The sequence below is a fragment of the Rhizobium sp. 10N427 genome, assembly GCF_056394605.1.
The window spans coordinates 168,170-278,080 of sequence record NZ_JBFTID010000004.1; the positions used below are offsets into that span (position 1 = coordinate 168,170).

Below are 109,911 nucleotides of genomic sequence, written 5' to 3' on the forward strand. Positions count from 1 at the left end.
CGCTATCGAGATCGATGAGCAGATATTTGGCGCGGCGCCCGAGACCGATGATCGTGCGGCCGGTGACATCGGCCTCGAATTTCTCCGGAAAGGGGAAGCGCAAATTGCCGCGGCGAAGCTCCAGCCGCTCGATGCGCGTGCCCTCCATCGCGGGGGTCAGGCCGCGCCTGACGGTTTCGACTTCTGGCAATTCCGGCATCGTTACCCATCTGTAGCTAAACGTATTTCAACCGCTGGCGATGTGCGCTATAGCGCCAGAAGGCCGCGGCTTGCGATCCGCGCCTACAGATAGCGTCCAAAGCATCGTTTCGCTATGGTCGCCGCACCGATTTCGAGTAACGGAGTTTTCCGATGTCAGACAGCCGCACCTCCGCCGATGGCGGCATGGAAACGTCCTACGGTTTCCGCGAAGTGTCGAACGGCGAGAAGCAGGGCCTCGTCAACGAGGTCTTCCGCAAGGTCGCCAAGCGCTACGACATCATGAACGACGTCATGTCTGCCGGCATGCACCGCGTCTGGAAGGACGCGATGATCGCATCGCTGAACCCGCGCAAGGAACCGGGCTACAAGGTGCTCGACGTTGCCGGCGGCACCGGCGACATCGCCTTCCGGATCATCGAGGCTTCCAACCGGCTGGCGCATGCGACCGTGCTCGACATCAACGGCTCGATGCTCGGCGTCGGCGCCGAGCGGGCCGAGAAGAAGAAGCTCTCCGACAATCTCACCTTCGTCGAGGCCAATGCCGAAGACCTGCCCTTCGAGGCCAACAGCTTCGATGCCTATACGATCGCCTTCGGCATCCGCAACGTGCCGCGCATCGACGTGGCGCTGTCGGAAGCCTATCGCGTGCTGAAACGCGGCGGGCGTCTGCTCGTTCTCGAATTCTCGGAAGTCGATCTGCCGCTGCTGGACAAGGTCTATGACGCCTGGTCGTTTAACGCGATCCCGAAGTTCGGCAAGGCGATCACCGGCGATGCCGAGCCCTACCAGTATCTGGTGGAATCGATCCGCAAGTTCCCCAACCAGGAGAATTTTGCCGCGATGATCCGGGGCGCGGGCTTTTCGCGCGTCAGCTACACCAACTATACGGGCGGTATCGCAGCCCTGCACTCGGGCTGGAAATTATAGAATAGATGAGTGCTTTCGGCGCATATTTCCGGCTTTGGCGCGTCGGCTGGGTGCTGGTGCGCGAGGGTGTCGTATCGGCCCTGCCGTCCGAAGGGCTTCCGCCCGTGGTGGCGCTCGCCAAATCCTCGGTAACGATCTTCGAACGCAGCAAGGCCAAGCGGCAGAAGCGCAGCGACCGCCTGGCGCAGGCCGTCGAGCGGCTCGGCCCTTCCTATGTGAAGATCGGACAGTTCCTGGCAACGCGGCCCGATGTCGTCGGCGTCGATTTCGCCAATGATCTGTCGCAGCTGCAGGACCGGATGACCTTCTTCCCGATTGCGGCGGCCAAGGCCAATATCGAAGGCTCGCTCGGGCGTCCGATCGAAGAGCTCTATGCAAGCTTCGGCGATCCGATCGCCGCAGCGTCGATCGCCCAGGTTCATCCGGCAGAAGTCGATGGCACCGATGGCCGCAAGAAGGTGGCCGTCAAGGTCGTCCGGCCCGGCGTGCGCCAGCGTTTCGGCCACGACATCGAGGCGATGTATCTCGTCGCCCGCCTGCAGGAGCGCTTCATGCCCTCCAGCCGGCGTCTGCAGCCGGTGGAGGTCACCAAGACGCTGGAGCAGACCACCAAGGTGGAGATGGATCTGCGCCTCGAGGCGGCAGCGCTTTCCGAGATTGCAGAAAACACCGAGAAGGATCCGGGCTTCCGCGTTCCCAAGGTCGATTGGGAGCGCACCGGCCGCGACGTCATCACAATGGAGTGGATCGACGGCGTGAAGATGTCCGATGTCGAGGGGCTGCTGGCCGCCGGACACGATCTGAACGCGCTTGCCGATACGCTGATCCAGTCCTTCCTGCGCCATACGCTGCGCGACGGCTTTTTCCATGCCGACATGCATCCGGGCAATCTCTTCGTCGATGCCCAGGGCATGATCGTCGCCGTCGACATGGGCATCGTCGGACGGCTCGGAAAGAAGGAACGGCGCTTCCTGGCCGAGATCCTCTACGGCTTTATCACCCGCGACTATATCCGTGTCGCCGAAGTGCATTTCGAGGCCGGTTACGTTCCCGGCCACCACAATGTCGAGAGCTTTGCGCAGGCGATCCGCGCGATCGGCGAACCGATCCACGGCCAGCCGGCCGAGACGATCTCGATGGGCAAGCTTCTGACGCTGCTCTTCGAAGTGACCGAGCTCTTCGACATGCAGACGCGGCCCGAACTCGTCATGCTGCAGAAGACCATGGTCGTGGTCGAAGGCGTGTCGCGCATGCTCAATCCGCGCTTCAACATGTGGAAGGCGTCCGAGCCTGTCGTCGGCGAATGGATCCGCAACAACCTCGGCCCGAAGCGCATCGTTACCGATCTGAAGGACGGGTTGAAAGCGGCCGTGAAGCTTGCCGAAGCCGTGCCCGAGATCGCTGCGCAGACGGAGAAATTCCATCACCAGCTGCTGCATATGAGCGAACATGGATTGCGCTTCGACGAGCAGACCACCGAGGCGATCGGCAAGTCCGAGGCACGGCACAATCGCTCGGCCCGGATTGCTCTCTGGATAATTGCCTTGACGCTTCTCTATATTGCCTGGACGTTGAACTGACTTCAGGCAAAGCAAATGCATGCTGTGTTCGGCATTTGGGATATCCCATGGTGTGACGCACTCGCTTAGTCTCGCCCTTAAGGAGACCAGCAGATGAAGCATGAACGCCCCGGCATAGAATTGTCCGGCCAACCTCTCGGCTTTGCGGAGATGGTGAGGATCGGATCGGGCAAAGTGGCGCTTTCTGCTTCGGCAGCAGGCATGGCACGAATCCAGCACGCCCGCTTGATCGTCGAAGAGGCCATCAATTCCGGCGTGCCGGTCTATGGTTCTACGACGGGCGTCGGCGCCATGAAGGATGTCGAGTGGTCGAATGACGAGCTCGAAGCCTTCAATCTCGGCTTGGTGCGCGCTCACCATTTCGGCACCGGCACTCCCTTTTCCTGCGCCGTCGTGCGCAATGCGATGGCGATCCGCATCAATACGGCGCTGACGGGCCAGGTCGGCTGCACGGCGGAGCTAATCGAAGCCTATATGCGGCTTCTCGACGCCGATCTTATTCCGCTGGTGCGCCGAACAGGCTCGATCGGCTGCGCCGATATCGGCCTGATGGGCCAGATCGGCGCGGTGCTCACGGGCGTCGGCGAGGCCGTCTATCGCGGCAAGCGCATGCAGGCGGCAGAAGCCTTCCAGGCGGCAGGGCTGGAGCCGGTAAAGATGGCGCCGCGCGACAGCCTGGCCTCGCTCAGCGTCAATGCCGTGAGCTTTGCCGCTGCCGGCGAAGCGACCCGGAACGCTGCCGCTTCGATCCGTGTCCTGCTGGCAACGGGCATGATGGCCGCCGGCGCGCTTGGCGCCTCACGCGACCCCTGGAAGGCCGTCCGCCATGTCGGCACGGCCCGCGAGGCGCTGATCGGATCATGGCTTTGCAACGCATCGGACCCCTGGGACTGGCCGGTTGCAACGCATGTTCAGGACCCGCTCAGCCTGCGCATGATCGCCCAGGTCTTCGGCGCGGTGATCGAGAACCTTCTGTCGACAGGTCATAAAATTCTGGCTGCAACCGGCCGCTCCGACGACAACCCTGTCGTCGTCGAGGGACGCGTGATGACATCGGGCGGCTCACTGCCGCTCGACGTGACGATCCTGCTCGAATCCGCCGCTCTCTGCATGGCGCATGCGGCGCGCAATGCCTTCAACCGTTGCGTCATCCTCGGCAATGGCCAGCGCCGCGATCTGCCTGTCAATCTCGTTCCTCCGGGCAAGATCGCCACAGGCTTCGGCCCGATCATCAAGCTCGCCGGTGAAATCTTCTCCCGCGTGCTGTCGATGTCCAATCCTGTCTCGGCGCAGTCTCTCGTGGTCGCCGCCGGTCTGGAAGACGAAGCCGCTTTCCTGCCGCTCGTGATCGAGCGTTTCGAACGCCAGACACGCGCGCTCCGGCGCCTGGCGGCATTGGAGGCCCTGTTGTCTGCGCAGGCAGCCGATATCCTCGGCGACAAGCCGAAGGGTGTGGCGGGGATGATCTATGACGTCGTTCGCAGCCATGCCGAATTCTATACGGTGGACCGGCCGCTTTCGGCCGAGGTCGAAGCGATCGAAGAGGATCTTGGCTCCGACGCCTTCGTTTCGAAACTGATCGCCGAGATGCCGATCGCCTCCTTCGACGATTTCTTCGCGCTCGGTTCGCTGGAGCGCATCGAAGAACGGCTCGCAAGCGAGCCCATGGTTCTCTGAAATTCAAGCATAGAGGAAAGCGGCATGGCTGATTTCGATCTCGTTCTACAGGGTACGGTCGTTCTGCCGGAACGCATTCTGGAGCAGGGCTATGTCGCCGTCCGCGACGGCAAGATAGCCGAAGTCGGCCAAGGCATCCCGCCTGCCGCCCGGGAAAGACATCTGCTCGGCAAGGCTCTGATCCTGCCCGGCGCGATCGACGCGCAGACGCATTCGCTGTCGCAGAAGGATCAGGAAGACTTCATCTGGTCGACCCGCTCGGCTGCCGCTGGCGGCGTCACGACGATCGTCGATATGCCCTATGACGAGGGCAACCTGGTCTGCTCAGCCGAAGCGGTAAAGAAGAAGGTGGACCATGCCGGCCCGCAGGCACGCGTGGATTTCGCGCTCTATGGTACCGTCGATCCCGAAGAAGGCGCGAAGCGCATCCGCGAGATGGTGGATGCCGGTGTTGCGGCCTTCAAGTTCTCCACCTTCGGCACGGATGCCAAGCGCTTCCCGCGCATTCCCCCTGCCCTGCTCGACGAATGCTTCGCGGCCATCGCGCCGACCGGCCTGACGGCCGGCGTCCATAACGAGGATGACGAGGCCGTCCGCACCTATATGGAAAAGGTCAAGGCGAGCGGCATCACCGACTGGCGTGCCCATGGCCTCTCCCGTCCGCCGATCACCGAGTTGCTGGCGATGCACACGATCTTCGAGACCGGCGCCAATACCGGCTGCCCGTCGCATGTCGTGCATTGCTCGCTCGGCCGGGGCTACGACATTGCCCGCGCCTACCGCCGCGACGGCTTCGAGGCGACGGTCGAATGCTGCATCCACTACCTGACGCTGGACGAGGAAAGCGACGTGAAGCGGCTCGGCGGCAAGGCGAAGATCAATCCGCCGATCCGCACGCGCGCCGAAGTCGAGACGCTGTGGCGCAAGGTCGCCGAGGGCAATGTCTGGCTTGTCTCGACCGATCACGTCAGCTGGTCGGAAAACAGGAAGACCAATCCGGATATGCTGGCGAACTCTTCCGGCGTGCCGGGCCTGGAAGTCATGGTGCCGTTGTTCGTGAAGGGCGCGCTCGAGCGCGGCATATCGCTCACCTGGGCGGCCAAGCTGATGGCCGAGAACCCTGCGAAGCATTTCCGCCTCGACCATATCAAGGGTGCTCTGACGCCGGGCAAGGACGCCGATATCGTCGTGCTCGAACCACGCGAGACCGTTTACGACGCAGCCGCGAGCGGCAACAATATCGTCGGCTGGAGCCCTTACCACGGCATCCGCCTGCCCTGGACCGTTTCGGCCGCCTATCTGCGCGGCGACAAGATAACCGATGGCGCCAAGGTGCTTTCCCAGCCGGGCAACGGCAAGTTCGTGCGCCCGCTGCCCCGCCACGTCCTTTCTGGAGAATCCGCATGAGCCGCAACCTGCCCGTCAACGCCGGACGCATCGCCGAAGACATCGATGCGCTGGCAAAGATCACTGAACCGGATCACCCCTGGACGCGCCGCGCCTTCTCGCCGCTTTTCCTTGAGGGCCGTGCCTATATCGAGGCGCGGATGAAGGCCGCCGGGCTTGAGACGCGGATGGACGCCGCCGGCAACCTGATCGGCCGCCGCGCGGGAACGAAGCCGGGCCTCGGGACGATCATGGTCGGCTCGCATTCCGATACCGTGCCTGACGGCGGGCGGTTCGACGGCATTGCCGGGACGATCACCGCACTGGAAGTGGCGCGATCGCTGGCGGATCAGAACATCCAGCTGGATCACGACCTGGAGATCATCGATTTTCTAGCCGAAGAAGTCAGCATCTTCGGCGTCTCCTGCATCGGCAGCCGCGGCATGACCGGGCAGATCCCGGAAGCATGGCTGTCGCGCACCAATGGCGACCGCACGCTCGCCGACGGCATAGCCGAAGTCGGCGGTGACCCTGCGACGCTGCTCTCGCAGAGCAGGCCCGACCTGAAGGGCTTCCTCGAGCTACATATCGAGCAGGGGCCGATCCTCGAAAACGAGAGGAAGGATGTCGGCATCGTCACGGCGATCGCCGGGATCACCCGGATAGAAATCACCGTCGAGGGCCGCGCCGATCATGCCGGAACGACGCCGATGGATGGCCGTGCCGATGCGCTGGTCGCCGCCTCGCAGCTGGTCCTCGACATTCGCGAAGCCGCGGCCCAGCGGGCAAAGACGCCGGGGCATTTCGCGGCAACGGTCGGCGAATTCCGGATCGAGCCGAATGCCGCCAATGTGGTGCCGTCGAAAGTCGTGCTACTGATTGACGGGCGCGCTGAAATTCGCGGCGACATGGAAGCCTTCTGCGAGTGGCTGGATGCCCATGTGATCAAGCTGGCGATCGCGCAGGGCGTGACCATCAAATCGCCGAACCGCGTTTCCGATAATTATCCGACGCCCGGCGATCCGCGCCTGCTGAAAATTCTGGAGCAGGCCTGCGACACCGTCGGCGCCAGGCACCGGCGGATGGCATCGGGTGCCGGTCACGATACGGCCTGGGTTGCCAAGGTCGCACCCGCCGCGATGATCTTCGTGCCCTGCAAGGAAGGCCGCAGCCATTGCGCCGACGAGTGGGCGGAAAATGACGACATCGCGCTCGGCGCTGCCGTGCTGTTTGAGGCGGTCCGCGACATGGACAAGAGCTTGAATGAGGAGAAGGCCTGATGGGACGCATACTCGTTGAGAAGGACGTCGAGGCTGCGGTCAAGGGTGGCTCCGTCTATGCGGCAGGCGGCGGCGGCTGGGCCGACCATGGCCGGATGCTCGGCTATGCCGCGGTCAATGTCGGCAAGCCGGAGCTGGTTTCCATCGACGAACTCAAAGATGACGACTGGATCGCGACGGCTGCGGCCATCGGCGCGCCCGCCTCGACCACGCCTTGGGAAATGCAAGGCATCGACTACGTCAAGGCCGTGCAACTGCTGCAGGAAGAGCTTGGCGAGAAGCTGTCGGGCCTGATAATCGGCCAGAACGGCAAGTCTTCGACGCTGAACGGCTGGCTGCCCTCAGCCATTCTCGGCACCAAGGTTGTCGACGCCGTCGGCGATATCCGCGCACATCCGACGGGCGACATGGGCGCGATCGGCATGGCCGGTTCGCCGGAGCAGATGATCCAGACGGCGGTCGGCGGCAATCGCGCCGAGAATCGCTATATCGAGCTCGTCGTAAAGGGCGCGACGGCGAAGATCTCGCCGATCCTGCGCGCCGCATCCGACCAGTCGGGCGGCTTCATCGCCTCGTGCCGCAACCCGCTGCGTGCCTCCTATGTGCGCAAGAATGCCGCACTCGGCGGCATCTCGATGGCGCTGGCGCTCGGCGAGGCGATCATCGCCGCCGAGAAGAAGGGCGGATCGGCGGTGATCGACGCGATCTGCAAGACAACAGGCGGCACCATTCTCACCGAAGGCATCATCACCAAGAAGGACGTGGTCTATACCAAGGAAGCCTTCGATATCGGCACGATCGTCGTCGGCTCCGGCGACAACGCGGTGACGATGCATGTGATGAACGAATATATGGCGGTCGACGATGCAGGCGGTACGCGCGTCGCGACCTTCCCGTCCGTCATCACCACGCTCTCCCCTGACGGCGAACCGCTGTCTGTCGGCCAGCTGCAGGCAGGCATGCATATCTTCATCCTGCATGTGCCGATGGAGATCATTCCGCTTTCGGCCAGCGTTCTCGACCCGACGGTCTATCCCTCTGTCGAAAAGGCAATGGGCATCGAGATCGCACGCTACGCGCTGGCATCGAAGGCCTGAGCATTCCCTTCTCCCCAGCGGGGAGAAGGTGGCCCGGAGGGTCGGATGAGGGGGGGTATCTGCGGCAGGCTCGTCCGTCGCTTACCGCTCCGGCCGTTCGCTTCTATCGTCGCTCACCCCCTCATCTGCCCTGACGGGCATCTTCTCCCCGCTGGGGAGAAGCGGGAACCATATTACGAGGAACAACACGATGCCGAAGCAGAATCCACGCCACCCGAACTTTCCGATCCCAGGCGGGCCGGAGCTGCGCGCCAAGGGCTGGCGGCAGGAGGCATTGCTGCGGCTTCTCGAAAACGTGCTCTCGGTCGGCGAAGACCCGGAAAATCTGATCGTCTACGCGGCTCTCGGCAAGGCGGCGCGCAACTGGGCGGCCCACAAGGGTATCGTCAAGGCGCTGACCGAGATGGACGAGGACCAGACGCTGCTAATCCAATCCGGCAAGCCGATCGGCCTGGTAAAGACCCACGCCAAGGCGCCGCTGGTGATCATGGCGAACTGCAACATCGTCGGGCAATGGGCGAAGGCCGAGGTATTCTATGAACTGCAGCGCAAGGGGCTGATCTGCTGGGGCGGGCTGACGGCCGGCGCCTGGCAATATATCGGCAGCCAGGGCGTTATCCAGGGCACCTACGAGATCTTCATGCGCATCGCCGAGCGCCGTTTCGGCGGCGATCTCTCGGGCCGCTTCGTGCTGACGGCGGGCCTCGGCGGGATGGGTGGCGCGCAGCCGCTCGCCGGGCGCATGGCGGGTGCGGCGATCCTCTGCGTCGATATCGATGCCGACAGGGCGAAGAAACGCCAGGAGATCGGCTATCTGCAGGAAATCGCGCCTGACCTCGATACGGCTCTCCAGATGATCGATGACGCCGTGAAGGAAAAGCGCGCGCTTTCTGTCGGCCTCGTCGGCAACGCGGCCGAAGTCTACCCGGAGATTGCCCGGCGCGGCATCGTGCCCGACGTCGTCACCGACCAGACCTCGGCGCACGACCTCGTCTACGGCTACGTGCCGAAGGGCATGAGCATCGCGCAGGTGAAGGAGCTGCGCGACGATGGCCAGGGGCAACTGATGGCGGCCAGCCGCGCCTCGATCGTTCAGCACGTCACGGCTATGCTGGAATTCCAGAAGAAGGGCTCCGAAGTCTTCGACAACGGCAACCTGATCCGCACCCAGGCCAAGGAAGGCGGCGTTCAGAACGCCTTTGACATTCCGATCTTCACCGAGGCCTATCTGCGCCCGCTGTTTGCCCGCGCCATCGGTCCCTTCCGCTGGATGGCGCTGTCGGGTGAGGAGAGCGATATCGCCCGCATCGACGATCTGCTGCTCGAGATGTTTCCTGACAACAAGATCATCACCAACTGGATCCGGCTGGCGCGCGAACATGTGCCCTTCGAAGGCCTTCCCGCCCGCATCGCCTGGCTCGGCCATGGCGAGCGCACGGCGCTGGCGCGGCGCGTCAACCAGCTGGTCGCCAGTGGCGAATTGAAGGGGCCTGTCGCCTTCTCCCGCGATCACCTGGATGCAGGCGCCATGGCACATCCGAACATCATGACCGAGCGGATGAGGGACGGCTCCGACGCCATTGCCGACTGGCCGCTGATCGACGCCATGATGCTTTGCTCCTCGATGGCCGACCTCGTCGTCGTCCATTCCGGCGGTGGCGGCTATGCCGGCTACATGACGAGCTGTGGCGTCACCGTCGTTGCCGACGGCACCGATGACGCCGACGAGCGCCTCGACCACGCGCTGACCAACGACACGGCGCTCGGCGTCATGCGCTACGCGGACGCCGGATACGAGGATGCGCTTGACGAGGTTGCCAAGAAGGACGTGCCATATATCCGGCTTGGTTGAGATTTCGCCTAACTCTGAACGCTCGAAAGCCGCCTTGCCGCATAGGCAGCGGCAAAAGCGCAGGCGAGCATGGCGAGCGTGAAGAAGACGACCGCGAACCATCCTTCGGCCGAGAAGAACCAGCCTCCGGCCGAGCCCATGACGCTGGAGCCGACGTAGTAGGCGAGCATGTAGAGCGACGACGCGTGACCCTTGGTGCCCTTTGCCAGCTTGCCGACGAGGCCGCTGGCGATCGAGTGGCTCATGAAGAAGCCGCTGGTCAGTACGATGATACCGAGGATGATGACCGGCAGGGAAGCCGACAGTGTGAGAGCGCTGCCGAGAGCCGTCACAGCAAGGCCGGTGAGCAGCACGGCGAAATGGCCGAAACGATCGCCGAGGATGCCGCCGATCGATGAGGCACCGATGCCGAACATGTAGACGGTGAAGATCAGGCCGAGTTCGGTTTGTGTCAGCTGGTAAGGCGCCGCTACGAGCCGGAAGCCGGCATAATTGTAGATCGTTACGAAGGAGCCCATCGCCAGGAAGGCGATGGCGAAGACGAAGGGAAGTGCCGGATTGCGGAGGTGGCCGATCCACGCCCGCAGATGAAAACGCGGATCGAAACCCGGGCGGCGGATGAAATTGCGCGACGCAGGGAGCAGCAGGATAAAACCGATCGCTGCGGCCAGCCCGATCGCACCCATCAGCGCCATCGCCGGGCGCCAACTTAGATATTCGGCAAAAATTCCCGTCAGCACCCGGCCGCACATGCCGCCGAAGGCGGTTCCTCCGACATAGAGGCCCATTGTGGCGCCGAGCCCCTTCGGATCGATCTCTTCGGCGAGATAGGCCATTGCCACAGCGGGCACGCCGCCGAGAACGAAGCCCTGCATGGCCCGCAGCACCAGCAGCAAGTGCCAATCCGGAGAGAAAGCGGCGGCGATCGTCAGGAACGCGGCACCAACGAGCGAAATCGACATCAGGCTGCGGCGGCCGAGACCTTCGGAAACGGCGGCGGCGCAGATGATGGCGATTGCCAGAAATCCCGTTGAGAGCGACAGCGCCAGAGAGCTCTCAGCCGGGCTGACGGCGAACTCGGAGGCGAAGACCGGAAGCAGCGGCTGGACGCAATAAAGCAGCGAGAAGGTCGAGAAGCCCGACAGAAACAAGGCAAGGCTCGCCCGCCGGTAGGGCGCAGTGCCGCGAGTCAGATATTGCCTTGCGGGCGCCGCCGCCTGCATCTCGACCGGAGAAATGTCGCTCATTCTTGCTGCTGTCTTTGGCATGTCAGGCGCCTTTCACCTTTGATCTAGCCAGCAGGATGCAATTTGTCCAATATATGGAACAGTCACTCTCGATAGTTTTTGGAGATAGCGCAGATGGAGCTCCGGCATATCCGTTATTTCCTGGCCGTTGCCGAGGAGCGCAATTTCACCCGCGCCGCAGCCAAGCTCGGCATCGGCCAGCCTCCGCTCAGCCAGCAGATCCGCGATCTGGAGGCGGAAGTGGGTGCTGCGCTGTTCCATCGGGTTCCGCACGGCGCGGAACTGACGGCGGCTGGTGAAGCCTTTCTCGGCGAGGCGAAGGCATCGCTCGCCGCCGCCGAGAAAGCCAAGCTTGCAGCACAGCGGGCCAACCGCGGCGAGACTGGGCGGCTGGCGCTCGGCTTCACCGCGTCCTCGGCATTCAACACCGTGGTCAGCGCGACGATCCGGCGCTTCCGGGCACAATGGCCGGAGGTACGGCTATCATTGACCGAGATGAACACGCTGGCGCTGATGGAGAAACTGCACCGCGGCGAACTCGACGCGACTTTCATGCGCCCGAGCCTGGATGACCCGCCCGGTGTCCGGCTGAAGCGGCTTGCCGACGAACCGATGGTCATCGCACTGCCGGCACGCCATCCGCTGGCAAAGCGCGCCGCACTGCCGCTCTCGCTGCTCGCCAACGAGCCATTCATCCTCTTCCCGCGGCTTGTAGGGCTCAGCCTGTTCGATGACGTTGTGCTCGCCTGCCGGAAGGCCGGATTCGAACTCGAAGTGGCACAGGAAGCGCCGCAGATCTCCTCGGTCGTCAATCTGGTCGCCGCAGAACTCGGCGTGTCCATTGTTCCGGAATCGATAGCGCAGATCAGGCTCGACGGCGTCGCCTACCGGCCGATCGAGGGACCGCCCGCCGTTGCCCGGCTGGCGCTCGCGGTTCTCAAGACCCAGCGCTCGCCGGTCACGGAAAACCTGATGAGCCTGCTCTAGATCTCCAGCTTCAGGATGCAGGCCGATCCCAATAGGGCGGATCGCCGAAGACCTTCTTCAGATGATCGGCAATGGCGCGCAGCTTGGCCGAGGGATTGCGGCCTTCGGGATGGGCCATGTAGATGAATTCCGGTTCCGGCTTGCTGCCGACGTCGATCTCCGCAAGCGCGCCTTCGCGAATGGCAGGTCCGGCAATGAAGGCCGGCAGAAGCGCAATCCCGAGACCCGCGATCGCTGCATCGCGCAGCATGTCGCCATTGTTCATCCCCATCGCCAGTTGGGCGCGCACCACAGCGACGCCCTCTGCGGTCTGGAAGCGCCAGTCGGCGACACCGCGATTGGTGTAGAAAAGTCCTCGATGCTCCTGAAGACTGGCCAGAGTGCGCGGGATGCCCGCCTTGGCAAGATAGTCCGGCGAGGCGACCAGCATGCGGCGGCTCGGAGCGAGCTTCCAGGCGACAAGACGCGAGTCTGCAATCGGGCCGTTGCGGATGATGGCGTCGTAGCCTTCCGACGCCGCATCGACGCGGCGATCGTCGATATCGAGCGTCAGGGCGATTTCCGGGTGTTCGGCGAGAAACGGATATAGGGCAGGCCCAAGATGCATGCGCCCGAACGTGACGGGGGCGGCAATGCGCAGCGGACCGGCGAGCGTGCCGCGGCGCTCCGCCATGCTTGCCGACGCCTCCTCGACCTCGTGGACGATGCGCAGCGCGCGCTCCAGAAAAGCTGTCCCATCCTCCGTCAGCGTCAGCTTGCGGGTGGTGCGATGGAGAAGCAGGCCGCCCAGCGTTTTCTCAAGTTCCGCAAGGCGTTCGCTGACGACGGATTTCGACAGGCGGAGCCTACGTGCCGCTTCGCTCACCGAACCTGCCTCGACCACGGCGACGAAAGCCGCAATTCCCTCAATCTTGATCATTGTTCGGTATTTCCGAAATCGAGTTCCACCATTTGCAGACTAATCCGAACAAATAGAAAATGCCATCTTCCACTCATCGAAGGGGCACAACGCCCCGCACATAGGAGATGGAATTATGAACCGCCTGAACAACAAAGTTGCAATCGTAACCGGCGCAAGCTCCGGTATCGGCCGTTCGACGGCCAAGCTGTTTGCCGCCGAAGGCGCCAAGGTCGTGGTCGGCGCCCGCCGTCAAGCGGAGCTCGATAGCCTCGTTGCCGAAATCAAGGAAGCCGGTGGCACGGCCATCGCGGTTGCGGGCGACGTACGCTCGGAGGATTATCACAAGGCACTTGTCGCCGCTGCTGTCGGCAATTACGGCAAGCTCGACATCGCCTTCAACAATGCCGGTATCCTCGGCGAAGCGGGCCCGAGCACCGAGGTTTCCGAAGCAGGCTTTACCGAAGCGCTGACGATCAACCTCGTCGCCTCGTTCCTTGCCGCCAAGCACCAGATCGGCGCCATGGTCAAGACTGGCGGCGGCTCGGTGATCTTCACCTCGACATTCGTCGGCTACAGCTTCTCCTTCCCCGGCGTTGCCGGCTATGCAGCCAGCAAATCCGGCCTGATCGGTCTGACGCAGACGCTCGCCGCCGAATTCGGTGCGCAGAATGTGCGCGTCAATGCCGTACTTCCCGGCGGCGTAGACACTGACATGTATCGCGAGATGAACGACACCGAAGACAAGCAGGGCTTCATCACCAACCTGCATGCGCTGAAGCGCGTCGCCAAGCCGGAAGAGATTGCCCAATCGGTGCTCTACCTCGCCTCCGACGCCTCGAGCTTCGTCAGCGGCACGGCATCGCTGGTCGATGGCGGCGCATCGATCACCCGCACGTAAGCCTTTCAACATCGAAGCAAGGCCGCGGCACGAGAGCGCCGCGGCCTTTCGCGTCAGCGGGTTTCGATGAGCGTGCGGATCGCCGTTTCGAAATCCGTCTTTGCCTTTCGCGAACCGCTCGCGCCGGCTTCGAACTCGATCCAGCCTTTGTTGAAACCATCGAGCATGCGCATACGCGGGCCGGGGTTCTGCATGCCCTGCGAAAGGAACAGTTCATTCCAGCTTTCCCTTGCAACCGCCTCAGCATGGACCTGCCGGCCGAGTACTAGCGAAAGAGCTTCGGCCATCTGTAACGGCGTGATGCGGCAGGGACCTTCCAGCTCGACGACGCGGCTCCCCGTCCAGATTTCCTGCAGCAATCCGGCGGCGGCCGCGCCGACATCGCGAACCGCGACCATCGGCACCGGCTTGTCGAGCGGCTGAAGGAAGCTCGGCAAGACGCCGCTTTCCCGCGCTGAAGCGATATCCCAGGCGGAATTCTCCATGAACCAGGCGGCCCGCAGGAACGCGACCGGCACCGGCAGCGCGGAAAAGACCTGTTCAGCAATACCGAGCTGGGTCAGAAGGTTCTCCTGCTGCGCCTGAGCACCGATGGTGGAGAGGCAAACGACCTTCTTCGGGCTTGCCACAATCACCGCCGCCTTCACCGCCTCGATAATGGCGCGCGCCTGCGGAAAGCCCGGCGCCGGATCGAAGGCTGGCGGCAACAGCACGAAGACGCCTTCGGCGCCCTCGAAAGCCTTGGCGAGCGCGTCCGCATCCGTCATCTCGGCGATCGCGATTTCAGCACCGCGATCCCGCCACGCCTTTCCCTTTTCCGCATTGCGCATCACGGCGCGCACGGCATGGCGTCCAGCCAGCAATCGCTCGGCCACCACCGCGCCGACCTGACCCGTCACTCCAGTTACTGCAAACATCGTCACGCTCCTTTTCCGGCAGCAACAGGCCGCCGCGATGCGCGGAAGATGCACGCAATTCATTTTTGACTGAATTGCGCTTTTGTCATATTATTCATGACAGAAAATCACGGATCAGATGATGTTGGACGGACGACTGCTGAATGGTGTCAGCGTGCTGGCGGCGGTGGTCGAAAGCGGCAGTTTTGCGCGCGCCGCCGAGGCACTTGGTTTAACCGCATCGGGCGTTAGCCGTGCCATATCGCGGCTGGAGGGGCGGATCGGCGTCCGGCTCCTCGACAGGACGACGCGGTCGCTCAGATTGACCGATGACGGTGCGCGCTTCTACGAACAGGTCGTGCCCCTGCTCGGCGGCATCGAAGAAGCGGCCAGTTATGCCGCTGGCACCGCACAGGCGGTGCGCGGGCGCCTTCGCGTCAACGCCGATCCCTATTTCTCCAGGCTGATCCTGGCGCCGGAGCTTGGCACCTTTCTTGATCGCTATCCTGATCTCCAGCTCGAAATCATCACCCGCAACGAGATCGGCGACCTGGTGGCCGATGGCATGGATGTGGCGGTGCGCTTCGGAGAGATCCCGGCCAGAAGCGCGCTGATTTCCCGGCAGCTATTTCGCACACGGGTCATCACGGTCGCGGCCCCCGCCTATCTCGAACGCTATGGACGCCCCCGGCTTCCTGAGGATCTCGGCGATCACACCTGCATCCAGTATCAGGACCCGCTGACCGGAAAGCCCTTCGAATGGGAATTGCGGCGCGGCGAGGAAGTGGTGCCGATCGCCACGCGCGGACGGATTCTCGTCAACGATGCCGGGACGACGCTTGCCACATGTCTCGCCGGCATCGGCATTGCCCAGGTGTTTTCGCTCGGCATGAAGCCCTATCTCGACAGCGGGCAACTGGTCGATCTCTACCCGGATTGGCCGGGCGAAACCTTTCCGCTGCACTGCTTCTACCCCTCGCGGCATCACGTGCCGGCCAAGGTCCGGGCGTTCATCGACTTCTGCGCCGAAATCGCCCGCTAGATGTCGCTGGTGAGACTTGTTTCCGGGTGCGGCCAGGCCTATCAAAGATGCTGAAATCCACTTCATCTTCCGGCCTTCGCGCCTCCGGTGCCCCATGCTTCTCGGTATTCTTTGCGGCCTCGCCACCTGTGCGTTGTGGGGACTGACCTTCGTCGTGCCGCGCGCCATCGCGCCGTTCACGACCATGGATTTGACGGTCACGCGCTACGGACTATTTGCGCTGGCCAGCATCGTGCTGATGGTCAGCCCGCGGTTCCGGCCGAAGAATATCAGGCCGCGCATGGCGATCACCGCCCTATTGCTCGGCGGCATCGGCTATGTCGGCTATTTCGTCAGCGTCGCCTATGCGGTGCGGCTTGCGGGGGCAGCCATTCCGCCGCTCGTTATCGGCACCATGCCGGTACTGCTCGCCATCATCGCCAACCTGCGCGACCGCTCGGTCGCCTGGAAGCTGCTTGCGCTGCCGCTGATCCTGATCGCGGCCGGCATCGGCTGGGTCAATGTCTCGATCTTCGCGGCAACGCCTTCGGGCGACCAGAGCGCGATCTGGCTCGGCATCGGATCGGCGCTGATTGGCCTGACGCTCTGGGTGATCTACGGGCTGGCGAGCACGGCGGCGATGCAATCGCCCGATGCGCCGGATATCCTGCAATGGACGGGCTTGCAGGGTATCGGCGCCGGGATCGGCTGCCTCGTGCTCATTCCCTTTACCTCCATCGGGACCGATATCGTCTTCACCGGAGCAGAACTTCTGCGCTTCATCCTCTGGTCGCTGATCATGGGGCTGGCCGGCGCCTGGCTTGCGACCCTGCTATGGATGATCGCCTCCAAGCGGCTGCCGCTGGCGCTTGCCGCGCAGCTGATCGTGGCGGAAACCGTATTCGGCCTGCTCTTCGGCTTCCTGTTCGAGCAGCGGCTGCCGACGATTGCCGAAGCGGGCGGCTCGATCCTGCAGCTTGCCGGCGTCGGCTTGGCAATCGCCATCTTCACGCCTTCCCGCAAGCCGCAGGCCCACTGACCAGCCGCGCATTGCATGTTATTCGCCAAAGGCTTAGGGTCGTTCGACCAATAGGACGACGGGTAAAAGGCCATGGCTCTCAGCGGCAAACGCATCCTGCTTATCATCTCGGGTGGCATCGCGGCCTATAAGAGCCTCGACCTGATCCGCAGGCTGCGTGAACGCGGCGCATCGGTGCGCCCGGTCATGACATCAGGCGCGCAGGAATTCGTGACGCCGCTTGCCGTCGGCGCGCTTGCTGCCGATCATGTCTTCACCGATCTCTTTTCACGGCAGGACGAACAGGACGTCGGACATATCCGCCTGGCGCGCGATTGCGATCTGGTGCTGATCGCGCCGGCGACCGCCGATCTGCTGGCGAAGATGGCGAACGGGCTGGCCGACGATCTTGCCTCGACCGTGTTGCTTGCGACCGACAGGCCGGTGCTTGCCGCGCCTGCGATGAACCCGAGGATGTGGGCGCATCCGGCCACCCGGCGCAACGTTGCGACCCTTGCTGCCGACGGCATCCGCATGATCGGGCCGATGGCCGGCGAGATGGCCGAGAGCCGCGAGGCCGGTGTCGGCCGGATGGCGGAGCCGCTGGAAATCGTCGCCGCAGCCGAGGCGCTTCTGGACGACGGACCGAAGCCGCTTGCCGGACGCAAGGCTGTGGTCACGTCAGGCCCGACCCACGAGCCGATCGACCCGGTCCGTTACATCGCCAACCGCTCATCCGGGCGCCAGGGGCATGCAATCGCGGCAGCACTTGCCAAGCTCGGCGCCGATGTGACGCTGGTTTCGGGACCGGTGACCATCCCAGATCCTGCCGGCGTGAAAACCATCCATGTCGAGCGGGCCGAAGAAATGCGCGACGCCGTCTTGGCAGCGCTGCCTGCCGATATCGCCGTGATGGTGGCTGCCGTTGCCGACTGGCGGGTGGCCTCGGCCGCCGACCAGAAGATCAAGAAGCATCCCGGCGAATCCATCCCGACACTGGCGCTAACCGAGAATCCGGACATCCTCAAAACCGTCGGCCATCATACGATGCGGCCGAAGATCGTCGTCGGTTTTGCAGCCGAAACGCAGGATGTCGAGAGCAATGCCAAGACCAAACTGGAGCGCAAGGGTGCCGACATGATCGTCGCCAACGACGTGTCTCCGGCGACCGGCATCATGGGCGGGACGCGTAACAGTGTGAAGCTCATCAGCCGCGCAGGCATCGACCAATGGCCCGATATGGCGAAAGAAGATGTGGCGGAAAAGCTTGCTGCCCTGATCGCCGAACGGCTCAGGCAGGGATAGCCAGGCTTGCTGCTATTTCCACCCGCCGTTCGGGCTGGAATGGTGTAATCGTGATTCCCGCCTCGTTGACGGTGACGGCGCTGCCATCCGGTATTTCCATCCAGGCATCGACGTCATCATTCAACGGCTCTGATACCAGGCAATGACCCATGCGCATCGGCGATGCGTAAAGGGTCGGCGCCTTGCGGTCCGTCGCATAGCGGATACCGTAGAGCGATCGGCCATCGGAAAAGGCGGCGGTGAAGCGGAGATGGGCATCACCGAGAATGTTTTCGGCCAGTCCTTCGACGAAGCTCACCATCTCCGACATGGCGGCGACCGGCGCCTGGCGCAGGCCGAACTGCATGGCGAGCAGAAACATCAGCTCCGAATCCGTCGTGCCGCTTCTGGCGTGGAAGAGTTCGTCATCGAGCATCGCTTCCATCGGCCGGCGCAACCGCTCGAAGCCGCCAATCTGGCCATTGTGCATGAACGACCAGTTTTCGTGGGTGAAAGGGTGGCAATTGTCGCGGCGCGTACCGCCGCCGGTCGCGGCGCGCACATGGGCGAGGAACAGCGGCGAACGGATCTGCCGCGCCAGGCTCTTCAGATTGCAATCCGCCCAGGCCGGAAGAATATCGCGGTAGCGCCCAGGCTCCGGGCGGTCGCCATACCAGGCGATGCCGAAACCATCGCCGTTGGTGGCGGTCTTGGCGCGGGTGGCGCAATGCGACTGTTCGATCAGCGAATGGGCGGGCGACGACACCAGCTCCTCCAGATAGAGGGGGTCTCCGCGATAGGCTGCCCAACGACACATGCTCTTTGCTCCAGCCCGCCGTCTCTGCAGCAGGAATGCCCGAAAACACGAGGCCCGATTGTCGGGCGACGTGGTGAATAAAAACTTAAGGGTTGTAGAGCTGGCAAGGGTTTGTGACGGATTGTTGGCAAGGCCGGCGATCACATTGCGTAGCCGCCAGCATTTCAGCGTGAACGGTGAGACCAATAAGCGTGCTGGCATCACGCTGATTATTCTTGGAAAACACCTTGGAGACGTAGCGGGGAAAAACCCGCGCCATCTCGCCACTTCGGCCGGACTGCCGATTTTTTCTTGCATCGACGGCGAATCGGCCTACCTTCAAGGTGTGTTCAACGAAATGAAAGGAAGGTGATCCAATGTCTAATGAGATTTCGGTCTTTGTAGCAGGCATGGAAGTGGTGACGAAAGCGGGGCAGCCCTCGCTCTAAAGCCTGCCTTCCTAGGATCGCTTTGACGGTCCGGCCAGTTCAAGGCCAAACTCATGGAAAGGGTCGCGAAAGCGGCCCTTTTTCACGTCCGGCAGAATCCATTTGACCTCATCAGCCACCAGGCATATTCATAAAGTCATCTGATGACTTTATGAATATGCCGATGCAGCCTCTGAGCAAGACCAATCTCGCCGATACAGCAATCGAAGCGATCCGCAGCGAAATCATCGCCAAGCGCTGGGCCGTGGGCGAAAAGCTGCCGAACGAGGCTGCCCTCTGCAGCATGCTGTCTGTCAGCCGCGGGACCGTGCGCGAGGCGGTCCGCGTCCTGGCGTCACAGGGATATCTTGAGACGAGACAGGGGTCCGGCACCTACGTGCTGTCGACAGCCGACGCCAGCCGGCCGCTCACCATGGCGAGACGCTCAAGCCTGCGCGACCAGTTCGAGGCGCGTTGCGCGCTGGATGTCGAGGCTGCGCGTCTGGCGAGCCTCAGGCAGACGCCAGAGATTATCGCCGGATTGCGGGCGCTGCTCGAAAAGCGCGGCAACTACGATGGCGGCGACAAGGCCGCCTTCATCAGGCGCGATCTGGCCTTTCATCAGGCGGTTATCGCCGCATCGCAAAACCGCGCGATGATCGAAATATACGATTTCTTCTCCGCATCGATCGCCGAGACCATCGAGGCGACGCTCGGCCAGGACGTGCCGGAGCCGGATATGCAGGCGCATGCCCATATCGTCGATGCCATCGAAACAGGCGATCCCGAACGGGCGGATGCGGCGGTTCGCCGCTTTATGGCCCCCGTCATCGCCGCACTGGACCGGATGCTGCTTTCATGAATACCCCTTACGCCGATGCCGCGCATGCTTTCGATGCGTCAGGCGAGCAACTGATCGATGCCGAGGCAGACAGCGTGCCGCCGGTTCAACCACCTGCGAAACTTTCCGCAACCGCCCGCATATTGCTTGGCGTCAGTCTGGTGCTGATTGCCTTCAATCTCCGGCCGGTCTTTTCCAGCGCTTCGGCGCTGCTTCCCGAGATTCGCTCCGGCCTCGGTCTTTCGGCGCTCGGCGCCAGCCTGCTCACCACGCTGCCGGTCGTCTGCCTCGGCGCCTTTTCGCCGCTCGCACCACGGCTTGCCCAGCGGATCGGCTCGGAGCGGACGCTTCTCGGCGTCATCTTCCTGCTCGCGCTTGGAACGGCGATGCGCGGGCTTAACTCGATACCGCTGCTGTTTCTGGGAACTGCTCTTGCCGGCGCCTGCATCGCCGTCGGCAACGTGCTGCTGCCGGGTCTGGTGAAGCGCGACTTTGCGGACCGGGCCGCGCTGATGACAGGTTGCTACACCATGGCGCTCTGCGCCGGTGCTGCCAGCGCCGCCGGGCTGACGCTGCCGGCCGAGCATATGCTGGGCGGCTCTCTTTCCGGTGCGCTTGCCATCTGGGCCCTACCCGCCCTTGCCGTCGGACTGATCTGGCTTCCACAGGTGCTGCGCACCAAGAACACCGCCAAGCGTAGTGGCTTCCGTGTCGAAGGTCTCTGGCGCGACAGGCTCGCCTGGCAGGTGACGCTTTTCATGGGGCTGCAATCGGCTCTTGCCTACTGCGTCTTCGGCTGGCTGGTGCCGATTCTCCGCGAACGCGGCCTCGACGGCGTGACCGCCGGAGCGATCGTTTCCATGTCGGTCATGGTTCAGGCCGCGGCATGTCTGGTTGCGCCGCAGATCGCCGTGCGTGGCAAGGATCAGCGCATCATCAACGCTTCGCTCTGCATCATCGCCGTCGTTGCGCTGCTCGGCCTGCTGTTTGCGCCTCTCTGGACCGTCTGGTTCTGGGCGGCGCTGCAGGGCATCGGCCAGGGCGGGCTGATTGCCGTGGCGATGACCGCTATCGTGCTTCGCTCGCGCGATTCCCATGTCGCGGCCCATCTTTCCGGCATGGCGCAATGCGTCGGCTACCTGCTTGCCGCCATCGGCCCGCTTGTCGTCGGCATGATCCGCAGCTGGACGGGCAGTTTCGCCTGGTGCGCGGTGCTGTTTGTCATCCTTGGCCTTGGTGCTGCGATCAACGGCTGGAACGCCGGGCGGGCGCTGCATGTCAACGCAAGGACGATCGAGACGCCTTAGGCAGACCTTTGCTACTTGGCGGATCAGCTGCGCTCACCTGAGGGATGAGCTGCGCTCACCCTGGGATCACCATGTCTTGATGAGCCTTCGCGGCAGGCGATGGTAGGTTAGCTCCGGGCTGGACCAATCCGCCGGAGGAGATCATTTGCCGCTTCGCTCTCTCATGCTGACGATCGCGCTCGTCGCATCCCTTGCCGCCGCACCGGCATTGTCCCAGGAACGCCCGGGCGTGCTGAAGCTGCTGCCCGGCGATGCCGTGACCGAGCACCAAGCGACGATCGGCGGCCGCAAGCTGGACTATACGGCAACCGCGGGAACAATCGATCTCTTCGGCCAGGACGGCAACCAGACGGGGGCGATCTTCTACACCGCCTATATCGCCAAGAATGCGGGTACAAATCGTCCAATCACCTTTGCGTTCAACGGTGGACCCGGGGCAGCGTCCGCCTTTCTCCATCTCGGCCTCGTTGGCCCGCGCATCCTCGATTTCGGGCCTCAGGCGCGCGACGGCGCCAATGCCAAGCTTGCCGACAATCCGCAGAGCTGGCTCGACTTTACCGATCTTGTGCTGATCGATCCGATCGGCACCGGGTGGAGCCGGACGGCGAAGGCCGACGATGCCAAGGATTATTACAACGTAGGCTCGGACGCGCAGAGCATCGCCAAGGCGATCGCGCTTTACGTTGCCCATAACAACCGCTCTAATTCGCCGAAATACCTGCTCGGCGAAAGTTATGGCGGCTTCCGCGCGGCGCGGGTCGCGGGTGCTTTGCAGCAGAACCAGGGAATCATCGTTTCGGGCGCCGTCATGCTCTCGCCGCTCATCGAGGCGCAGCTGATGTTCAATGCCGACGAGTTCGCTTTGGGTGCCGCTCTGGAGCTTCCCTCGCTCGCAGCCGCCGACATGGACCGCCGCGGCGCCTTTTCGGAGGATGCGCAGCGTGAGGCGGAAAAATTCGCGCTCGGCGACTATCTGACGACGCTTGCCGGTCCGGAGCCAACCGGCGACACGGCAAAGGCGTTTTACGGCAAGATATCGGCGATAACCGGCATCCCGGAGGATGTCGTCACCCGCAACCGCGGCTTTCTGGGTGACGCCTATGCCAAGCATTCCGGCAAACCCGCCGGTGAGGTGATGAGCCCCTATGATGCGGCTTTCGCATCTCCCGATCCCTATCCCGAATCCGACTATGATCGCGGTGACGACGCCATCCTCGACGGGTTCACCCGCGCCTATGGCGGCGCGTTTTCCGGCTATGCCCGCAACGAGCTCGGCTTCAAGACGGAGATGACCTATTCGCTGCTCGACAGCGATATCAGCCGTCAATGGGAATGGGGCGGACGCGGTGGCGGATCGCGGCTGCAGGCCAGTATAACCGGCGATATCCGCCAGCTGCTGGCGTCAAACCCGTCCTTCCATCTGCTGATCGCGCATGGCTATAGCGATCTCGTCACGCCCTATGGCGTCAGCCGCTATGTCGTCGATCACCTGCCGCAAAGTCTCGCGAAAGACCGCGTCAAGCTGGATGTCTATCGCGGCGGCCACATGTTCTACACGAATGCCGAACAGCGGGCTGCCTTTACGGCCGATGCGAAGGCATTCTACGCGCTGAGCGGCACAGCGCAGCCCGCGGACTAGGCTCTGGTTGGCGCATGAGGGTTGCCGCAGTGCAGCACTGACCTAGATAGACCCCATGTCCTACCAAAAGCAGCCGCTTGTTATCGCGGAGCCGGATGCGGCTTCAGGCGCGGAGTCCATGCTTGCCGCACTTGCCGGAGCGCCGCACGAATGGGCGCTCTTTCTCGATATCGACGGCACCTTGCTCGATCTCGCAGATACGCCTGACGGCATCGAAGTCCCCACCGGTCTCCCGGGCCATCTCGATACTCTCTCGCAAAAACTTGGCGGCGCGCTGGCGCTGGTCACGGGCCGCGGCCTTGCCTACGCGGACAGCCTATTTGCACCGCTCCGCTTTCCGATCGCCGGGTTGCACGGCGCCGAACGTCGCGATGCCGATGGAACGCTCACGACCGCCGCGGCAACCGCGGCCTTTGGCGCCGTGAAGGCTGATCTCGCCGCCCAGACGGCCGGCTGGCCGGGCATCCTCATCGAGGACAAAGGTGCGGCGGTCGCCGCGCATTACCGTCAGGCGCCGGAGCGGGAAATCGATCTGGAGCCGCTGATGCAGCAGGCGCTCGACCGTGCCGGGCCCGGCTGGCACATCCAGCATGGCAAGATGGTGATCGAAATCCGTCCCTCTAGCGCCGACAAGGGACATGCCGTCGAAGCCTTCCTCGCACAGCTGCCCTTCAAAGGGCGGCGCGCCATCGCTATCGGCGACGACGTGACCGACGAGGCGATGTTCCGTGCCGTCAACCGGCTTGGCGGCTTGTCGATCCGCGTCGGCCCGCTTTCGCCTGCCAGCGAGGCGACAGCCTCGTTCCCGTCCGCTGCTGCCGTACGCGATGTGATCGCCCGGCTGGCGGCGTGAACCATTTCAGCATCTAAGACATTTCCTGAGAAAAGGACCCCTTCATGAGCCGTCTCGTCGTCGTATCCAATCGCGTCCCCGTTCCCGAGAAGGGCGGCATTGCGCCCGCCGGTGGGCTGGCGGTTGCGCTCAAGGCAGCGCTCGAAGAGCGCGGCGGCATCTGGATGGGCTGGTCGGGAAATTCCAGCGGCGCGCAGGAGCCGGAAAAGCTGAAGGAAATCCAGCAGGGTAATATCACCTACGCGCTGACCGATCTCACCGATACCGATGTCGAGGAGTATTACCACGGCTTCGCCAACCGCGTGCTCTGGCCGATCTGTCACTACCGGCTGGACCTCGCGGAGTACGGCCGCAAGGAGATGGCGGGCTATTTTCGCGTCAACCGCTTCTTCGCCCACCGGCTTGCGCCGCTGATCAAGCCCGATGACGTCATCTGGGTGCATGACTATCACCTGATTCCGCTGGCAGCCGAGCTGCGGCAGATGGGGTTGAAAAACAAGATCGGCTTCTTCCTGCACATCCCCTGGCCGCCGGCGGATGTGCTGTTCACCATGCCGGTCCACGAAGAGATCATGCGCGGGCTATCGCATTACGATCTCGTCGGCTTCCAGACCGACCATGACCTCGAGAATTTTGCGGGCTGCCTGCGCCGCGAGGGCATTGGCGACGAGCTGGGCGACGGCCGCTTCAGTTCGCATGGCCGGACCTTCAAGGGAGGCGCCTATTCGATCGGCATCGAGACGGCTGCCTTTGCCGAATTCGCCCGCAAATCGGCAACCCACAGCATGGTCAGGAAAGCACGCGAGAGCATCGAGGGCCGCAGCCTGATTATCGGCGTCGATCGCCTCGACTATTCCAAGGGACTGACGCAGCGCATCGACGCTTTCGAGCATTTCATCCTGACAAACCCGGCCCAGCAGGGCCGGGTGACCTATCTTCAGATCACGCCGAAATCGCGCTCCGAGGTGCCCGAATACGAGGCGATGCAGCGGACGGTTGCCGAGCAGGCCGGGCGGGTGAACGGCGCTCTCGGCTCCGTCGACTGGGTGCCGATCCGCTATATCAACCGTTCGGTCGGACGCCCCATTCTCGCTGGCCTGTACCGGCTCGGCAAAGCCGGTCTGGTGACGCCGCTACGCGACGGCATGAATCTCGTCGCCAAGGAATATGTGGCGGCGCAGGATCCGGAGGATCCGGGTGTTCTGGTGCTTTCCCGCTTTGCCGGCGCTGCTCGCCAGCTGAAAGGCGCCCTGCTGGTCAATCCCTATGACATCGAGGGCACAGCCAACGCGCTGGCGCGCGCGCTCAGCATGCCGCTGGAGGAGCGGCAGGAACGCTGGAAAGTGATGATGGATCAGCTCCTCGAATTCGACGTGTCGCGATGGTGCAGGGATTTCCTGACGGATCTGGCGCCTTAGGCTTCACGCGGTCGCGACTTCGGATTGCAGCCACGCAATAAGCCTTCCGGTCTCCTCCGTCATCTCTTTCGGCGGCACCAGCCAGTAGCCGCGGTCCGCGGCCTCGACCATCGGGCCGGCCGCGACCAGCATGCCCGATGCCAGCAGTGAATCGACCAGCCCCATCCAGCCGATCGCAACACCCTGTTCGCCGACAGCGGCCTGCACCACCAGCGAATAGGTGTTGAAGCTGATCTCGCCGGGCGCGGCAGCGGCATTGCGGCTGAAGGCGAACTCGTCAAGATAACTCGTCCAGTCGAACCAGGGCGGCGTCCCGCGGGCATCCAGATGCAAAAGGCGCGCAGCAGAGAGGCGCTCCGGCGTCCCGAGCGGACCGTGCCGCTCGGCAAAACCCGGCGAGCAGACCGGCACGACTTTTTCCGGCAGCAGCAAGATGCCATGTCCGCCAAGTTCGCGCCGGCTTCCGAAGACGATCGCAGCGTCGCTGGCGTCCGGCACGCCCTGTTCGACGAATTGGGTAGCGACGATCTGGATATCCATGCCGGGGTAGAGCTGGCGGAACCCATGCATGCGCGGGATCAGCCAGAGCGACGAGAAGGCATAGTCGGTGCGCAGCCGCACCGTCGATCGCTCCGCCTCGCTGCGAAAGCTGCGCGCAAGGACGTCCACGTCTCCGACGGTGCGGGCGGCGACATCGAAGAGCCTGCGGCCCTCAGCCGTCAATTCGACGCCACGATGACGCCGCTGCAGCAGGCTGACGTTCATCTGCTCTTCGAGGCGGCGGATCTGGTAGCTGACGGCCGGTTGCGTCAGGCCGAGAGCGCGAGCCGCCGCCGAAAGATTGCCGAGCCTGCCGATCTCAGCGAGAATGCGAAGCCATCCGAGATCCACCGGCCGCTCAGCCATAAAAAATCCTTTTGGCAAGCATCGAAAAATTTCAGCTTCACAAGGGTCGTGAGCCGTTGTTGAATAAAATGCTCGAATAGCAGGCGGAGCGCAACGGCCTTCGAAGACCGCGCTTGACCCTGCTCCACATCATCAGGACATGACAGCATGGCGCGCCCGAATATTCTCATCCTCATGGTCGACCAGTTCAACGGCACGCTGTTTCCGGATGGCCCCGCCGATTTCCTGCATGCGCCGCATCTGAAGGCGCTGGCCGAGCGCTCGGTACGCTTCGCCAATACTTATACGGCGAGCCCGCTCTGCGCTCCGGCGCGCGCCTCCTTCATGTCCGGCCAGCTGCCGAGCCGGACGCGCGTCTATGACAACGCCGCCGAATTCGCCTCCGATATTCCGACCTATGCCCATCACCTGCGGGCCGCCGGTTACCAGACTGCGCTGTCCGGCAAGATGCATTTCGTCGGCCCCGACCAGCTTCACGGTTTCGAGGAACGGCTGACGACCGATATCTATCCGGCGGATTTCGGCTGGACGCCTGACTATACCAAGCCCGGCGAGCGCATCGACTGGTGGTACCACAATCTCGGCTCGGTCACCGGCGCGGGCGTCGCCGAGATCACCAACCAGATGGAGTATGATGACGAGGTTGCCTACAACGCGACCCGCAAGCTTTACGACCTGTCACGCCGCCAGGACGACCGGCCCTGGTGCTTGACCGTCAGCTTCACGCATCCGCACGATCCCTATGTCGCCCGGCGCAAATTCTGGGATCTTTACGAGGATTGCCCGGCGCTCGACCCGGCCGTTGCGCCTTTGCCGTTCGAAGAGCTAGATCCGCATTCGCAGCGCCTGCTCGAAGCCTGCGACTACAAGGCGTTCGATATCACGCCCGAGCAGATCCGCCGCGCACGGCAGGGCTACTTCGCCAATATCTCCTATGTCGATGAGAAGATCGGCGAAATTCTCGACGTGCTTGATCGCAGCCGGATGGCAGACAACACCATCATCCTCTTCGTATCAGACCATGGCGACATGCTGGGTGACCGCGGCCTGTGGTTCAAGATGTGCTTCTTCGACGGCTCCGCCCGCGTGCCGCTGATGATCGCGGCGCCCGGCTGGAACCCGGCCAAGATCGACCGCCCGGTTTCGACGCTCGACGTGACGCCGACGCTCGCCGGTCTCGCCGGACTCGATATCTCGTCGCTGAAGAAATGGACTGACGGCGAGGACCTAGCGCCCCTGGCAACGGGAACCGGCAGCCGCAGCCCGGTGCCGATGGAATATGCCGCGGAAGGGTCGATCGCGCCGCTCGTCGGCATCCGCGACGGCCGTTTCAAGCTTTCGCTTTGCGTCAAGGATCCGGCGATGCTGTACGATCTTGACGCCGATCCACACGAGCTGAACAATCTCGCTGAGAACCCTGACTATGCTGAAGTCCTGGCGTCTCTGAAGGCGCAAGCCGATGCCCGCTGGAATCTTGAAACCTTCGACGCAGCCGTGCGTGAAAGCCAGGCCCGCCGCTGGGTGGTCTATGAAGCGCTGCGCAACGGCGCCTATTACCCTTGGGACTATCAGCCGCTGCAGAAGGCATCGGAACGCTACATGCGCAACCACATGGACCTCAACATTCTTGAAGAGAGCCAGAGGTATCCGCGCGGAGAGTGACCCTTCCGGCCTATTGCAGTGCCTTCGGCAGGGCCGCGGCCACCCGGCGTTCAGCCGGCCAAAGCAATGCGGCCATGAACAGACTGTAGAGCGTTGCGAGAATGATATAGCCGATGCGCGTGGCGAATGTTTCCGCCGCCGTACCGGGCAGCGGCGATATTCCCGATCCCAGCACCACGAGGAATATCGTCAATGCACCTGCAAACACCTTGGCGGAAGGCCGCGGCAACACCGCACGGCCAGCGAGTATCAGACTTACCGCGAGAATGCTGAGGAACATAAAAAACAGCGAGTGCCGCAGTGTGACGAAACCAAAGACCACACTCGCCGCAGCGCCACCGAATATGTTGACAAGGATGAGGCCGAAGGCCGCTCTTGCGCCCGCAAGGACATCCAGCTGCATCAGCATCGACGCTACGGTAATCGGTATGACCAGCGCTGTGGCGAAGCGATCATTTGTCAGGCAGATGGCGACAGCGCCCAGCAATATCGCTCCGCTTGCCAGCGCCCGGGGTATCGGTCTCTGGTGATGAATAGCGGGCGGCTGACCGCTGCCAGTAAGTCCGCGGTGGGGAAAGGCGGCGTGCGCTGCCCAGCCCCAGACGATACCCTCGACGATGCCCCCCACCAGCAGCGCGAGGATCGAACTGCCGAGGTCGTAGTGCAGCAATGTCAGAAGCGGCAGCATGACGGCCACGACGAGGATCATGAATGGCAGAGCGCCCGCCCTTCCCGTTGCCTGCGCGAGAAAGCAAAGGAAATAGATCGCGCCAAGGAAGGTGAGGATCACCGGTGGATGATCGGAGGTGACCGCCAGGAACATCTGCAGGCAGAGCCCTGTAAGCGTCACAATCAGCGCCATGCCGAGTGCCTTGCCGAATGGCATCGGCGTGCGATCCGTCAGCAGAAACTGGACGGCGAAGAGCGCGCCGAGAAACGGGATAGCGTCTCCAACGGCAACGGACCAAGTAAACGAGAGCGTGGCGGCGAATGCCACGCGAAGACCTTGCGAAGCCTCAGGCGAATGCCACCAGCGATGACCCGATACGGCGTCAGCTAACATAGGTCAGAACCGAGATGATGCGCATCCACAATGCGCCCAGCGCGTTGGTCACCGGATTGTCGCCGGTATAAATCACCACATTCGCCTGAGCGCCGTAGCGGATGCCCTTCGGCCGCTCGCCGTCGAGAATGAGCCGCACGGGGAAGCTCTGTGGCGTGCGGATCCAGCCGCTCTGATCCGATACTTTCGGCAGGCCCGTATTCGGATCGACATTGCCCTGAGCGACACCGAAACCGACGCTTTCGACATGAGCAGGAAACAGCTTTCCGGGCAGCGCATCGAACAGGATTTCCGCCTTGTTGCCGCTTGCGACATTCTCGAGGCTGTTCTCCTTGAAGTTGGCCGCTATCCAGATCGTGCCGGCGTCGATGAAGGTGATGGCGCTCTGTCCGGTGTTGACAAAGCCACCGACGGACAGCTGAAGATTGGTGACGACGCCATCGGCGGGCGCCAGGACGGTGGTGCGGAGCAGATCGAGTCTGGCCCGCTCCAGCGAAGCCAGAGCGTCCTGCAGCTGCGGGTTATCCTGGCCGGCCGGTCCGAGCTCTTTCTCGGCACTCGCAAGTTCTGCATCGGCCGCAGCTGCTCCAGCCTCCGCCTGCTGGAGCGTGGTCCGCGCCTGGTCCGCCCGTGTCTGCGCGATCACCCCGCGTTTCAGCAAGGCCTCCGAACGGTTGGCCTGTTCCAGCGCGTTGTCGCGTACGGCGCGCGCTTCGACGACTTTCGCCTGGGCGCCATCGAGCGCGGCGATGGAGGCGCCGATCGACTGGCCGACCTTGGCGAGCTGCGCCTCTGCTTGCGCCAGCGCCAGTTCGTACTGTTGCGGATCGATGCGAAACAGCATCTGACCCTTGGTGACCGGGCTGTTGTCGGAAACCGCGACATCCACCACCCGGCCGGAAACTTCAGGCGCGATGCCGACCACATAGGCGTTGACCGTCGCCTGCGACGTTATCGGCGTCCGGCGTTCCATGAAAACGGAAACCGCAAAGGCGAAGACAAGAAACACGAGGACGCAGACCGCGACCCGGCGCAACGGGTTTCGCGCACTCACCGGCGCGGCAACGTCCTGCACAGCTCTGTTGTCCTGCTGATCCATTCGCCCCTCCCGAAATCTCTGCGAGAATGATCAGCTGGTTTGGACGCCCTCAGCGGTGTTTACCGCGCGCGCGGTCCGGACAAACAGGGCGCGGATCTTGCCCCAGAAATTGCCGCCAAGAACGAAGATGCTGGCAATCAGCATGAGATCGCCGAGCAGCTGAAACTCCCAGCGGTTCGGGCGAAAATCCGGCCAGATGTTATCGACATAGGGTTCGAACAGCGCGGAAACGAGCGGCAAGCAGAACATCACGAGGCCAATGACATGGCGCAGCGGACTGACGATCTCGTCTTTCAGCGATGGCAGATAGCCGCCGAGGGTGCGCTTCAATTCCTGGAAGCCGGCTTTGCCCATCACCGCGATCATCACGACAAGGATGATCTTGTTGCCGACGAAGATGGCGCCCGTCAGCGCCGCGACGCGCGCCGGCGGCATTCCGGACATCGCCAGAACCGGGATTGCAATGACCAGCAGCAACATCAGCGCAAAGAGCGCAATGCCACATTTGAAACGCCAGCCGCCACTAGCAGGCAGATTCTCCAGCTCGATATTCGTGCTCACGTTCGCCAGCCCCCCATGGATGAACGATTTACGAATATCTAATGTACATTAGTATGATTGCGCAGTCATCCCAGCATTTCGGCGAGATCACGCTGCCTTGGCGACGTGATATTCCTTGATGGCATCCATCTTGATTGCCGGGAAACGCTCGGCTTCGTAACGAAGCGAGAAGCTGTCCTGCGCCAGGAAAACCGGATCGCCGTCGAGATCGCGGGCGATATCGCCGCGCTTGACGGTCAGGAACTTGTCGAGATCAGCGGCATTCTCCGACGAAACCCAACGGCACACCGAGAAGCGCGACATTTCGAAGGAAACAGGCAGGCCATATTCCTGCTGCAGGCGCTCCTTTAACACGTCGAGCTGCAGGGCGCCGACGACGCCGACGATCGCCGGTGAGCCATCCTCGGGCGAGAACAGCTGGACGACGCCTTCTTCGGCCATCTGCTGTAGCGCCTCCTTCAGCTTCTTCGCCTTCATCGCGTCCTCAAGACGCACGCGGCGGAGGATTTCCGGCGAGAAGTTCGGTACGCCCTGAAAGACCAGCGGCTCGCCTTCGGTCAGCGTATCGCCGATGCGCAGCGTGCCGTGGTTCGGGATACCGACGACATCGCCGGCATAGGCGGTATCGGCCAGCTGGCGCTGCGAGGCGAAGAAGAACTGCGGCGCGGTGAGGCCGAGCTGTTTGCCGGTGCGGGCGAGACGCGCCTTCATGCCGCGTTCCAGCTTGCCGGAGCAGATGCGGGCGAAGGCGATGCGGTCGCGGTGGTTCGGGTCCATGTTCGCCTGGATCTTGAAGACGAAGGCGGTCATCTTGTCTTCGTTGGCATGAACGGTACGGATATCGGCCACCTGGTCACGCGGCGGCGGCGCAAAATCGGCAAGCGCGTTGATCAGATCGCGCACACCCAGATTGCGCAGCGCCGAACCGAAAAAGACCGGCGTCATATGGCCTTCCAGAAATGCCTGGCGATCAAAGGGGCGGCACGCCTCCTTGGCGAGGTCGACCTCGTCGATGAAAGCCGCGCGTTCGTTTTCCGGAAGGCGATCGGCCACGGCCTGCGGGCCATTGACCACGATCGCATCTTCCTTGTCCGATCCGCGCGCCCGGTTTGCGGCGAGGTGGTAAGTGCCGCAGAAGCTCTTCGAGCGGCCGATCGGCCAAGTGACCGGGGCGGTATCCAGTGCCAGCTTTTCCTCGACCTCATCGAGAATTTCGAAGACATCGCGGCTTTCACGGTCCATCTTGTTGATGAAGGTGATGATCGGGATGTCGCGCATGCGGCAAACTTCGAAGAGCTTCAGCGTCCGTGGCTCAATGCCCTTGGCGGCATCGATGACCATGATGGCGGCATCCACCGCCGTAAGGGTGCGGTAGGTATCGTCGGCGAAGTCTTCGTGACCGGGCGTATCGAGAATGTTGAAGACCTTGTCGGCATACTCGAAGGTCATCACCGAAGTGACGACCGAAATGCCGCGCTCGCGCTCGATCTTCATCCAGTCGGAACGCGTCTGGATGCGGTCCTTCTTCGCCTTGACTTCACCGGCGAGCTGAATGGCGCCGCCGAACAGCAGCAGTTTTTCGGTCAGCGTCGTCTTGCCCGCGTCCGGGTGCGCGATAATAGCGAATGTGCGGCGGCGGGAGACCGCCTCGGCGAGTGTTTCGGCCATCGTGTGAATCCTGTGGAATTGCGGGCTATCTAGCGATTTAGGCCGGGCTTTGCAATTGACCTTCGGCGGCCGGACGCAAACTAATGCCCGCATGAACATTCAAAACGACCTCCGCCCGAAGCTCAATCTCGTCCGCCTCGCCAATGGCGAAGGGCTGGACCTGCCCTCCTACGAAACGTCAGGGGCTGCCGGGATGGACCTGCGCGCCGCTGTCGATGACGGCGCACCACTGGTGCTCGCCCCGGGCAAGCGTGCCCTGGTTCCGACGGGTTTCATCTTCGAGATACCTGAAGGTTTCGAGGCGCAGATCCGCCCGCGCTCCGGCCTCGCCTTCAAGAACGGCATCACCTGCCTCAACACACCCGGCACCATCGACAGCGATTACCGCGGCGAGGTGAAGGTGCTTTTGATCAATCTCGGCGAGGAGCCTTTCGAGATCAGCCGCGGCATGCGGATCGCCCAGATGATCATTGCGCCGATGACCCAGGTACGCGTTGCCGAGATCACCGAGACGAGCACAACCGCACGCGGCGCCGGTGGTTTCGGCTCCACCGGCGTATGAGCGCAGCGCCTGACACGACAGGTCTGACCTTCCGGCAGGACTATTTTGCCGACCACGCCGCCTGGCGGGCGCTGGTTTCGCTTCTCCAAGACACATTCGGCATCGATATCGGCCCATTGATGGAGCTCGGCGGGCCTGATCCATCCAGCATGCCCTTCGGCTGGTTTGCCGAAGACGGGACGCTGGCCGCCAATCTTTCGGCCTTCGCCATGCCTATCGTCGTCAATGACCGCCGGATCAATGCAGCCGGCCTGCAATCCGGTGCAGTGCGGCCGCCCTGGCGCGGTCGCGGGCTGTATCGCGATGTGACGAAGAAGGCACTCGATTGGTGCTCGGTTCAGGGCTTCGAGGCCATCGTGCTCTATACGGACAAGCCTGCGCTCTATGAGCCCTACGGCTTCCGGACATTGCCGATGCACAGCTTCGAGAGTGATGCGCCGAAACCGGATGGCGCCGCTGACGCAAGGACGCTCGATCCCAGGCTCGCCGCTGATCTCGCCCTGCTCCAGGATCTGCTGGCGCGGCGGGAGCCGGTGTCCGACACATTGGCCGTCGCCGGCAGCCCGGCGATGTTTCTGATCAATACGCAGCTCGATCCCGATGTGCGGCTGACATTCATCGAGAAGCTCAATGTGGTCATTGCCTGGAAGCTCGATGGCGAGCGCTTTATTTTGCTCGATGTGCTCGCGTCCTCGATCCCTTCCCTCGCTGCCATTCTCGGCGGGCTCGGCATCAAGCCTTCACGCGCCGAAATCCTGTTCAGGCCCGATAAGCTTGGCTGGAACGGCGCGCCGCTGCCGTCTTCTTCATACGGGACGCATTTCATGATCCGCGGACTGGACGGCCTCGATCTGCAGGGCCCCGCCATGCTCTCGCCGATGGCGGATTTCTGATTAAACCGGCGGCAGGCGGCGCTTGACCGGCGACGACTTGATCATCGACGTGTTGGTTTCGGCGCGCTCCGCAATCTTGTCGAGGATGCCATCCAGCTCTCCCATTGAGCGCACGACGAGGCGGGCGATGAAGCAGTCGTCGCCCGTCACCTTGTCGCATTCGATGAATTCAGGGGTTTCCTGGATCAGCTTCTCGACGATATGCAGCTGCCCCGGCAACGGGCGGACGCGGACGATCGCCTGCAGCGGATAGCCGAGTGCCGCCGGATCGATATCGATGGTGAAAGCCCTGACGATGCCGCGTTCCTCCAGCCGGCGCAGCCGCTCGGCGGCACTCGGCGAAGACATACCGGCGGCCTGCGCGAGCTCCTTCAGCGAGAGGCGTGCATTGACGGCGAGCGCATCCAGCAGCTTCTGGTCCGGTTCGTCGATTCTGTCGGAATTAGCCACAAAGCTCCTTTCACCTAAAATTATTAGGCAAGACGCTTCCATTCTGTTTTACACGATATAGAGACGGCAGCGTTTGCGCAATAATCTGCGCCTTGATCAAGGGAGAATTGCGATGCAGAGCGAGATCAGGCGGGGAAGCGCGGAAATGACGGCGGCAATGCTGATTTCGGGCAGCATCGGCTGGTTCGTTATCATGTCAGGGCAGCCGGTTGGCAATGTCGTATTCTGGCGCTGCCTGTTCGGGGCCATTAGCCTGCTTGTCATCTGCGCGGTGCTCGGGCTTCTCAATCCTCGCCTGCTGTCGCTGAAGAGTTTTGGCATCGCCGTTTTCGGCGGCGTCGCCATCGTGCTGAACTGGCTGATGCTTTTTGCTTCCTATTCGCATGCGTCGATTTCGATCGCCACCACTGTTTACAATACCCAGCCGTTCATGCTGCTGGCGCTGGGAGCGGCCTTTCTCGGCGAGAAGATCACCGGCACGAAGCTGTTCTGGCTCGGGCTCGCCTTCGCGGGCATGGAGACGATCGTCGAGGCCAAGCCGGATAGCGGCGCGATCAGCGGCAGCTACGGCATGGGGATCGCGCTGGCGCTCGGCGCCGCCTTCTTCTACGCGCTGGCGGCACTGGCTGCCAAATGGCTGAAAGGCACGCCGCCGCATCTGATCGCCCTCATCCAGGTTTCGACCGGCATTATTATGCTGGCGCCCTTCGCCGATTTTTCCGCCATGCCTACGGCGGCGGGGACTTGGTCGCTGCTGGTGACCATCGGTGTCGTCCACACCGGGTTGATGTATGTGCTGCTCTATGGCGCGATCCAGAAGCTGCCGACGCATCTCACCGGTGCGCTGTCCTTCATCTATCCGATTGCCGCAATCGCGGTTGATCGCATCGCCTTCGGCCACGCGCTGCAGCCCCTGCAGGTGGTAGGAGCGGCGATCATACTGCTTGCCGCTGCGGGCATGAATCTCGGCTGGACGCCGGGGCGCTTTCTGCGCGTGGTCAGAAGCTGACCTCGGCGGCCTTTGACAATCCGACGCCGTGAGAGCCGGCACCGAATCCCCAGAGAACCATGTTGTGATGCGCGATGATCTGCTCGAAGCCAAGTGCTCCGATATCGCCGCTCATGTGACCGTCCGTGATTAACGTCACATCGAAGCCGAGGGAGACGGCGCGGCGAACCGATGTGTCGATGCAAAAGGGCGTGACGCAGCCGCCGATGACGAGATGGGTAATACCGCGCTTGCGCAGCTCAGCTTCCAGTGGCGTCTCGAAGAAGGCATCGCAAGCCTGCTTGTTGATCAGCAGCTCGCCAGGCGCAGGCACCACTTCCGCCCTGATTTCCCAACCCTTGCTGCCCTTGGCGATCGGATCGCCTTCGGCTTCGTCATGCTGGACGATGATAACAGGGACAGCTTCCGATCGCGCTTTTGCGAGCACGGCTGCGAGCCGCCTGGTCACCGCATCGTAGGCTTCCTGGATCGCCGGTGCACGCTCTTTCGCACCCATGCCTTCCAGCACGGCATTCTGCACGTCGATCAGCAGCAAGGCCTTGGACATTTCATCCCCCATGACGTCATTTTCGAAGTCGCTTGAAAGCCATTTCGCACAGACGTAAATAGGCGGCAATCAGGGAGAGACAAATGACGATTGCAGCGCTCATTGCCTATAGCGGCGCACTGTTCATTGCAGCAGCCATTCCGGGACCGGGTATCACGGCGATCGTGGCGCGGGCGCTTGGCTCGAACTTCCGCGAGACCTTCTTCATGGGTCTCGGCCTGGTGCTGGGTGACATGACATATCTGACGGCGGTCATCCTCGGCCTCGCCTTCGTGGCGCAGGCCTTCACCGAGATCTTCCTGGTCATCAAGTTCGCAGGCGTGATCTATCTCTGCTACATCGCCTACAAGCTCTGGACATCGGGGCTTCTGCCGCAGGATATCGCCGCGCGCAAATCGAGCAGCATGGGCATGTCTTTTCTTTCGGGCCTGCTCGTAACCCTCGGCAATCCGAAAACGATGCTCTTCTATGTGGCATTGGTGCCGACGCTGATCGATATCCACACCATCGGCCTGCGCGAGTATGGCCTGCTGCTGGCCGCGACCTTTATCGTTCTGCTGACGGTGCTGATCCCCTATATGCTGCTGGCAACCCGTGCCCGCAGCATGCTGAAGCAGCCGCGCGCATTGCAGGCCTTGAACCGGACGGCGGCCGGCATTCTGGCGGGCACCGCAGCCTTTATCGCCACCCGCGCGGCCTGAAAAATTCATCCGTCAAACGGCGGTTTTCAAAGGATTTTTTCTCTGGCTTGCCACTCCCGCGCGTGAGGGCGGTCTGGTCTGGCGCCCGCTTTGACCCTATTCTCTGAGCAACACATTTCAAGGGAGAGCACTCATGTCGAAAAAACCGGGCCGCGGCCGCATCTACTCGTCGATCACCGAAACCATCGGCGATACGCCGATTGTGCGCCTCGACAAGCTTGCCAAGGAAAAGGGCGTGAAGGCCAACCTGCTGGCAAAGCTCGAGTTCTTCAACCCGATCGCCTCGGTCAAAGACCGTATCGGTGTGGCGATGATCGAGAGCCTGGAAGCACAGGGCAAGATCTCGCCCGGCAAGACGACGCTGATCGAGCCGACCTCCGGCAATACCGGTATCGCGCTTGCTTTTGCCGCCGCCGCCAAGGGCTACAAGCTGATCCTGACGATGCCGGAAACCATGTCCGTCGAGCGCCGCAAGATGCTGGCGCTGCTTGGCGCCGAGCTGGTGCTGACCGAGGGGCCGAAGGGGATGAAGGGCGCGATCGCCAAGGCCGAGGAACTGGCCTCGACTCTGCCTGACGCCATCATTCCGCAGCAGTTCGAAAACCCGGCCAACCCGGAAATCCATCGCAAGACGACGGCAGAGGAAATCTGGAATGATACCGATGGCGCCGTCGACATCTTCGTTTCCGGCATCGGCACCGGCGGCACGATTACCGGCGCTGGACAGGTGCTGAAGTCGAAGAAGCCCGGCATCAAGGTCATCGCTGTCGAGCCGGAAGAATCGCCCGTGCTTTCGGGCGGCCAGCCCGGACCGCACAAGATCCAGGGCATCGGCGCCGGCTTTGCGCCCGCCATTCTCGACACCAAGATCTACGACGAGGTCGTCACCATCAATAGCGCATTGGCCATGGAAACCGCCCGTCTGGTCGCCAGGCTCGAAGGCGTGCCGGTCGGCATTTCGTCCGGTGCTGCGCTCGCAGCCGCCATCAAGGTCGGCAGCCGCGAAGAAAATGCCGGCAAGACCATCGTGGTGATTATCCCGTCCTTTGCCGAGCGCTATCTCTCGACGGCGCTATTTGATGGGCTCGGGAGCTGATCAGCGAATAGCGAATAGCGAATAGCGAATAGCGAATAGCGAATAGCGAATAGCGAATAGCGAATAGCGAATAGCGAATAGCGAATAGCGAATAGCGAATAGCGAAGCTTGCTCGGCCCTAAGTGCTCAAGCAAGCTTTTCTTTTTCTATTCGCTACTCACTATTCGCTTCCCTTCGTGCTGCAGCCGTCAGCCGCTCGCCTGCGATCCTATAGGAGATCGCTTCAGCCAGATGGATACGGCCAACCGTTGTCTTTCCATCGAGATCGGCCAGCGTGCGCGCGACTTTCAGAACGCGATGATAGCCGCGGGCGGAGAAGCGCATCTTCTCGGCCGCATCCCGCAACAGCTGCAAGCCGCCGGCATCCGGCTCGGCGTATTTCTCGATGAGCGCCGTCGAGCAGCGCGCGTTGGTGACGATGCCGCCGAGACCTGCAGCGATGAACCTGTCGGCCTGCAAGTCTCGCGCCCGCGCAACGCGGGCCGCCACCGTGCCGCTCGCCTCAGCCGGCATCGGCCGGATGAGGTCGGTGGCGGAGACGGCAGGCACGTCGATGCGGATATCAATGCGATCCATCAGCGGGCCGGAGATCCGCCCCTGATAGTCGGACTGGCAGCGCGGCCCGCGGGCGCAGCTGTGGCCGGGCTCTCCAGCCATGCCGCAACGGCAGGGGTTCATGGCGGCGACAAGCTGGATACTGGCCGGATAGGAAACACGGTGATTGGCGCGGGCGATGATGCATTCGCCGGTTTCCAGCGGCTGACGCAATGCATCGAGCGCCTGCGGCGAGAATTCCGGAAACTCATCGAGAAAGAGGACGCCGTGATGGGCAAGCGACGCCTCACCGGGCCTCGCCCGCAGACCGCCGCCGACCATGGCGGCCATGGTCGCTGAGTGGTGCGGGGTGCGGAATGGACGGCGATCGGAAAGCTTGCCGCCGGAGAGCTGCCCGGCGATCGAGTGAATCATCGAGACCTCGAGTAGCTCGGCAGCCGAAAGCGGCGGCAGGATCGACGGCAGCCGCGCGGCGAGCATCGATTTTCCCGAACCGGGAGGCCCAACCATCAGCAGATTATGATTCCCGGCAGCGGCGACCTCGAGCGCGCGCTTGGCGCTTTCCTGACCCTTGATATCGGCAAGATCGGGCAGGTTGGCGGCGTTGGCGCGGATCGACGGCTCGGGGCGCGACAGGACCTGCGTGCCGCGGAAATGATTGGCGAGCGCGATCAGGCTTCTCGGCGCCAGAATATCGAGGCCGGCCCCGGCCCATGCCGCTTCCGGGCCACTGTCGGCCGGGCAGATCAGGCCTTTGCCAAGGCCGTTGGCACCGATCGCCGCCGGAAGCGCACCGGCAACGGGAGCAATCGTGCCATCCAGATTGAGTTCGCCGAGCACGACATAATCCGCCAGCGCATCGCCCGGAATGGCGCCGAGCGCCGCCATCAGGCCGAGCGCGATCGGCAGATCGAAATGCGAGCCTTCCTTTGGAAGATCGGCGGGTGCCAGATTGACGGTGACCCGCTTGGCCGGAAGCGCCAGCCCCAACGCATGAAGGGCCGCCTGAACCCGCTCGCGGCTTTCCGCTACGGCCTTGTCGGGAAGACCGACGATCTGCATGCCGACCTTGCCCGGAGCGACCATCACCTGGACCTCGACCGGCACGCCCTCAATGCCCTGAAATGCAACCGTACTGACGCGCGCGACCATGCCCCCTGCCCCCGCAACCAACTACATCGCGTTTTACGACCCATCATGGCCGTCAATTGCAATCTGGCATGGAAAACAGAATAAAACAAGAACAATAAACGAACAGATTCCCGCAACCGCTGCGTTCAGGTTGCAGCGGGTTGTATCGGGCCGTCAAAATGAGAACAAAACACCCGTTTTAGGGACGCTTGCGCTCGATGGCATCCCAGAGAAGACTGGCAATATCGGCGCCGCCGAACTTGGCGACTTCGCGTAAGCCGGTCGGAGAGGTAACGTTGATCTCCGTCATGTAGTCACCGATGACGTCGATGCCGACGAGCAGGAACCCGCGCTGCTTCAGAGCCGGGCCGATGCGCTTGCAGATTTCCTTCTCGCGCGCGGTCAGCTCGGTCGCCTCGGCGCGGCCGCCGACATGCATGTTTGAGCGGCTGTCATGCTCGGCCGGAACGCGGTTGATGGCGCCGACAGGCTCGCCATCGACAAGGATGATCCGCTTGTCGCCCTTGCGCACGTCCGGCAGGTATTGCTGAGCGATGAAGGGCTCGCGGAACAGCTGGCCGAACATTTCGAGCAGCGAGGAGAGGTTGCGGTCGTCCTTGGTCGAATGGAAGACACCGGCGCCGCCATTGCCGTAGAGCGGCTTGAGGATGATATCGCCCATTTCATCGCGGAAGCGGCGGATTTCAGCGGCATCCTTGGTGATCAGCGTCTTCGGCATCAGATCGGCGAATTCGGTGACGAAAATCTTTTCCGGCGAGTTGCGCACCCAGGCCGGATCGTTGACGACGAGCGTCTTCGGGTGGATGCGCTCAAGCAGATGCGTGGAGGTGATATAGGCCATGTCGAAGGGCGGATCCTGACGCAGCAGGACGACATCCATGGTCGAGAGATCGATGCGCTCGGGCACGCCGAGCTCGAAATGGTCGCCCTTGACGTCGCGCAGGATCATAGGCTCGACCGAGGCAAAGACCTGGCCATCGCGGAAACTCAGACGATCCGGCGTGTAGTGAAAGAGCTTGTAGCCCCGGGTCTGTGCCTCGAGACTCATGGCGAAGGTGGAATCGCCTGCGATGTTGATGCCCGAAACATGGTCCATCTGGACCGCTACGTTCTTGATCTTGGCCATTTCCGTCCCTCACTGAATGCCGGACAGATGTAGGTCGCAAGACGGCCGAACGCAACGGCCAATCAATGGCTTCGTGATATCGCGATCAAGGTTTCTTCAGGCCGCGAGGCCCTGCTGTCCGGTGTTGCGCAGCATGTTGCGGAGGCGGTAGGCGAGCGCCACCGGCTTCGGGAAAGGCTTGCGCAGGAAGGCAACCTTGCGGACGTAATTGTCGACCCGCCAGCTGGCCCAGGTGCCGCCGGCAAAGAAGGCGACGTCGCCGGCGCGGAGTGTGCGCTCGGTGCCGTCTTCGGCGGTGATATGGACCTCTCCTTCGATGATCATCACCGTCTCGTCCCAGCCGAAGAACCAACGGAATTCACCGGCGGTGCAATCCCAGATTGCCGTCAGCGAAGCTTCGTCGTGGCCGCGCGAGTGCTCGGCGGTGCGGGCCTGCGGGTCACCGCTGACCACCCAGTCAGGGTTGATCGGCGTCGACTTCATCGGCAGATGGTCGCTCGAATGCGCGATGAAGGATTTGCCGCGCGGCATCGCCACAGCATACGGCACCGTGCGCGCAGCCATTGCAACCGCACTTGCAAGCATAAGCTTCCAGGCCATGAAACACCCCGTTTGCTACCCCAATGTTCGCGGAATAACAGACAAGTCGTAAGAGAGGCGTTCAAGCAGCCGCTAAAATTTTAACGGATCCTGACGAAGCCTACTGGACTGGCTCGGCGGCGACCGGCGCGCTTGTGCTGGCCGCAACGCCGGCACCGATCCGCTTGCCGCTATCGACTGCGAAGAAGTGAAGCTTTTCGGGAGCGATGACGAAGCGCATTTCATCGGCGATCGGCGTTTCCGGCGAGACGACCGCAGTCAGCTGCTGATCGCCGAGCATACCGTGGACGAGGCGCTGCGAGCCCAGTTCCTCGACATATTCGACGGCGAGCGGCATCGCATATTCGTCTGCCCGTGCGAGACGCAGGTCCTCGGCGCGCATGCCGATGGTAACGGGACCGGAGGCCGGAGCGTTGCCTGCGAGGTCGATCAGGCTCGGGCCGATCGCCAGCTTGTCGCCATGCAGTTCGGCCTTCAGGAGGTTCATGGCCGGTGAGCCGATGAAGCTGGCGACGAAGGTGGAGGCCGGGGTGTGGTAGACGTCGAGCGGCGCGCCGATCTGTTCGATCTCGCCGCCATTCAGGACGACGAGGCGGTCCGCCAGCGTCATCGCTTCCAGCTGGTCGTGGGTAACATAGATCGAGGTGGTGCCGAGGCGGCGCTGCAGACGCTTGATTTCGCCGCGCATCGAGACGCGCAGCTTGGCATCGAGGTTTGACAGCGGCTCGTCGAAGAGGAAGACGGCCGGCTTGCGAACAATGGCGCGGCCCATGGCGACGCGCTGGCGCTGACCGCCCGAGAGGGCTTTCGGCTTGCGCTCCAGATATTGCTCGATCTGCAGCATGCGGGCGGCTTCGGCGACGCGGGCGTCGATTTCCGCCCGAGGCGTCTTGCGGTTCTTCAGGCCATATTCGAGGTTCTGGCGGACCGACATATGCGGGTAAAGTGCATAGTTCTGAAACACCATGGCGATGTCGCGATCGGCCGGCTCCACGTTGTTGACGACGCGGTTGCCGATCTTCACCTGTCCCTCGGAAATGCTCTCAAGACCGGCGATCATGCGCAGCAGGGTGGACTTGCCGCAGCCGGACGGTCCGACGAGGACGATGAACTCGCCGTCCCTGATGTTGATGCCGACACCCGAGACAGCCTTGACGCCGCCCTGATAGATCTTGCCGACGCCTTCTACATCGATAGAGGCCATTGTCATTTCTCCGTTTCGACCAGGCCTTTGACGAAAAGGCGCTGCATGACGATGATGATGAGAACCGGCGGCAGGGCGGCGAGGATGACGCCTGCCATCACGAGGTTCCATTGGGTGTCGCCGTCCAGTACCGAAGCCAGACGCTTGATGCCCATGACCGCCGTGTAATAGCCGGGATCGGTGGTGATCAGCATCGGCCAGAGATACTGGTTCCAGCCATAGATGAAGAGGATGATGAACAGCGCCGCGATATTGGTACGCGACAGCGGCAGCAAGATATCGCGGAAGAATTTCATGGCGCCTGCGCCATCGACTCGGGCCGCCTCCATCAGCTCTTCCGGGATGGTCAGGAAGAACTGGCGGAACAGGAAGGTCGCGGTCGCCGAGGCGATCAGCGGGATGACGAGGCCCGGATAGGAATTCAGCATGCCGAGATCGGCGACCACCTTGTAGGTCGGCAGGATGCGGACCTCGACCGGCAGCATCAGCGTCAGGAAGATGATCCAGAAGGCCACCATGCGCAGCGGAAAGCGGAAATAGACGATGGCGAAGGCGGAGATGATCGAGATGGCGATCTTGCCGACGGCGATCATGACAGCCATCAGCAGGCTGTTTGCCAGCATCAGCGCGAAAGGCGGCGCACCGGCCACAGAATTGCCGGCGCTGAGCAGCTGGTCGAAATTGGTGATCAGCTGATCGCCTGGAAGCAGTGGCATGAGTCCGCTCATGAAGTCGGTCGGACCGTGGGTGGCGGCGATGAAGGCGAGGTAGACGGGGAAGACCACCGTGACGACGCCGACAATCAGGATCAAGTGCGTGAGGAAGTTCAGAAAGGGACGGTTCTCGATCATCGCACGGGCCTCAATACTGGACTTTTTTCTCGATCCAGCGGAACTGGATGACGGTCAGGGCGACAACGATCAGCATCAACACCACCGACTGCGCCGCTGAAGGGCCGAGGTTCAGGCCGACGAAACCGTCGGCATAGACCTTGTAGACGAGCGTATTCGTCGACTGCGACGGGCCGCCTGACGTCGTGGAATCGACGATCGGGAAGGTGTCGAACAGCGCGTAGGTGACGTTGATGACTGCCAGGAAGAAGGTGGTCGGCGAAATCAGCGGGAAGACCACCGTCCAGAACCGTTTGAACGGTCCTGCGCCATCGATCGACGCGGCCTCGATCACCGACTGCGGGACGGATTGGAGGCCAGCGACGAAGAACAGGAAATTGTAGGAAATCTGCTTCCAGGCCGAGGCGATGACGATGAGGATCATCGCGTCATTGCCGTCGAGGCGGTGGTTCCAGTCATAGCCGAACTGGCGAAGGATATAGGGCAGGATGCCGATGCTGGGGTTGAACATGAACCACCAGAGCAGGCCGGCGGCCGCTGGCGCCACGGCATAGGGCCAGACGAGCAGCGTCGTATAGATGCGGCCGCTCTTCAGAACGCGATTGACGCAGACGGCAAAGAGCAGCGACAGGCCCATCGACAGCACGGTGACGGAGACCGAGAAGATCAGCGTCACCCACAGCGCGTTCATATAGTCGGCGCTGCCGAAGAGCTTGGTGTAATTGGCGAACCAGACAAAGGTGGTCTTCATGCCGAAAGGGTCTTCGCGCAGGAAGGACTGCCGGAAGGCCTGAAAGGCCGGCCAGATGAAGAAGACCAGGGTGACTGCGAGCTGCGGCGCCAGAAGAAAATATGGCAGGACGCGGTTCGAGAAGATTGTGCGCTTTGTCTGCATGGCTCGCCCGATATGGAAAGGCCCTCCCCGGACTGGGGAGGGCTCAGCTTCTGCTTCGAAAGCTTAGTTCGAGTTGGCGGCTTCGAATTCGCGCAGGATGGCATTGCCTTCCTTGACGGCTTCGTCGAGCGCCTGCTGGGCGGTCTGCTTGCCCGACAGCACGGTTTCGAACTGCTGGTCGATGACGTCGCGGATCTGGGTCAGGTTGCCGAAACGAACGCCCTTGGAGTTTTCGGACGGCGTGCCGCGCAGGATCTGCTTCAGGCCAACGTCGGAGCCCGGGTTCTTGTCGTAATAACCCTGCGACTTGCCGAGATCGTAGGCAGCATTGGTGATCGGCAGATAGCCCGAGAACTGGTGCCAATCAGCCTGAACTTCCGGCTGGCTGAGGTAGGTGTAGAACTTGGCAACACCCTTGTAGACTTCAGGCTTCTGGCCGTTCAGCGTCCAGAGCGTTGCGCCACCGATGATCGAGTTCTTCGGATCCTTGGTGACGTCATCATAGTAAGGCAGCGTCGAGAAGCCGACCTGGAAGGCCTTGGCGTTGTTGATCACGCCAGCGCGCGAGCCCGAGGAGCCCATGTAGATGGCGCATTCCTGCGAGTAGAACTTCGGAGCGGCATCGGGGCCGCCGCCCGGACCACCGTACTGGAAGTAACCGGCATCCTGCCACTTCTTCAGATCGCTCCAGAGACGAGCCTGGTTCGGGCCATTGAAGCTCAGCTCAGCCTTGGTGCCGCCAAAGCCGTTCTGCAGCGTGCCGTAGGGCAGGTCGTGGATGGCCGAGAAGTTTTCGAGGCCGAGCCAGGTCGCAGCATAGGTGATGGTGAAGCCGCACTTGGCAGCGCCGGAGTCGACGATCTTCTTCGAGAATTCAGCCAGTTCAGCATAGGTCTTTGGGGCGACTTCCGGATCGAGGCCAGCCTTCTTGAAGACGTCCTTGTTGTAATAGAGGATCGGCGTCGAGGAGTTGAACGGGAAGGACAGGATATTCCCTTCCGGATCGGAGTAGTAGCCGACGACCGGCGCGATGAACTTCGACGGGTCCCAAGGCTCGCCCTCGTCAGCCATCAGCTTGTAAACCGGATAGACGGCGCCCTTGGCGGCCATCATCGTGCCGGTGCCGACTTCGAAGACCTGAACGATAGCCGGCTGCTGACCTGCGCGGAAAGCGGCGATAGCGGCAGTCAGGGTCTCGGGATAGGTGCCCTTGAAAACCGGGGTCACGTGATATTCGGTCTGGCTGTCGTTGAACTTCTGAACGATCTGCTCGAGCTTCTGGCCGAGTTCGCCACCCATGGCGTGCCACCAGGTGATCTCGGTTGCGGCGAACGATGCCGACGAAGACAATACGACCGCGGCAGCGGCCAGAGAAAACGTCTTGAACATGGATAAATCCTCTCCACCAATTGTTGGGGTGAGGAAGCCAATAGAGGCCTTACGTGACGCCTCCTTTACATTTGCATGACAGAAAAATTACAAAGCGTGACTGCCTGCACGCCTATGCAATGGCGCTAGAAGGCATTTGGGAAATGCCGGGGCAAGCGGCCGGGCAACACGGCCACGATGTCGTAACGCTGCGATAGAAGGTGATTGGCCGGCTGGCGGGCAAGCCAGAGGTCGCTGGCATCACGGATGCGTTTCTGAGCCGCATAAGAAACAGCGTCCACCGCGCCACGCTCATCCCGCCGGGCTTTGACCTCGACGAAAATGGCGAGATCGCCCTTTCGGGCGATGATATCGATCTCGCCCAACTTGGTGCGATAGCGGAAGGCGGCGATGCGATAGCCTTTCAAGATCAGAAAGAGTGCGGCCGCATATTCCGAGAACTGGCCCCGGCGCAGCGCCTTCTGCCTGTCCGCGCGAAGGCCGCTACCGCTCATCAGCCTTCATTTCCAGCAAGCGCTGATAAAGCTCCTTGCGGGGCAGGCCCGTCAGCTTTGCGGCCTCGGCTGCCGCCTTGGCTGTCGGCATCGTGCCCGAGAGATCGGCGAGGATCGCATCGACATCGGCCGCATCTGCCGGCTTCTCGGCGGCCGGTGCGACCACGAGAACGATCTCGCCCTTCACATTGTCGTTCTCGGCGTAGTGGGCAGCAAGTTCCGCGAGCGTGCCGCGGCGGAACTCCTCATAGGTCTTGGTCAGCTCGCGACAAACCGAGGCAAGGCGCTCACCGCCCAGGACATCGGCGGCAGCCGCCAGCGTCGCGCCGATACGATGCGGGGATTCGAAGAATAGCAGCGTCGCTGGCGTGGTTGCGAATTCGCCCAACCGGTCGCGGCGCGCCTTGTCCTTGACCGGCAGAAAACCGGCAAAAAGAAAGGCTTCGTTAGGCAGACCGGAACCGACGAGGGCCGCGAGAGGCGCCGAAGCACCCGGGATAGGAACAACCTTGTAACCGGTCTCGATGGCTGTCTGCGCCAGACGGTAGCCCGGATCGGAAACCAGTGGCGTTCCGGCATCCGAGACCAGCGCGACCGATTTTCCGGCCTCGATCGCCTGCATCAGACGCGGACCGGCCTCGTCTGCATTGTATTCGTGATAGGAAAAGGGCCGGTTCTGGATGCCGTAGCGGTCGAGAAGCACGCGCGTCACGCGCGTGTCCTCGCAGGCGAGCACATCGGCTCCCGCCAGCGTTTCCAGCGCGCGAAGCGTGATGTCACCGAGATTGCCGATCGGCGTTGCGACCAGATACAGCGCCGCTTCGAGCGGGCGGGCGGGTATGCTGACATTGTGCAGGCGGTAGGTGCGAAGCTTGCCGCCCTCGCCCGCCGTCTCTTCATTACTCAATTTCAAAGGCCCTCTCTGGCGTCGGCTCTTTATGCGCGCAGGCTTCGTTCGCGGCAAGGGTTCGGATTTCTGTGAGGATCATTGGGTAAATGCGCCTTTGCAGGCCTGCAAAGCCTTGCACCCCTTGCAATGCCCGGCAAAGTTCTGCCATTTTGCCCGTCCACTCCTCCGGCCATGGAGCCGGAAAGGCATTTTTCTGGCGCGCTCGCGCGCCCGGACAGTCACGGTCGAAAGCGGTAGCATCCCATGCGTATTACGATTGAGCGTTCCAACCTCCTGAAGTCGCTGAACCACGTTCACCGCGTCGTCGAACGACGGAACACGATCCCGATCCTGTCCAACATCCTGCTGCGCGCCGACGGCCAGAACCTCGACATGAAGGCGACCGACCTCGATCTCGAAGTCACCGAAGCGACGCCCGCCAATGTCGAACAGGCCGGTGCGACCACTGTTCCTGCCCATCTTCTTTACGACATCGTCCGCAAGCTGCCCGATGGTTCGGAAGTTCTGCTTGCGACATCGACCGATGGCGGCTCGATGACGGTGCAATCCGGCCGCTCGAAGTTCTCGCTGCAGTGCCTGCCGCAATCCGACTTCCCGGATCTGACCGCCGGCACCTTCACCCATTCCTTCAAGCTGAAGGCAACGGATCTCAAGATGCTGATCGATCGCACCCAGTTTGCGATCTCCACCGAAGAGACCCGCTATTACCTGAACGGCATCTTCTTCCACACGATCGAAAGCGAAGGCGACCTGAAGCTGCGCGCCGTTGCGACCGACGGCCACCGTCTCGCCCGCGCCGACGTGAAGGCGCCTTCGGGTTCCGAGGGCATGCCCGGCATCATCATTCCGCGCAAGACCGTCGGCGAGTTGCAGAAGCTGGTCGATAGCCCGGATGCACTTGTTACTGTTGAAGTTTCCGACGCCAAGATCCGCCTCAGCATCGGCTCGATCGTCATGACATCGAAGCTGATCGATGGTACATTCCCGGATTACCAGCGCGTCATTCCGACCGGCAACGACAAGGAAATGCGCGTCGATTGCACCACCTTCGCCCAGGCCGTCGACCGCGTCTCGACGATTTCGTCCGAGCGTGGCCGCGCCGTGAAGCTGGCGCTTTCCGACGGACAGCTGCTGCTGACGGTCAACAATCCGGATTCCGGCAGCGCAACGGAAGAAGTCGCCGTCGGCTACGACACCGACTCGATGGAGATCGGCTTTAACGCCAAATACCTGCTCGACATTACGGCGCAGCTTTCCGGCGATCAGGCGATCTTCCTGCTTGCCGATGCCGGTTCGCCGACGCTCATTCGCGACACGGCTGGCGATGATGCTCTCTACGTTCTGATGCCGATGCGCGTGTAAACGCGCGTCGCATTTGGCGGGCAAAGTTTTCAGATTGCGACGTTTGGTCTTGTTTTACTGCCGGATGATTGCAATTAGATAGCCAGCGGTTTGTTGCTTGACGAGGAGGACGGCATGGCGTTGCGGCTGAAAGAACGGCTCGGCAAAAAGTTCGATGAGGAAATCCGTTTCTTCAAGGGAATGATGCAGGGGCCGAAGACTGTCGGCTCCATCGTTCCCACCTCCTCGATTACCGCCAGGAAGATGGCAAGCGTCATCAACCTCAATTCCGGGCTGCCGGTGCTTGAGCTTGGACCCGGTACGGGCGCGATCACCAAGGCGATCCTCAGCCGCGGCGTTAAACCCGAAAAGCTTGTCGCAATCGAATATTCGACGGATTTCTACGAGCACCTCGTTCGCCTCTATCCGGGCGTCCACTTCATCAACGGCGACGCTTTCGATCTCGACAAGACGCTCGGCGCACTGAAGGGACAGATATTCGATTCCGTGGTGTCCGCCGTGCCATTGCTGAACTTTCCGATGCAGGCCCGCAGCGCATTGCTGGAAAGTCTTCTCGACCGCGTTCCGGCTGGCCGGCCCGTCGTCCAGATCTCCTATGGTGCTGTCTCGCCGATCATCGCGCGGCCTGATCGCTATCACATCCAGCATTTCGACTTCATCGTCCGCAACATCCCCCCGGCTCAGCTCTGGATCTACCGCCGCGGCTGATGTTCGCGCTCTATATCACTCACCCACAGGTCAGGATCGATCCCGATGTCCCCGTTCCGCAATGGGGTCTGTCGGAAACAGGTGCTGCCCGCGCCGGACTAGCCGCCGAACGCCCGTGGGCCACGCAGCTGCGGCGGATCGTCTCCAGCGACGAGACCAAGGCGATCGAAACAGCAGAGATTCTGGCCGAAGCCGCCGGGATCGGTGTTGAGATCATCTATGGCATGCATGAGAACGACCGGTCGGCGACCGGATTTCTGCCGCCAGCGGAATTCGAAAAAGCCGCCGACTGGTTCTTTGCCAATCCGGACCTCAGCTTCAAGGGCTGGGAGCGCGCTACCGACGCGCAAGCCCGCATCGTTTCTTCCATCGATCGCATCCTGTCATCGCACAATAAGGACGAGCCGATCGCCTTCATCGGGCATGGCGGCGTCGGAACCCTGCTGAAATGCCACCTGGAAGCAAAGCCGATTGGGCGCGACCGCGACCAGCCCGGCGGAGGCGGCAATCTCTACGCTTTCTCCCTTGCAGACCGGCGCTTATCATGCGACTGGACGCCCATTGAAAGCTGGCAGGGGTGGATGAGATGAACGCAAGCGAACGCTTGATCGTCGGGCTCGATGTTCCGACACTGGGCGAAGCGGAAAAGATCGTTTCGACGCTTGGCGACAACGTCCTCTTCTACAAGATCGGCTACCAGCTGGTCTTTGCCGGCGGACTGGAATTCGCCCGCGAGCTTGCCCAGAGCGGCAAGAAGATCTTCCTCGACATGAAGCTCCTCGACATCGACAACACGATCGCATCGGGTGTCGAGAACATCGTCAAGATGGGCATGTCGATGCTGACGCTGCACGCCTATCCGAAGGCGATGAGGGCGGCTGTCGAAGCCGCGAAGGGATCCGATCTCTGCCTGCTCGGCGTTACGGTGCTGACCTCGATGGACGAGCAGGATCTGACCGCGGCGGGCTACGAATACGATCCGCACACCTTGGTGCTGCGGCGCGCCGAACAGGCGCTCGCCGCCGGGATGGGCGGCATCGTCTGCTCAGCCGAGGAATCATCGGCCGTCCGCAAGATCGTTGGCCCCAACATGGCCATCGTTACCCCGGGCATCCGCCCGGCCGGCAGTGACAAGGGCGACCAGAAGCGCGTGATGACGCCCGCCGACGCTCTGAAGGCCGGCTCCAGCCACCTTGTCGTCGCCCGCCCGATCGTCAAGGCGCCGGATCCGAAGGACGCCGCCCGCGCGATCCTGGCCGAGATGGACGCAGCGCTCCGTTAAGCAAAGAGAGGGAGAGGAAGATCATGGCTAAGGGTTACTGGATCGCGCGCGTCGATGTTCGCGACGCAGAGCGCTATAAGGATTATGTCGCGGCGGCAAAGCCCGCCTTCGAGAAATACGGCGCCAACTTCCTCGCCCGCGGCGGTGCGATCACCGAGCTCGAGGGCAAGGCGCGGGCGCGCAACGTGGTTATCGAGTTCCCGTCGATGCAAGCAGCCGTCGATTGCTACAACTCGCCAGAATACCAGATCGCCGCCAAGATCCGCCAGGAAGTCGCGGATGCCGAAATGGTGGTCGTTGAAGGAGCCTGAGGCACCTTCGCAGATGCGAAACTGCGGCGCGATGGGCCTTTCCGTCGCGTCTGGATTGGGCTAATACGGGAACCAACAACCACTCTCTCCCAAGCCTTTCGAGGAACCTGCCATGACACTTGCCAACCTGCCGCCGCTCGTCACCGTGTTCGGAGGCTCCGGCTTCGTCGGCAGGCACGTGGTTCGCGCGCTTGCCAAGCGTGGATACCGCATCCGGGTCGCGGTGCGCCGCCCGGATCTCGCAGGCTTCCTGCAGCCGCTCGGCAATGTCGGCCAGATCTCCTTCGTGCAGGCCAATCTGCGCTACCGCCAGTCGGTCGAGCGCGCCGTCGAAGGCTCCGACTGTGTGATCAACTGCGTCGGCATTCTTTTCGAGACCGGCCGCAACACCTTTGACGCGGTGCAGGATTTCGGTGCGCGCGCCGTTGCCGAAGCAGCGAAGAATGCCAAGGCTCGTTTGATCCACATTTCGGCGATCGGCGCCGATGAGAAGTCGGAATCGAGCTATGCCCGCAGCAAGGGCCGCGCCGAGACGGCGGTGCTGTCGATCAAGAAGGACGCGGTGATCTTCCGCCCGTCGATCGTTTTCGGACCCGAGGACAGCTTCTTCAACAAATTTGCTGATATGGCCCGTTTTTCGCCGGTTCTGCCTGTCATCAGCGGCGGCAAGACCAAGCTGCAGCCTGTCTACGTCGAGGACGTTGCCGAAGCCGTCGCTCGCGCTGCCGACGGCAAGGCTCTCCCTGGCAAGATCTACGAACTCGGCGGTCCTGAAGTCCTCAGCTTCCGTGAATGTCTCGAGACCATGCTGAAGGTGACGGCGCGCAAGAATCCGCTGGTATCGATGCCGGCAGGTATCGCCTCGCTGATCGGCAGCATCGCATCGCTGATCCCGTTCGTTTCACCGCCGATCACGCCCGATCAGGTTCGCCTGCTGAAGTATGACAATGTGGTTTCGCCGAAAGCGGAGAAGGAAGAGCGCACGCTGAAGGGACTCGGCGTTACGCCGACGATGGCGACCTCGGTTCTGCCGTCCTATCTGGTGCATTACCGTCCGCATGGACAGTACACGGGCACCGGCAAGGCCGCCTGATTCGTCCCATTAGAATTAACTGAAACGCCGCCTGCGGATTTCCACAGGCGGCGTTTCTGTTTTGGGTGAAAGCTCAAATCTGGCGCAAGTTTCGCGTGTTTTTGTGGCCTGCGAACAGGATTGGCGTTGCATAAAAGCCGCATGAAAAAATTAGTGAAATTAACGTCACATTTAGCAGGAACATTTATTGCTATTTGCCATTCCACTGACTACACACCCGGCGCGCAACTAGCGGCTCACGAGGCTTGGCAGGCGCGTTCAATCGATTTGAAAGGCTTTATACCGATGGGCAAGTCAATCGCGCTTCTCTTTGCGTGTGCGGCACTGGTTATCCTGGCCGGCTCCTTCATCGCGCCCGGCTCGGTCGCGGCTGTGAAGGATGGCTGTGCGCCGGCTTACGGTGTCGACCCCTGCTCGACGGCAAGCATTCCCCAATAAGTGGGAGCTTTTCCGCGCGCGGCTGAGTTGAACAGCCCGCTTGGCGGAAAGTAACGATTTTCAAAATTGTCTGAATTGGTTTCAGCCCCCTGCCTGCCGGCAAGGGGCTGTTTTTCGTTGAGGCTCAGGCAATGATGCCGGCATAGGCCATGCCGAGCAGCACGGCGCCGAGAATGATGCGGTAGATCGCAAAGACGGTGAAGCGGTTGCTCTGGATATAGGAGAGCAGCCATTTGACGGCGATGAAGGCAACGATGGTTGACACCACGAAGGCAATGCCGAGCGCTGTCCAGTCTTCGTTCGCCGCGCCGCCATCCTTCACGGTTTTGAACAGCTGATAGGCACTGGCCGCGTACATGGTCGGAATGCCGACGAGGAAGGCGAATTCCGTTGCCGCGGCGCGATTGGCCGTTCCGGCCAGCATGGCGACGAAGATCGTTGCGCCGGAGCGCGAGGTGCCCGGGAAAATTCCGGCGACGACCTGAGCAATACCGACCAGGATGGCAACCATCCAGGTGATGTCCTTGTAGGGCGGCTTCTTGGCGGCGGCCCATTCGGCAAAGATCATCCAGAAGCCGCCGATAATCAGCGCCCAGGCGATTGGCGTGGCATGTTCCGGCAGCTCGAAGCCGAGCTTCTTGACGATCAGGCCGAGCACGGCGGTGATCAGGAAGGCGACGATAAGCCTGGAGGCGTAGCGGCGGTTCTTGGGTTCCCGCCAGCCGACAACCAGATCCACGAGGCGGCGCCAATAAATGATGGTGACGGCCAGAATGGCGCCAGCCTGAATGACGATATTAAACGTGTCGGACCGGGCGCCGAGCCACTGCTCTGCAATGATCAGGTGGCCGGTACTGGAGATCGGCAGGAACTCCGTTATCCCCTCGATGACACCCAGGATGATCGCGTTTATATAATCCATCTATGGTCTCCGGTTAAAATTCCTGGCCGCCGAATCAGGACCGGGCAAGCGCCGGCGGCGGGCAACTCATTGGTCATCAGGATGGCGGAAAAAGGCCGGATCTTTCGGGAGATCATGAAAAACCCATCATTGGCCGCACTTAGAAGCGGCTGTAACCCTGCTTCGCAGTTGAAGCCGCCATCCAATCCTATATCTTTCTTAAACTCTAATTGTTAGGAGTTTGAGAAGGACACAATGTCGCCGAAACGCGGGCGGACCGAAAACCCATAATGCCAGTACTTTATCATCACCCCATGTCGACCGCCTCCCGGTTTATCCGGCTGGTGCTTGCAGAATACGGCTATCAGGTCGATCTCGTGGAAGAGCAGACCTGGGACAAGCGCCGTGATTTCCTGGCGCTGAACCCCGCCGGGACGCTGCCGGTCTATGTCGACGACAGCATGCGCGCACTCTGCGGCGCCATGGTCATCTCCGAATATCTCGACGAAACGCACGGCGTCCTCAAGCGGGACCGCAGGCTTCTGGCGGAAGACCCGTTTCAGCGAGCCGAAATCCGCCGCCTCGTCGAATGGTTCATGCTGAAGATGGAAACCGACGTGACGCGCCCGCTGGCGCGCGAGCGGGTCTACAAGCTGCAGATGACTGCGGAGCAAGGCGGGGGCGCGCCTGACTCCAAGATGTTGCGCACCGCGCGCAGCAACATCCGCCAGCATCTGAAATATGTGACCTGGCTTGCCGGCTCGCGCCAGTGGCTGGCGGGCGAGCGCATGAGCTATGCGGATCTGGCCGCTGCGGCATCGATTTCGATCCTCGATTATCTCGGCGAGATCGACTGGGCCGAAACTCCTGTCGTGAAGGACTGGTACCAGCGCATCAAGTCGCGGCCGTCCTTCCGCCCGATGCTCAACGAGCGGGTTCGCGGCCTGACGCCGGTTTCCCATTACGCCGACCTGGATTTCTGACGGGGGCTCTTGATGCCCGCACGATCAGAGCAGGATAAAGAGCGAAAGAAGCGCGAGAGCCTGACCGCTTTCGTGCGCGCTGAGGCAGCAAGCCTCGGCTTCGAGCTCTGTCGCGTGACCCGGCCGGACTCCATTCCTGAAGCCAAGGCACGGCTCGGTGAATTCATTGATGCCGGACGGCACGGAACGATGGAATGGATGGCCGAGACGCAGGAGCGGCGTGGCGATCCCCGCACGCTCTGGAGCGATGTCCGGTCCGTCGTGGTCTTCGGACTAAATTACGGGCCGGAAGAGGATCCGCGCGGCATTCTCGAGAAGCCCGATAAGGCGGCAATCTCGGTCTACGCCCGCAATCGCGATTATCACGATGTCATCAAGGGGCGCCTGAAGGAGATCGCCACGCGCTTTGCCGCACGGGCGGGTGCGGATGTGAAGGTCTTCGTCGATACGGCTCCGGTGATGGAGAAGCCGCTGGCCGCCGCTGCCGGGCTTGGCTGGCAGGGAAAGCACACGAACCTCGTCAGCCGGGCGCATGGATCCTGGCTGTTTCTCGGCTCGATGTTTACCACTGCCGACCTCGATATCGACGCGGCGGAGAGTGATCATTGCGGCTCCTGCCGCGCCTGTCTCGACGCCTGTCCGACCAATGCCTTTCCCGCCCCCTACCAGATCGACGCGCGGCGCTGCATCTCCTACCTGACGATCGAGCACAAGGGGCCGATCGCTGCTGAATTCCGGCCGCTGATCGGCAACCGCATCTATGGCTGCGACGACTGTCTCGCCGCCTGTCCCTGGAACAAGTTTGCGGCGTCTGCCTCCGAGATGAAGTTGCAGGCCCGCGAAGACCTGAAAGAGCCGGAGATCGCCTTCCTGCTGACGCTCGACGATGCCAGCTTCCGGACGTTCTTCAGCGGCTCGCCCGTCAAGCGGATCGGCCGCAACCGCTTTATCCGCAACGTCCTGATCGCCGCCGGTAATTCCGGCCAGCGGCAATTGATCGATCTCTGCTGCAGCCTCAGCCGCGATCCCTCGCCTGATGTGCGCGGAATGGCGGTGTGGGCCCTTTCGCGGTTGATGGACGCTGGCGAATTCCAGTCGTTTGCGGCAGAAAGGCAAGTCGAAGAGGATGGCGACGTCCTGAACGAGTGGCGGCTGGCGGGAGTATTGTGATGAAGCTGATGATCTTCGGATGTGGCTTTTCGGGGATGGCGATTGCCAAGGCATTTGCCGCAGCGGGTGCCAGCGTCGGCGGCACGACCCGCAGCTGCGACAAGCTGGATCAGCTGCGCGCCGCTGGGATCGACGGCCATATCTTCGACGGCGAGAGCTTGGGCCCGGAGCTGATGGCGGCGATGCATGGGGCAACGCATCTCGTGCAATCGATCGCGCCACGCGAAAGCGGCGATCCCCTCGTCAATATTGCCGGATCATCCCTCCGGACACTAATGCCGCAGCTGCAATGGATCGGTTATCTTTCGACGGTCGGCGTCTATGGCGATCACAAGGGTGCTTGGGTCGATGAGGAGACCGTCTGCGTGCCGGTGTCGGGCCGTTCCAAGGAGCGGTTGGAGGCGGAGCAGGCCTGGAGCGACCTCGGCACAGCACTGAATGTACCGGCTGCCATCCTCCGCCTCTCCGGCATCTACGGGCCGGGGCGCAATGCTTTCGTCAATCTCGAGCGCGGCACGGCGCGGCGGCTGATCAAGAAGGATCAGGTCTTCAACCGGATCCGTGTCGAGGATATCGGCGGTTCGGCCCTGCTTCTTTCGCAGAGAAAACTGGGTGGCATCTATAATGTCACCGACGATCTACCAGGCCCGCCGCAGGATGTGATCGTCGAGGCAGCCCGGCTGATGGGCGCCGAGCCGCCTGCCGAACAGGCCTTCGAGACCGCCGAACTGACGCCGATGGCCCGCTCCTTCTACGGGGAGAACAAGCGGGTCTCGAATGCCAAGCTTAAGGCTGCCGGTTTTGCTTTCGCCTTCCCGAACTATCCCATGTCGCTTGCCCAGATGTGGCAGGACGGGCGATGGAAAATCTAACACTTCCGAGCTAGCGATCTAACCCCTCAAAGAGCAGAAAATTCCTACTTCCGAATTTTAGCAATCAAAATTTCGCGCCCATTTATGGTTAACGGCCTCTAAATTTGCGCAAATACGGCAACAAATATGGCGGTCTAGCAAAATTATTTTTGTGATCACCGTAACATTCCGTGAGCGGACTCAGCCCTCGGAAAAATTGTTCTAATTTTACCTGATTCTATTGTCTTTTTTCCATGAATGCCGCAGCAAGACTTTATTGACCTTAATCCGCCGGGAATCACGAATATTACAGACTGTAACATTCCGTGATCTCGTGTGGCACTTTTTCGCCACTTTTGAGCGGATTCAAGCCCTCACCGCCCCCAAGGCGCAAGTTCAATAGTTGAGGGATACTCCGTTTTGAGGAAAACCAGCCGTTCTCTAATCACTGCCGCGGCGATTGCAGCCTGTTCTTTCATCCTTCCTGCCGAAGGATTTGCTGCAGCCGGATGTGGTGGTGCTTCGTGGTACGCACTGCACTCCAAAACAGCTTCCGGCGAACGCATGAACCCCGCCACACTGACTGCTGCACATCGCTCGCTGAAGTTCGGTACCAAGCTGAAGGTCACCAACCGCAACAATGGCCGTACGGTCATCGTTCGCGTCAATGACCGTGGCCCCTTCATTCGCGGCCGCGTCCTCGATCTTTCCCGTGCCGCCGCTCAGAACATCGGCATGGTCAGCTCCGGCACCGCCAAGGTCTGCTACGAAGTCGTCGCCTCCCGCTAGGCGTCCATCTGCTTGCGCCGAGGCGCTTGCTCTTGCCGTCAATCGCGTTTACCACGCGCTTGAGACTTGTGAATTATCCGCTGCATCCGTTTTCTTTCCCGCGGATCGTTCACAAGCCGTTGGCAACAGGAGACTTGTGAATGCGTTTGGGCGGCCGCCTCGAAGGGGCGATTTCGGTTCTGGCTGACATCGAGCAGCGAAAGAGACCTGTCGCCGACGCTCTCAAGGACTGGGGCCTGGCGCACCGCTTTGCCGGGTCCGGCGACCGCGCCGCGATCGGCAACATCGTCTATGACGCCCTGCGCATGCGGCTCTCGCATGCTTTCCTGATGGATGACGACAGCCCCTTGGCTCTTGCCTACGCGGTGATGCTGCGTCAGTGGGGCTTTACACAGGAAAGCCTCGCAGCCGAACTTTCCGGCGACAAGTTTGCGCCGCCGGAACTGCCGGATGCGGCTGCCACCGCTTTCGCAAGCCGCGATCTTTCGTCTGCTCCCGCGCATATACAGGGCGACATATCCGAATGGGTGCAGCCGTCCTTCGAGACTGCCTTCGGCGGTAGTTGGCTTGCCGAGGCCCAGGCGCTTGCCGCCCGCCCGACACTCGACCTGCGCGCCAATATCCTGAAGGCCAGCCGCGAGAAGGCCGTGAAGGCGCTGGAACGCGCAGGCGCGCAGGATGCCAAGATCGCCCGCTACGGCATGCGCATACCGGCCGGCGAAGGCGCCTCAAGACTTCCAAACGTCACGGCCGAGCTTTCGTTCCAGAAGGGCTGGTTCGAAGTTCAGGACGAAGGATCGCAGATCGTCGCCGATCTGGTGCTGCCGAAGGACGGTGAGCAGGTTCTCGATTATTGCGCCGGCGGTGGCGGCAAGACGCTCGCCATGTCGGCAGCCATGCATAACAAGGGTCAAGTCCACGCCTATGACGCCGATCGCAAGCGCCTTGCGCCGATCATCGAGCGGCTGAAGCGGGCAGGAACGCGCAATGTCCAGGTTCATGACGACGCGAGAGCGCTCGCAAGTCTCAAGGACCGCTGCGACAAGGTTCTGGTCGATGCGCCCTGCACCGGCACCGGCACCTGGCGCCGCCGCCCGGACACCAAGTGGCGGCTGACCGCCAAGAATCTCGACGAGCGCACGAGCCAGCAGCAAGACGCGCTGACCCAGGCCAGCGCCTTTGTGCGTCCTGGTGGCGAACTGATCTATGTGACCTGCTCGGTGTTGCCGCAGGAGAACGAGGAACAGGTCCGCAAGTTCACCGCCGATAACCCGGAATTCTCGATCGCCAGCGCCCTGCCCGCCTGGAAGCACCTGTTTGGTGCGGACGCGCCGCAACCGCGCTCCTCCGACCAGCAGACCATCACGCTGACGCCGGCATCGACGGATACCGATGGCTTCTTTTTCTGCCGGATGCAGCGCAAGGCGTAAGGTGCTTTCAGCACTCGCGTGAGATATCCATGCCACCGCCGAACGCGTTTTTGAAACGCGGACGTTTTAGCACATTCGATCCTTAAAACCATTCCAAACTAGAGTGTTTGACACCAGTTTGCTTTTGGGCGATGAGACTTGGGCATTTCAGACGGATATCCGTCAAGGAGAGGACCATGAAGCTCAACAAGAATGTCTGCGCAGCACTGGCGCTGGCGGTAGCCCCCCTATCCGCCGCTCCGGCTCTCGCAGCAGCCCCGAAGGCTGCCGAAGTCGTCAAGTATTATACCGAAGTCGCGCATGCGAAATACGAGGACTCGCTGACCACGGCGAAGACGCTCGATGCAGCGATCGACGCCTTCCTGAAGACGCCGACCGACGAGACGCTGAAGGCTGCCCGCGACGCCTGGATCAAGGCACGCGTTCCCTATCAGCAGACGGAAGTCTACCGCTTTGGCAACCCGATCGTTGACGATTGGGAAGGCAAGGTGAACGCCTGGCCGCTCGACGAAGGCCTGATCGACTATGTCGACGCCTCCTACGGCACCGAAAGCGACGAGAACTCGCTCTACGTTGCCAACGTCATCGCCAACAAGACGATCAAGATCAACGGCAAGGATGTCGATGCATCCAAGTTGACGCCCGAGTTCCTCTCCGGCACGCTGGCTGAAGCAGGCGGCGTCGAGGCAAACGTTGCGACCGGCTACCACGCCATCGAATTCTTGCTCTGGGGCCAGGATCTGCACGGCACCGGACCGGGTGCCGGCGAACGTCCCGCCAGCGACTACGACCTGAAGAATTGCACGCACGGCAATTGCGACCGCCGCGCCGAGTATCTGAAGTCGGCCTCCACCCTGCTGGTCTCCGACCTGCAGGAAATGACCGACAACTGGGCTCCGGATGGCGCTGCCACCAAGCATGTCGAGGAAAATGCCAAGGCTGGCCTCACCGCCATCCTGACCGGCATGGGTTCGCTCTCCTACGGCGAGCTTGCCGGCGAGCGCATGAAGCTCGGCCTTCTGCTGCACGATCCCGAAGAAGAGCACGATTGCTTCTCCGACAACACCTACAACTCGCACCTCAACGATGCGATCGGTATCGCCGCTGCCTACACGGGTGACTACACCCGCGTCGACGGCAAGAAGATGACCGGCCCGTCGCTTCACGACCTCGTGGCTGCGAAAGACAAGAAGCTCGACAAGGAAGTCGAAGGCAAGCTGAAGACCACGCTCGACGCCATGCACGCCATGGCCAAGCGCGGCGAGACGGTCGAGAAGTACGACCAGATGATTGCCGAGGGCAACAAGGAAGGCAACGCGACCGTTCAGGCCGCCATCGACGGCCTCGTCGATCAGACCAAGTCGATCCAGCGCGTTATTGCCGCACTCGATCTCGGCAAGGTCGAGCTTGAAGGTTCGGACAGCCTGGATAATCCTAACGCTGTCTTCAAGTAAGCAATAAAGGCGGGCCGTCCTGAAACAGGGCGGCCCGAACTCCGAAATGCCCCATCCACCGGCTCGCCGTCTCTATCTCAGCGTCGCGCTTCTCGCCACGCTTGCCGGTCTTCCCGTCGCCCTCGCCGCCAATTTCGATCTGCCGGTGAAGCGGACCGATCTTTCCGATGCCGACATGAAGCGGGTAGCAGACGTGACGCGCCCGACCTTGGACTTCTCCAAAGCCGAGCCTTACGAGGCGATGCAGGCCGGGGCAACGACGTCGATCGATCCCGTCACCGAAGACAGTTTCTCGCATATCTCCGCCAATATTCCCTTCGAGGAAGAGCAAAACTTCAAGCTCGGCAATGCGTTGTTCAAGAAGCTCTGGGTGTCCGCTCCGTCCTCCACGCAGGCCTCCGATGGTCTGGGGCCGTTGTTCAACGCGCGTTCCTGCATGAGCTGCCACGTCAATGACGGCCGCGGCAAACCGCCGGAGGGTGGCGCCAGCGCCACCTCGATGTTCCTACGGCTTGCCCGGGCGGCGAAGACGCCGGCCGAGGAAAAGGCGATCGCCGACGCCGAAACAGTCAATTTCCCCGATCCCATTTACGGGCATCAGCTGCAGGATCTAGCCGTGCCCGGGCTTGCCGCCGAGGGCAAGATGGCGATCAGCTATAGCGAGAAGCCGGTGACGCTGAATGGCGGCGAAATCGTCTCGCTGCGCGTGCCCAGCTACTCCGCCACTGACCTCGCCTATGGTCCCCTTGACCCGGGAACGACAATCTCGCCGCGCGTCGCGCCTGCGATGATTGGTCTTGGGCTGATCGAAGCGATACCGGCTGCCGATATTCTGGCGCATGCCGATCCGGATGATCGCGACGGCGACGGCATTGCCGGCAAGGCGCAGATCGCACGCGATCACCGCACCGGCGCCATCGCGATTGGCCGCTTCGGCTGGAAAGCGCAGAACGCCACGGTACGCGACCAGAGCGCCGATGCTTTCGCCAACGATATCGGCATCTCGACGCCGGACCGGCCGGATGCCTATGGCGACTGCACGGATGCCGAGACCAAATGCCGCAAGATGCCGACGGGCGTTCAGAAGCGGCTCGGCAACGAGGAGGCGCCCGGGCCAGTGCTCGACCTCGTGACCTTCTACTCCGCCAATCTCGCCGTACCCGCCCGCCGCAAGGCGAGCTTTCCGGATACGCTGCGCGGCAAGCAGCTATTTTATCAGTCCGGCTGCATTTCCTGCCACATTCCGAAATTCGTCACCCGTCGCGATACGGCTGAAAAAGCTCAATCTTTTGAGCTGATCTGGCCCTATTCCGATTTTCTGCTGCATGACATGGGCGATGGACTGGCCGACGGGCAGCAGGTCGGGCTTGCAAGCGGACGTGAATGGCGCACCCCGCCGCTATGGGGTATAGGACTGACCCGGACTGTCAGCGGACACAGCTTTTTCCTGCATGACGGCCGCGCCAGGAACCTCACCGAGGCGATCCTATGGCATGGCGGCGAAGCAGAAAAAGCCCGCAATGCATTCTCCTCTCTGCCGAAAGACGATAGAGAGGCCCTGATCAGATTCCTGGAGTCCCTGTAATGCGCCTTTGGCAGCCTCTCGTTCTTTCGCTTGCCCTTGCCGGCCAGGCAGCCGCCCAGACGGCAGCGCCTCCCTCAGGTCTCAACGAAGATGCCGTGCCGCAGGTGATGGCCCGCGCCGTCGACGAAGTGATCCGCCCGGGCTACCGTAACATGCAGCAGTCAGCCGCCCGGCTAACGACGGTGATGAAAGACCTTTGCGCCGACGGCACGCAGCAGACGCTGGACAAGGCGAAGTCGACCTTCGACGATACGATCCGCTACTGGTCGAATATCGAGATCGTCCAGACGGGACCGGTCATTCACGACAACCTCTTCGAACACATCCTGTTCTTCCCCGATCGCAAGGGCGTCGGCCTCAAGCAGGTGCAGGCGCTGATTGCCAAGGCCGATCCGAAGGATACGACCGTCGATGCGATCGCCGGCAAGAGCGTTGCACTACAGGGCCTGACGGCGCTGGAATACGTGCTCTACGGAAACGGTTCGGAAGACCTGATTAAGCAGAAGAACGGCTTCCGCTGCCAGTACGGCGCAGCCGTTGCCGGCAATATCCAGCGCGAGGCCGGCGAAGTCGTCGCCGCCTGGGAAAAGCCGGATGGCGTGCAGGCGAGCTGGAAGCATCCGGGGCCTGAGAGCGAAGACTTCATGGACAACAAGGAGGCCGTCACAGCACTGCTCGGTATCCTCGTCCATGGCGCCGAGACGGTGCGCGACCAGCGGCTGGAGCAGTTCTACAAGGGCAAGGACACGGCACCGCGCCCGCGCATGGCGATCTACTGGCGCTCCAAGAACACCTGGAAGTCGATGACGGCCAATATCGAAGGTCTGCGCACGCTCTGGCAGAAGGCCGGCATGGCCGAGCTGCTGCCCGCCGACAAGAAGCCGATTGCCGATGCGATCGACGCCAATTTCAAAACGCTGCTCGACACCGTGCCGAAGCTCAACCCTGACATCGACGTCGCGACCAGTGATGCCGAGAAGGCCAAGCTCGATGCGTTTCTGGCGACCAGCCGCGACCTGATCACCCGTATCAGCGATGATTTCGGTGGTGCGGTCGGCCTTTCGGCCGGTTTCTCCTTCTCCGACGGAGACTGATGCCGATGTGGCGTAGTGCTGCAATGGATCGCCGCGGCTTCATGAAGGCTGCAGGCGTGACCTTCCTGGCTGCACTACAGCCACGCAGCCTGTTTGCGCTCGAGCGCGCCGACGCCGTCTATGCCTCCGGTATCCGGGCGGCGGACGGTTCTTTCGCGGTGGCGACGGTCACCGAACGCGGAGAGATCATCGATCAGGTAGCCTTGCCTGCCCGTGCGCATGGCATGGCCTTCAGCAAGGCGACCGGCAGAACCGTGGCCTTTGCCCGCCGTCCCGGCATCTATGCGATGATCTTCGATCCCTGGAACAAGGGAGAGCCCGTTGTCATCACCTCGGTCGAGGGCCGGCACTTCTACGGGCACGGCGCCTTTTCTCCCGATGGCCGCATCCTCTATGCCAGCGAGAACGATTTCGACGCCAATCGCGGCATGATCGGGCTTTACGACGCGACCGATCGCTTCGCCCGGATCGGCGAGTACGAAACCTATGGCATCGGCCCGCACGACATGACGGTTTCCGATGACGGCAAGATGCTGATCATTGCCAATGGCGGCATCGAGACACATCCGGATTTTGGCCGCACCAAACTCAATCTCGACAATATGCAGCCGTCTCTGGCGCTGATCGACGCGGCATCGGGCGCGCTCATCGAGCGGCGCACCTTGCCGCCGCAATGGGCACAGGTTTCGACCCGGCATGTCGATCTCGATGCGGATGGCCGCGTCTGGTTTGCCTGCCAGTACGAAGGGTCGCGGCGCGATCTTCCGCCACTGGTCGGCCACTTCTCCAAGGGCGAGGATCTCACCCTCATCGACCTGCCCGAAGAGACGACGCGGCGGCTCGGCAGCTATGTCGGCGCCATTGCCGTCAACCGCGGCGACCGGCTGATCGGCATCACCTCGCCGAAGGGTGTTTCGGTCACCATCGATGGGCGCACGGGGCGGATGATCTCCGAAGACGCGTTGCCGGAGGCGGCTGGTATCGCGCCCGCGGAACACGGGTTTGCAGTCTCTTGCTATGAAGGTGAATTCCTTGGGACCCAGAGCGATGTGGCATGGGATCAACACATCGTCCGAATTCAGCGCAAAGGCGCCTGACATCGCTGGACCGCGGGCCCCACGGCCCTAACTCTGCGGCATGAACAAAGCGCTCACCTACATCGTCTTCATTGCCGTCTCCCTCGGCGGCGGCCTGCTGATCGGCACCAACAATCTGCCCGGCGAATGGTACCAGTCGCTGGCCAAGCCGGTCTTCAATCCGCCGAACTGGATCTTCGGTCCCGTCTGGTCGATCCTCTACGTGCTGATCGGTATTGCCGGCGCGCGGACCTGGCTGCGCGGTCACCTGTCGGCAGCCATGCTGATCTGGGCCGGGCAGATGGTCTTCAACTTCCTCTGGTCGCCATTCTTCTTCGGCGCCGAGATGCCGAAGGCAGCGCTGGTGGTCATCGTTATCCTGCTCGGGCTGGTGCTGGCCTTCATCATCAATCGTTGGTCATCGGACCGTATATCCGCCAGCCTTTTCCTGCCCTATGCCGCCTGGGTCGGCTTTGCGACAATTCTCAACGCCTCGATTGCCTACCTGAACTGATTTACCCCTTGGCATCCTTGTCGAATCCGGCGCGCCGTGCCACTTTCGCGGCTCGAAGGGGACAAGGCATGAGCGTCGGTAACAACGGTGATTTCCGCGAACGGATAAGGCAGAGCTTTTCGCGCCAGGCGGCGATGGAAACGATCGGAGCGGAACTGACGCGCGTGGAACACGGCGTCGTCGAGATCGAACTGCCGTTCGACGTGAAACTGACACAGCAACACGGCATTTTGCACGCGGGCATCATTTCCGCCGCGCTCGACAGCGCCTGTGGTTTCGCCGCCTACACGATGATCGACGCCGATGCCTCGATCCTGACAATCGAATTCAAGGTGAACCTGATGTCTCCAGGACGCGGTGATCGTTTCCTCTTCCGCGGAGAGATCACCAAGCCGGGCAGCAATATCATCGTCGCAGACGGGCGCGGCTACGCGATCGGCGACGGTCCGGCCAAACTGATCGCATCGATGACAGGCACGATGATGGTCGTGCGGGGAAGAGAGGGAATTACCGGATGAAGTTCGAACTGAAATCCGTTGCCGGAAAGTCGATCCTGTTCGTGATGGCAGCGGAGGCGGAATATGGTCCGTTCCTCAAGTCGCGCTTCGAACCGCTGATGACCGGTATCGGCCCCGTCGAGGCGGCTGTGGCGATGACCAAGACGCTGACGAGGCTTGACGCCGCCGACGATCTCCCGCAGCTCGTCGTCTCGCTGGGGTCCGCAGGCTCTGCCAAGCTGGAGCAGACGGAAGTCTATCAGGTTTCCTCGGTCGCCTATCGCGACATGGATGCCTCGCCGCTCGGCTTTGAGAAGGGCAAGACGCCGTTTCTCGATCTTCCGGCGACGCTCGACCTGCCTCTGCGCATCCCAGGAATTCCCGAGGCGACGCTGTCGACCGGCGGCAACGTCATCTCAGGTGCCGCCTATCAGACGATCGACGCCGATATGGTCGATATGGAAACCTTCGCGATCCTGCGGGCCTGCCAGGGATATAATCTGCCGCTGATCGGGCTGCGCGGCATTTCCGACGGCATCGAGGAATTGCAGCATATTTCCGGCTGGACCGAATACCTGCACGTCATCGACCGCAAGCTTTCCTACGCCGTGGACAGCCTCTTTACAGCGCTGGAAGACGGTGTCTTCTGGTTCTGAAAGCCTTGCAGGCAGGGACAATCGGGACAATAAAATCGGCCAGGCCGTGATTTCCCGCATTGCAAGACCGGGTGCTATTCATTAAAGGCTCGCCATGACCCAGACAGCACATCCCGACAGCGTTCTCATCGTCGATTTCGGCAGCCAGGTAACCCAGCTGATCGCGCGCCGTGTGCGCGAAGCGGGCGTCTACTGCGAGATCGTTCCCTTCCAGTCCGCCGAAGAGGGCTTCAAGCGCCTCCAGCCGAAAGCCGTGATCCTGTCCGGCAGCCCGGCCTCGACGGTCGATGAAGGCTCGCCCCGTGCGCCGCAGGTCATTTTCGACAGCGGTCTTCCTGTCTTCGGCATCTGCTACGGCCAGCAGACGATGTGCATGCAGCTCGGCGGCAAGGTCGAAAGCGGCCATCATCGCGAATTCGGCCGCGCCTTCCTTGAGGTCGATGAGGACAGTAAGCTGTTCGAGGGCCTCTGGTCGAAGGGTTCGCGCCACCAGGTCTGGATGAGCCATGGTGACCGCGTTACCGCGCTGCCTGATGGCTTCAAGGTCGTGGCAACCTCGCCGAACGCGCCTTATGCCTTCATTGCCGACGAGAAGCGCAAATATTACGGCGTGCAGTTCCACCCGGAAGTGGTGCATACACCCGATGGCGCCAAGCTGATCGGCAACTTCATTCACAACATCGCCGGCATCAAGGGCGACTGGTCGATGTCGGCCTACCGCCAGAAGGCCGTCGATACGATCCGCGAGCAGATCGGCGACAAGCGCGTGCTCTGCGCCCTCTCCGGCGGCGTCGACAGCTCCGTTGCGGCCCTCTTGATCCACGAGGCGATCGGCGACAAGCTGACCTGCGTGCTTGTTGATCACGGCCTGATGCGCAAGGACGAGGCGGCGAATGTCGTCGCCATGTTCCGCGAACACTACAATCTGCACCTGATCCACGTCGACGCGTCCGACAGGTTCATTGGTGAGCTCGAGGGCGTTTCCGATCCCGAGACGAAGCGCAAGATCATCGGCCGCCTGTTCATCGAGACCTTCGAGGAAGAGGCTAAGAAGCTCGGCGGCGCAGATTTCCTCGGCCAGGGCACACTCTACCCTGACGTGATCGAAAGCGTCTCCTTCACGGGCGGCCCGTCGGTGACGATCAAGTCGCACCACAATGTCGGCGGCCTGCCCGAGCGCATGAACATGCGGCTCGTCGAGCCGCTGCGCGAACTCTTCAAGGACGAAGTGCGCGTGCTCGGCAAGGAGCTCGGCCTGCCGGATAGCTTCATCGGCCGCCACCCCTTCCCGGGTCCAGGCCTAGCCATTCGCTGCCCGGGCGGCATCACCCGCGAAAAGCTGGAGATCCTGCGCGAAGCCGACGCCATCTATCTCGACGAAATCCGCAAGGCCGGTCTCTACGACGCGATCTGGCAGGCTTTCGCGGTGCTGCTGCCGGTCCAGACCGTCGGCGTCATGGGCGACGGCCGCACCTACGAATTCGTCTGCGCGCTGCGCGCCGTGACCTCGGTCGATGGCATGACGGCGGACTTCTACCACTACGACATGGAATTCCTCGGTCGCGCCGCCACTCGCATCATCAACGAAGTCCGCGGTATCAACCGCGTCGTGTATGATGTGACGAGCAAGCCGCCCGGCACGATCGAGTGGGAGTGAGAGAGAACGCCCTTGCTTTCGATTAGATCGTTTCGAGCCTGATCGGAAGCGACTATTTCTTCGGTTCGATCAGGCTTGCAATGACCGGCGTCAGTAGTTCGACGAGCAAAGCCGGTTCCGCTTTCGTCAGCGGTTCAAGTTCGAGCATCTGTCGCATCATCTGCACGCCCGCAACAACCGCCAGAAATAGAGCTGCACGCTCCGAAGCGTGGTCCCCTGAAATGGCCCCGGTCGCGGCCGCGTGATGCACTTTGGCGATGCGCTCACGGGCAATTCGCGCCGCTGTCGCACTTGCAGTAGAGCGAAACAGGATCAGAAATCCGTCAAGCGGCACCTTGCCTTGGGTTGTGACCCCGACGAGCGCTTCCGCAAAGGCGCGGGATAACTCGGCCCGCTTCAGATTGTCCTGTGACAGGATGATCGGATCCCGCATCGTGTCGGTGACCACCTCACCGAACAAACCCTCCTTCGATCCGAAATAGCGTCCGACCATCATCGCGGTGACACCCGCTGCTTCAGCGATGCCACGCAGGCCCGCACCGTCATAACCATGTTCCGCAAAGGCTCTTCGCGCCGATGCGAGGATCGCGGCACGTGTCGCGTCGGCCTTGGCGGCGCGGCTATTGGGCGGCTGCGTTGATTTCATCATACACCTGTAGACTTAATTCGAAATTCAGTATACGGTCGTATATCGAATGTCACAACCGCGATCCGTTCGTACCCTATAACGCCGATCGCTCAATATCCTCAGGAGTTTCATATGGACGAACTTGTCCTCGTCACGGGCGGAACCGGCTTTATCGCACAACACTGCATCATCGCGCTGATCAATTCCGGTTACCGTGTCAGAACAACCGTGCGATCGTTGTCGCGCGAGGCAGAAGTGCGAGCCAACCTGAAAGCCGGTGGTGTCGAGCCCGGCGAGCGGCTGTCTTTCGTTGCCACTGATCTCAGTTCCGACGATGGATGGGCGGAAGCGACAACTGGCTGCACCTACGCTTTTCACGGCGCTTCACCCACGCCCTCCGGAACCTATGCTAGCGAGGAAGAATGGATCAAGCCTGCAGTCGATGGCAACCTCCGCGTTCTACGTGCTTCGCGCGATTCGGGCGTAAAGCGGGTTGTGCTCACCTCGGCGTTTGGAGCAATCGGCGCTGGGCACAAGCCGCTCGCCCGCCCCTTCGTCGAGACCGACTGGACCGATCTGACCGGAAACGTCGCGCCCTACCAGAAATCGAAGACCCTTGCCGAACGGGCGTCATGGGACTTCATTGCCAACGAAGGCCGCGGGCTGGAGCTCGCGTCTGTCAACCCCACCATGGTACTCGGACCGGCGCTGGGGCCGGATTATTCGCATTCGATCCGCACGATCAGAGAAATGCTGGAGGGTCAGCCCGGATACCCGAAGATCAAGACCTGCGTGGTCGATGTGCGGGATGTCGCCGACCTGCATCTGCGTGCCATGACCGATCCTGCTGCAAACGGCGAACGCTTCCTGGCCACCTCAGGCGAAGGGCTTTGGCTGGCGGAAATTGCTAAGCTGCTTAAAGAGCGTATGGGCATGGCTGCTAGCCGTGTCTCGACGCGTGTGTTGCCAAACATACTCGTGCGTTCGATGGCTCTCGCCAACCCAGCAATGAAAGGTCTCCTGCCGCTTCTGGGGGCCAAGCTGGACGCCAGCGGAGAAAAGGCAGAACGCCTGCTCGGCTGGACGCCTCGCTCGCGAGAAGAGGCAATTGTGGCCAGCGCCGAAAGTCTGCTAAGGTTGGGCCTTGTCAAAACCTGATTGCCGATGAGCAGATCCCGCCGTAAACTCGAAAGGCAGATGGGAGCAGAACCCCTCTCGCTGCCTAAAACCCCAGCGACTGTTGGGCCGGTTCAGGCGGACCGAGGTTGACACCCTCCAGTTCCAGCATCTTCGCTTTGGAGTTCGACCCGCCAGGCGCGGAGAAACCGCCGAGCTTTCCGCCGGCGGCGAGGACGCGGTGGCAGGGGATGATCAGCGCAACCGGATTTTTCGCCATGGCCTGGCCGACGTCGCGGGCGGCTTCCGGGCCGCGGCCGAGTTCCCTTGCGAGCGTGCCGTAGGTCGTCGTCCTGCCCCAGCCGACACGGCGTGCGGCGGCGTAGATTTCCCGGAAGAACTCATCCTGATTGGAAAGATCGAGCGCAACATTCGAGAAATCGACGGTCTCTCCGGCGAAGTAGCGTTTGACGGACTCGATCGTCGCCGCGACCGCAACCGGCGGATCGGCGCGCAGGCCTGACGACAGGCGTTTCAGTAGACGCTGTTCGGTCGAACTTTCAGCCTTTGTCGGCAGCTGGAAGCGGGTGATTCCCGCTGCATTCCAGGCGATGCCGCAATAGCCGCCGGCGGTCTGAAAAATGCAGTAGTGATGCGTTGCCTCGCTCATGACGCAACCTCCGTGATTGACTGCCCCAAAGATCGTATGCCTGCGCCCGGCCTTCAACCCGATTCTTGCGCGCAACCGTCATCTCAACAGCCCGATTATTTGTTCTCTTTTTGTTCTTGTCAATTCCTGCCCTTGTTGCTAGCCTCTGGTCCTTCATGAGGAGGCGGCGGTTGCCGGTTGGAGATGGTTGCTCAAAACCAGACGGAATTTTCGTTTGACCGTGCGTCGGGGCCGGCGCCGAGTCACGGCGGACCGGATCGAAAGCCTTGCAATGTCTACTTCGCGCTGCGCCCCGACGAGCGGGCGGCAGAGCAGACGAGGCGCATGGCGGGTGATCTGCGGCGGCGTTTCGGCTTACGGGAGAAGCCGAAACCCAAGCGCCTGCTTCATGTCTCGCTCTGCCATCTCGGCGAGTGGGATGCGATCCCGCCGAGCATGCTGTTCGATGGTTTGGCGGCCGCCGCTGCCGTCAGAATGCGCCCCTTCAAGCTGACCTTCCGGCGCGCCGTGAGTTTTCGCCAGGGCAAGCCGGCACTGGTTCTGCGGGCAGACGAAGGGCGGCAGGAGGTTCTCTCGTTGCATGCGCAGCTCGCCCTGTCGCTGCTCAACCGCGGCGTCAGCGTCAGGGTCCAGCCGAAACTCGAGCCGCATATGACGCTGCTCTATGATTATCGCAGCGTGCCCGAAACGATCCTTTCGGAGCCGATCGTCTGGACGGCGAAGTCTTTCGTGCTGGTCAACAGCCTCGTCGGCGAAGGCCGGCATGTGGATATCGAAGAATGGCCGCTGCTTGGATGAGACGCCCCTATTGACGCTTGCGCCAGTGCGGCGGAGTTGCTTAAAGCTGCTGCCAGCAGATTTTGCGGAGTGCTGACATGGATACGACCGAGATCATCATTCCTGGCGATACGCCGGGCATCGAATGGCGCCTGCCGGTGCTGCATTTCAAGGGCAGCGATCCGCATGCGCCGCGGATCTACATTCAGGCGGCTCTGCATGCCAACGAGCTGCCGGGAACGGCGCTGCTGCATTTCCTCTGCCGGAAGCTTAGAGCTGCCGAAGATGCCGGAAGGATCGCCAGCGACATTACGATCGTTCCGCAGGCCAACCCGATCGGCGCGGCGCAATCCCATTTCGGCGAACTACAGGGACGTTTCGATCTCGGGTCGCGCACCAACTTCAATCGCGACTTCCCGCTGATTTCGCTGCGCGACCGCGATACGCTGGTAGAGAATCTCGACCGGTATCCGGCTACGGATCGCTTGAAGCGGCAGCTGATCCACATGGCACTCGGCGCCGATCTGGTGCTCGATCTGCATTGCGACGATGAATCACTGCAATATGCCTATATCGACGAGGCCTTCTGGCCCGAGGCGGCCGATCTGGCCAGCGCTCTGTCGATGGATGCCGTGCTGCTTTCGGATGGCGAAAGCTCGGCTTTCGAAGAGGCCGTCGGCTTTGCCTGGAAATACGAGGTGCCCGGCGAGAAGCGCAGCCGCTTGCCCGGCAAGCTCTCCGTTACGGTGGAGCTTCGCGGCCGCCGCGACGTCTATCATGACATGGCATCTGCTGACGCCGATGGCGTCTTCGCCTTCCTTGCCGCCCGCGGGGCGGTCAGGGACAGCGCACCTCTCGGTGCTTTCACCGGACCCGCCGTGCCGCTCGACAATATCGAGATGATCCGCACGCCGGTTGCCGGGACTCTTCTTTTCCACCGCGACATCGGCGAGACGGTCGCTGCCGGCGATCTTTTGGCAACCATCGTCACGCGGCCGGGCATGGCCGACGGCGAGACGGAGATCCGTGCCCCGCAGGCAGGCTTGATCGTGACGCGCACGTCCGACCGGCTGGTGCGGCGGCGCGCAGACCTGATGAAGATCGCCTGCGGCGAGCCAAGCACGGCGCTGCGCAAAGCCGGAACGCTGGAAGACTGACGATGGCAACGACGATTTACGGCATCAAGAACTGCGACACGATGAAGAAAGCCCGCACCTGGCTCGAGGAGAATGGGGCGGGCTACGACTTCCACGATTATAAGGCCTCGGGCATCGACCGGGCACATCTGGAAGACTGGGTCGGCAAGGCCGGATGGGAAACGGTGCTGAACCGTGCAGGAACAACCTTCCGTAAGCTGCCGGATGCCGATCGCGAGAACCTGACGCGCGACAAAGCGATCGCGCTGATGCTGGAGCAGCCTTCGATGATCAAGCGCCCGGTGCTGGAGCATGACGGCAAGCTGCTTGTCGGTTTCAAGCCTGATCTCTACGCTGCCGAATTCGGAAAGTGATCATGTCGAAGACGACGCGTGCCACGCAGGTCCTTGCCAAATCGGGCGTCGAATTCACGGTCCATACCTATGACTACGATCCGAACGCCGAACGCGTCGGCCTGCAGGCGGCGGAAGCGCTCGGCGAGGAGCCGCGCCGGGTTCTGAAGACACTGATGGCCGAAGTCGATGGCAAAGCGGTCTGCGTCGTCGTCCCATCCGACCGTGAAGTGAGCATGAAGAAGCTGGCCGCAGCGTTTGGCGGCAAGTCCGCGAACATGATGAAGCCTGCCGATGCCGAACGGCTGACCGGGTATCATGTCGGCGGCATCAGCCCCTTCGGCCAGAAGAAGCTTGTGCCGACGGCCCTTGAGGAAGCAGCGCTGACAGAAGCCCTGGTCTATATGAACGGCGGGCAGCGCGGGCTGCAGGTGAGGCTCGCGCCTGGAGATGCGCTCAAGGCGCTGAACGCAAAGGCGGCATCGCTGATCGCCTAGGCCGACAGGTTCTTCAAAAGGCCTGCGAGCGCTTTTGCGGACGCATCGTCGAGCTTCGAGCCGACATGCCTTTCGATCGCCTTCGAATAGACCACCCACATCCGCTCGCGAAGCGCCAGGCCCGCATCGGTCACGACCACCCATCGCCCACGGCCATCCTCCGCAAATGTCTGGCGGCCGACCAGCCCCTCACGTTCGAGCCGGTCGATCAGGCGCGAGAGATTGTATTGCGCCAGCAGCGTGCGCTCCTCGATCTCGAAGGGCCTCAGACGGCTATCCGGCGCGCGGACCAGTTCCCACAAGACATCATACCAGCCGAGCGGCGGCATGCCCGCCTGTTTCAGGTCGGCCTCGATTGCCAAAAGCAATTTCTGCTGCGCACGCATGATACCGATCCACGCTTCGGTAACGGCATCTGATGGGGTGGTTTTCTCCGGCATGGATGCAATTACATCTATCTTGACGGATGCCGCAAGCGTATTTATATGCAATTGCATCTATAATGGAGATACCGATGCAGAAGCTCACCCTCATCTCGCACCATCTCTGCCCTTATGTGCAGCGCGCCGCGATCGCGCTCAGCGAAAAGGGCGTCCCCTTCGACCGTGTTGTCATCGACCTCGACAACAAGCCCGAGTGGTTTTCGAAGATCTCGCCGCTCGGCAAGGTTCCGCTGCTGCTCATCGAGGACGATGGCGAACAGACAGCGCTCTTCGAAAGCGCTGTAATCTGCGAATATCTGGACGAAACACAGCCGGGTCCGAGACTGCATCCCGGCGATGCGTTGCTGCGCGCGCGGCATCGCGGCTGGATGGAGTTCGGCTCGTCTATCCTCTCCGATCTCTGGACCTATGAGACGACAAGCGATGCACGGCAGCTGGAAGACAAGCGCAAGGTGATTGCCGGGAAATTCAAAACCATCGAGGCGGAACTCTCGGCCGGCCCGTTTTTCGCTGGCGATCTTTTCAGCCTGGTCGATGCCGTCTTCGCACCGATTTTCCGGTATTTCGACGTTTTCGATACGCTCGGCGAAAGCAATATCTTCAACGGGCTGCCGAAGGTGCAGGCATGGCGTAGCGAACTTGCGAAACGCCCCAGCGTGCGCGCGGCGGCCGCACCCGATTATCCGGAAAGGTTGATGGCATTTCTTGAAAAGCATCAGTCGGCACTGCTTCGGCAAGCGGCTGCCTAGGGCCACATTCTCAAGCGGCGAATTCGATGCATCGAGCTTCATTTTCGCCGCAAACGGGTCTAAGTCTGCTGCCTGCAATTTATCAGGAGGTCGCGACCATGAACTTCATGCCCCAGAACCATTCGATCGACCCGGTCAAGCTGGATAAGCTTGCCGAGGTCGCGGTGAAGGTGGGCCTGCAGCTGCAGAAGGGCCAGGATCTGGTCATCACGGCGCCAGTCGTTGCCATTCCGCTCGTCCGCCTGATCACCAAGCATGCCTATCAGGCCGGCGCCGGCTTGGTGAATGCCTTCTATTCCGACGAGGAATCGACGCTCGCCCGCTATCAGTATGCGAGCGACGAGAGCTTCGATCGCGCCTCCGGCTGGCTCTACGATGGCATGGCCAAGGCCTATGCCAACAATGCCGCCCGGCTTGCCATCGCTGGCGACAATCCGATGCTGCTTTCGGACCAGGATCCGGGCAAGGTCAGCCGCGCCAACCGCGCCAACTCGAGCGCCTACAAACCGGCGCTCGAGAAGATCTCGAATTTCGATATCAACTGGAACATCGTTTCCTACCCAAATCCGTCCTGGGCCAAGCTCGTTTTCCCAAATGATCCCGAAGCGATTGCCGTTGCCAAGCTCGCCAAGGCGATCTTTGCAGCGTCGCGCGTCGATCTCGATGATCCGATTGCCGCCTGGTCAGAGCACAACGGCAACCTCGCCAAGCGTTCGGCATGGCTGAACGGCCAGCGCTTCGCGGCCCTGCACTTCACCGGACCGGGCACGGATCTGACGGTCGGGCTTGCCGACGGCCACGAATGGCATGGCGGCGCATCGACGGCGAAGAATGGCATTACCTGCAACCCGAATATCCCGACCGAAGAGGTCTTCACCACGCCGCATGCGCTGCGCGTCGAAGGCCATGTGTCGAGCACCAAGCCGCTCTCGCATCAGGGCACGTTGATCGACAATATTCAGGTGCGCTTCGAAGGCGGCCGCATCGTCGAGGCGAAGGCGTCGCGTGGGGCCGAAGTGCTGAACAAGGTGCTGGATACCGACGAGGGCGCACGCCGCCTGGGCGAAGTGGCGCTGGTGCCGCATTCCTCACCGATCTCGGCCAGCGGCATCCTGTTCTACAACACGCTGTTCGACGAGAATGCCTCCTGCCACATCGCGCTCGGCCAGTGCTATTCGAAGTGCTTTGTGGATGGCGCAACGCTCAGCCAGGAACAGATCAAGGCGCAGGGCGGCAATTCGAGCCTGATCCATATCGACTGGATGATCGGTTCCAACAAGGTCGATATCGACGGCATCAAGCCAGATGGGTCGCGGGTTCCGGTCATGCGCCAGGGCGAGTGGGCGTAACGCAACACAGGCTGGCGCACGATACCATCGAGCGCCGGCTCTCCGGGCGTCCTAGAAGAGGCTTCCCTGCTTCGGAGGGGGCGCCTGTTCGCCGGACTTGGGCGCACGCTTCTTCGTCGCTGGCGGCGCTCCGCCCTCGGTGGTTACGGCACCGATGCGGCCATCCGAGAATTCGATCGAGATCCCGGCACCTGCCGTCAGCATGGCGGCCTGCGAGACCGGCCGGTCCTCATCATCCCTGATAACGGCATAGCCGCGCTTCAGCACGTTCTTGTAGGAAAGCGACTGCAGAACCCGATCCTGAGCGGCCAGCTCTCCCCGCGCCCGTGTCAGCTGATGGCGCACGGCCGTGTCGCCATGGCGGGACAGATTGGCAAGGTGATCGCGCATGCGGGCGGTCTGCGTCGTCAGGCGCGCCGGGACAGACGACAGCGTCACGCCAAAGCGCTCGACCCGGCCTTTCAAGGCATCGATACGGCGCTCGACGATGCGCTCGGCCCGCGTCATCCGCTCGGCCAGCATCTGCCGCCGCTCGGTGATCCTGTTGGACAGCACATCCGGGCGCAGATGCGATGCAACGCGCTCGAAGCTGCGGCGCTTGTTGATGGTGTTTAGTTCCAAACCGCGACCAAGACCGGAGGCCGCTTCGTCGAACCGGCGGCGCGGCAGAGCCAGCAGCTGATCGAGCGATGGCAGCGCGCGCATCAGCGCCCGCACGGACTGGCGGCGATGATCCATCTGCCGTGTCATACAGCCTTGAAGACGGGCGGAAAGGCCGGCGATCTGCGCTTCGAGTTCCGCCTTGACCGGCACCGCCATTTCAGCCGCACCAGTCGGCGTCGGCGCCCTGACATCGGCCGCGTAGTCGATCAACGTCCAATCCGTTTCGTGACCGACGGCCGAAATCAGCGGGATGGCGCTTTCGGCCGCGGCACGAACGACGATCTCGTCGTTGAAGCTCCACAGATCCTCAAGACTGCCGCCGCCACGGGCGACGATCAGCACATCGGGCCTCGGCATCTCGCCCGAAGGCTCGAAAGCGTTGAAGCCGCGGATGGCATTGGCCACCTCTTCGCCCGATCCCTCACCCTGCACCTTGACGGGCCAGACAAGCACATGAACCGGAAAACGATCGGAGATGCGGTGAAGAATATCGCGGATGACGGCGCCCGTCGGAGAGGTGACGACACCAATTACCTTCGGCATGTAGGGAAGGCGGCGCTTGCGCGCGGGATCGAAAAGCCCCTCGGCGCCGAGTTTGCGCTTACGCTCCTCGATCAGAGCCATCAAGGCGCCGGCACCGGCCGGCTCCAGCGTTTCGATGACGATCTGGTATTTGGACGACCCCGGGAACGTCGTGATCTTGCCGGTGGCGATAACCTCCATGCCTTCCTCAGGCCGGAAGCGGAGACGCGAGAAAACACCCTTCCAGATGACGGCATCGATGCGTGCGCGATCATCCTTCATCGAAAAATAAGCGTGGCCGGATGAATGCGGCCCGCGATAACCGGATATTTCGCCGCGCACGCGGACCTGATCGAATGCGGTCTCGACCGTGCGCTTGATCGATCCCGATAGTTCGGAAACCGAATATTCCGTGAGGTTTGTCGGCGAATCGCCGTCGAAGACATTGCTCATGTCTTCGTTCTATCCGAAGTGCGGCGAAAGATCAGCCGGAAGATCGCCGGTCCGCGGCGTCAATCCACCGGCTTGAAGAGGAAATACTGGACGCCTTCGGCCTTGGCATAGGGCTGAAGATAATTCGGCACATTGCCTTTGGCGAGCTGGGCGTAGAGGCCGTCTGGCTTGAGTTTTGCGAGCTGCTCGGTCGAGGGATCCTCATTGCAGAACGCCACCGCCGTTACGCCCGCACCACGCATGAACGCTTCGGCTTCCTTAGGTTCGGCGAGGCCGATATGCAGTTCAGTCAACATACCGCGCTGATTGCGATGGTAGGGTGCAGTCAAGATGTGCTGACCACTAAAACGCAAGATCGGTACACCCAACTCCAACGAGGCGACAACCATTCCCGTTGGGAGATTGTTGAGCGGTGCAATCGCTTCCTTTGATCGGCAGGCGGCCATATTCTCGGCCGCCTTCGCCTCCCCGTCCGCCTGTACCGCCTCATTTTTCGGCAGCGCTATCAGATCCGCGGAGACGGCCCAGATGGCAGGAACACTTCCAAGCACGACCAGAATAAAACAAAGCGCCGCCGCGACGCTTTCCCGATCAGCATTGGAGACTTTCCTGACGTCGATGATGAGCAATGCCAGCGGCAGAGCTGCCAAGATATTGGAGAATGGTGCGCCACGAACCTGAACGAGCGCGATTGCCCAGCTGACAGCGATCAAGAACAGCAAGATCAAGTGGATTTCGACGCGGTCCCGCTGCAGGATACGGAACAGGCAAGCGGCAATCGCAAAAATCCCGGTCGCATAGAAGGCACCAAGCGTATAGGGCTCCGTATGGCTCAGCGCAATGAACGACTGGGCCTCGGAAACGCGGCTTAGCCAGAGTTCGACAAGCATGGGGTCAAGGTCGCTGAGCGGATTGTGGAGGCACTGAGGCGCAATCAGCACCGCGGAGATCGCGACACCAGCACCAATGCCAGCGAGAACGATAAATCGTCTGCGCCGCGACATGCTGCTGGTGAACACCGCCGCCACGAACAGCAGCCCGCCCCCGATTGCGGAAAGGCTGTAGAAGCCAAGCGAGAGGTTATCGCAGGTTACCGCAGAATAAAGGCTTGGAGGGATAGTTCCGAAAAACAGAATGCTGATGAACAGCGCCAGGGACAAGCCGAACGCCTTTGCGGCAGCGGCATAAACTTCTCCGTGCCATGCCCAGGCGACAGCAACAATAATGCAAACTGAAGCCACTGCTGGTGTCGTTTCGGCACCGATGGCGATTGCTACGGCCGCGCAGAAGCCCGCGACTGCAAAGCTGCGCGCGCGATACTTATCGTCGAGCAGCATGGCGGCCATCATAGCGACCAAAGCTTGCTGCGCATTGTGGTGATCGATAGCACCCGGCAGAAAGCGGCCACTGATAATAGTCGTCAGAAATGTCAGGCCGAGCGAGATATGCATCGCCAGAGCACCGCCAATTCGCCGGCCGGCGATTGCCATTGCCAACATCAGGGGTACGACGAGCGAGACAGGCCATATCGCCAACGCTACCGCCTCCGCGCGCTCCCCGGACAGAAACAGCCCGAAGAACTTGATCAGCGACGCAATCGGCAGATCGATCAACCGCGACCAATGCATCATCGTGCCGTCGACACCGAGGCGATATTGCATAAGATCGAACCAGTTCTGACCTCCCAGCAGATCGCGAACCTCGACAAGCCGCATGCCATCATCGTTGTCGGGCCCGACGTAGTCCTTCGCGTTTGGCAGCTTCATGATCAGGATCGCTACGATCAAGACGCCGCTATAGGCGAATACCGTCGGCCAAAGCCGCGAGAACAGCGCCTGAAATCGTGCAAGCTTGCTGCTTGAAGGGGAAATGGCGGTCATCTCTACAGCGTTCGTCATTTCGGGAACTCGTTGCCAGTTCCAGCTGGTTTATCAGCAGGCGATCAAGAAAGAGTAAAACGTGCCAGTTGAGCGCAATTGGCTGCCTGCGTCATAGCGTCTTATTAACATTGGCGGACTTATACTGCGTYCCGGCCAAACCCGGTGAGCAAGATCATGAACAGATCGCAGAACGATACCCCATCCATTGCCGTGCTCCTCCCCTGCTACAACGAGGCAGCAACGATCGGCGCCGTGGTTCGCGGGTTCAAGGCAGCGCTTCCCGAGGCCCAGATCTATGTCTACGACAATAATTCGACCGACGGCACGGCGTTGCATGCAATGCTGGCCGGCGCCAATGTCGTGCGCGAGCGGCGTCAGGGCAAGGGCCATGTCGTGCGCCGGATGTTTGCCGATATCGATGCCGATATCTACCTGATGGCCGATGGCGACGGCACCTATGCACCGGAAGACGGCGAAGACCTGATCCGCACGCTTCTGACGGAGCGCGCCGACATGGTGGTCGGCACCCGCCGGAACGTCCGCGCCGACGCAGGCCGTCAGGGCCACGCCTTCGGCAACCGGATTTTCAACGTCCTCTACCGGACGATCTTCGGCCCTGATTTCACCGATATCTTTTCCGGCTATCGCGCCTTCTCGCGCCGTTTCGTCAAGAGTTTTCCGGCGGTATCGGGCGGCTTCGAAATCGAGACCGAAATGTCGGTCCATGCCTCGCGCCTGAAGCTTCCGGTCAGCGAGCTCGAGCTCGATTACGGCCGCCGGCCGGAAGGCTCGCATTCCAAGCTCTCCACCTTCAAGGACGGCGGCAAGATCCTCTGGATGTTTGCCATGTTGATGAAGGAAACACGGCCTTTCGCCTTCTTCGGCATCATCAGCGCAACATTCATGCTGGCAAGCCTTGGTTTCATGACGCCCGTGCTGGCGGAATATTTCGCGACCGGTCTCGTCAGCCGCATGCCGACCTGGGTTCTGTCCATGGCGCTGATGATGATCTCGTTCATGCTTTTCACCGCGGGCACGATCCTTGATTCCGTTGCGCGCTCACGGGCGGAGCAGCTGCGCATCCACTACATGGCAGCTGGTGCCGCAAGCCGACGCGAGCGGCAGCGCACAGAGCTTTCCGAGAATATTGCCGAGCCGGCGCGCAAGCCTGTCGCGGCCCGCAAGGCAGGTGCCGCGTGAAAAAGCTGCTGCGCTTCGGCATCGCCGGCGGGATTGGCTTCGTTGTCGACGCCGGATTGCTGACGCTGTTGCTGCATTTCACATCGCTCGGCCCGTTCATCGCGCGGCTGATTGCGATCGCGCTGGCGATGGTCGTCACCTGGATCTTCAATCGGACATTCACCTTCGACCGCTCGCCGCATTCGCTTGCCGTTGAAGGTTTCCGCTATGGGTCCGTCGGCATCACATCGGCGCTCGTCAACTACGGGCTCTATGCCGCCCTGCTGTTGACGATGCCCGCGCTGCAGCCACTGGCGGCGCTGGTGCTTGCCACCGCCGCGTCGATGTTCCTCAGTTTCTTCGGCTATTCCCGCTTCGTCTTCCGCAGCGAGTGATCAGACCGGCTCCCAGACGTCCTTCTCGCTGGCGCGATAGATCGCGTCGATCACCTTCTGGTTCAGCTTCGAATTTTCCAGCGTGACGACCTCTTCCTGCTCGCCCTTGGCAGCACGAGCAAAGGCTTCCGCCTGCTTGCGATACTGGCGGCTGTCCTGGAAGCGAAAGATGGTCGACTGGTTGTGAGCGCGATTGCTGAGCTCGATCTCCTCGGGCCCCCAGCGGTCAGCATTGAAGGGGGATTTCACCTCGATGAAGCCTTCGGTGCCGTGGAACACCATCAGCTGGCGGTTGGCCATCTGCGTCGAGATGTAGAAGCTCAGCTCGAAATCGCCGAAGTCGGCTTTCACGCTCGAATATATATCGGTGCCGAATTCTGGATCGCGCTCGGTAACGGCCTGGATGCGCAGCGGCTCCAGACCGGTCGAGAAGCGGGTGCTGATCGTCGGGTAGACACCGATATCGGGCAGGCCGCCGCCGCCAAGCTCGGGGATGTTGCGCATGTTGCCCGGATCGCGGTTGAAATAGGTGAAGACACCCTGGACATGGCGTAGCTTGCCGATGGCGCCCTCGGCGATCAGCGAGCGGACTTTGCGCCAGACCGGCGCATAGGTGACCATGAAAGCTTCCGAGATCAGCACCTTGTTGCGGTCCCGCGCCGCAATCAGCTTGTCGATCTCCGCAGCCTTCAGCGCGATCGGCTTTTCGCAGAGGACGTGCTTGCCGGCATCCGCCGCCTTGATCGCCCATTCGATATGCTGCGACGTCGGCAGCGGGATGTAGACGGCGTCGATCTTGTCGGATGCCAGCATTTCTTCGTAGGAGCCGAAGGCATGCGGGGCAGAGAAACGGTCCGCCATCTCGCGGGCGCGGGCCAGATCACGGCTGGCGACGGCGCTGACAACGCAATTTTCGGCATCCTGAATGGCGGGCACAACAGCCTCGCGACCGATCTTGGCGGTGGAAATGATACCGAAACGCAGCATGGATGAGCCTCCCAAAGGTTGATTGCGCGCACCTTATTCACCGGGCGGCAGGCAGGCAATGGCGCGGGTGCAGATCACGAAAGTTTGGTTTCCTTCGGCGCCGGGCTGCACTAGGTTATTCTCCGGCGGCGTTCTGCCGTGTCTGCACTTTCAATTAAATCAGCACTTTAGGAGAGCGCCATGGAAATGCGCCGGCTTGGGAAAACAGGTCTTTCAATTTCCCCGATCGTTTTCGGCGGCAACGTTTTCGGCTGGACTGCCGACGAAAAGACATCCTTCGAGATTCTCGATGGCTTCTTCGACGCCGGTCTCAACACGATCGACACCGCAGACGTCTATTCGGCCTGGGTTCCGGGCAACAAGGGTGGCGATTCCGAGGAAATCATCGGCCGCTGGTTGAAGAAGGGGAAGGTGGCGCGCGACAAGGCTGTCATCATCACCAAGGTCGGTTCCGATATGGGTCAGGGCAAGACGCTCAAGGAACAATATATCCTCAAAGCGGTCGAAGACTCTCTGCGCCGTCTGCAGACGGATTACATCGACGTCTATCTCTCCCATTGGCCGGACGCCGATACGCCGCACGAGGAAAGCCTGACCGCCTATGCCAAGCTGAAGCAGCAGGGCAAGATCCGCTCCTTCGGCTGCTCGAACTACGATGCGCCGCTGCTGCAGGCATCCCTGGACGCGGCCGAAAAGGCCGGGCTGCCGCGCTACGATGTGTTGCAGCCGGAATATAATCTCTACGAGCGCTCAAGCTTCGAGGGACCGCTTGCCGATCTTTGCGTCAAGGAAGACATCGGCGTGATCACCTATTTCAGTCTGGCCGCCGGCTTCCTCTCCGGTAAATACCGCACCAAGGCCGATACGGAGGGCCGGGCGCGCGAGGGGCGTGTTTCCCAATACCTCGACGCCAAGGGCATGCGCATCCTCGATGCGCTCGACAAGGTCGCCGCTGAAACAGGCGGAAAGCCTGCGGAGATTTCGCTCGCCTGGTTGCTGAACAAGAAAGGCGTGACGGCGCCGATTGCCAGTGCTACCAGCCTTTCGCAGCTCGAAAGCCTGGCAAAGGCCGCAAGGCTGCAGCTTTCCAGCGACGCTATGGCGCTGCTCGACAAGGCAGGCGCCTGAGGAGATAATCAATGACCGTGACGATCCGGGATGCGAGACCTGAGGATGAAAGCCGCTGGCGGGACCTCTGGAAGGACTATCTCGAATTCTATGACGTCACCGTCGATGAAAGCATCACCGATTCCACCTGGCGCCGGGTCTTCGATCCGGCGTCGGCAATCTTCATGCGTGTTGCCGAGATAGATGGCGCTGTCGCCGGCTTCAGCCTGTCGCTGACGCATGAGGGCACCTGGATCCATGGCAAGGACTGCTATCTTGAGGATCTCTTCGTCGATCAATCGATCCGCGGCAAAGGCATCGGGCGTGCCCTGCTCGACGATCTCGTCGATCTCTGCAGGGCGAACGGCTGGTCCCGGCTCTACTGGCATACGAGCGAGAGCAACGCGCGGGCACGGGCACTCTACGACAGCTATGTCGAGAGCGACGGACATATCCGGTATCGTATCAATATCTGAGCGGCGGGAAGCCCTGGTAGAATTCGGAATGATCGCCCTCCCAGTTGGCCATGCCTGACTTGGTCAGGATACCTCGCGGGCGCACGTAGCTCTGGATGATCCGCCGCGGACGCTCGTGCCATTGAATGTTGAAAGCCCATAGCTTCGGGAAGAAGCAGAGCGCCGCGTAGGGAAGCTTGTCGTGGATCCACCAGGCAAGCCGTTGCCAATCCTCTTCGTCGCGGTAGGTATCGACGAGCCAAGGGACGACAACGCAGGCTGTCGCTCCCATGCAGCCATCGAGATCCCGCATATCCCAGATATGATCGGCTGCCGTCGCGGCATTTGACGAGCAGTTCAGCTTGTTCCTGTTGCCGAAGCCGTTCACTTCTGCGGACCTGTAGCCCGACCGGATGTGAAGGCGGCCGAATGTCGCCTGCAGCGGCTCCAGAAGCTCCTCGCAAAGCCGCCTGCCCGCCTCGATCGCCAATTCCGGATCGTCGGGAATATTCGGAATGCGATAGAAATCGACGATCTCGGAATGGAGGAAGTCGCGGAAGAAGAAATTCTTCGAGAGCCGCGCACGCCCCATGTCTTCCAAAGACTTCATCGATCCCGGCTTTTTCATCAGCGCACTCCTCTTGCCACGCAGAGCATCGGCGAATTCGCTGCGTGTTTCCACCCGGTTTCGGCAAAACGGTCGCGATCCCGGGTTGGTAACGCGGCGCTGGCCCGCAAAGTAATTCGAGCGACCGCGTGTGCCAGAAAAGCGAAACGGCAGAAAATCGAAACTCCGCACGCGTCACGGATCAATAAAGGCAGCGGATCCGGCGAATAAAACGGCTCGCAACTTATAATACCAAAGGTATTGCGGCTTTCGCACAACCTAGCCTTCTTTTTGCATCGACCGGCACTAGTTAGAAGGCATGACCGGAAATGGGGGACAAATCATGCCGGATGCCAAGAAGGACAGCGCGAAAGCGATATCAAGCAATCTGTCCGATATCGAAGGCCGTATGCTCGTGCTGGAAATCGTGGCGATGACATCGCTCGCCATGGTGCTCGATACATCCGATCCCGAGAATGCCAAAATCGGTCGAGGCGTGCTCTATCTCATCCGCGAGGCGGTGGAGAAAAAGTGTGAGGAAATGAACCTGTCCGAAGAGGCGACGGATACGGCGCAGGTCTATGTGGAGGAGCTTCTCCAGACAGCGATGCATTCGCTCTTTCCGGAAAAACACTAGGGATAAAGAAAAACCGGCTTCCGCCGGTTTCTCCTTTGATTTTCTGAACCTAGCTTCGCAGCACGCCGCCGGTGAATTTTGTCACGCTGGCGATGATCTTCTGCGTCAGCGCTTCGAAATCTTCGTCCGTCAGCGTCCGCTCGACGGGCTGGATCTGAACTTCGATGGCCACAGACTTCTTGCCCTCGCCGAGCGATGCGCCTTCGAAGACATCGAAGACATTGACGCCGGTGATCAGCTTGCGATCGACGCCGCTGGCAGCCTTGAGGATCGCACCCGCTTCTACCGACTTGTCGACCACGAAAGCGAAGTCGCGCTTGACGGCCTGGAAAGCCGAAAGCTCCAGCGCCGGCTTTGTGCGCGTCGCCTTCTTCTTCGGCTCAGGCATGGCATCGACATAGACCTCGAAGCCGCAGAGGGCGCCGGAGACGTCGAGCGCTTCCAGTGTCGAGGGATGGAATTCGCCGAAATAGCCGAGGACGACCTTCGGACCCATCTTGATCGTGCCGGAGCGGCCCGGATGATACCATTCGGGGCCGCCCTGCTCGATCTGGATATTGCCCATCGGCAGACCGCAGGCTTCGATCACGGCAAGCGCGTCGGCCTTGGCATCGAAGACATCAGCGGGCTTGCCGCCGCCCTTCGCCGCGTTCGACCACATACGGCCGGCGCCGGCCATCGTTGCCGTTCCGCGGCGGATGCCGCCAGCAACGCGGCGCTGGCCTTCCGGCCGGTCGTTTTCGTAGGTGCCGGAGACTTCGAAGATCGCAACGTCGCCATAGCCCTTGTCAGCATTGCGCTGGGCAGCGGTCAGCAGACCCGGTAGCAAAGAGGGGCGCATATCCGACATTTCGGCAGCAATCGGGTTGGCAAGCTTTAGCGCCGGCGAACCGCCGCCGAAAAGCTTCGCCTGATCTTCCGGAATGAAGGACCAGGTGACGGCTTCCAGCATGCCGCGCGAAGCAAGCGCGCGCTTGGCGGTGCGGGTACGGATCTGCAGCGTCGTAAGGATCTTGCCGTTGACGGCAGCATGACTTTCGAGCGGCGCCGGCTTGATCTTGTCAACGCCGTGGATGCGCATGACTTCCTCGACGAGATCGGCCTTGCCATCGACATCGGGACGCCAGGAGGGAACGGCGACTGAAACGCGCTCGCCGGAGCCGGAGACCGCGAAGCCGAGGCGACCAAGGATCGCATTGCTCTCCTCGGTCGAGACTTCAAGGCCGGTCAGGCGCTTGACTTCGGAATAGGGGAAATCGACGATCTTGGCTTGATAGCCCTTGTATCCGACAACCTCAGCCTTGGCAGGCTTGCCGCCGCAAAGTTCCAGAACCAGTTCGGTGGTGCGCTCAAGGCCCGGGATCATGTATTCCGGATCGACGCCGCGCTCGAAGCGATAGCGGGCATCGGTAATGATGCCGAGACCGCGGCCCGACTTAGCGATATTCATCGGATCCCAGAGGGCCGACTCTATCAGGACATCGACGGTATTCTCGTCACAGCCGGAATGCTCACCACCCATAATGCCGCCGATCGACTCAACGCCGTTGTCGTCAGCGATGACGACGTTGTTGGCGCCGAGCTTGTATTCGCGCTGATCGAGCGCCAGCACCGTCTCGCCATCCTTGGCGCGGCGAACCGTCAGGTTGCCCTTGACCTTGGCAGCGTCGAAGACGTGCATCGGGCGGCCCTGATCGAAGGTCATGTAGTTGGTGATGTCGACCAGCGCATTGATCGGGCGCAGACCGATTGCCAGCAGGCGCTGCTGCATCCACTTGGGGCTCGGGCCGTTCTTGATGCCGCGCACGATGCGCAGGCCAAAGCCCGGGCAAAGCTTCTCGTCATCGAGATCGAGCGTCACCTTCACCGGCGTCTCGCCTTCGACAGCGAAGGACGGCGCTGGGCGGGTCTTCAGAGTGCCGAGACCGGAAGCGGCGAGATCGCGGGCGATGCCGTAGATCGAAGTGCAGTCCGGACGGTTCGGCGTCAGGTTGATCTCGATCATGGGATCGTCGAGATGAGCATAGGCGGCGAAAGACGTGCCGACAGGCGCATCGGCAGGCAGGTCGATGATGCCGTCGTGATTATCCGACATGTTCAGCTCCTTTTCGGAGCACATCATGCCGTGGCTTTCGACGCCGCGAATCTTGCCGACACCAAGCGTCACGTCGATCCCGGGCACATAGTCGCCCGGTTGCGCCAGCGCGCCGACGAGGCCGGCGCGGGCATTCGGCGCACCGCAGACGATCTGCAACGGCTTGCCGCCATTGACGTCAGGGCCGGCATCAACCGACAGCACCTTCAGACGATCGGCTTCCGGATGCTTTTCAGCCGACAGAACCCTGGCGATGACGAAGGGCTTGTAAGCAGCCTTGTCATCGACATCCTCGACCTCAAGACCGATTTCCGTCAGGCGGGTGCAGATTTCATCGAGCGTGGCGTCGGTATCGAGGTGATCCTTGAGCCAGGAGAGCGTGAATTTCATAGGTCCAATCCTCCCTTACGCGCTCAGGCCGCCGAACAGCGTCGGCATGTCGAGCGGGCGGAAGCCGTAGTGGTTCATCCAGCGGACGTCGGCGTTGAAGAAGTCGCGCAGGTCGGGCATGCCGTATTTCAGCATGGCGATGCGGTCGAGGCCCATGCCCCAGGCAAAGCCCTGATATTCGTCCGGATCAAGGCCACCGGCGCGCAGCACGTTCGGGTGAACCATGCCGCAGCCGAGGATTTCCATCCAGTCGGTGCCTTCACCGAACTTGACGATCGGGCCGGAGCGGTCGCACTGGATATCGACCTCGAAGGACGGCTCCGTGAACGGGAAGAAGGACGGGCGGAAGCGCATCGTCACGCTATCGACTTCGAAAAAGGTCTTGCAGAACTCTTCCAGCACCCAGCGAATATTGGCGACATTGGCCTTCTTGTCGACGACGAGGCCCTCGACCTGATGGAACATCGGCGAGTGCGTCGCGTCACTATCCTGGCGATAGGTCTTGCCGGGGATGATGATGCGGATCGGCGGCTTCTGCGCTTCCATGGTGCGCACCTGCACCGGCGAGGTGTGCGTGCGCAGAACCTTGCGCTCACCGTTCTCGTCCGGATTGAAGAAGAAGGTGTCATGCATTTCGCGGGCCGGATGTCCCTCGGGGAAATTCAGGGCCGTGAAATTGTAATAGTCGGTTTCGACGTCAGGCCCCTCGGCGATCGAGAAGCCCATGTCGCCGAAGATCGCGGTGATCTCGTCGACGATCTGGCTGATCGGGTGGATGCGGCCGCGCTCTGCCGGAGACGAGCGGACCGGCAGGCTGACATCGACGGTCTCCGCCTTCAGGCGCGCATCGATGGCCGCCCGCTTCAGATCGCTCTTGCGCAGGTTGATGGCATCGGTCACCACAGTCTTCAGCGCATTGATCGCCGCACCGCGCGTCTGGCGCTCTTCCGGCGACATCGCGCCGAGCGTCTTCAGCAGCTCGGAGACGGATCCCTTCTTGCCGAGTGCGCCAACCCGCACCGCTTCGATCGCAGGCTCGTCGGCAGCGGCCGCGACATCGGCCAGCAGTTGCATTTCCAGAGTTTCGAGTTCGGTCATCTTTTCCTGCCTTGCGGGCGTCAATGTGCTTCAGGAAGCGTGTTTCAAGTAACTGGTGGCCATGATGAACTGCCGCAGATCACTACCCATGTGAACGCGGCCAATCAACCGGGCAAACCACAAAAAGGCGCCCAGAAAGCCGGTGAGTTTGTGCAGTTCGTCAATGGCGCCGGCCGGTGCTGCCTCGCACCACGCTTTATAGGCCCGGTCATGGGTTTGACTGCCCAGCCGGGCGCGGCCTGCGATCTGCAGGAAGAGCAGCCATATGTCGCGCGCCTGCGCCGTAGCCAGCGGCATGACGGTGTCAGGTTCTTCTTCGAAATCCATGAAGCCGATGCGGCCATCCTTGACGAACATGTCGCGCGGAAACGGGCGCCCATGGCACAGACCCTTGGCGTGAAGCCGGCCGAGCTCGCGAGCGCAGAGGACGAGCAGATCGTCATGGGCTACCGGATCGCTGCCAGCCATTGCGCGCAGCTGCTGTCCGACAGTCAAGCCGACATCGCTGAAAACGACGGCACTGCCGGACGAATAGACAACGCGCGCCGTCGGTACGTCCTTGGATGCGAACATGGTGATACGCCGGATTTCGCGCTGTGCCATGCCTTCGTCATCCAGCGCCGGTGAAGGCCGGAGAAACGGCGCACCAACCAGATTGGCGATCATGCGCTGCAGAAAGACCCAGCGCGAAGTGCACTCCGTGCCATAGCGCTTGATCCAGACGGCCCCCTGCGACAGCGGCACACACTCAACCCTGTGCGAACCCGACAGCAGCGCAGTGAGAAGAACCGGAATGTCCTCCTCGCTCAGGCCGCGTCCGGCTTCCAGATTGTCGATAGCGTCCGCCACGTTCCCGTGACTCCCATTTCAAATCGCAAACAAAAACCCGCGCCAGCTAGCCAGCGCGGGTTTAAAAACATCGAAACTGAGGTTCGATAGCGCCGGCTTAGTTAACCGCTGCTTCAAACTCGTTCTTCGTGCCGGCGTCCTTGAGGTACTCAAGGGCCTTCTTGGAAGCATCGACGAGAGCGCCGAATGCTGCAGGCTCATGGATCGCCATGTCGGAGAGAACCTTACGGTCGACTTCGATGCCAGCCTTGTTCAGGCCGTCGATGAAGCGGCCGTAGGTCAGGCCGAATTCGCGCACAGCAGCATTGATACGCTGGATCCAGAGCGCGCGGAAATTGCGCTTGTTGACCTTGCGGTCGCGGTAAGCGTACTGCTTGGAGCGGTCAACCGCTGCCTTAGCCGTACGGATGGTGTTCTTGCGGCGGCCGTAAAAGCCCTTTGCGGCCTTCAGAACCTTCTTGTGCTTGGCGTGGGCGGTAACGCCTCTTTTTACACGTGCCATTTCATGATCTCCTTAATCTACAACGTTCGCGGAAGAGTCTTAGAGACCGTTCGGCAGATAGTTCTTCACAACCTTGCGGCCATCGGGTTCAGCCAGAACCATCGTGCCACGTGCATCGCGAATGAACTTGTTGCTACGCTTGATCATGCCATGGCGCTTGCCAGCAGCTGCAGCCTTGACCTTGCCGGTTGCGGTGATCTTGAACCGCTTCTTGGCAGAGGACTTCGTCTTCATCTTGGGCATTTTGCTACTCCGTTTCTGTCCTCCCTGCATGTTTCAAAGAAACCCTCGAGCGATGTCCGGAAAACCGGCCGTCGCAACCAGGTGCGGGAGCGTTTGTTGTTGATCTGCGGGCCCGGTGACGAAACCTGCCCGCAAGCATTCGAAACTGCCACGGCATGCCCTGCCGGTCAGTTCGGACGCGCGCTTATAACCGCAGTGTCATGAAAGTGCAACGGGGCGGCCGGCGGAATCTTGGCACTCAGGCCGCGGGCATCAGATTCTTCGGCGCGGGCAAGGCCAAGGTGACTTCCAGGCCGCCGAGATCCGAGCGCGAAAGCACAATCCTGCCGCCGTAAGCCTCGGCGATGTCGCCGGAAATGGCAAGCCCGAGACCGGAACCTGCATGCGCATCGTCAGCGCTGACGCCGCGCTTCAACATCATCGCATAGTTTTCGGGAGGCACGCCAGGGCCGTCGTCGCCGACCCGGAGGATAACGGCCTCGCCTTCCCTCGACGCCGAGACATCGATGCGGGAGCGGGCAAAGCGCACCGCATTGTCGAGAATGTTGCCCATGGCCTCAGCGACATCGGCGGGATCGGCTTCGATGGTCAGCGCCGGATCGATATCGACTTTCCAGCCAACGCCCTTGCCGTCGGTGACCGGTGAGAGAACACTGACCAGCTTGCCCGATATGCCGAGAAGCGACGTCGTCGCCATGCGTTCGACACCCATCCTCGCGGCCTGCAATTGCCGGTCGGCCCGCTGGCGCGCGAGTTCGATCTGCTGCAGGGCGGTGTCGCGCTTGTCATCCGGCAGGCTTTCGACGAGATGGGACAGAACCGTCAGCGGCGTCTTCAATCCATGCGCTAGATCGCTGGCCCGCGATCGTGCCCGTTCCACGGCGGTTTCGCGCTCCGCCAGCAGAAGATTGATCTCGTTGACCAGCGGGCGGACCTCGCTCGGTCCTTCGGCGCCGATATGGGCGCTGCGGCCGGCGCGGATATTCGCCACCTCGTTGCGCAGGCGCACCAGCGGCTTCAGGCCGATCAGCCCCTGCAGAAAAGCGGCGGCAAGCAGAAGCAGGCCGGTTGCGGCCAGCATCAGCTGCAGCGGCCGATGATAATTCGACAGCGCGCTTTCCATCTCGTCTTTGGAGAAGGCCGTATAGATCGTGAAGTGTTTGCGCGCATCACCCTCACCGACAGACATCGCCTTCACGGTGACCAGGATCGTCGCCCCATCCGGCCCTTCGGCCTCGTGAAACCCGCAATAGAGATCCCTGGAGAGGCTATCCCTGGTCAGTTCCTCGTCCCAGAACGACCGCGAACGGAGCGGCGGCTGAGTGGGGTCGTCGGGCGTTATCTGCCAGTAGCGTCCGCCGGCCGGTGTCTGGAACCGCGGATCGGACGGTTCGCTGATCAGCGAAAGCCCGCCGTTTTCGATTGCCAGACGGGCGCCCAGAGCATCCGATACCGCGGTCATCTCGTTCGCATACTGGTCGGCCAGATAGTCTTCGAACAGATGACCGAGGACGAACCAGACCAGCGCGAGAGCGACGGCAATCGCAACAAGGGCGCCAGCAGCCAGGCGGAAGCGCAATGACTTCGTCATCGTGTCTTGCCCGGCAGCAGGTATCCGAAGCCGCGGCGCGTTTCTATCGCGCCGCTATCGGTCTTCTTGCGCAATCGCGCCACCATGGCCTCGACGGCATTCTTGGCGGCGTCGTCATCACGGCCCTGGACCTGGCTCGCAAGTTCCGCTGGCGTCAGCACGGCGCCCGGACGATCGATGAACACGGAGATCATCCGGTACTCGAGAGGGCTCAGATCAAGTTCACGGCCATCGAAAGTCACGCGGCGGGCCTGCTCATCCAGCGTGAAGCGGTCGGCCGATTTCACCCGCTGCTGCATCCTGCCTGATCGGCGCAACAGGGCGCGAAGGCGTGCCAGCAACTCCTCGCTGCGGAAGGGCTTTGGCAGGTAATCGTCGGCCCCGGCGTCGAAACCATCGACGCGTTCCATCCAAGAGCCGCGGGCCGTCAATACGAGAACCGGCGTTTCGAGACCATTGGCCCGCCAGCGCTTGAGGATCGACAGGCCATCCATGCCGGGAAGACCGAGATCGAGGACGATGGCAGCGTAATCACCAGTTTCGCCCTGCTCCCAAATTTCGGGGCCGGACTTCAAGGTTTCGACGAGATAGCCTTCGCGTCCCAACGTCTCGGCAAGGTGCACCGATATATTGGCGTCGTCTTCGGCCAGCAGGATCTTCATCGGTCACTTGTCCCCGATCACTTCGCCACTGCGGGCATCGACACGCAGCGTGCGTATGGTGCCTTTTCCATCCCGAAGCTTGAGCTGATAGACATCACTGAACAGCGAGCGGCTGAGAATGACGTCGATCACCCGGCCGTAACGGCGGGAATCGATCTTCTGCAGCAGCGATTTCAGCGGCAGGATGCGGCCTTCGCGCACGGCATCGCGTGCGCGGTCGTAATCGGCGCGACCGGAGCCGCTGCCGCTGCTCGTTCCGTGGCCACCGTGATCATCGCCTCCGCCGTCGTCATCGCCGCCGTGGCCGCCATGATCGTCTCCGCCATCGTGGCCGGAGCCTCCCGATCCCGAGTTCGAGCCTGAACCGGAGCCGCTCGAACCGCTGCTGCCGGAACTGCCACTACTGCCGCCGCCATCTTTTGCCGCCGCCGGAGACGCAGACAGTGCGGCCGCAACGATAGCGGCTGACAGCAGGAGAGCGGTCGATCTGCGGGTGAAAGACATGCCTGATCCGGACCTCATATACGGCTGATAAACTGAACGCTTACATGCACCCGCACAAGAGGCATAGGAAAACGGGCTTGAAACGGCAGATGCTCCGCCGGCAAACGGCGGAGCATCGATCTTCCGGGGCGGGCGGAAGAACCAGGCGATTACGGCGCTGCCGCAGGCCTGATGGAAACATTGGTGATTGGGCCGGGGTTACGGACGGCATCGGAGCGGTGCGGCTTCACCTCGACGGTCTGGACGCCGTGTTCCAATTCGACCTCGACTTCCAGCCTGCGGCCCAGCTGATCGACGGCGATAAGCGAACCGTTGAGCAGGCCTTGAAGACTTGCCGCAGAAACCGAGAGCGGAACGCGGGGACGATCGCTGCGGTCATTCTCGCGGCCGCGGCGTCCACTATCATCCGCCCCCGCAGCAACCGTCCGGCCGCCATGGCGATCGCCGCCATTGTCGTCATCGCTGGAGTTGCCGCCACTCCGGCCGCGGCCGCTGTTGCTGCCACTGTCGTGGCCGCCGCCGTGGTCGTCGCCGGAGGCATCGTCGCTGCCGCCGCGGCCCGAACTGCCGCTGCCGCCGTCATGACCGCCACGGGCATAGGCAGCCGAGGAAAAGAGGGAATATCCCGAAGGCTGAAGGGCGGGTAGAGCAGCGGCCAGCGCAAGCGCGGCGGCCGAGGCCAGCGTGATCCTTTGAAGACGGGGGGCCATGGTCGTTTCCTTTCCATCCGTGTTTCGATGGAAGGAGCATGACATCTCCTGGCTGACAGGCCGCTGAGCGGGCCTGTCAGCAGACTGTCAGAAAGCGGCCCCAGAAAACACAAAAGCCGCCCTTGCGGACGGCTTCGATGCATCTTGATGGACCGCGCTCACTTGGGCGCGAGCACCATCATCATCTGTCGGCCTTCAAGCTTCGGCTCGGCTTCGACCTTTGCATATTCGGTCGTGTCGGCCTTGACCTGCTGAAGCAGCTTCATGCCCAGTTCCTGGTGAGCCATTTCACGGCCACGGAACTTCAGCGTTACCTTTACCTTGTCGCCTTCTTCGAAGAAGCGGCCCATCGCCTTCATCTTCACGTCATAATCATGCGTGTCGATGTTCGGGCGCATCTTGATTTCTTTGACTTCGACGATCTTCTGCTTCTTGCGCGCTTCGGCAGCCTTCTTCTGGTTGGCATATTTCAGCTTGCCCAGATCGAGAATCTTGCACACAGGCGGCTCGGCATTGGGGGAAATTTCCACCAGGTCGAGACCGGCTTCCTCAGCCATTTTCAACGCCTGATCGGTGGCAACGATGCCCAGGTTCTGTCCCTCTGCGTCAATCAGCTGAACACGGGGTATGCGAATTTCCCGGTTCGAACGCGGCCCTTCCTTAACGGGCGCGTCGGTTTTAAAAGGTCTGCGAATGGTCGTACTCTCCTCGAGTTGTTGAATGCTGCAGCTCGTACTCCCACGGGGGCACAAACGGGGTCTCGTTATCGCTGCAACGGAGTCAGTAGCACGCTTTAGCGGAAAAATCACCCGCTGTCAGCCTGTCAAGAATCTGTTTTATAGGCAGGAACAACAGGAGTTCAGCCGTGTCCGAGACATCCATCGCCCCTCAGCCGAAGTTTATCACCGCCGGAGAGGGTGACGACGCCCGCCAGATAGCCTTCATTCTGCGTCAGGCGAATGCTGGACCGGACGCCCCTGTGCTGCTCTGGCTTTCGGGATATCGCTCGGATATGAGCGGCACCAAGGCAATCGAGCTTGACAGGCTGGCGGCGGAAACCGGTCTTGCCTGCCTCCGTCTCGATTATTCGGGCCACGGGCTTTCCGGCGGCAAATTTACCGACGGGACGATCTCGCGCTGGCTTGAGGAGACGCTCGCGGTTCTCATGCATGTCAATCCGAAGCGCGTCATTGCTGTCGGATCGTCGATGGGAGGGTGGATCGCGCTGCGCCTGGCCCAAGAACTGGGCAAGATCGCCGATGGACCGAAGCTCGAGGGCATGGTGCTGATCGCGCCCGCGCCGGATTTCACCTCGGATCTGATCGAGCCGCATCTGACCAAGAAGGAACGCGCCTCTCTGGAAGAGCGCGGCTATTTCGAAGAAAAGTCGGAATACAGCCCCGAGCCCAATATCTATACCCGGGCCCTGATCGAGGACGGCCGCGCCAACAGGGTGTTGACCGGGATCATCCAGACAGGATGCCCGGTTCATATCCTGCAAGGCATGAAAGATCCCGATGTGCCCTATGCACATGCCATGAAGCTGATCGAGCATCTGCCGTCCGACGACGTGGTGCTGACCTTCGTTCGCGACGGCGACCACCGGCTTTCGCGGCCGCAGGATATCGAGCGCATGCTTTCTGCGGTCAGCGCGCTTATCCGTCAATAAGCGAATTCGGATGCACGAATAGTATCTCCGGTTGAGAGGATACCGCGCAAGCCCACCTTCTGTGGCATTTTAACCATGTCCGAGAGTTGTAACTCCCTACCAAGAAGTAACGATTGACTCCGAACGCCCCTCCCCGTTAACTCTTTGTTAATAAATACAAGGGCGATGCAGGGAATACGGGCGTGCGGATCAAGGGTTACCTCGTGGCCATGATGGCCATGCTAGCGATGTCTTCGGCTGCCTTGCCGGCTTCGACATCCAACCTCTCCATGGTTACCGGCGGAGCGACATCGCAGCCGATCGGCCATTACGATTTCTGTCAGATCCACCGCGACGAATGCGGCCCGAACCGCAATACTGCGAACATGCAGATGACCCCCGACCAGTGGACGCTGGTGCGTTCGGTCAACACGACAGTCAACACCACGATCAAGCCGATGACCGACAAGGAAATCTACGGCAAGGACGAGGTCTGGGCCTATCCGACGACGGCAGGCGACTGTGAAGACTATGCGCTTCTGAAGCGCCGCATCCTCATTCAGCGCGGCTTTTCGCCGGCAAACCTTTTGATGACGGTCGTACGCAAGCCTGACGGTGAGGGGCATGCGGTTCTGACCCTGCGCACCACGGATGGCGATTTCATTCTCGACAATCTCTCGACCAACGTGAAGCCATGGTTCGACACGAACTATTCCTTCATCAAGCGCCAGTCGAGCTATAATGCCGGGCGCTGGGTCACCATCGAGAATGGCCGCGACGTTCTGGTCGGCGCCCTGCAATAATTACATCTACCGGTTCTTGGGTGGCCTTCCGAAGCTTGCTTCGGGAGGCCTTTTTTTGTGCCTGAAAGCCCTCAGCCGTTGCCGATCAGGATGCCCGCACCGAGCACAAGTCCGCCGCCGACGACCACCTGGAAGGCGGCGCGCAGGAACGGCGTTTCCATATACTTGTTCTGAATGAAGGCGATTGCCCAGAGTTCGAAGAAGACGACGACGGCCGCGGTGATCGTCGCCGTCCAGAAATGCGGGATCAGATAGGGCAGCGCGTGCCCGAGGCCGCCGAGCGCCGTCATGATACCGCAGGCGAGGCCTCGCTTGATCGGCGATCCACGACCGGAAATCTTGCCGTCGTCATGCGCCGCCTCGGTAAAGCCCATGGAGATACCGGCGCCTACAGAGGCGGAAAGACCGACGAGGAAGGTTTGCCAGGTATCCTGCGTGGCGAAAGCGGCGGCGAAGATAGGCGCAAGCGTCGAGACAGAACCGTCCATCAAGCCGGCCAGGCCGGGCTGCACATAGGTCAGCACGAACTGGCGGCGAACGCCTTCGTTCTCTTCTTCCTTGACGGTCTCCGGTGTGTGCTTTTCTCCGAGCATGCGGGCGATATCTTCATGCCCCTGCTCGGCCAGCGCCAGATCGCCAAGAAGCTGACGGGTCGAGGCGTCGGTGGTCTGCTTGGCCGCCTCGACATAGAAGCGGTAGGCCTGCTCTTCCATTGCCTCCGTCTCGCGCCGCATGGCGTCGAGCGACAGGTTCTTGCGCAGCCAGTCGGGTTTGCGATCGTAGAAGCCCTGCACATGCTCGCGGCGGATCAGCGGGATGCGCTCGCCGAAGCGCTGGCGATGAATTTCGATCAGTGACCGCCGATGGGTACTTTCCACCTCGGCCATGTCTTCGAATACCTTTGCACTCGCAGGATAGTCACGCTTCAACTGATCGGCATAGGCGAGATAGATGCGCGCATCATCCTCTTCCGAGGCGATTGCAAGTGCCAGGATTTCCTGTTCAGACAATGATTTGAATGATCGCTTCTGCGACCTGAAAAGACGCGCCAACATCGGCATGCTCCAATAATTTAGAATTATTCTAATCTAAATAGCCCCGCGGCGGGGGTCAAGATCGAAGGCACCCGATTTGACAGATTGCCGCAATCTTCAGTTCCGCCTTTGGCGGCGCGCCCGCAACGCCTATATGAAAGGCGCCGTCGCAGACGGCAAAGCCGGGGTGTTTTAAAAATGAACAACGAATTGCAGGGCCGCGCTGCCCATGTTGCGGCGATCCGCGAGCGTGCGGAAGCCGAGATGAAATCGATCGGCATCGACGATGCCTTTATCGAGACGCTGGTCGAGACATTCTACAGCCGGGTGCTTTTACATCCCGAACTCGGGCCGGTCTTCGATGCGCGGCTTTCGGGGCGGTGGCCGGAGCATATGGAAAAGATGAAAAGCTTCTGGTCTTCCGTTGCCTTTCGCAGCGGGGCCTATGGCGGAAAGCCCGTTCAGGCCCATACCGGCGTCGCCAACATGACGCCGGAGCTCTTTCCCAAATGGCTGGCGCTGTTTGCAGCGACACTTGACGATATCGCTCCGACCCTGGAGGCCAAGGCCTGGTTCATGGCAACTGCGGAGCGCATTGCCCGGAGCCTGACCCTCTCGCTGTTCTACAATCCGGCCCTGGACGATCCGGCGCGCGAGCGCGCCTGACCGTCACGCCTTGCCGGCGAAGAAGGTCGCGCCGGCACTTGCCAGCACCACGAGTGTCGTTCCGGCCATCTGTAGCAGCGTCATCGGCTGCGTCAGAATGACGAAACCGGCGGCGGCGCCAATCGCCGGTTCCAGACTCATCAGAATGCCGAAAGACGCCGTGGGCATGCGCCGGAGCGCCGTCATTTCCAAGGCATAGGGCAGAAGCGGCACGAGAAGGGCCAGTCCCGCCATCTCGATCAAGCCGGAGCCATCAAGGTGGGGTACAGCGCCCGTGAAGCCGAAAGGCGTGGCAACGACAGCAGCGACGAGCAGCGACATCGACAGGCCTTCGAAGCCCTTGAAGGTAGCGCCGACCTTCTTCGTCAGCAGGATATAGATGGCCCAGCCGGTTCCGGCACCGGCTGCAAAGAGCACACCCGGCAGATTGCCGACCCAGCCTTCGCCATCATAGGCGAGGAACAGCACGCCGGCGGCTGCGACGACGGGCCAGATCAGACGGCGCGTCAATCCATAGCCGAATGTCGCAACCGACAGCGGCCCCAGAAAGTCGATGGCAACGGCAAGGCCGAGCGGGATATGCTGGATCGCCGCGAAGAAGCAGATCGTCATCAATGCCGTGATCGTGCCAAGCACAAGGGCACTGATCCACTGCTCGCGGCTATAGCGCAGAACCGGAGGGCGAACGACGACAGCAAGGATCAGCGCCGCGAAGACCAGGCGGAGCCAGGAAGCCCCTGCCGGTCCATAGGTAGCGATCGCGTGCGAGGAAAGCGCCGCGCCGAACTGGATCGACGACATCGAAAGAAGGCACATCAGGGCGCCCGTTGCGACGCCACTCGACGGCACGGCTGCTGCCGAGCCGTCCGCATTCAACGCCGCATTTTCAGGCTGTGCGCCCATTGCTTCCTCCCGATTTTCAGCTCTGAATAGGGCTGGAGGACGACGGGGGCAAATTCAAACTTCTGATGCGAGGAGAAGCTCTATTGATGGCTAGCGATTGCGCCCGGTATCCAGCGCTTCTTCGGCATCATCAAGCGACATCTCAAAAACCTTCTTGCCGATATCGAAGCTGAAGCCGGCCCGGGCAAAAGCCGACAGTTCCTTGGCCTTGCGCTTCTCATCGAGCTCGCTCTTGCGGAACGGGCCGAAGGCGCGCTTGCGGGCCAGAACGACGGCTGCGTAAAAGTCGTCCGCTTCGGCAACAGCTGTTTCCACGGTGCTCTTCGCAATACCTTTTAGCGACAGCTTCTGGGCGATTGCCCGCCTGGATCTGCCGCTGCGCATGCCCGAGCGCGTACCGATTTCGGCATAGGCTGTGTCGTCGAGCGCCTTGTTGTCATAGGCAAACTTCACGGCGGAATCGGCAAGCGCCTTGACCTGCGCCTCGCTGATGTCCTCGAACTTCTGCCGCGCCTTGCGGGCGATGGCATCGAACAGCTGCTTCTCCGTATGCATCCGCCGCTCTAGGCGGTAGATCGTCGAGTTGCGCGCCCACGAAAACATGCGCGGCGTCGGCACGTCGGATGGCTGCGTTTCCTCTTCCAAGCCGCTTAGGCCTCCAGACCCTTGAGGACATTGGCAACGTTCAAGCCGATTTCCGGCACGCCGTAACCACCTTCCATGCAGGTCAACACCGGCAGTCCCGTCGACGCAATCATCGCTCCCATGCGGATGAAATCGTCCGAAGTGAGCTTGAAGAAGGAGATCGGATCACGCTCGAACGTATCGACGCCGAGCGAGACAACGATTGCTTCGGCGCCGAACGCCTTGATGCGGCTGAGCGAATCGGCAAGTGCCGCGGACCATTCGTGCCAGGCCGTTCCGCGCGGCAGTGGATAGTTGGCATTACTGCCCTCGCCTTCGCCTTCACCCGTCTCGTCCGCATAGCCCCAGAAATACGGAAAGGCGTTCGCGGGCTCGCCATGCAGCGAGGCGAAGAAGATGTCGCCGCGGCGGTAGGTGATATCCTGCGTGCCGTTGCCATGGTGAAAATCGACATCGAGGATCGCGACCTTCCTGGCGCCGAGATCGAGCAGGCGCTGCGCGGCGACGGCAGCGTTGTTGATGAAGCAATAGCCGCCGAAGAGATCGATGCCGGCATGATGGCCAGGCGGGCGGCAGAGCGAGAAGGCAAAGCGATTGCCTGAATTCAGCCAGTCGGCACCCGACATCGCGCATTGCATCGAGGCGATCGCCGCCTCATAGGTGCCATTGGTAATCGCGGTCTCCGCCGCATTGGCATAATAGCCGAGAAGCGCGCCGATGTCGGTCGGCACCCGCAAGGTCGAGCGGCGCACGGGAAAGGACGCCGGGATCGCCTCGCCTTCAGCGCCTGTCGCCGCCCACATGTCCCAAGCCTTGGACAGGAAATCGAGATAACCGGCATCATGCACCTTGCGGGCCGTTTCCAGACCATGGCGGACCGGCGCGGCAACATCTCTGAACCCGGCATCCTTGACGGCATCCAGAATCCATTCGGCGCGGAAGGGGCCTTCAAAGGGCGTGACCAGCTGTCCGTTGTGCAGCTCGGTCTTCGCGTCACGCAGCTTGTGGTCTTCGGAATAGATGACGCGCATGGCGCATGCCCCTCGTTATGTCGCGGATAAGGCGCGGTGACGCGCCGATTTGTCAATGGGTCCGGAGCGGCTCAAACAGCCAGCCGCTTGTAGAACAGCGTCGTCGAGCAATAGCCGCCGTCCGGCCACATCGCGTATTCAGGGATGACGCCGGCGCGTTCCCAGCCGAAGCGTGGATAGATCGCTTCCGCGTCGCTGCCGGTCGCCGTATCCAGAACCAGAAGATGCTTGCCGTGACGGGCAGCCTCCTTCTCGATCGCCTCCATCAGGAGACGTGCGAGCCCATGACCACGCGCCGAGCGGTGAACGAGCAGTTTCTTCAGGTCGCCGCGGTGCGGCTGGTTCGGCATCGTGGCAAAACCGACCTGAACGGTACCGAGAATCCGGCCATCGACGACAGCCACGGCAAGCAGATTGACCCCGGCTTCGACGCTCTCGGCGACACCTTGCCAGTAGGGCTCGGCATCCTCGGCCGTATAGGGCTGCATGAAGCCGACGGAGGCGCCGCCCGCGACGCAGTCGACCAGCACCTCGCAAAGCTCCGGAATGGCCGAGCGGGTTTCATCGGCGGTCAAAAGGCGTATCGAAGTCATCAGAGATCTCCTGGATATCATCGCGAATTGCGGCTCAGCACGACGCAGTAACGGGCGGGCTTGCTCGACGGATTGTGGAAGACGTGCCCCTCGCCGACAGGCATGAAGAGGCAATCGCCGGGAAAGAGACGGTGAACCTTGTCCCCGGCCGTCATCTCCATCTCGCCTCCGAAAACCCAGATATGCTGGGTCATGCCGTGGCTCGCCGCATGCGGCGGAAAGCTGACACGGGCGCCGGCCGGAAACTCGACGTCGACGATATCGACGTCCGACGTGGTGCCGGGCGGGGAGACGGCGCGTCTGATATAACCGGTCTCCGGATCCCGCCACACCTGTTGCTCGTGACGCCGGGCAAGCGGTGACGCCGCGCTTTCTTCTTCCGCAAAGAAGGTCGAGAGGGACAGGCCAAGTGCTGCGCAGACGCGCGCCAGCAGCGATGCCGTAGGGCTTGCCTCGGCGCGTTCGATGCGCGAGATCATCGCCCGGCTGACGCCCGAATTGCTGGCGAGGTCATCCAGCGTCAGACCTTTTTCCAGCCGCAGACTGCGGATCCTCGCACCGATCGCCGCTTCCAGTTCTTGCTCCAACAGTCGGCTCCATATTTCTACTATACGAGAAATACATGATCCGATGATGGAATCAAGTGGCGCCTGGCGCCGCCATTTATCCTAAACAAACTCCTGCTTTTCCCCTATGCGTCAAGGGAAGGCGCTGCTATATGGCGCGCATGAGCACCAATTCTACCCGCACTCCGCTTGACCATATCCGCAACTTCTCGATCGTGGCCCATATCGACCACGGCAAGTCGACGCTGGCCGACCGTCTGATCCAGACGACCGGCGGCCTGGCCGAGCGCGACATGTCGGAACAGGTGCTGGATTCGATGGATATCGAGCGCGAGCGCGGCATCACCATCAAGGCCCAGACCGTTCGCCTGCATTACAAGGCGAACAACGGCGAAACCTATATTCTGAACCTCATCGACACGCCTGGCCACGTCGACTTTGCCTATGAAGTGTCGCGGTCGCTGTCGGCCTGCGAAGGTTCGCTGCTCGTCGTCGATGCCTCCCAGGGCGTCGAGGCGCAGACGCTTGCCAACGTCTATCAGGCGATCGACAACAACCACGAGATCGTCACCGTCCTCAACAAGATCGACCTGCCGGCCGCCGAGCCGGACCGCATTCGCGAGCAGATCGAGGAAGTGATCGGCATCGACGCATCCCAGGCCGTACTGATTTCCGCCAAGACGGGTCTCGGGATTCCGGATGTCCTGGAAGCCATCGTCCACCAGCTGCCCGCGCCGAAGAGCGAAGGCGGCGACAAGGCGCCCCTGAAGGCGCTGCTGGTCGATAGCTGGTACGACACCTATCTCGGCGTCATGGTTCTGGTGCGCATCCTCGACGGCGTGCTGACCAAGGGCCAGACCATTCGAATGATGGGCACCGATGCCAAATATCAGGTCGAGCGCGTCGGCGTGCTGACCCCGAAGATGCTGGCCGTCGACAGCCTCGGCCCCGGCGAGATCGGCTTCTTCACCGGCTCGATCAAGGAAGTGGCCGATACCCGCGTCGGCGACACGATCACCGAAGACAAGAAGCCGACGGCGCAAGCGCTGCCGGGCTTCAAGCCGGCCCAGCCGGTCGTGTTCTGCGGCCTCTTCCCGGTCGATGCGGCCGATTTCGAGGACCTGCGCGCTGCGATGGGCAAGCTGCGTCTCAACGACGCCTCCTTCTCCTTCGAAATGGAATCGTCCGCCGCACTCGGTTTCGGTTTCCGCTGCGGCTTCCTCGGCCTGCTGCATCTGGAAATCATCCAGGAACGCCTGGAGCGCGAATTCGACCTCGACCTGATCGCAACGGCGCCTTCGGTCGTATACCACCTGTCGATGACCGACGGCTCGACGCGCGAGTTGCACAATCCGGCGGACATGCCTGACGTCGTGAAGATTTCCGAGATCGAGGAACCCTGGATCAAGGCGACGATCCTGACCCCGGACGACTATCTCGGCGGCATCCTGAAGCTCTGCCAGGACCGCCGCGGCATCCAGACCGAACTCACCTATGTCGGCAAGCGCGCCATGCTCTCCTACGAGCTGCCGCTCAACGAAGTGGTGTTCGATTTCTACGACCGCCTGAAGTCGATCTCCAAGGGCTACGCCTCGTTCGACTACCATCTGCACGGCTATCGCGAGGGCAACCTCGTGAAGATGTCGATCATGGTCAACGGCGAGCCTGTTGATGCGCTTTCCATGCTGGTCCACCGTTCGGCCGCCGAAAAGCGCGGCCGCGACATGTGCGAAAAGCTGAAGGACCTGATCCCGCGCCACATGTTCAAGATCCCGATCCAGGCGGCGATTGGCGGCAACGTCATCGCCCGCGAAACGATCTCCGCCATGCGCAAGGACGTGACCGCCAAGTGCTACGGCGGCGACGCCACCCGCAAGCGCAAACTTCTGGACAAGCAGAAGGAAGGCAAGAAGCGCATGCGCCAGTTCGGCAAGGTGGATATCCCGCAGGAAGCCTTCATCGCCGCGCTGAAGATGAAGGACGAATAGCGCTTCTCAAATCCAACTGATGCGCATATTCTTTGCGCATCAGCTATGGAGAGCGCCTCGCCTCAACATGTCCGTAAGCCAGCGAATTTATCGCTTGACGAAGAGCTTGTGACACAAGCGCAGGATCTCAAGATCAATTTGTCACGGGCTGCCGAAGATGGAATAGCGCAAGCCATAAAGGTCGAGCGCGAGCGGCTTTGGCGTATTGAAAACGCCGAGGCGATTGCAGCTTCCAACGCCTACGTCGAAAAACACGGTCTTCCGCTGCAGAAATATCGGCAGTTCTAGTGGCACGGTTTCATGTCTATAGCCTTCGCCACGGCGATGCGCTTGTTCTTGACCTACAGTCCGACCTACTTGATGAACTGACGACCCGAATGGCGGTGCCGATGCTGCCGCCGGACGAACTTTCGCGTGTCATGTCTTCCAGGGCCTCTAAGCCGGCTGCGCCATATATTCCTTCACCAGCCCCTCATACGCATCCATTTCGGGCAATGCCGGATAGCTGTGTCTTGCTCCCGTTTCGGCAAAAGCCAGCTTCTCGCTCGTCCAGGTCTCGATGAAGGGCGCGAACCAACTGGTATCGTCGAACATCGTGGCGCGGACATTGACGAACCAGTCCATGCCCTCTGGCTTGGTGAACATCCAAGTCATGCAATAGGGGCAGAAATAGTGGTGCGCCTCGGGGCCGTGAAGGCCGCCGATCACGGGCTCGCCCCTGGTGACCTCGAAGCCCGCTGCCGGAATGGCGGCACTCAATGAATAGGCGCTCGAGGACATCTTCTGGCAGCCCGTGCAGTGGCACGCCATGGTCAACAGCGGCTTGGCGCTGATCTTCAGCCGAACCTGACCGCAACGGCAACCACCCTCCCAAGGCAACGCGTTCTCGCTCATCCTCTCCTCCTGTTGTCACTTGCTGATCTAGGACGCATGTACGGCGCTTCCAGCACTAGTCTCGCTTGACTGGCCGGGCGGGATTGCCGACCACGGTTGCGCCCGCCGCAACATCTCTTGTCACCACGGAGCCCGCGCCGACGATCGCGCGATCGCCGATCGTCACCCCGCCGAGAATGATCGCGCCGCCGCCGATCCAGACGTCTTCGCCGATCACGACCGTACGAGCGATCTCGATGCCCTGGCGACGCAAGTCAGGGTCCTTGTGATGCTCGGCGCAATAGATCTGAACGCCCGGACCCAGCATCGAGCGGCTGCCGATATGCACTCGTCCGGAATCGAGGATCGTGCAGCCGGCATTCAGATAGACACGCTCGCCGAAGCTCAGATTGATGCCATAGGAACAATGGAACGGCGCCTCGATGAAAACGTCATCCGCCACGTCGCCACACAAGGCCTTCAGCGCTGGAGCGATCATGCCGCGCGCATCTGGCGCCATCGTATTGTGCTGATGCACCGCATGGCGTGCCGCGACGCGGAGACGATCGAGTTCGGGGTCGAGACAGCAGTACCATTCACCCGCCGCCATCTTTTCGTAGTCGCTGGCCATGGCTGCCTCAGGCGCTCAGGCGGCTGTCTGCAGCGCCTTCCGAGGCGACCGACGGCCTGATGGTGCCGATGAAGGCGCGCGCGATCGCGAGGCCAGCCTGATCGGCATCGGCGGCATGTCTGGCCGCAGTCAGCGCAAACCGCTCATGCCAGCCGGGCTCGATGCTCTCGACCATATCACGGAATTCGGCATTCCATTTGGTCACGACTTCCAAATTGGCTTCGAAATGGAACTGCGTACCATAGACGGCCCTGCCGATGCGGAAGCATTGGTTGGGGACAGCCGCCGTCGACGCGAGACGGATGGCGCCGGGCGGCAGCGTGAAGGTATCGGAGTGCCATTCGAAGATCGGGAAGCGGTCGCCTATCTCGCCGAAGAGCGGATCGGCACGCCCGTCCGCCGTCACATCGACGGGCGTCCAGCCGAATTCGCGTGTCGCGTCCAGAATATTCTCGGCACCATAGGCACGGGCGAGAACCTGGCTGCCGAGGCAGATGCCTAGCACGGATTTCCCGGCATCGCCGAATTCGCGCATCAAAGAGGCGAGCGCCGGCAGATAGGGATAAGCTTGATCATCGACAGCGCTCTGCTCACCACCGAGTACGACAAGCGCGTCGTAGCCGTCGAGACCGGCAGGCAAGGCCTGGTCCTTCCACGGACGGAACCACTCAAGCACGGCACCGGCCTCATCGAGGGCGTCACCAAGCGCGCCGATATGCGTGTTCGGCATGTTTTCAACAACGGCAACCCGCATTTTCATCTCCTGCTTCGTACCCGGAAGTGATCATGAGCGGCAGTGACATGCAAGCAGCCGGATTGCGCGGACCGGGCTAAGCTTCTAAATCGGAGAGAGATCGAAAGGAACGCCGCATGATCGACAAAGCCCGTGTGACCATTCTCTATTGCACGCAGTGCAACTGGCTGCTGCGCGCCGGCTGGATGGCTCAGGAACTGCTGCAGACCTTCACCGACAGTCTGGGCGAAGTGGCGCTCATTCCAGGCACCGGCGGCAATTTCGAGATCCGGGTGAATGGCGGCCTGATCTGGGAGCGCAAACGCGACGGCGGCTTTCCCGGACCGAAGGAGCTGAAACAGCGGGTGCGCGACATCATCGAGCCCGATCGCGATCTCGGCCATACCGACCGTGCATCACTGGAAAGCTGACACTCAGTCGAAGGGCGAATTGCAGGTTTTGTAGACGCCCTCGTAGGTGACGAAGCGGTCGGTCTTCGGATTGTAGGACCGGTACTGGTTGCGGCACCATTCGGCATGCATGCCCTGATCCCTGGCCGCCGGCTGAACCCTGCGGATCGGCGCCGGGTCATAGGACAGCGCCGGCCGCCCCGTGCGTGGCGCTTGCGCTCTCGGCTGATAATAGGTCGGCCCCGTTACGCCGCGCGGCCGGTAGTTCGGCTGCACATAGGCAGGACGATGCCATTGCTGCGGTCCGAAACCGAAGCAGCCGCGATAATCGCACATCGTCGATTGCACATTGATAATATCTGGATTGCGCACCTGGAACGGCGCAGGCACGGGCGCCGCCTGCGCGGCAAGTGGCAGAAAACCGGCAACCAGGCCGAAGATGGTGCTGCGTAAAGCGGACATCAGTGATTCCTTTCCGATGCTTTTCATATAGGTCACGGCATCCGTTCGAACATCGGCAGAGGCAAGCCAAACGTTCAGTTCCCCGTGAACGCGGCCTTTCGCACCGTCCCGGCAATTCTTTTTTACATACTGTCAGGAAAACTTCAAAAACCCTGTTGACAGCAAAGAGCCACCCCCGTACATGGCTCTCCGTCGCCCAGATGGCGGAATTGGTAGACGCGCCAGCTTCAGGTGCTGGTACCCGAAAGGGTGTGGAGGTTCGAGTCCTCTTCTGGGCACCATTCCCATTTAAAAATAGCAGCTTAGGCCGGTAGCAACCGCTCCCGAAAGCTCGCTATTTTTCTCTTCACCACCGTAGATATCGCGAGCCGATCAGCGCCCCAAGCGCGGTAACGGCCGTGGCGGCCGCCGTGTACCAGGTCGCCAGAAACAACGGGCTGTCGTCGGGGCAATGCCAGGCGTAGAGCGCGGCCGCGAGCCCGGCGGAGGCGAGGCCTGCGACGGCACCGCCGAGGGTCGGGTTTGCCGGTGCGGCACTCTTCAGCGCCCAGAGAAAGCCGGCCAGCGGCGCCAGCGACAGGACAGGAATGAAGAAGACGCAGAAGGTCGCGTTGCGGCCCATCAGCGCCGTATGCCAGGTGTCCTCAGGAATGGTCGTCAATTCGGTTGCGACGCCCGCGATCACCAGGGCCAGCGGGATGAGCAGGCTGAGAGCCGATATCTTGAGTGGAATGCCGGGGCGGCCGATGCGGAAGACGAGTCCGCAGGCGGTGACGGCGAGTGTCAGCGTGGTCACGATCTTGAAGAGGACGCGCGCGGTCTCGATGGCGCTTGCCATGTCGTGGCGAATGCCGATGGTCGCCAGCAGCAGGGCGGCGGAGATGACGACGCCGCCGAGAAGCGCGCCAAGCAGCATCGGCCCCAGGCGGGTCCGCACCGGCGCGTCCTCGGAAAGCATGCTGATCAGGTCATCGGTCTTCACTCGTCTCACTCCGGTATAAGGCTGCCAGCGACTTCAGGGCGCGATGCAGCGCAACGCGCACCGCTCCTTCCGTCATCTTCAGTCTCTCGGCCGTTTCCCGTATTCCCGCCCCCTCCATCGAAATGGAGCGGACGATATCGCGTTGCGGATCTTTCAGCCGCTCCAGCATATGCTCGGCGTCGAGCCGGTCCAGGTTGCCTGCCTGCTCTTCCGCCTCGAGCGTCGCCATGACGTCGTCGATCGGCACGTCGATGTGGCGGCCGCGGCGGCGCAGGCTGTCGATCAGCTTGTTGCGCACGATCGTCGACAGCCATGGTCCGATAGGGCGCGCCGGATCCCACGTGCCGCGCTTGAGGTGGACGGCGAGCAGCACTTCCTGCACCACGTCCTCCGCTTCGCTCGCCGGAGCGCCGAACTGGTCGCAGCGCCGGCGCGCCATTGCGCGCAAGTGGGGTGTCACAGCCGACAGGAAGCGGTGGTAGGCCTGCGTATCGCCCTCGATGGCGCTGCGCATCCAGCCTGCCCATTCCTCTTCACGCGCCGAATATTTCACCCGACATAGTCCTCTACGGATGGGCACACATTTTTGTTACTGCCGCATCTCAAATATTTCGAACAGACGCGGATGCCTTTGTTTTCAGGGTTTTCGCTTGCCATCCCGTAAACGGCAAGAGCGTCCGGCGCAAAAAATCCAGGATGGCGCTGTAACAACGGCTCCCACAGCTCCGTAGCCCCCATGCAAGCCAATCACGGCTCGGCAATCTTACGGAGATGAAACCATGAAGAACAGCATCGTCACGCTTGCACTGGCAGGCTCCATCGCTTCGGCGCTCGCAACCATTGCAGCGCCGGCAGCATCCGCCGCCGACAACAAGGAAAAGTGCTACGGCGTCGCCATGAAGGGGCAGAACGATTGCGCCGCCGGCAAGCATGATTGCGCCGGCAAATCGACGGTCAGCTACGACAAGATGTCCTTCAAGCTCGTTCCGGCCGGCACCTGCGTCTCGATGAAGACGCCCAAGGGCCATGGTTCGCTGACCCCGGCCTGACCGCTCCGAACGCCCCCAGAAACTCACCACACCGGAGAAGACCCATGACAAAACTACCTGTCACCGTGCTTGCGGCCTCGGTCGCCACAGCGCTCTCGCTGATCGGCAGCGTAACGACCGCTTCGGCCCAGGATGCCGCGAAAGAGAAATGCTACGGCATCGCGCTCAAGGGGCAGAACGACTGTGCCGCAGGCCCGGGCACGACCTGCGCCGGAACGGCCAAGATCGACTACCAGAAGAACGCCTGGAAGCTGGTACCAGCAGGCACCTGCATGTCGATGAAGACGCCTGATGGCACCGGATCGCTGACACAGGGGCCGGCCCCGGTCTGATCCGCTTCCGTCGACAAGAGGCGGCGCCACCGACGGCGCCGCCGGACCAACCGGAGAGAAATGGAATGAAACCCTCCGCACTTGCCGGCCGTCCCGGCGTGGGCTTCAAGCCCGAGCATTTTGCCAGCATCATCGCTGCCCGCCAGCCGGTCGGCTTCTTCGAGGTTCATGCCGAGAACTACATGGGCGATGGCGGGCCGCCGCACGCCCAGCTCGGCAAGCTGCGCGAGGACTATGCGCTGTCGATCCACGGGGTCGGCCTGTCGATCGGCTCGATGCAGCCGCTCGATACCGACCATCTGCGAAGGCTGAAAACCGTCTGCGACCGCTATGAGCCTGAGAGCTTCTCGGAGCATCTCGCCTGGTCCTCGCATGACACGGTTTTCCTCAACGACCTGCTGCCCCTTCCCTATACGCGGGAAACGCTATCGCGCGTTTCCGATCATATCTCGCAGGTGCAGGATGTGCTGCAGCGGCAGATGCTGCTCGAAAATCCTGCCACCTACCTGCTGTTTGCCGAAAGTACCCTCGAGGAGACCGAGTTTCTGAGCGAGATCGTCAAGCGCACCGGCTGCGGGTTGCTGCTGGATGTTAACAACGTCTTCGTTGCCGCGACGAACCACAATATCGATCCGCGGGCGTATCTTTCCCGCTTTCCGGTTCAGTCAGTGCGCGAGATCCATCTCAGCGGCCATTCCGAAACGGTGGATGACGACGGCGCGCCGCTGCTGATCGATTCGCACGATACGCCGGTCAAGGATCCGGTGTGGGCGCTCTACGAAGAGCTGATTGCCCGCACCGGCCCGATCGCGAGCCTCGTCGAGTGGGACAACGATGTTCCTGACTGGCCGGTTCTGAGGGCCGAGGCGGAAGCCGCAGGCGAAATCCTGGCGCGCGCCGCCAAGCGGCGCGCGGCGTGAGGTCCGGCTATGTCGATCACCACACAACGACGCTTTGCGTCTGCCCTGAAAGACAGCGATCTGCCGGTGCCCAATGGGCTTGTCTCCTGGAACGCAGCGCGCCCGCCGCGCCGCTTCGGCGTCTACCGCAACAATGTGATTTCGGGTCTGATCGGCGCGATCGTCTCGCGATTTGCGGTCGCGGAAAGGATCACCGGCGCAGAGTTTTTCGCCGCGATGGCGCATGAGTTCGTGCTCCTCCATCCACCACGATCGCCGCTGCTGCTCTGCTATGGCGATGATTTCGCCGATTTCGTCGAGACTTTCGAACCGGCACAGGAGATCCCCTATCTGCCTGACGTGATCCGGCTGGAAGCGGCGCGCGGCAAGGCCTATCACGCCGCCGATGCCGCGCCGATGGTGGCGGAGATGCTGGCTTCGGTGCCCGCCGAGCAGACGGCCAGGCTGACATTCTTCGCTCACCCGTCGCTATCCGTCATCCGGTCGGAACACCCTGCCTTGACGATATGGGCGATGAACGCCGGAGAGATGGCATTTGGCCCGATCGAGGATTGGCGGGGCGAGGATGCGCTGGTCGTCCGCCCTGAGATGATCGTCGAGGTTCACCGGTTGCCCCCGGGCGGTGCCGTCTTCCTCAATGCCCTCGCGCAAGGCGCCACGCTTGCCGCAGCCGCGGGTGAGGCCCTGTCGCTTGCTGCCGATTTCGACCTTTCCGCCAACCTTGCCGGAGCGCTGCAGGCAGGCGCATTCACCGGCCTATCCACAGGAGCAGACGATGAATGAGAACATGACACTTTCAGCACCTGATGGCCGCGGCTTTGCCCATACATTCAAGAGCGCCGCCGCGCTTCTCGACCGCATCCCGCATGATTTGATGGCGACTATTTCCCGGCTATCGATTGCCGCTGTTTTCTGGCAATCGGGGCAGACGAAGGTCGATGGCTGGCAGGTGACCGACAATGCGGTCTATTTGTTCCAGACCGAATACAAGCTGCCTCTCGTCGACCCCTGGCTTGCCGCCCATCTCGCAGCCTTTGCCGAGCACTTCTTTCCGCTATTGCTGGTGTTGGGACTGGCAAGCCGCCTGTCGGCGGTGGCCCTGCTTGCGATGACGCTGGTGATCGAGATCTTCGTCTATCCCGATGCCTGGCCGACGCACGGCACATGGGCGGTGTGCTTCCTAGTGATTATCGCCAGAGGGCCGGGGCGTCTGTCGCTGGATTATCTGATATCGCGCTATTTTGCTCGCTAAGGCTGATCAGCGAACCGGCTGGTAGTGGCCACGCAGAGGGACCTGCGTGCCCTGAGTGACCAGTCCATCGCGATCGCAGACATAGACGATAGTCGGCATACCGCCGGAGCGGAAGATCCAGTCACCCTGCCGGCGAATATGGCCGGTCTCGGTGTGGCAGGCGTATTGTTCCTCATCCTTCTTGTCCGCTTGCGCCTTGACGCCCGGCAGATCGGTATAGGGATAGAGCCTCTGGACGCCGGACGTGCCGGCGGCGCTCCAATCCGTTGCAGAAGCCTGCAGCGGTAACAGGCCGGTAAGGGCAGCTGCCAGGATCAGTAACAAGGAATGCATTGTCATCTCCCTCGGCACCATGCTCGGAACTC

General features: G+C 61.7%; 120 protein-coding genes and 1 tRNA gene (1 of these 121 running past the window's edge). 68 read left to right on the top strand and 53 right to left on the bottom strand.

Features of this window, described 5'->3' with window-relative positions; translation table 11 throughout:
- A protein-coding gene (gene mutM, locus AC1DIJ_RS10570) for a bifunctional DNA-formamidopyrimidine glycosylase/DNA-(apurinic or apyrimidinic site) lyase (protein WP_112385225.1) crosses the window boundary here: on the bottom strand, positions 1–199 show its 5' portion. Its footprint begins 692 nt before the window's first position; the window shows 199 of its 891 coding nt (coding positions 1–199); it begins with the start codon at positions 197–199; its stop codon lies off the left edge, out of view.
- A 152-nt stretch (positions 200–351) separates the two neighbouring features.
- On the opposite strand from mutM, the gene ubiE reads away from it, so the two are divergent.
- The 7 genes from ubiE (at position 352) to AC1DIJ_RS10605 (ending at position 10,000) form a co-directional block, all read left to right on the top strand.
- Complete coding sequence (gene ubiE / locus AC1DIJ_RS10575; RefSeq protein WP_112385224.1) at positions 352–1,128, top strand: bifunctional demethylmenaquinone methyltransferase/2-methoxy-6-polyprenyl-1,4-benzoquinol methylase UbiE; 777 nt, start codon at positions 352–354, stop codon at positions 1,126–1,128.
- Between the two features lie 5 nt (positions 1,129–1,133).
- Positions 1,134–2,708, top strand: a complete 1,575-nt coding sequence (gene ubiB / locus AC1DIJ_RS10580) for a 2-polyprenylphenol 6-hydroxylase (protein ID WP_112385223.1) — start codon at positions 1,134–1,136, stop codon at positions 2,706–2,708.
- A 93-nt stretch (positions 2,709–2,801) separates the two neighbouring features.
- On the top strand, positions 2,802–4,385 hold the full coding sequence (locus tag AC1DIJ_RS10585) for an aromatic amino acid ammonia-lyase (protein ID WP_112385222.1): 1,584 nt from the start codon (positions 2,802–2,804) through the stop codon (positions 4,383–4,385).
- Between the two features lie 24 nt (positions 4,386–4,409).
- Complete coding sequence (locus AC1DIJ_RS10590) at positions 4,410–5,792, top strand: amidohydrolase family protein (RefSeq protein ID WP_112385221.1); 1,383 nt, start codon at positions 4,410–4,412, stop codon at positions 5,790–5,792.
- Positions 5,789–7,051, top strand: a complete 1,263-nt coding sequence (locus AC1DIJ_RS10595) for a Zn-dependent hydrolase (protein ID WP_112385220.1) — start codon at positions 5,789–5,791, stop codon at positions 7,049–7,051. The genes AC1DIJ_RS10590 and AC1DIJ_RS10595 overlap by 4 nt, the downstream gene beginning before the upstream one ends.
- Complete coding sequence (locus AC1DIJ_RS10600) at positions 7,051–8,148, top strand: S-methyl thiohydantoin desulfurase domain-containing protein (RefSeq protein ID WP_112385219.1); 1,098 nt, start codon at positions 7,051–7,053, stop codon at positions 8,146–8,148. The genes AC1DIJ_RS10595 and AC1DIJ_RS10600 overlap by 1 nt, the downstream gene beginning before the upstream one ends.
- A gap of 190 nt (positions 8,149–8,338) precedes the next feature.
- Entirely contained in the window at positions 8,339–10,000 is a 1,662-nt protein-coding gene (locus tag AC1DIJ_RS10605; RefSeq protein ID WP_112385218.1) for a urocanate hydratase, read from the top strand.
- 8 nt (positions 10,001–10,008) lie between these two features.
- Here AC1DIJ_RS10605 and AC1DIJ_RS10610 read toward each other — a convergent pair whose 3' ends face one another.
- On the bottom strand, positions 10,009–11,247 hold the full coding sequence (locus AC1DIJ_RS10610; protein ID WP_112385217.1) for an MFS transporter: 1,239 nt from the start codon (positions 11,245–11,247) through the stop codon (positions 10,009–10,011).
- 114 nt (positions 11,248–11,361) lie between these two features.
- On the opposite strand from AC1DIJ_RS10610, the gene AC1DIJ_RS10615 reads away from it, so the two are divergent.
- Entirely contained in the window at positions 11,362–12,234 is an 873-nt protein-coding gene (locus AC1DIJ_RS10615) for a LysR family transcriptional regulator (RefSeq protein ID WP_112385216.1), read from the top strand.
- Between the two features lie 10 nt (positions 12,235–12,244).
- On the opposite strand, the gene AC1DIJ_RS10620 is transcribed toward AC1DIJ_RS10615, so the two are convergent.
- Positions 12,245–13,153: a LysR family transcriptional regulator gene (locus tag AC1DIJ_RS10620; RefSeq protein ID WP_112385215.1), complete on the bottom strand. Its 909-nt coding sequence runs from the start codon at positions 13,151–13,153 to the stop codon at positions 12,245–12,247.
- A gap of 115 nt (positions 13,154–13,268) precedes the next feature.
- Here AC1DIJ_RS10620 and AC1DIJ_RS10625 point away from each other — a divergent pair, with 115 nt between their 5' ends.
- Entirely contained in the window at positions 13,269–14,033 is a 765-nt protein-coding gene (locus AC1DIJ_RS10625) for an SDR family oxidoreductase (protein ID WP_112385214.1), read from the top strand.
- A gap of 53 nt (positions 14,034–14,086) precedes the next feature.
- Here AC1DIJ_RS10625 and AC1DIJ_RS10630 read toward each other — a convergent pair whose 3' ends face one another.
- Positions 14,087–14,950, bottom strand: coding sequence for an NmrA family NAD(P)-binding protein (locus tag AC1DIJ_RS10630; RefSeq protein ID WP_112385213.1), 864 nt, complete (start codon positions 14,948–14,950; stop codon positions 14,087–14,089).
- A gap of 121 nt (positions 14,951–15,071) precedes the next feature.
- Here AC1DIJ_RS10630 and AC1DIJ_RS10635 point away from each other — a divergent pair, with 121 nt between their 5' ends.
- The 3 genes from AC1DIJ_RS10635 to coaBC all read left to right on the top strand — a co-directional run bounded on the left by AC1DIJ_RS10635 (position 15,072) and on the right by coaBC (position 18,273).
- A complete protein-coding gene (locus tag AC1DIJ_RS10635; protein WP_112385387.1) occupies positions 15,072–15,971 on the top strand; it encodes a LysR family transcriptional regulator in 900 nt (299 codons plus the stop codon).
- Positions 15,972–16,065: 94 nt separating this feature from the next.
- Positions 16,066–16,989: a DMT family transporter gene (locus AC1DIJ_RS10640; RefSeq protein ID WP_112385212.1), complete on the top strand. Its 924-nt coding sequence runs from the start codon at positions 16,066–16,068 to the stop codon at positions 16,987–16,989.
- A gap of 72 nt (positions 16,990–17,061) precedes the next feature.
- Positions 17,062–18,273: a bifunctional phosphopantothenoylcysteine decarboxylase/phosphopantothenate--cysteine ligase CoaBC gene (coaBC, locus tag AC1DIJ_RS10645; protein ID WP_112385211.1), complete on the top strand. Its 1,212-nt coding sequence runs from the start codon at positions 17,062–17,064 to the stop codon at positions 18,271–18,273.
- Here coaBC and AC1DIJ_RS10650 read toward each other — a convergent pair.
- Positions 18,260–19,069, bottom strand: coding sequence for a class II glutamine amidotransferase (locus AC1DIJ_RS10650; protein ID WP_112385210.1), 810 nt, complete (start codon positions 19,067–19,069; stop codon positions 18,260–18,262). The genes coaBC and AC1DIJ_RS10650 overlap by 14 nt on opposite strands.
- Before the next feature lie 58 nt (positions 19,070–19,127).
- Between AC1DIJ_RS10650 and AC1DIJ_RS10655 the strand changes: the two genes are divergently transcribed.
- The 6 genes from AC1DIJ_RS10655 (at position 19,128) to otsA (ending at position 25,534) form a co-directional block, all read left to right on the top strand.
- Positions 19,128–19,421 carry a hypothetical protein gene (locus tag AC1DIJ_RS10655; RefSeq protein WP_148194259.1) on the top strand — a complete coding sequence of 98 codons (294 nt, stop codon included), beginning with the start codon at positions 19,128–19,130 and terminating at the stop codon, positions 19,419–19,421.
- A 239-nt stretch (positions 19,422–19,660) separates the two neighbouring features.
- Entirely contained in the window at positions 19,661–20,338 is a 678-nt protein-coding gene (locus tag AC1DIJ_RS10660; RefSeq protein ID WP_112385386.1) for a FadR/GntR family transcriptional regulator, read from the top strand.
- The gene (locus AC1DIJ_RS10665; protein ID WP_112385208.1) at positions 20,335–21,624 is read left to right on the top strand and encodes a CynX/NimT family MFS transporter; all 1,290 of its coding nucleotides are present in this window, start codon (positions 20,335–20,337) and stop codon (positions 21,622–21,624) included. Before AC1DIJ_RS10660 ends, AC1DIJ_RS10665 begins: the two co-directional genes overlap by 4 nt.
- Before the next feature lie 163 nt (positions 21,625–21,787).
- Positions 21,788–23,263, top strand: a complete 1,476-nt coding sequence (locus AC1DIJ_RS10670; protein ID WP_477831404.1) for a S10 family peptidase — start codon at positions 21,788–21,790, stop codon at positions 23,261–23,263.
- 55 nt (positions 23,264–23,318) lie between these two features.
- The gene (otsB, locus tag AC1DIJ_RS10675) at positions 23,319–24,116 is read left to right on the top strand and encodes a trehalose-phosphatase (protein WP_112385206.1); all 798 of its coding nucleotides are present in this window, start codon (positions 23,319–23,321) and stop codon (positions 24,114–24,116) included.
- 44 nt (positions 24,117–24,160) lie between these two features.
- A complete protein-coding gene (otsA, locus tag AC1DIJ_RS10680) occupies positions 24,161–25,534 on the top strand; it encodes an alpha,alpha-trehalose-phosphate synthase (UDP-forming) (RefSeq protein WP_112385205.1) in 1,374 nt (457 codons plus the stop codon).
- Positions 25,535–25,537: 3 nt separating this feature from the next.
- Here the strand turns inward: otsA and AC1DIJ_RS10685 are convergent, their stop codons facing one another.
- Positions 25,538–26,440 (bottom strand): choline sulfate utilization transcriptional regulator, encoded by a 903-nt coding sequence (locus AC1DIJ_RS10685; RefSeq protein ID WP_112385204.1) that lies wholly within the window; start codon positions 26,438–26,440, stop codon positions 25,538–25,540.
- Between the two features lie 147 nt (positions 26,441–26,587).
- On the opposite strand from AC1DIJ_RS10685, the gene betC reads away from it, so the two are divergent.
- Positions 26,588–28,102 (top strand): choline-sulfatase, encoded by a 1,515-nt coding sequence (gene betC, locus AC1DIJ_RS10690; RefSeq protein WP_112385203.1) that lies wholly within the window; start codon positions 26,588–26,590, stop codon positions 28,100–28,102.
- A 10-nt stretch (positions 28,103–28,112) separates the two neighbouring features.
- Here betC and AC1DIJ_RS10695 read toward each other — a convergent pair whose 3' ends face one another.
- From AC1DIJ_RS10695 to AC1DIJ_RS10710, 4 genes are all read right to left on the bottom strand, one after another.
- On the bottom strand, positions 28,113–29,099 hold the full coding sequence (locus AC1DIJ_RS10695; protein ID WP_477831393.1) for a DUF2955 domain-containing protein: 987 nt from the start codon (positions 29,097–29,099) through the stop codon (positions 28,113–28,115).
- A 55-nt stretch (positions 29,100–29,154) separates the two neighbouring features.
- The gene (locus tag AC1DIJ_RS10700; RefSeq protein WP_112385201.1) at positions 29,155–30,264 is read right to left on the bottom strand and encodes an HlyD family secretion protein; all 1,110 of its coding nucleotides are present in this window, start codon (positions 30,262–30,264) and stop codon (positions 29,155–29,157) included.
- 30 nt (positions 30,265–30,294) lie between these two features.
- The gene (locus tag AC1DIJ_RS10705) at positions 30,295–30,825 is read right to left on the bottom strand and encodes a transporter suffix domain-containing protein (protein WP_112385200.1); all 531 of its coding nucleotides are present in this window, start codon (positions 30,823–30,825) and stop codon (positions 30,295–30,297) included.
- Positions 30,826–30,912: 87 nt separating this feature from the next.
- Positions 30,913–32,493, bottom strand: a complete 1,581-nt coding sequence (locus AC1DIJ_RS10710) for a peptide chain release factor 3 (RefSeq protein WP_112385199.1) — start codon at positions 32,491–32,493, stop codon at positions 30,913–30,915.
- 91 nt (positions 32,494–32,584) lie between these two features.
- Between AC1DIJ_RS10710 and dut the strand changes: the two genes are divergently transcribed.
- Both dut and AC1DIJ_RS10720 read left to right on the top strand, forming a co-directional pair.
- Positions 32,585–33,055, top strand: a complete 471-nt coding sequence (gene dut / locus AC1DIJ_RS10715; RefSeq protein ID WP_112385198.1) for a dUTP diphosphatase — start codon at positions 32,585–32,587, stop codon at positions 33,053–33,055.
- Positions 33,052–33,948, top strand: a complete 897-nt coding sequence (locus AC1DIJ_RS10720) for a GNAT family N-acetyltransferase (protein ID WP_112385197.1) — start codon at positions 33,052–33,054, stop codon at positions 33,946–33,948. Before dut ends, AC1DIJ_RS10720 begins: the two co-directional genes overlap by 4 nt.
- Here the strand turns inward: AC1DIJ_RS10720 and AC1DIJ_RS10725 are convergent, their stop codons facing one another.
- Positions 33,949–34,398 carry an Lrp/AsnC family transcriptional regulator gene (locus tag AC1DIJ_RS10725; protein ID WP_477831394.1) on the bottom strand — a complete coding sequence of 150 codons (450 nt, stop codon included), beginning with the start codon at positions 34,396–34,398 and terminating at the stop codon, positions 33,949–33,951.
- Positions 34,399–34,510: 112 nt separating this feature from the next.
- Between AC1DIJ_RS10725 and AC1DIJ_RS10730 the strand changes: the two genes are divergently transcribed.
- On the top strand, positions 34,511–35,407 hold the full coding sequence (locus tag AC1DIJ_RS10730; protein WP_112385195.1) for a DMT family transporter: 897 nt from the start codon (positions 34,511–34,513) through the stop codon (positions 35,405–35,407).
- Here AC1DIJ_RS10730 and AC1DIJ_RS10735 read toward each other — a convergent pair.
- Positions 35,397–35,954 (bottom strand): cysteine hydrolase family protein, encoded by a 558-nt coding sequence (locus AC1DIJ_RS10735; protein WP_112385385.1) that lies wholly within the window; start codon positions 35,952–35,954, stop codon positions 35,397–35,399. The two genes, AC1DIJ_RS10730 and AC1DIJ_RS10735, sit on opposite strands and share 11 nt — an antisense overlap.
- A gap of 83 nt (positions 35,955–36,037) precedes the next feature.
- Here AC1DIJ_RS10735 and AC1DIJ_RS10740 point away from each other — a divergent pair, with 83 nt between their 5' ends.
- Both AC1DIJ_RS10740 and cysK read left to right on the top strand, forming a co-directional pair.
- Positions 36,038–36,655: a LysE family translocator gene (locus AC1DIJ_RS10740; protein ID WP_112385194.1), complete on the top strand. Its 618-nt coding sequence runs from the start codon at positions 36,038–36,040 to the stop codon at positions 36,653–36,655.
- Positions 36,656–36,788: 133 nt separating this feature from the next.
- The gene (gene cysK / locus AC1DIJ_RS10745) at positions 36,789–37,751 is read left to right on the top strand and encodes a cysteine synthase A (RefSeq protein ID WP_112385193.1); all 963 of its coding nucleotides are present in this window, start codon (positions 36,789–36,791) and stop codon (positions 37,749–37,751) included.
- A gap of 153 nt (positions 37,752–37,904) precedes the next feature.
- Here cysK and AC1DIJ_RS10750 read toward each other — a convergent pair whose 3' ends face one another.
- The 10 genes from AC1DIJ_RS10750 to AC1DIJ_RS10795 all read right to left on the bottom strand — a co-directional run bounded on the left by AC1DIJ_RS10750 (position 37,905) and on the right by AC1DIJ_RS10795 (position 47,075).
- Positions 37,905–39,458 carry a YifB family Mg chelatase-like AAA ATPase gene (locus AC1DIJ_RS10750; RefSeq protein WP_112385192.1) on the bottom strand — a complete coding sequence of 518 codons (1,554 nt, stop codon included), beginning with the start codon at positions 39,456–39,458 and terminating at the stop codon, positions 37,905–37,907.
- 178 nt (positions 39,459–39,636) lie between these two features.
- Positions 39,637–40,584: a glutathione synthase gene (gene gshB, locus AC1DIJ_RS10755; RefSeq protein WP_112385191.1), complete on the bottom strand. Its 948-nt coding sequence runs from the start codon at positions 40,582–40,584 to the stop codon at positions 39,637–39,639.
- Between the two features lie 96 nt (positions 40,585–40,680).
- A complete protein-coding gene (locus AC1DIJ_RS10760) occupies positions 40,681–41,184 on the bottom strand; it encodes a cupin domain-containing protein (protein ID WP_112385190.1) in 504 nt (167 codons plus the stop codon).
- Positions 41,185–41,284: 100 nt separating this feature from the next.
- Positions 41,285–42,388, bottom strand: a complete 1,104-nt coding sequence (locus AC1DIJ_RS10765) for a sn-glycerol-3-phosphate ABC transporter ATP-binding protein UgpC (RefSeq protein ID WP_112385189.1) — start codon at positions 42,386–42,388, stop codon at positions 41,285–41,287.
- A 2-nt stretch (positions 42,389–42,390) separates the two neighbouring features.
- Entirely contained in the window at positions 42,391–43,239 is an 849-nt protein-coding gene (ugpE, locus tag AC1DIJ_RS10770; RefSeq protein ID WP_112385188.1) for a sn-glycerol-3-phosphate ABC transporter permease UgpE, read from the bottom strand.
- Positions 43,240–43,249: 10 nt separating this feature from the next.
- The gene (gene ugpA / locus AC1DIJ_RS10775) at positions 43,250–44,134 is read right to left on the bottom strand and encodes a sn-glycerol-3-phosphate ABC transporter permease UgpA (protein WP_112385187.1); all 885 of its coding nucleotides are present in this window, start codon (positions 44,132–44,134) and stop codon (positions 43,250–43,252) included.
- A 63-nt stretch (positions 44,135–44,197) separates the two neighbouring features.
- Complete coding sequence (gene ugpB, locus AC1DIJ_RS10780; RefSeq protein ID WP_112385186.1) at positions 44,198–45,523, bottom strand: sn-glycerol-3-phosphate ABC transporter substrate-binding protein UgpB; 1,326 nt, start codon at positions 45,521–45,523, stop codon at positions 44,198–44,200.
- Between the two features lie 125 nt (positions 45,524–45,648).
- Positions 45,649–46,017 carry a YraN family protein gene (locus AC1DIJ_RS10785; RefSeq protein ID WP_112385185.1) on the bottom strand — a complete coding sequence of 123 codons (369 nt, stop codon included), beginning with the start codon at positions 46,015–46,017 and terminating at the stop codon, positions 45,649–45,651.
- Positions 46,007–46,924 carry a 16S rRNA (cytidine(1402)-2'-O)-methyltransferase gene (gene rsmI, locus AC1DIJ_RS10790; protein ID WP_112385184.1) on the bottom strand — a complete coding sequence of 306 codons (918 nt, stop codon included), beginning with the start codon at positions 46,922–46,924 and terminating at the stop codon, positions 46,007–46,009. Before rsmI ends, AC1DIJ_RS10785 begins: the two co-directional genes overlap by 11 nt.
- On the bottom strand, positions 46,917–47,075 hold the full coding sequence (locus tag AC1DIJ_RS10795; RefSeq protein WP_162698717.1) for a hypothetical protein: 159 nt from the start codon (positions 47,073–47,075) through the stop codon (positions 46,917–46,919). Before AC1DIJ_RS10795 ends, rsmI begins: the two co-directional genes overlap by 8 nt.
- A gap of 95 nt (positions 47,076–47,170) precedes the next feature.
- Here AC1DIJ_RS10795 and dnaN point away from each other — a divergent pair, with 95 nt between their 5' ends.
- From dnaN to AC1DIJ_RS10830, 7 genes are all read left to right on the top strand, one after another.
- Entirely contained in the window at positions 47,171–48,289 is a 1,119-nt protein-coding gene (dnaN, locus tag AC1DIJ_RS10800; RefSeq protein WP_112385183.1) for a DNA polymerase III subunit beta, read from the top strand.
- Positions 48,290–48,403: 114 nt separating this feature from the next.
- Positions 48,404–48,997 carry a phospholipid N-methyltransferase PmtA gene (pmtA, locus tag AC1DIJ_RS10805; protein WP_112385182.1) on the top strand — a complete coding sequence of 198 codons (594 nt, stop codon included), beginning with the start codon at positions 48,404–48,406 and terminating at the stop codon, positions 48,995–48,997.
- Positions 48,997–49,587, top strand: a complete 591-nt coding sequence (locus tag AC1DIJ_RS10810; RefSeq protein WP_112385181.1) for a histidine phosphatase family protein — start codon at positions 48,997–48,999, stop codon at positions 49,585–49,587. Before pmtA ends, AC1DIJ_RS10810 begins: the two co-directional genes overlap by 1 nt.
- On the top strand, positions 49,584–50,279 hold the full coding sequence (pyrF, locus tag AC1DIJ_RS10815; protein ID WP_112385180.1) for an orotidine-5'-phosphate decarboxylase: 696 nt from the start codon (positions 49,584–49,586) through the stop codon (positions 50,277–50,279). The genes AC1DIJ_RS10810 and pyrF overlap by 4 nt, the downstream gene beginning before the upstream one ends.
- Positions 50,280–50,302: 23 nt before the next feature.
- The gene (locus tag AC1DIJ_RS10820) at positions 50,303–50,590 is read left to right on the top strand and encodes a DUF1330 domain-containing protein (RefSeq protein ID WP_112385179.1); all 288 of its coding nucleotides are present in this window, start codon (positions 50,303–50,305) and stop codon (positions 50,588–50,590) included.
- A gap of 112 nt (positions 50,591–50,702) precedes the next feature.
- Positions 50,703–51,683, top strand: a complete 981-nt coding sequence (locus AC1DIJ_RS10825) for a complex I NDUFA9 subunit family protein (RefSeq protein WP_112385178.1) — start codon at positions 50,703–50,705, stop codon at positions 51,681–51,683.
- Between the two features lie 141 nt (positions 51,684–51,824).
- Positions 51,825–52,121, top strand: coding sequence for a hypothetical protein (locus AC1DIJ_RS10830; RefSeq protein ID WP_148194260.1), 297 nt, complete (start codon positions 51,825–51,827; stop codon positions 52,119–52,121).
- Positions 52,122–52,245: 124 nt separating this feature from the next.
- Here the strand turns inward: AC1DIJ_RS10830 and AC1DIJ_RS10835 are convergent, their stop codons facing one another.
- Entirely contained in the window at positions 52,246–53,043 is a 798-nt protein-coding gene (locus tag AC1DIJ_RS10835) for an undecaprenyl-diphosphate phosphatase (RefSeq protein WP_112385177.1), read from the bottom strand.
- A 269-nt stretch (positions 53,044–53,312) separates the two neighbouring features.
- Between AC1DIJ_RS10835 and AC1DIJ_RS10840 the strand changes: the two genes are divergently transcribed.
- The 13 genes from AC1DIJ_RS10840 to guaA all read left to right on the top strand — a co-directional run bounded on the left by AC1DIJ_RS10840 (position 53,313) and on the right by guaA (position 66,778).
- Entirely contained in the window at positions 53,313–54,005 is a 693-nt protein-coding gene (locus AC1DIJ_RS10840) for a glutathione S-transferase family protein (RefSeq protein ID WP_112385176.1), read from the top strand.
- Between the two features lie 12 nt (positions 54,006–54,017).
- Positions 54,018–55,175: a tRNA epoxyqueuosine(34) reductase QueG gene (queG, locus tag AC1DIJ_RS10845; RefSeq protein ID WP_112385175.1), complete on the top strand. Its 1,158-nt coding sequence runs from the start codon at positions 54,018–54,020 to the stop codon at positions 55,173–55,175.
- Positions 55,175–56,047: an SDR family oxidoreductase gene (locus tag AC1DIJ_RS10850; RefSeq protein ID WP_112385174.1), complete on the top strand. Its 873-nt coding sequence runs from the start codon at positions 55,175–55,177 to the stop codon at positions 56,045–56,047. Before queG ends, AC1DIJ_RS10850 begins: the two co-directional genes overlap by 1 nt.
- A gap of 399 nt (positions 56,048–56,446) precedes the next feature.
- A complete protein-coding gene (locus AC1DIJ_RS10855) occupies positions 56,447–56,815 on the top strand; it encodes a septal ring lytic transglycosylase RlpA family protein (protein ID WP_112385173.1) in 369 nt (122 codons plus the stop codon).
- 140 nt (positions 56,816–56,955) lie between these two features.
- The gene (locus AC1DIJ_RS10860) at positions 56,956–58,245 is read left to right on the top strand and encodes an RsmB/NOP family class I SAM-dependent RNA methyltransferase (RefSeq protein ID WP_112385172.1); all 1,290 of its coding nucleotides are present in this window, start codon (positions 56,956–56,958) and stop codon (positions 58,243–58,245) included.
- Between the two features lie 176 nt (positions 58,246–58,421).
- Complete coding sequence (locus AC1DIJ_RS10865) at positions 58,422–59,699, top strand: imelysin family protein (RefSeq protein ID WP_112385171.1); 1,278 nt, start codon at positions 58,422–58,424, stop codon at positions 59,697–59,699.
- Positions 59,700–59,745: 46 nt separating this feature from the next.
- Positions 59,746–61,284 (top strand): di-heme oxidoredictase family protein, encoded by a 1,539-nt coding sequence (locus AC1DIJ_RS10870; RefSeq protein ID WP_112385170.1) that lies wholly within the window; start codon positions 59,746–59,748, stop codon positions 61,282–61,284.
- Positions 61,284–62,378: an imelysin family protein gene (locus tag AC1DIJ_RS10875; protein ID WP_112385169.1), complete on the top strand. Its 1,095-nt coding sequence runs from the start codon at positions 61,284–61,286 to the stop codon at positions 62,376–62,378. The genes AC1DIJ_RS10870 and AC1DIJ_RS10875 overlap by 1 nt, the downstream gene beginning before the upstream one ends.
- Before the next feature lie 5 nt (positions 62,379–62,383).
- On the top strand, positions 62,384–63,475 hold the full coding sequence (locus AC1DIJ_RS10880; protein WP_112385384.1) for a DUF1513 domain-containing protein: 1,092 nt from the start codon (positions 62,384–62,386) through the stop codon (positions 63,473–63,475).
- 40 nt (positions 63,476–63,515) lie between these two features.
- On the top strand, positions 63,516–63,968 hold the full coding sequence (locus tag AC1DIJ_RS10885) for a TspO/MBR family protein (RefSeq protein WP_112385168.1): 453 nt from the start codon (positions 63,516–63,518) through the stop codon (positions 63,966–63,968).
- 68 nt (positions 63,969–64,036) lie between these two features.
- Positions 64,037–64,486, top strand: a complete 450-nt coding sequence (locus AC1DIJ_RS10890; protein ID WP_112385167.1) for a PaaI family thioesterase — start codon at positions 64,037–64,039, stop codon at positions 64,484–64,486.
- Positions 64,483–65,121, top strand: a complete 639-nt coding sequence (locus tag AC1DIJ_RS10895) for a 5'-methylthioadenosine/S-adenosylhomocysteine nucleosidase (RefSeq protein WP_112385166.1) — start codon at positions 64,483–64,485, stop codon at positions 65,119–65,121. The genes AC1DIJ_RS10890 and AC1DIJ_RS10895 overlap by 4 nt, the downstream gene beginning before the upstream one ends.
- Before the next feature lie 94 nt (positions 65,122–65,215).
- Entirely contained in the window at positions 65,216–66,778 is a 1,563-nt protein-coding gene (guaA, locus tag AC1DIJ_RS10900) for a glutamine-hydrolyzing GMP synthase (RefSeq protein ID WP_112385165.1), read from the top strand.
- 52 nt (positions 66,779–66,830) lie between these two features.
- Here guaA and AC1DIJ_RS10905 read toward each other — a convergent pair whose 3' ends face one another.
- A complete protein-coding gene (locus tag AC1DIJ_RS10905; RefSeq protein ID WP_112385383.1) occupies positions 66,831–67,424 on the bottom strand; it encodes a TetR/AcrR family transcriptional regulator in 594 nt (197 codons plus the stop codon).
- Between the two features lie 114 nt (positions 67,425–67,538).
- Between AC1DIJ_RS10905 and AC1DIJ_RS10910 the strand changes: the two genes are divergently transcribed.
- Complete coding sequence (locus AC1DIJ_RS10910; protein ID WP_112385164.1) at positions 67,539–68,564, top strand: SDR family oxidoreductase; 1,026 nt, start codon at positions 67,539–67,541, stop codon at positions 68,562–68,564.
- A gap of 64 nt (positions 68,565–68,628) precedes the next feature.
- On the opposite strand, the gene AC1DIJ_RS10915 is transcribed toward AC1DIJ_RS10910, so the two are convergent.
- Entirely contained in the window at positions 68,629–69,192 is a 564-nt protein-coding gene (locus AC1DIJ_RS10915; RefSeq protein WP_112385163.1) for a methylated-DNA--[protein]-cysteine S-methyltransferase, read from the bottom strand.
- 324 nt (positions 69,193–69,516) lie between these two features.
- Here AC1DIJ_RS10915 and AC1DIJ_RS10920 point away from each other — a divergent pair, with 324 nt between their 5' ends.
- The 4 genes from AC1DIJ_RS10920 to ybaK all read left to right on the top strand — a co-directional run bounded on the left by AC1DIJ_RS10920 (position 69,517) and on the right by ybaK (position 71,955).
- A complete protein-coding gene (locus AC1DIJ_RS10920; RefSeq protein ID WP_162702622.1) occupies positions 69,517–69,990 on the top strand; it encodes a 2'-5' RNA ligase family protein in 474 nt (157 codons plus the stop codon).
- Between the two features lie 77 nt (positions 69,991–70,067).
- The gene (locus AC1DIJ_RS10925; protein WP_112385161.1) at positions 70,068–71,126 is read left to right on the top strand and encodes a M14 family zinc carboxypeptidase; all 1,059 of its coding nucleotides are present in this window, start codon (positions 70,068–70,070) and stop codon (positions 71,124–71,126) included.
- 2 nt (positions 71,127–71,128) lie between these two features.
- Complete coding sequence (locus tag AC1DIJ_RS10930) at positions 71,129–71,479, top strand: ArsC family reductase (RefSeq protein WP_112385160.1); 351 nt, start codon at positions 71,129–71,131, stop codon at positions 71,477–71,479.
- Between the two features lie 2 nt (positions 71,480–71,481).
- Positions 71,482–71,955: a Cys-tRNA(Pro) deacylase gene (gene ybaK, locus AC1DIJ_RS10935; RefSeq protein WP_112385159.1), complete on the top strand. Its 474-nt coding sequence runs from the start codon at positions 71,482–71,484 to the stop codon at positions 71,953–71,955.
- Here the strand turns inward: ybaK and AC1DIJ_RS10940 are convergent.
- Positions 71,952–72,395 (bottom strand): MarR family winged helix-turn-helix transcriptional regulator, encoded by a 444-nt coding sequence (locus tag AC1DIJ_RS10940; protein ID WP_162705918.1) that lies wholly within the window; start codon positions 72,393–72,395, stop codon positions 71,952–71,954. The two genes, ybaK and AC1DIJ_RS10940, sit on opposite strands and share 4 nt — an antisense overlap.
- A gap of 74 nt (positions 72,396–72,469) precedes the next feature.
- Between AC1DIJ_RS10940 and AC1DIJ_RS10945 the strand changes: the two genes are divergently transcribed.
- Positions 72,470–73,147 carry a glutathione S-transferase family protein gene (locus AC1DIJ_RS10945; protein ID WP_112385157.1) on the top strand — a complete coding sequence of 226 codons (678 nt, stop codon included), beginning with the start codon at positions 72,470–72,472 and terminating at the stop codon, positions 73,145–73,147.
- 98 nt (positions 73,148–73,245) lie between these two features.
- A complete protein-coding gene (locus AC1DIJ_RS10950; protein ID WP_112385156.1) occupies positions 73,246–74,496 on the top strand; it encodes an aminopeptidase in 1,251 nt (416 codons plus the stop codon).
- A 51-nt stretch (positions 74,497–74,547) separates the two neighbouring features.
- Here the strand turns inward: AC1DIJ_RS10950 and xseA are convergent, their stop codons facing one another.
- Positions 74,548–76,134: an exodeoxyribonuclease VII large subunit gene (gene xseA / locus AC1DIJ_RS10955; protein ID WP_112385155.1), complete on the bottom strand. Its 1,587-nt coding sequence runs from the start codon at positions 76,132–76,134 to the stop codon at positions 74,548–74,550.
- Positions 76,135–76,193: 59 nt separating this feature from the next.
- On the bottom strand, positions 76,194–78,014 hold the full coding sequence (locus AC1DIJ_RS10960; protein ID WP_477831405.1) for a hypothetical protein: 1,821 nt from the start codon (positions 78,012–78,014) through the stop codon (positions 76,194–76,196).
- Between the two features lie 174 nt (positions 78,015–78,188).
- Here AC1DIJ_RS10960 and AC1DIJ_RS10965 point away from each other — a divergent pair, with 174 nt between their 5' ends.
- Positions 78,189–79,214 carry a glycosyltransferase gene (locus AC1DIJ_RS10965; RefSeq protein WP_112385153.1) on the top strand — a complete coding sequence of 342 codons (1,026 nt, stop codon included), beginning with the start codon at positions 78,189–78,191 and terminating at the stop codon, positions 79,212–79,214.
- Positions 79,211–79,588: a GtrA family protein gene (locus AC1DIJ_RS10970; protein ID WP_112385152.1), complete on the top strand. Its 378-nt coding sequence runs from the start codon at positions 79,211–79,213 to the stop codon at positions 79,586–79,588. The genes AC1DIJ_RS10965 and AC1DIJ_RS10970 overlap by 4 nt, the downstream gene beginning before the upstream one ends.
- Here the strand turns inward: AC1DIJ_RS10970 and AC1DIJ_RS10975 are convergent, their stop codons facing one another.
- On the bottom strand, positions 79,589–80,575 hold the full coding sequence (locus tag AC1DIJ_RS10975; protein ID WP_112385151.1) for a Gfo/Idh/MocA family protein: 987 nt from the start codon (positions 80,573–80,575) through the stop codon (positions 79,589–79,591). It lies immediately after the preceding gene.
- A gap of 180 nt (positions 80,576–80,755) precedes the next feature.
- On the opposite strand from AC1DIJ_RS10975, the gene AC1DIJ_RS10980 reads away from it, so the two are divergent.
- Positions 80,756–81,703, top strand: a complete 948-nt coding sequence (locus AC1DIJ_RS10980; protein ID WP_112385150.1) for an aldo/keto reductase — start codon at positions 80,756–80,758, stop codon at positions 81,701–81,703.
- Between the two features lie 11 nt (positions 81,704–81,714).
- Positions 81,715–82,158 (top strand): GNAT family N-acetyltransferase, encoded by a 444-nt coding sequence (locus AC1DIJ_RS10985; protein ID WP_112385149.1) that lies wholly within the window; start codon positions 81,715–81,717, stop codon positions 82,156–82,158.
- Here AC1DIJ_RS10985 and AC1DIJ_RS10990 read toward each other — a convergent pair.
- Complete coding sequence (locus AC1DIJ_RS10990) at positions 82,148–82,765, bottom strand: hypothetical protein (RefSeq protein ID WP_112385382.1); 618 nt, start codon at positions 82,763–82,765, stop codon at positions 82,148–82,150. The genes AC1DIJ_RS10985 and AC1DIJ_RS10990 overlap by 11 nt on opposite strands.
- A 322-nt stretch (positions 82,766–83,087) precedes the next feature.
- Here AC1DIJ_RS10990 and AC1DIJ_RS10995 point away from each other — a divergent pair, with 322 nt between their 5' ends.
- Positions 83,088–83,381, top strand: a complete 294-nt coding sequence (locus AC1DIJ_RS10995; protein ID WP_112385148.1) for a hypothetical protein — start codon at positions 83,088–83,090, stop codon at positions 83,379–83,381.
- Positions 83,382–83,430: 49 nt separating this feature from the next.
- On the opposite strand, the gene pheT is transcribed toward AC1DIJ_RS10995, so the two are convergent.
- The 10 genes from pheT to infC all read right to left on the bottom strand — a co-directional run bounded on the left by pheT (position 83,431) and on the right by infC (position 92,720).
- The gene (gene pheT / locus AC1DIJ_RS11000; RefSeq protein WP_112385147.1) at positions 83,431–85,866 is read right to left on the bottom strand and encodes a phenylalanine--tRNA ligase subunit beta; all 2,436 of its coding nucleotides are present in this window, start codon (positions 85,864–85,866) and stop codon (positions 83,431–83,433) included.
- 15 nt (positions 85,867–85,881) lie between these two features.
- A complete protein-coding gene (gene pheS, locus AC1DIJ_RS11005) occupies positions 85,882–86,964 on the bottom strand; it encodes a phenylalanine--tRNA ligase subunit alpha (protein WP_112385146.1) in 1,083 nt (360 codons plus the stop codon).
- Between the two features lie 30 nt (positions 86,965–86,994).
- Entirely contained in the window at positions 86,995–87,813 is an 819-nt protein-coding gene (locus AC1DIJ_RS11010; protein WP_112385145.1) for a protein kinase family protein, read from the bottom strand.
- Positions 87,814–87,910: 97 nt separating this feature from the next.
- Positions 87,911–88,315, bottom strand: a complete 405-nt coding sequence (gene rplT, locus AC1DIJ_RS11015; protein WP_112385144.1) for a 50S ribosomal protein L20 — start codon at positions 88,313–88,315, stop codon at positions 87,911–87,913.
- A gap of 39 nt (positions 88,316–88,354) precedes the next feature.
- Positions 88,355–88,558: a 50S ribosomal protein L35 gene (rpmI, locus tag AC1DIJ_RS11020; RefSeq protein ID WP_007813308.1), complete on the bottom strand. Its 204-nt coding sequence runs from the start codon at positions 88,556–88,558 to the stop codon at positions 88,355–88,357.
- A 238-nt stretch (positions 88,559–88,796) separates the two neighbouring features.
- On the bottom strand, positions 88,797–90,149 hold the full coding sequence (locus AC1DIJ_RS11025; RefSeq protein ID WP_112385143.1) for a sensor histidine kinase: 1,353 nt from the start codon (positions 90,147–90,149) through the stop codon (positions 88,797–88,799).
- Positions 90,146–90,811 (bottom strand): response regulator transcription factor, encoded by a 666-nt coding sequence (locus AC1DIJ_RS11030; protein ID WP_112385142.1) that lies wholly within the window; start codon positions 90,809–90,811, stop codon positions 90,146–90,148. Before AC1DIJ_RS11030 ends, AC1DIJ_RS11025 begins: the two co-directional genes overlap by 4 nt.
- A gap of 3 nt (positions 90,812–90,814) precedes the next feature.
- Positions 90,815–91,315 (bottom strand): hypothetical protein, encoded by a 501-nt coding sequence (locus tag AC1DIJ_RS11035; RefSeq protein ID WP_112385141.1) that lies wholly within the window; start codon positions 91,313–91,315, stop codon positions 90,815–90,817.
- Positions 91,316–91,464: 149 nt separating this feature from the next.
- The gene (locus AC1DIJ_RS11040) at positions 91,465–92,025 is read right to left on the bottom strand and encodes a hypothetical protein (RefSeq protein WP_112385140.1); all 561 of its coding nucleotides are present in this window, start codon (positions 92,023–92,025) and stop codon (positions 91,465–91,467) included.
- A 158-nt stretch (positions 92,026–92,183) separates the two neighbouring features.
- Positions 92,184–92,720 (bottom strand): translation initiation factor IF-3, encoded by a 537-nt coding sequence (infC, locus tag AC1DIJ_RS11045; protein WP_112385381.1) that lies wholly within the window; start codon positions 92,718–92,720, stop codon positions 92,184–92,186.
- Between the two features lie 170 nt (positions 92,721–92,890).
- On the opposite strand from infC, the gene AC1DIJ_RS11050 reads away from it, so the two are divergent.
- Both AC1DIJ_RS11050 and AC1DIJ_RS11055 read left to right on the top strand, forming a co-directional pair.
- Positions 92,891–93,694, top strand: coding sequence for an alpha/beta fold hydrolase (locus tag AC1DIJ_RS11050; protein ID WP_112385139.1), 804 nt, complete (start codon positions 92,891–92,893; stop codon positions 93,692–93,694).
- Positions 93,695–93,876: 182 nt separating this feature from the next.
- The gene (locus AC1DIJ_RS11055; RefSeq protein WP_112385138.1) at positions 93,877–94,476 is read left to right on the top strand and encodes a transglutaminase-like cysteine peptidase; all 600 of its coding nucleotides are present in this window, start codon (positions 93,877–93,879) and stop codon (positions 94,474–94,476) included.
- 71 nt (positions 94,477–94,547) lie between these two features.
- Here AC1DIJ_RS11055 and mbfA read toward each other — a convergent pair whose 3' ends face one another.
- Positions 94,548–95,531 (bottom strand): iron exporter MbfA, encoded by a 984-nt coding sequence (gene mbfA / locus AC1DIJ_RS11060; protein WP_112385137.1) that lies wholly within the window; start codon positions 95,529–95,531, stop codon positions 94,548–94,550.
- A gap of 177 nt (positions 95,532–95,708) precedes the next feature.
- Between mbfA and AC1DIJ_RS11065 the strand changes: the two genes are divergently transcribed.
- A complete protein-coding gene (locus AC1DIJ_RS11065; protein ID WP_112385136.1) occupies positions 95,709–96,176 on the top strand; it encodes a truncated hemoglobin in 468 nt (155 codons plus the stop codon).
- Positions 96,177–96,179: 3 nt separating this feature from the next.
- Here the strand turns inward: AC1DIJ_RS11065 and AC1DIJ_RS11070 are convergent, their stop codons facing one another.
- The 5 genes from AC1DIJ_RS11070 to AC1DIJ_RS11090 all read right to left on the bottom strand — a co-directional run bounded on the left by AC1DIJ_RS11070 (position 96,180) and on the right by AC1DIJ_RS11090 (position 99,935).
- Entirely contained in the window at positions 96,180–97,079 is a 900-nt protein-coding gene (locus AC1DIJ_RS11070; protein ID WP_112385135.1) for an EamA family transporter, read from the bottom strand.
- A gap of 90 nt (positions 97,080–97,169) precedes the next feature.
- Positions 97,170–97,724: a recombination regulator RecX gene (recX, locus tag AC1DIJ_RS11075; RefSeq protein WP_112385134.1), complete on the bottom strand. Its 555-nt coding sequence runs from the start codon at positions 97,722–97,724 to the stop codon at positions 97,170–97,172.
- A 5-nt stretch (positions 97,725–97,729) separates the two neighbouring features.
- On the bottom strand, positions 97,730–98,755 hold the full coding sequence (locus AC1DIJ_RS11080; protein ID WP_112385133.1) for a histone deacetylase family protein: 1,026 nt from the start codon (positions 98,753–98,755) through the stop codon (positions 97,730–97,732).
- A 71-nt stretch (positions 98,756–98,826) separates the two neighbouring features.
- Entirely contained in the window at positions 98,827–99,348 is a 522-nt protein-coding gene (locus tag AC1DIJ_RS11085) for a GNAT family N-acetyltransferase (RefSeq protein WP_112385132.1), read from the bottom strand.
- A 17-nt stretch (positions 99,349–99,365) separates the two neighbouring features.
- Positions 99,366–99,935: a helix-turn-helix domain-containing protein gene (locus tag AC1DIJ_RS11090; protein WP_112385131.1), complete on the bottom strand. Its 570-nt coding sequence runs from the start codon at positions 99,933–99,935 to the stop codon at positions 99,366–99,368.
- Between the two features lie 131 nt (positions 99,936–100,066).
- On the opposite strand from AC1DIJ_RS11090, the gene lepA reads away from it, so the two are divergent.
- Positions 100,067–101,902 carry a translation elongation factor 4 gene (gene lepA, locus AC1DIJ_RS11095; protein WP_112385130.1) on the top strand — a complete coding sequence of 612 codons (1,836 nt, stop codon included), beginning with the start codon at positions 100,067–100,069 and terminating at the stop codon, positions 101,900–101,902.
- Positions 101,903–101,947: 45 nt separating this feature from the next.
- Positions 101,948–102,190, top strand: a complete 243-nt coding sequence (locus AC1DIJ_RS11100) for a type II toxin-antitoxin system CcdA family antitoxin (protein WP_112385129.1) — start codon at positions 101,948–101,950, stop codon at positions 102,188–102,190.
- A gap of 147 nt (positions 102,191–102,337) precedes the next feature.
- Here the strand turns inward: AC1DIJ_RS11100 and AC1DIJ_RS11105 are convergent, their stop codons facing one another.
- Genes AC1DIJ_RS11105 through AC1DIJ_RS11115 form a run of 3 tightly spaced genes read right to left on the bottom strand, consistent with a single transcriptional unit; the run spans position 102,338 to position 104,160 of the window.
- A complete protein-coding gene (locus AC1DIJ_RS11105) occupies positions 102,338–102,796 on the bottom strand; it encodes a GFA family protein (RefSeq protein ID WP_112385128.1) in 459 nt (152 codons plus the stop codon).
- A 55-nt stretch (positions 102,797–102,851) separates the two neighbouring features.
- Entirely contained in the window at positions 102,852–103,406 is a 555-nt protein-coding gene (locus tag AC1DIJ_RS11110; RefSeq protein ID WP_112385127.1) for a sugar O-acetyltransferase, read from the bottom strand.
- A 7-nt stretch (positions 103,407–103,413) separates the two neighbouring features.
- Entirely contained in the window at positions 103,414–104,160 is a 747-nt protein-coding gene (locus AC1DIJ_RS11115; RefSeq protein WP_112385126.1) for a type 1 glutamine amidotransferase, read from the bottom strand.
- 116 nt (positions 104,161–104,276) lie between these two features.
- On the opposite strand from AC1DIJ_RS11115, the gene AC1DIJ_RS11120 reads away from it, so the two are divergent.
- Positions 104,277–104,570 carry a SelT/SelW/SelH family protein gene (locus AC1DIJ_RS11120; protein WP_112385125.1) on the top strand — a complete coding sequence of 98 codons (294 nt, stop codon included), beginning with the start codon at positions 104,277–104,279 and terminating at the stop codon, positions 104,568–104,570.
- Positions 104,571–104,573: 3 nt separating this feature from the next.
- Here the strand turns inward: AC1DIJ_RS11120 and AC1DIJ_RS11125 are convergent, their stop codons facing one another.
- The gene (locus tag AC1DIJ_RS11125) at positions 104,574–105,011 is read right to left on the bottom strand and encodes a BA14K family protein (protein WP_112385380.1); all 438 of its coding nucleotides are present in this window, start codon (positions 105,009–105,011) and stop codon (positions 104,574–104,576) included.
- Between the two features lie 194 nt (positions 105,012–105,205).
- Here AC1DIJ_RS11125 and AC1DIJ_RS11130 point away from each other — a divergent pair.
- Positions 105,206–105,292, top strand: a tRNA-Leu gene (locus AC1DIJ_RS11130).
- 65 nt (positions 105,293–105,357) lie between these two features.
- Here AC1DIJ_RS11130 and AC1DIJ_RS11135 read toward each other — a convergent pair.
- Both AC1DIJ_RS11135 and AC1DIJ_RS11140 read right to left on the bottom strand, forming a co-directional pair.
- Complete coding sequence (locus AC1DIJ_RS11135; protein WP_112385124.1) at positions 105,358–105,993, bottom strand: NrsF family protein; 636 nt, start codon at positions 105,991–105,993, stop codon at positions 105,358–105,360.
- Positions 105,980–106,546 (bottom strand): sigma-70 family RNA polymerase sigma factor, encoded by a 567-nt coding sequence (locus tag AC1DIJ_RS11140; protein ID WP_112385123.1) that lies wholly within the window; start codon positions 106,544–106,546, stop codon positions 105,980–105,982. Before AC1DIJ_RS11140 ends, AC1DIJ_RS11135 begins: the two co-directional genes overlap by 14 nt.
- Positions 106,547–106,772: 226 nt before the next feature.
- On the opposite strand from AC1DIJ_RS11140, the gene AC1DIJ_RS11145 reads away from it, so the two are divergent.
- The 5 genes from AC1DIJ_RS11145 (at position 106,773) to AC1DIJ_RS11165 (ending at position 109,546) form a co-directional block, all read left to right on the top strand.
- Complete coding sequence (locus AC1DIJ_RS11145) at positions 106,773–107,042, top strand: BufA1 family periplasmic bufferin-type metallophore (protein WP_112385122.1); 270 nt, start codon at positions 106,773–106,775, stop codon at positions 107,040–107,042.
- Between the two features lie 44 nt (positions 107,043–107,086).
- Positions 107,087–107,374, top strand: a complete 288-nt coding sequence (locus AC1DIJ_RS11150; protein WP_112385121.1) for a BufA1 family periplasmic bufferin-type metallophore — start codon at positions 107,087–107,089, stop codon at positions 107,372–107,374.
- 65 nt (positions 107,375–107,439) lie between these two features.
- Positions 107,440–108,294, top strand: coding sequence for an MNIO family bufferin maturase (gene bufB, locus AC1DIJ_RS11155; protein WP_112385120.1), 855 nt, complete (start codon positions 107,440–107,442; stop codon positions 108,292–108,294).
- A 9-nt stretch (positions 108,295–108,303) separates the two neighbouring features.
- Positions 108,304–109,077 carry an HvfC/BufC N-terminal domain-containing protein gene (locus AC1DIJ_RS11160; RefSeq protein WP_112385119.1) on the top strand — a complete coding sequence of 258 codons (774 nt, stop codon included), beginning with the start codon at positions 108,304–108,306 and terminating at the stop codon, positions 109,075–109,077.
- Between the two features lie 4 nt (positions 109,078–109,081).
- On the top strand, positions 109,082–109,546 hold the full coding sequence (locus AC1DIJ_RS11165) for a DoxX family protein (protein ID WP_477831406.1): 465 nt from the start codon (positions 109,082–109,084) through the stop codon (positions 109,544–109,546).
- A gap of 6 nt (positions 109,547–109,552) precedes the next feature.
- Here the strand turns inward: AC1DIJ_RS11165 and AC1DIJ_RS11170 are convergent, their stop codons facing one another.
- A complete protein-coding gene (locus AC1DIJ_RS11170) occupies positions 109,553–109,885 on the bottom strand; it encodes a hypothetical protein (RefSeq protein ID WP_112385117.1) in 333 nt (110 codons plus the stop codon).
- Positions 109,886–109,911 lie beyond the last annotated feature (26 nt).

Coding starts and splice junctions, on each gene's coding strand:
- AC1DIJ_RS10830 (WP_148194260.1), top strand. CDS start 51,825: ATGAAAAAATTAGTGAAATTAACGTCACATTTAGCAGGAACATTTATT.
- guaA (WP_112385165.1), top strand. CDS start 65,216: ATGACCCAGACAGCACATCCCGACAGCGTTCTCATCGTCGATTTCGGC.
- AC1DIJ_RS10820 (WP_112385179.1), top strand. CDS start 50,303: ATGGCTAAGGGTTACTGGATCGCGCGCGTCGATGTTCGCGACGCAGAG.
- AC1DIJ_RS10885 (WP_112385168.1), top strand. CDS start 63,516: ATGAACAAAGCGCTCACCTACATCGTCTTCATTGCCGTCTCCCTCGGC.
- lepA (WP_112385130.1), top strand. CDS start 100,067: ATGGCGCGCATGAGCACCAATTCTACCCGCACTCCGCTTGACCATATC.
- AC1DIJ_RS11150 (WP_112385121.1), top strand. CDS start 107,087: ATGACAAAACTACCTGTCACCGTGCTTGCGGCCTCGGTCGCCACAGCG.
- AC1DIJ_RS10915 (WP_112385163.1), bottom strand. CDS start 69,192: ATGAGCGAGGCAACGCATCACTACTGCATTTTTCAGACCGCCGGCGGC.
- dut (WP_112385198.1), top strand. CDS start 32,585: ATGAACATTCAAAACGACCTCCGCCCGAAGCTCAATCTCGTCCGCCTC.
- AC1DIJ_RS11085 (WP_112385132.1), bottom strand. CDS start 99,348: ATGACTTCGATACGCCTTTTGACCGCCGATGAAACCCGCTCGGCCATT.
- AC1DIJ_RS10625 (WP_112385214.1), top strand. CDS start 13,269: ATGAACCGCCTGAACAACAAAGTTGCAATCGTAACCGGCGCAAGCTCC.
- AC1DIJ_RS10660 (WP_112385386.1), top strand. CDS start 19,661: ATGCAGCCTCTGAGCAAGACCAATCTCGCCGATACAGCAATCGAAGCG.
- AC1DIJ_RS10600 (WP_112385219.1), top strand. CDS start 7,051: ATGGGACGCATACTCGTTGAGAAGGACGTCGAGGCTGCGGTCAAGGGT.
- AC1DIJ_RS10990 (WP_112385382.1), bottom strand. CDS start 82,765: ATGAAAAAGCCGGGATCGATGAAGTCTTTGGAAGACATGGGGCGTGCG.
- AC1DIJ_RS10590 (WP_112385221.1), top strand. CDS start 4,410: ATGGCTGATTTCGATCTCGTTCTACAGGGTACGGTCGTTCTGCCGGAA.
- AC1DIJ_RS11105 (WP_112385128.1), bottom strand. CDS start 102,796: ATGAGCGAGAACGCGTTGCCTTGGGAGGGTGGTTGCCGTTGCGGTCAG.
- ubiE (WP_112385224.1), top strand. CDS start 352: ATGTCAGACAGCCGCACCTCCGCCGATGGCGGCATGGAAACGTCCTAC.
- xseA (WP_112385155.1), bottom strand. CDS start 76,134: ATGAGCAATGTCTTCGACGGCGATTCGCCGACAAACCTCACGGAATAT.
- AC1DIJ_RS10945 (WP_112385157.1), top strand. CDS start 72,470: ATGCAGAAGCTCACCCTCATCTCGCACCATCTCTGCCCTTATGTGCAG.
- AC1DIJ_RS10620 (WP_112385215.1), bottom strand. CDS start 13,153: ATGATCAAGATTGAGGGAATTGCGGCTTTCGTCGCCGTGGTCGAGGCA.
- AC1DIJ_RS10795 (WP_162698717.1), bottom strand. CDS start 47,075: ATGGCAGAACTTTGCCGGGCATTGCAAGGGGTGCAAGGCTTTGCAGGC.
- AC1DIJ_RS10710 (WP_112385199.1), bottom strand. CDS start 32,493: ATGGCCGAAACACTCGCCGAGGCGGTCTCCCGCCGCCGCACATTCGCT.
- ybaK (WP_112385159.1), top strand. CDS start 71,482: ATGTCGAAGACGACGCGTGCCACGCAGGTCCTTGCCAAATCGGGCGTC.
- rpmI (WP_007813308.1), bottom strand. CDS start 88,558: ATGCCCAAGATGAAGACGAAGTCCTCTGCCAAGAAGCGGTTCAAGATC.
- ugpB (WP_112385186.1), bottom strand. CDS start 45,523: ATGTTCAAGACGTTTTCTCTGGCCGCTGCCGCGGTCGTATTGTCTTCG.
- AC1DIJ_RS10965 (WP_112385153.1), top strand. CDS start 78,189: ATGAACAGATCGCAGAACGATACCCCATCCATTGCCGTGCTCCTCCCC.
- AC1DIJ_RS11170 (WP_112385117.1), bottom strand. CDS start 109,885: ATGACAATGCATTCCTTGTTACTGATCCTGGCAGCTGCCCTTACCGGC.
- AC1DIJ_RS10980 (WP_112385150.1), top strand. CDS start 80,756: ATGGAAATGCGCCGGCTTGGGAAAACAGGTCTTTCAATTTCCCCGATC.
- AC1DIJ_RS10870 (WP_112385170.1), top strand. CDS start 59,746: ATGCCCCATCCACCGGCTCGCCGTCTCTATCTCAGCGTCGCGCTTCTC.
- ugpE (WP_112385188.1), bottom strand. CDS start 43,239: ATGATCGAGAACCGTCCCTTTCTGAACTTCCTCACGCACTTGATCCTG.
- AC1DIJ_RS10840 (WP_112385176.1), top strand. CDS start 53,313: ATGCCAGTACTTTATCATCACCCCATGTCGACCGCCTCCCGGTTTATC.
- AC1DIJ_RS10850 (WP_112385174.1), top strand. CDS start 55,175: ATGAAGCTGATGATCTTCGGATGTGGCTTTTCGGGGATGGCGATTGCC.
- ugpA (WP_112385187.1), bottom strand. CDS start 44,134: ATGCAGACAAAGCGCACAATCTTCTCGAACCGCGTCCTGCCATATTTT.
- pmtA (WP_112385182.1), top strand. CDS start 48,404: ATGGCGTTGCGGCTGAAAGAACGGCTCGGCAAAAAGTTCGATGAGGAA.
- AC1DIJ_RS10700 (WP_112385201.1), bottom strand. CDS start 30,264: ATGGATCAGCAGGACAACAGAGCTGTGCAGGACGTTGCCGCGCCGGTG.
- AC1DIJ_RS10860 (WP_112385172.1), top strand. CDS start 56,956: ATGCGTTTGGGCGGCCGCCTCGAAGGGGCGATTTCGGTTCTGGCTGAC.
- AC1DIJ_RS11030 (WP_112385142.1), bottom strand. CDS start 90,811: ATGAAGATCCTGCTGGCCGAAGACGACGCCAATATATCGGTGCACCTT.
- rplT (WP_112385144.1), bottom strand. CDS start 88,315: ATGGCACGTGTAAAAAGAGGCGTTACCGCCCACGCCAAGCACAAGAAG.
- AC1DIJ_RS10595 (WP_112385220.1), top strand. CDS start 5,789: ATGAGCCGCAACCTGCCCGTCAACGCCGGACGCATCGCCGAAGACATC.
- AC1DIJ_RS10730 (WP_112385195.1), top strand. CDS start 34,511: ATGCAGAGCGAGATCAGGCGGGGAAGCGCGGAAATGACGGCGGCAATG.
- AC1DIJ_RS11110 (WP_112385127.1), bottom strand. CDS start 103,406: ATGGCCAGCGACTACGAAAAGATGGCGGCGGGTGAATGGTACTGCTGT.
- AC1DIJ_RS10720 (WP_112385197.1), top strand. CDS start 33,052: ATGAGCGCAGCGCCTGACACGACAGGTCTGACCTTCCGGCAGGACTAT.
- coaBC (WP_112385211.1), top strand. CDS start 17,062: ATGGCTCTCAGCGGCAAACGCATCCTGCTTATCATCTCGGGTGGCATC.
- AC1DIJ_RS10895 (WP_112385166.1), top strand. CDS start 64,483: ATGAAGTTCGAACTGAAATCCGTTGCCGGAAAGTCGATCCTGTTCGTG.
- AC1DIJ_RS10635 (WP_112385387.1), top strand. CDS start 15,072: ATGTTGGACGGACGACTGCTGAATGGTGTCAGCGTGCTGGCGGCGGTG.
- AC1DIJ_RS10785 (WP_112385185.1), bottom strand. CDS start 46,017: ATGAGCGGTAGCGGCCTTCGCGCGGACAGGCAGAAGGCGCTGCGCCGG.
- pheS (WP_112385146.1), bottom strand. CDS start 86,964: ATGACCGAACTCGAAACTCTGGAAATGCAACTGCTGGCCGATGTCGCG.
- queG (WP_112385175.1), top strand. CDS start 54,018: ATGCCCGCACGATCAGAGCAGGATAAAGAGCGAAAGAAGCGCGAGAGC.
- AC1DIJ_RS11125 (WP_112385380.1), bottom strand. CDS start 105,011: ATGTCCGCTTTACGCAGCACCATCTTCGGCCTGGTTGCCGGTTTTCTG.
- AC1DIJ_RS10810 (WP_112385181.1), top strand. CDS start 48,997: ATGTTCGCGCTCTATATCACTCACCCACAGGTCAGGATCGATCCCGAT.
- otsB (WP_112385206.1), top strand. CDS start 23,319: ATGTCCTACCAAAAGCAGCCGCTTGTTATCGCGGAGCCGGATGCGGCT.
- AC1DIJ_RS10920 (WP_162702622.1), top strand. CDS start 69,517: ATGGCGGGTGATCTGCGGCGGCGTTTCGGCTTACGGGAGAAGCCGAAA.
- AC1DIJ_RS11115 (WP_112385126.1), bottom strand. CDS start 104,160: ATGCGGGTTGCCGTTGTTGAAAACATGCCGAACACGCATATCGGCGCG.
- gshB (WP_112385191.1), bottom strand. CDS start 40,584: ATGGCCAAGATCAAGAACGTAGCGGTCCAGATGGACCATGTTTCGGGC.
- AC1DIJ_RS10875 (WP_112385169.1), top strand. CDS start 61,284: ATGCGCCTTTGGCAGCCTCTCGTTCTTTCGCTTGCCCTTGCCGGCCAG.
- AC1DIJ_RS11035 (WP_112385141.1), bottom strand. CDS start 91,315: ATGTCTTTCACCCGCAGATCGACCGCTCTCCTGCTGTCAGCCGCTATC.
- AC1DIJ_RS11100 (WP_112385129.1), top strand. CDS start 101,948: ATGGAGAGCGCCTCGCCTCAACATGTCCGTAAGCCAGCGAATTTATCG.
- AC1DIJ_RS10825 (WP_112385178.1), top strand. CDS start 50,703: ATGACACTTGCCAACCTGCCGCCGCTCGTCACCGTGTTCGGAGGCTCC.
- mbfA (WP_112385137.1), bottom strand. CDS start 95,531: ATGTTGGCGCGTCTTTTCAGGTCGCAGAAGCGATCATTCAAATCATTG.
- AC1DIJ_RS11025 (WP_112385143.1), bottom strand. CDS start 90,149: ATGACGAAGTCATTGCGCTTCCGCCTGGCTGCTGGCGCCCTTGTTGCG.
- AC1DIJ_RS10740 (WP_112385194.1), top strand. CDS start 36,038: ATGACGATTGCAGCGCTCATTGCCTATAGCGGCGCACTGTTCATTGCA.
- AC1DIJ_RS11160 (WP_112385119.1), top strand. CDS start 108,304: ATGTCGATCACCACACAACGACGCTTTGCGTCTGCCCTGAAAGACAGC.
- AC1DIJ_RS10905 (WP_112385383.1), bottom strand. CDS start 67,424: ATGAAATCAACGCAGCCGCCCAATAGCCGCGCCGCCAAGGCCGACGCG.
- AC1DIJ_RS10735 (WP_112385385.1), bottom strand. CDS start 35,954: ATGTCCAAGGCCTTGCTGCTGATCGACGTGCAGAATGCCGTGCTGGAA.
- bufB (WP_112385120.1), top strand. CDS start 107,440: ATGAAACCCTCCGCACTTGCCGGCCGTCCCGGCGTGGGCTTCAAGCCC.
- AC1DIJ_RS10665 (WP_112385208.1), top strand. CDS start 20,335: ATGAATACCCCTTACGCCGATGCCGCGCATGCTTTCGATGCGTCAGGC.
- otsA (WP_112385205.1), top strand. CDS start 24,161: ATGAGCCGTCTCGTCGTCGTATCCAATCGCGTCCCCGTTCCCGAGAAG.
- AC1DIJ_RS10835 (WP_112385177.1), bottom strand. CDS start 53,043: ATGGATTATATAAACGCGATCATCCTGGGTGTCATCGAGGGGATAACG.
- AC1DIJ_RS10760 (WP_112385190.1), bottom strand. CDS start 41,184: ATGGCCTGGAAGCTTATGCTTGCAAGTGCGGTTGCAATGGCTGCGCGC.
- AC1DIJ_RS10930 (WP_112385160.1), top strand. CDS start 71,129: ATGGCAACGACGATTTACGGCATCAAGAACTGCGACACGATGAAGAAA.
- AC1DIJ_RS10890 (WP_112385167.1), top strand. CDS start 64,037: ATGAGCGTCGGTAACAACGGTGATTTCCGCGAACGGATAAGGCAGAGC.
- AC1DIJ_RS11145 (WP_112385122.1), top strand. CDS start 106,773: ATGAAGAACAGCATCGTCACGCTTGCACTGGCAGGCTCCATCGCTTCG.
- dnaN (WP_112385183.1), top strand. CDS start 47,171: ATGCGTATTACGATTGAGCGTTCCAACCTCCTGAAGTCGCTGAACCAC.
- AC1DIJ_RS11120 (WP_112385125.1), top strand. CDS start 104,277: ATGATCGACAAAGCCCGTGTGACCATTCTCTATTGCACGCAGTGCAAC.
- pyrF (WP_112385180.1), top strand. CDS start 49,584: ATGAACGCAAGCGAACGCTTGATCGTCGGGCTCGATGTTCCGACACTG.
- AC1DIJ_RS10950 (WP_112385156.1), top strand. CDS start 73,246: ATGAACTTCATGCCCCAGAACCATTCGATCGACCCGGTCAAGCTGGAT.
- AC1DIJ_RS10585 (WP_112385222.1), top strand. CDS start 2,802: ATGAAGCATGAACGCCCCGGCATAGAATTGTCCGGCCAACCTCTCGGC.
- AC1DIJ_RS10615 (WP_112385216.1), top strand. CDS start 11,362: ATGGAGCTCCGGCATATCCGTTATTTCCTGGCCGTTGCCGAGGAGCGC.
- AC1DIJ_RS10865 (WP_112385171.1), top strand. CDS start 58,422: ATGAAGCTCAACAAGAATGTCTGCGCAGCACTGGCGCTGGCGGTAGCC.
- AC1DIJ_RS11080 (WP_112385133.1), bottom strand. CDS start 98,755: ATGCGCGTCATCTATTCCGAAGACCACAAGCTGCGTGACGCGAAGACC.
- AC1DIJ_RS10685 (WP_112385204.1), bottom strand. CDS start 26,440: ATGGCTGAGCGGCCGGTGGATCTCGGATGGCTTCGCATTCTCGCTGAG.
- AC1DIJ_RS10940 (WP_162705918.1), bottom strand. CDS start 72,395: ATGCCGGAGAAAACCACCCCATCAGATGCCGTTACCGAAGCGTGGATC.
- AC1DIJ_RS10605 (WP_112385218.1), top strand. CDS start 8,339: ATGCCGAAGCAGAATCCACGCCACCCGAACTTTCCGATCCCAGGCGGG.
- AC1DIJ_RS10985 (WP_112385149.1), top strand. CDS start 81,715: ATGACCGTGACGATCCGGGATGCGAGACCTGAGGATGAAAGCCGCTGG.
- pheT (WP_112385147.1), bottom strand. CDS start 85,866: ATGAAATTCACGCTCTCCTGGCTCAAGGATCACCTCGATACCGACGCC.
- cysK (WP_112385193.1), top strand. CDS start 36,789: ATGTCGAAAAAACCGGGCCGCGGCCGCATCTACTCGTCGATCACCGAA.
- AC1DIJ_RS10610 (WP_112385217.1), bottom strand. CDS start 11,247: ATGAGCGACATTTCTCCGGTCGAGATGCAGGCGGCGGCGCCCGCAAGG.
- AC1DIJ_RS10910 (WP_112385164.1), top strand. CDS start 67,539: ATGGACGAACTTGTCCTCGTCACGGGCGGAACCGGCTTTATCGCACAA.
- AC1DIJ_RS10765 (WP_112385189.1), bottom strand. CDS start 42,388: ATGGCCTCTATCGATGTAGAAGGCGTCGGCAAGATCTATCAGGGCGGC.
- AC1DIJ_RS10960 (WP_477831405.1), bottom strand. CDS start 78,014: ATGACCGCCATTTCCCCTTCAAGCAGCAAGCTTGCACGATTTCAGGCG.
- ubiB (WP_112385223.1), top strand. CDS start 1,134: ATGAGTGCTTTCGGCGCATATTTCCGGCTTTGGCGCGTCGGCTGGGTG.
- AC1DIJ_RS10975 (WP_112385151.1), bottom strand. CDS start 80,575: ATGCTGCGTTTCGGTATCATTTCCACCGCCAAGATCGGTCGCGAGGCT.
- AC1DIJ_RS10880 (WP_112385384.1), top strand. CDS start 62,384: ATGTGGCGTAGTGCTGCAATGGATCGCCGCGGCTTCATGAAGGCTGCA.
- AC1DIJ_RS10670 (WP_477831404.1), top strand. CDS start 21,788: ATGCTGACGATCGCGCTCGTCGCATCCCTTGCCGCCGCACCGGCATTG.
- AC1DIJ_RS11065 (WP_112385136.1), top strand. CDS start 95,709: ATGAACAACGAATTGCAGGGCCGCGCTGCCCATGTTGCGGCGATCCGC.
- AC1DIJ_RS10750 (WP_112385192.1), bottom strand. CDS start 39,458: ATGGTCGCGCGCGTCAGTACGGTTGCATTTCAGGGCATTGAGGGCGTG.
- AC1DIJ_RS10640 (WP_112385212.1), top strand. CDS start 16,066: ATGCTTCTCGGTATTCTTTGCGGCCTCGCCACCTGTGCGTTGTGGGGA.
- AC1DIJ_RS11040 (WP_112385140.1), bottom strand. CDS start 92,025: ATGGCCCCCCGTCTTCAAAGGATCACGCTGGCCTCGGCCGCCGCGCTT.
- AC1DIJ_RS10925 (WP_112385161.1), top strand. CDS start 70,068: ATGGATACGACCGAGATCATCATTCCTGGCGATACGCCGGGCATCGAA.
- AC1DIJ_RS10630 (WP_112385213.1), bottom strand. CDS start 14,950: ATGTTTGCAGTAACTGGAGTGACGGGTCAGGTCGGCGCGGTGGTGGCC.
- AC1DIJ_RS11070 (WP_112385135.1), bottom strand. CDS start 97,079: ATGGGCGCACAGCCTGAAAATGCGGCGTTGAATGCGGACGGCTCGGCA.
- AC1DIJ_RS10650 (WP_112385210.1), bottom strand. CDS start 19,069: ATGTGTCGTTGGGCAGCCTATCGCGGAGACCCCCTCTATCTGGAGGAG.
- AC1DIJ_RS10995 (WP_112385148.1), top strand. CDS start 83,088: ATGCCGGATGCCAAGAAGGACAGCGCGAAAGCGATATCAAGCAATCTG.
- betC (WP_112385203.1), top strand. CDS start 26,588: ATGGCGCGCCCGAATATTCTCATCCTCATGGTCGACCAGTTCAACGGC.
- AC1DIJ_RS11165 (WP_477831406.1), top strand. CDS start 109,082: ATGACACTTTCAGCACCTGATGGCCGCGGCTTTGCCCATACATTCAAG.